103 protein-coding genes, 1 pseudogene and 1 riboswitch (1 of these 105 running past the window's edge) are annotated in these 113921 nt (G+C 70.7%); of the genes and pseudogenes, 64 read left to right on the top strand and 40 right to left on the bottom strand.

From position 1 onward, the window contains the following. The 4 genes from ABZ490_RS21745 to ABZ490_RS21730 form a co-directional block, all read left to right on the top strand. On the top strand, positions 1-390 hold the 3' portion of the coding sequence (locus ABZ490_RS21745) for a cytochrome c biogenesis protein CcdA (protein ID WP_358992387.1). 384 nt of this gene lie to the left of the window's left edge; the window shows 390 of its 774 coding nt (coding positions 385-774); its start codon lies off the left edge, out of view; its stop codon occupies positions 388-390. A 3-nt stretch (positions 391-393) separates the two neighbouring features. Then, positions 394-2100, top strand: a complete 1707-nt coding sequence (locus tag ABZ490_RS21740; protein WP_358992386.1) for a cytochrome c biogenesis protein ResB — start codon at positions 394-396, stop codon at positions 2098-2100. Next, on the top strand, positions 2097-3179 hold the full coding sequence (gene ccsB / locus ABZ490_RS21735; protein WP_358992384.1) for a c-type cytochrome biogenesis protein CcsB: 1083 nt from the start codon (positions 2097-2099) through the stop codon (positions 3177-3179). The genes ABZ490_RS21740 and ccsB overlap by 4 nt, the downstream gene beginning before the upstream one ends. Positions 3180-3241: 62 nt before the next feature. After that, a complete protein-coding gene (locus tag ABZ490_RS21730; protein WP_358992382.1) occupies positions 3242-3586 on the top strand; it encodes a hypothetical protein in 345 nt (114 codons plus the stop codon). A 75-nt stretch (positions 3587-3661) separates the two neighbouring features. On the opposite strand, the gene ABZ490_RS21725 is transcribed toward ABZ490_RS21730, so the two are convergent. Beyond that, positions 3662-4093 carry a hypothetical protein gene (locus tag ABZ490_RS21725; RefSeq protein WP_358992380.1) on the bottom strand — a complete coding sequence of 144 codons (432 nt, stop codon included), beginning with the start codon at positions 4091-4093 and terminating at the stop codon, positions 3662-3664. 250 nt (positions 4094-4343) lie between these two features. On the opposite strand from ABZ490_RS21725, the gene ABZ490_RS21720 reads away from it, so the two are divergent. After that, on the top strand, positions 4344-4949 hold the full coding sequence (locus tag ABZ490_RS21720) for a DUF6232 family protein (protein ID WP_358992378.1): 606 nt from the start codon (positions 4344-4346) through the stop codon (positions 4947-4949). Further along, a complete protein-coding gene (locus tag ABZ490_RS21715) occupies positions 4946-5290 on the top strand; it encodes a hypothetical protein (protein WP_358992377.1) in 345 nt (114 codons plus the stop codon). Before ABZ490_RS21720 ends, ABZ490_RS21715 begins: the two co-directional genes overlap by 4 nt. A 141-nt stretch (positions 5291-5431) precedes the next feature. Here the strand turns inward: ABZ490_RS21715 and ABZ490_RS21710 are convergent, their stop codons facing one another. After that, positions 5432-6217 (bottom strand): CDP-alcohol phosphatidyltransferase family protein, encoded by a 786-nt coding sequence (locus ABZ490_RS21710; protein ID WP_358992375.1) that lies wholly within the window; start codon positions 6215-6217, stop codon positions 5432-5434. An 89-nt stretch (positions 6218-6306) separates the two neighbouring features. Here ABZ490_RS21710 and ABZ490_RS21705 point away from each other — a divergent pair, with 89 nt between their 5' ends. Beyond that, on the top strand, positions 6307-7197 hold the full coding sequence (locus tag ABZ490_RS21705) for a transglutaminase-like domain-containing protein (protein WP_358992373.1): 891 nt from the start codon (positions 6307-6309) through the stop codon (positions 7195-7197). On the opposite strand, the gene ABZ490_RS21700 is transcribed toward ABZ490_RS21705, so the two are convergent. Further along, a complete protein-coding gene (locus ABZ490_RS21700; protein ID WP_358992371.1) occupies positions 7184-8449 on the bottom strand; it encodes a PucR family transcriptional regulator in 1266 nt (421 codons plus the stop codon). The genes ABZ490_RS21705 and ABZ490_RS21700 overlap by 14 nt on opposite strands. A 99-nt stretch (positions 8450-8548) precedes the next feature. On the opposite strand from ABZ490_RS21700, the gene ABZ490_RS21695 reads away from it, so the two are divergent. The 3 genes from ABZ490_RS21695 to ABZ490_RS21685 all read left to right on the top strand — a co-directional run bounded on the left by ABZ490_RS21695 (position 8549) and on the right by ABZ490_RS21685 (position 11843). After that, on the top strand, positions 8549-9031 hold the full coding sequence (locus tag ABZ490_RS21695) for a nucleoside deaminase (RefSeq protein WP_358992369.1): 483 nt from the start codon (positions 8549-8551) through the stop codon (positions 9029-9031). After that, on the top strand, positions 9015-9989 hold the full coding sequence (locus ABZ490_RS21690; RefSeq protein ID WP_358992367.1) for a 2-oxoglutarate and iron-dependent oxygenase domain-containing protein: 975 nt from the start codon (positions 9015-9017) through the stop codon (positions 9987-9989). Before ABZ490_RS21695 ends, ABZ490_RS21690 begins: the two co-directional genes overlap by 17 nt. 216 nt (positions 9990-10205) lie before the next feature. Continuing rightward, positions 10206-11843 (top strand): FAD-dependent oxidoreductase, encoded by a 1638-nt coding sequence (locus ABZ490_RS21685; protein ID WP_358992366.1) that lies wholly within the window; start codon positions 10206-10208, stop codon positions 11841-11843. On the opposite strand, the gene ABZ490_RS21680 is transcribed toward ABZ490_RS21685, so the two are convergent. After that, positions 11824-12828 carry a WYL domain-containing protein gene (locus ABZ490_RS21680; RefSeq protein ID WP_358992364.1) on the bottom strand — a complete coding sequence of 335 codons (1005 nt, stop codon included), beginning with the start codon at positions 12826-12828 and terminating at the stop codon, positions 11824-11826. The genes ABZ490_RS21685 and ABZ490_RS21680 overlap by 20 nt on opposite strands. 96 nt (positions 12829-12924) lie before the next feature. Here ABZ490_RS21680 and ABZ490_RS21675 point away from each other — a divergent pair, with 96 nt between their 5' ends. Together ABZ490_RS21675 and ABZ490_RS21670 are read left to right on the top strand one after the other, a co-directional pair. Continuing rightward, on the top strand, positions 12925-13347 hold the full coding sequence (locus ABZ490_RS21675) for a VOC family protein (protein WP_358992362.1): 423 nt from the start codon (positions 12925-12927) through the stop codon (positions 13345-13347). Between the two features lie 26 nt (positions 13348-13373). Then, positions 13374-14471: a winged helix DNA-binding domain-containing protein gene (locus tag ABZ490_RS21670; protein ID WP_358992360.1), complete on the top strand. Its 1098-nt coding sequence runs from the start codon at positions 13374-13376 to the stop codon at positions 14469-14471. 3 nt (positions 14472-14474) lie between these two features. Here ABZ490_RS21670 and ABZ490_RS21665 read toward each other — a convergent pair whose 3' ends face one another. Next, the gene (locus tag ABZ490_RS21665; protein WP_358992358.1) at positions 14475-15449 is read right to left on the bottom strand and encodes a zinc-binding dehydrogenase; all 975 of its coding nucleotides are present in this window, start codon (positions 15447-15449) and stop codon (positions 14475-14477) included. Between the two features lie 108 nt (positions 15450-15557). On the opposite strand from ABZ490_RS21665, the gene ABZ490_RS21660 reads away from it, so the two are divergent. After that, positions 15558-15878: an ArsR family transcriptional regulator gene (locus ABZ490_RS21660; protein ID WP_358992356.1), complete on the top strand. Its 321-nt coding sequence runs from the start codon at positions 15558-15560 to the stop codon at positions 15876-15878. On the opposite strand, the gene ABZ490_RS21655 is transcribed toward ABZ490_RS21660, so the two are convergent. Together ABZ490_RS21655 and ABZ490_RS21650 are read right to left on the bottom strand one after the other, a co-directional pair. After that, the gene (locus ABZ490_RS21655; protein WP_358992353.1) at positions 15808-17247 is read right to left on the bottom strand and encodes a cytosine permease; all 1440 of its coding nucleotides are present in this window, start codon (positions 17245-17247) and stop codon (positions 15808-15810) included. The two genes, ABZ490_RS21660 and ABZ490_RS21655, sit on opposite strands and share 71 nt — an antisense overlap. A 111-nt stretch (positions 17248-17358) precedes the next feature. Next, positions 17359-17745, bottom strand: coding sequence for a PLD nuclease N-terminal domain-containing protein (locus tag ABZ490_RS21650; protein ID WP_358992351.1), 387 nt, complete (start codon positions 17743-17745; stop codon positions 17359-17361). A gap of 87 nt (positions 17746-17832) precedes the next feature. Between ABZ490_RS21650 and ABZ490_RS21645 the strand changes: the two genes are divergently transcribed. The 9 genes from ABZ490_RS21645 (at position 17833) to ABZ490_RS21605 (ending at position 24787) form a co-directional block, all read left to right on the top strand. Further along, on the top strand, positions 17833-19290 hold the full coding sequence (locus ABZ490_RS21645) for a menaquinone biosynthesis decarboxylase (RefSeq protein WP_358992349.1): 1458 nt from the start codon (positions 17833-17835) through the stop codon (positions 19288-19290). After that, positions 19287-20189: a menaquinone biosynthesis prenyltransferase MqnP gene (gene mqnP / locus ABZ490_RS21640; protein ID WP_358992347.1), complete on the top strand. Its 903-nt coding sequence runs from the start codon at positions 19287-19289 to the stop codon at positions 20187-20189. Before ABZ490_RS21645 ends, mqnP begins: the two co-directional genes overlap by 4 nt. A gap of 66 nt (positions 20190-20255) precedes the next feature. Then, entirely contained in the window at positions 20256-20912 is a 657-nt protein-coding gene (locus ABZ490_RS21635) for a UbiX family flavin prenyltransferase (RefSeq protein WP_358992345.1), read from the top strand. A 68-nt stretch (positions 20913-20980) separates the two neighbouring features. After that, complete coding sequence (locus ABZ490_RS21630) at positions 20981-21436, top strand: Lrp/AsnC family transcriptional regulator (RefSeq protein WP_358992343.1); 456 nt, start codon at positions 20981-20983, stop codon at positions 21434-21436. 62 nt (positions 21437-21498) lie between these two features. Then, complete coding sequence (mqnE, locus tag ABZ490_RS21625) at positions 21499-22662, top strand: aminofutalosine synthase MqnE (protein ID WP_358992341.1); 1164 nt, start codon at positions 21499-21501, stop codon at positions 22660-22662. Between the two features lie 57 nt (positions 22663-22719). Next, positions 22720-23244 carry a GNAT family N-acetyltransferase gene (locus tag ABZ490_RS21620; RefSeq protein WP_358992339.1) on the top strand — a complete coding sequence of 175 codons (525 nt, stop codon included), beginning with the start codon at positions 22720-22722 and terminating at the stop codon, positions 23242-23244. A gap of 92 nt (positions 23245-23336) precedes the next feature. Further along, positions 23337-23660, top strand: coding sequence for a DUF4229 domain-containing protein (locus ABZ490_RS21615; RefSeq protein WP_358992337.1), 324 nt, complete (start codon positions 23337-23339; stop codon positions 23658-23660). Between the two features lie 37 nt (positions 23661-23697). Then, positions 23698-24363 carry a TetR/AcrR family transcriptional regulator gene (locus ABZ490_RS21610; protein WP_358992335.1) on the top strand — a complete coding sequence of 222 codons (666 nt, stop codon included), beginning with the start codon at positions 23698-23700 and terminating at the stop codon, positions 24361-24363. A 70-nt stretch (positions 24364-24433) separates the two neighbouring features. Next, on the top strand, positions 24434-24787 hold the full coding sequence (locus ABZ490_RS21605; protein ID WP_358992333.1) for a hypothetical protein: 354 nt from the start codon (positions 24434-24436) through the stop codon (positions 24785-24787). A 22-nt stretch (positions 24788-24809) separates the two neighbouring features. Here ABZ490_RS21605 and ABZ490_RS21600 read toward each other — a convergent pair whose 3' ends face one another. The 3 genes from ABZ490_RS21600 to ABZ490_RS21590 form a co-directional block, all read right to left on the bottom strand. Beyond that, positions 24810-26105 carry a DUF6716 putative glycosyltransferase gene (locus tag ABZ490_RS21600; protein ID WP_358992331.1) on the bottom strand — a complete coding sequence of 432 codons (1296 nt, stop codon included), beginning with the start codon at positions 26103-26105 and terminating at the stop codon, positions 24810-24812. Between the two features lie 205 nt (positions 26106-26310). Further along, entirely contained in the window at positions 26311-27183 is an 873-nt protein-coding gene (locus ABZ490_RS21595; RefSeq protein ID WP_358992329.1) for a MaoC/PaaZ C-terminal domain-containing protein, read from the bottom strand. After that, positions 27183-28487: a 3-oxoacyl-ACP reductase gene (locus ABZ490_RS21590; protein WP_358992521.1), complete on the bottom strand. Its 1305-nt coding sequence runs from the start codon at positions 28485-28487 to the stop codon at positions 27183-27185. The genes ABZ490_RS21595 and ABZ490_RS21590 overlap by 1 nt, the downstream gene beginning before the upstream one ends. A 102-nt stretch (positions 28488-28589) precedes the next feature. On the opposite strand from ABZ490_RS21590, the gene ABZ490_RS21585 reads away from it, so the two are divergent. Together ABZ490_RS21585 and ABZ490_RS21580 are read left to right on the top strand one after the other, a co-directional pair. Continuing rightward, positions 28590-29948 carry an acetyl-CoA C-acetyltransferase gene (locus ABZ490_RS21585; RefSeq protein ID WP_358992327.1) on the top strand — a complete coding sequence of 453 codons (1359 nt, stop codon included), beginning with the start codon at positions 28590-28592 and terminating at the stop codon, positions 29946-29948. Positions 29949-30183: 235 nt separating this feature from the next. Further along, positions 30184-32118, top strand: coding sequence for an AMP-binding protein (locus tag ABZ490_RS21580; protein ID WP_358992325.1), 1935 nt, complete (start codon positions 30184-30186; stop codon positions 32116-32118). A gap of 24 nt (positions 32119-32142) precedes the next feature. Here ABZ490_RS21580 and ABZ490_RS21575 read toward each other — a convergent pair whose 3' ends face one another. The 4 genes from ABZ490_RS21575 to ABZ490_RS21560 all read right to left on the bottom strand — a co-directional run bounded on the left by ABZ490_RS21575 (position 32143) and on the right by ABZ490_RS21560 (position 38312). Next, complete coding sequence (locus tag ABZ490_RS21575) at positions 32143-33210, bottom strand: CU044_5270 family protein (RefSeq protein WP_358992323.1); 1068 nt, start codon at positions 33208-33210, stop codon at positions 32143-32145. After that, positions 33207-33818 carry a sigma-70 family RNA polymerase sigma factor gene (locus tag ABZ490_RS21570; RefSeq protein WP_358992321.1) on the bottom strand — a complete coding sequence of 204 codons (612 nt, stop codon included), beginning with the start codon at positions 33816-33818 and terminating at the stop codon, positions 33207-33209. Before ABZ490_RS21570 ends, ABZ490_RS21575 begins: the two co-directional genes overlap by 4 nt. Positions 33819-33895: 77 nt before the next feature. After that, on the bottom strand, positions 33896-34849 hold the full coding sequence (locus ABZ490_RS21565) for an aminoglycoside phosphotransferase family protein (protein WP_358992319.1): 954 nt from the start codon (positions 34847-34849) through the stop codon (positions 33896-33898). Between the two features lie 22 nt (positions 34850-34871). Next, the gene (locus ABZ490_RS21560; protein WP_358992317.1) at positions 34872-38312 is read right to left on the bottom strand and encodes a DNRLRE domain-containing protein; all 3441 of its coding nucleotides are present in this window, start codon (positions 38310-38312) and stop codon (positions 34872-34874) included. Positions 38313-38832: 520 nt separating this feature from the next. Here ABZ490_RS21560 and ABZ490_RS21555 point away from each other — a divergent pair. Next, positions 38833-45570: an RHS repeat-associated core domain-containing protein gene (locus ABZ490_RS21555; protein WP_358992315.1), complete on the top strand. Its 6738-nt coding sequence runs from the start codon at positions 38833-38835 to the stop codon at positions 45568-45570. Positions 45571-45637: 67 nt separating this feature from the next. Next, complete coding sequence (locus ABZ490_RS21550) at positions 45638-45991, top strand: hypothetical protein (protein ID WP_358992313.1); 354 nt, start codon at positions 45638-45640, stop codon at positions 45989-45991. Positions 45992-46649: 658 nt separating this feature from the next. On the opposite strand, the gene ABZ490_RS21545 is transcribed toward ABZ490_RS21550, so the two are convergent. Beyond that, the gene (locus tag ABZ490_RS21545; protein WP_358992311.1) at positions 46650-47174 is read right to left on the bottom strand and encodes a GNAT family protein; all 525 of its coding nucleotides are present in this window, start codon (positions 47172-47174) and stop codon (positions 46650-46652) included. 30 nt (positions 47175-47204) lie between these two features. Further along, the gene (locus ABZ490_RS21540) at positions 47205-47663 is read right to left on the bottom strand and encodes a carboxymuconolactone decarboxylase family protein (protein WP_358992309.1); all 459 of its coding nucleotides are present in this window, start codon (positions 47661-47663) and stop codon (positions 47205-47207) included. 85 nt (positions 47664-47748) lie between these two features. On the opposite strand from ABZ490_RS21540, the pseudogene ABZ490_RS21535 reads away from it, so the two are divergent. Next, positions 47749-48623: pseudogene (locus ABZ490_RS21535) on the top strand (sigma-70 family RNA polymerase sigma factor). Positions 48624-48627: 4 nt separating this feature from the next. On the opposite strand, the gene ABZ490_RS21530 reads toward ABZ490_RS21535, so the two are convergent. Then, the gene (locus ABZ490_RS21530; RefSeq protein WP_358992307.1) at positions 48628-48876 is read right to left on the bottom strand and encodes a DUF397 domain-containing protein; all 249 of its coding nucleotides are present in this window, start codon (positions 48874-48876) and stop codon (positions 48628-48630) included. After that, positions 48873-49727, bottom strand: coding sequence for a helix-turn-helix transcriptional regulator (locus ABZ490_RS21525; RefSeq protein WP_358992519.1), 855 nt, complete (start codon positions 49725-49727; stop codon positions 48873-48875). The genes ABZ490_RS21530 and ABZ490_RS21525 overlap by 4 nt, the downstream gene beginning before the upstream one ends. 175 nt (positions 49728-49902) lie before the next feature. On the opposite strand from ABZ490_RS21525, the gene ABZ490_RS21520 reads away from it, so the two are divergent. From ABZ490_RS21520 to chvE, 3 genes are all read left to right on the top strand, one after another. Continuing rightward, positions 49903-50301 carry an ATP-binding protein gene (locus tag ABZ490_RS21520; protein ID WP_358992305.1) on the top strand — a complete coding sequence of 133 codons (399 nt, stop codon included), beginning with the start codon at positions 49903-49905 and terminating at the stop codon, positions 50299-50301. Positions 50302-50349: 48 nt separating this feature from the next. Then, positions 50350-50841 carry a peptidylprolyl isomerase gene (locus ABZ490_RS21515; protein WP_358992303.1) on the top strand — a complete coding sequence of 164 codons (492 nt, stop codon included), beginning with the start codon at positions 50350-50352 and terminating at the stop codon, positions 50839-50841. 331 nt (positions 50842-51172) lie between these two features. Further along, positions 51173-52267 carry a multiple monosaccharide ABC transporter substrate-binding protein gene (gene chvE, locus ABZ490_RS21510; protein WP_358992301.1) on the top strand — a complete coding sequence of 365 codons (1095 nt, stop codon included), beginning with the start codon at positions 51173-51175 and terminating at the stop codon, positions 52265-52267. A 29-nt stretch (positions 52268-52296) separates the two neighbouring features. On the opposite strand, the gene ABZ490_RS21505 is transcribed toward chvE, so the two are convergent. From ABZ490_RS21505 to ABZ490_RS21495, 3 genes are all read right to left on the bottom strand, one after another. Next, positions 52297-52983, bottom strand: coding sequence for a methyltransferase domain-containing protein (locus tag ABZ490_RS21505; protein ID WP_358992299.1), 687 nt, complete (start codon positions 52981-52983; stop codon positions 52297-52299). A 231-nt stretch (positions 52984-53214) separates the two neighbouring features. Then, the gene (locus tag ABZ490_RS21500) at positions 53215-53400 is read right to left on the bottom strand and encodes a hypothetical protein (protein WP_358992297.1); all 186 of its coding nucleotides are present in this window, start codon (positions 53398-53400) and stop codon (positions 53215-53217) included. 168 nt (positions 53401-53568) lie between these two features. Then, positions 53569-53772, bottom strand: a complete 204-nt coding sequence (locus tag ABZ490_RS21495) for a cold-shock protein (RefSeq protein ID WP_003974443.1) — start codon at positions 53770-53772, stop codon at positions 53569-53571. Positions 53773-54057: 285 nt separating this feature from the next. Here ABZ490_RS21495 and ABZ490_RS21490 point away from each other — a divergent pair, with 285 nt between their 5' ends. From ABZ490_RS21490 to ABZ490_RS21470, 5 genes are all read left to right on the top strand, one after another. After that, positions 54058-54906: a menaquinone biosynthesis protein gene (locus tag ABZ490_RS21490; RefSeq protein WP_358992295.1), complete on the top strand. Its 849-nt coding sequence runs from the start codon at positions 54058-54060 to the stop codon at positions 54904-54906. 171 nt (positions 54907-55077) lie between these two features. Next, positions 55078-56799, top strand: coding sequence for a serine/threonine-protein kinase (locus ABZ490_RS21485; protein ID WP_358992293.1), 1722 nt, complete (start codon positions 55078-55080; stop codon positions 56797-56799). A gap of 10 nt (positions 56800-56809) precedes the next feature. Beyond that, entirely contained in the window at positions 56810-57565 is a 756-nt protein-coding gene (locus ABZ490_RS21480) for an A24 family peptidase (RefSeq protein WP_358992291.1), read from the top strand. Between the two features lie 73 nt (positions 57566-57638). Then, complete coding sequence (gene mqnC / locus ABZ490_RS21475) at positions 57639-58838, top strand: cyclic dehypoxanthinyl futalosine synthase (protein ID WP_358992289.1); 1200 nt, start codon at positions 57639-57641, stop codon at positions 58836-58838. A 19-nt stretch (positions 58839-58857) separates the two neighbouring features. Beyond that, complete coding sequence (locus ABZ490_RS21470; protein ID WP_358992287.1) at positions 58858-59517, top strand: hypothetical protein; 660 nt, start codon at positions 58858-58860, stop codon at positions 59515-59517. Positions 59518-59605: 88 nt separating this feature from the next. Here ABZ490_RS21470 and ABZ490_RS21465 read toward each other — a convergent pair whose 3' ends face one another. Continuing rightward, positions 59606-60643, bottom strand: a complete 1038-nt coding sequence (locus ABZ490_RS21465) for a chitinase (protein WP_358992285.1) — start codon at positions 60641-60643, stop codon at positions 59606-59608. A 307-nt stretch (positions 60644-60950) separates the two neighbouring features. Between ABZ490_RS21465 and ABZ490_RS21460 the strand changes: the two genes are divergently transcribed. From ABZ490_RS21460 to ABZ490_RS21445, 4 genes are read left to right on the top strand one after another with little or no spacing between them, the layout of a single operon-like run. Then, complete coding sequence (locus ABZ490_RS21460) at positions 60951-61343, top strand: hypothetical protein (protein WP_358992283.1); 393 nt, start codon at positions 60951-60953, stop codon at positions 61341-61343. A gap of 19 nt (positions 61344-61362) precedes the next feature. Then, positions 61363-63750: a glycosyltransferase gene (locus ABZ490_RS21455; protein ID WP_358992281.1), complete on the top strand. Its 2388-nt coding sequence runs from the start codon at positions 61363-61365 to the stop codon at positions 63748-63750. Further along, on the top strand, positions 63747-65132 hold the full coding sequence (locus ABZ490_RS21450; protein ID WP_358992279.1) for an acyltransferase: 1386 nt from the start codon (positions 63747-63749) through the stop codon (positions 65130-65132). Before ABZ490_RS21455 ends, ABZ490_RS21450 begins: the two co-directional genes overlap by 4 nt. Positions 65133-65176: 44 nt before the next feature. Then, positions 65177-65872: a demethylmenaquinone methyltransferase gene (locus tag ABZ490_RS21445; RefSeq protein WP_358992277.1), complete on the top strand. Its 696-nt coding sequence runs from the start codon at positions 65177-65179 to the stop codon at positions 65870-65872. A 45-nt stretch (positions 65873-65917) separates the two neighbouring features. Here the strand turns inward: ABZ490_RS21445 and ABZ490_RS21440 are convergent, their stop codons facing one another. Both ABZ490_RS21440 and ABZ490_RS21435 read right to left on the bottom strand, forming a co-directional pair. After that, entirely contained in the window at positions 65918-66232 is a 315-nt protein-coding gene (locus ABZ490_RS21440) for a PASTA domain-containing protein (protein WP_358992275.1), read from the bottom strand. Between the two features lie 181 nt (positions 66233-66413). Continuing rightward, positions 66414-66929: a GNAT family N-acetyltransferase gene (locus ABZ490_RS21435; RefSeq protein WP_358992272.1), complete on the bottom strand. Its 516-nt coding sequence runs from the start codon at positions 66927-66929 to the stop codon at positions 66414-66416. A 97-nt stretch (positions 66930-67026) separates the two neighbouring features. Here ABZ490_RS21435 and ABZ490_RS21430 point away from each other — a divergent pair, with 97 nt between their 5' ends. Continuing rightward, positions 67027-68346, top strand: a complete 1320-nt coding sequence (locus ABZ490_RS21430; protein WP_358992270.1) for a geranylgeranyl reductase family protein — start codon at positions 67027-67029, stop codon at positions 68344-68346. A gap of 90 nt (positions 68347-68436) precedes the next feature. Here ABZ490_RS21430 and ABZ490_RS21425 read toward each other — a convergent pair whose 3' ends face one another. After that, positions 68437-69234 (bottom strand): C40 family peptidase, encoded by a 798-nt coding sequence (locus ABZ490_RS21425; RefSeq protein ID WP_358992267.1) that lies wholly within the window; start codon positions 69232-69234, stop codon positions 68437-68439. A gap of 743 nt (positions 69235-69977) precedes the next feature. Here ABZ490_RS21425 and ABZ490_RS21420 point away from each other — a divergent pair. From ABZ490_RS21420 to recQ, 15 genes are all read left to right on the top strand, one after another. Beyond that, complete coding sequence (locus tag ABZ490_RS21420; RefSeq protein WP_007383963.1) at positions 69978-70337, top strand: NADH-quinone oxidoreductase subunit A; 360 nt, start codon at positions 69978-69980, stop codon at positions 70335-70337. A 13-nt stretch (positions 70338-70350) separates the two neighbouring features. Then, the gene (locus tag ABZ490_RS21415) at positions 70351-70905 is read left to right on the top strand and encodes an NADH-quinone oxidoreductase subunit B (protein WP_055635348.1); all 555 of its coding nucleotides are present in this window, start codon (positions 70351-70353) and stop codon (positions 70903-70905) included. Further along, positions 70902-71657 carry an NADH-quinone oxidoreductase subunit C gene (locus ABZ490_RS21410; RefSeq protein WP_358992263.1) on the top strand — a complete coding sequence of 252 codons (756 nt, stop codon included), beginning with the start codon at positions 70902-70904 and terminating at the stop codon, positions 71655-71657. Before ABZ490_RS21415 ends, ABZ490_RS21410 begins: the two co-directional genes overlap by 4 nt. Further along, the gene (locus tag ABZ490_RS21405) at positions 71654-72976 is read left to right on the top strand and encodes an NADH-quinone oxidoreductase subunit D (RefSeq protein ID WP_358992261.1); all 1323 of its coding nucleotides are present in this window, start codon (positions 71654-71656) and stop codon (positions 72974-72976) included. The genes ABZ490_RS21410 and ABZ490_RS21405 overlap by 4 nt, the downstream gene beginning before the upstream one ends. Further along, positions 72973-73755 carry an NADH-quinone oxidoreductase subunit NuoE gene (nuoE, locus tag ABZ490_RS21400; RefSeq protein WP_358992259.1) on the top strand — a complete coding sequence of 261 codons (783 nt, stop codon included), beginning with the start codon at positions 72973-72975 and terminating at the stop codon, positions 73753-73755. Before ABZ490_RS21405 ends, nuoE begins: the two co-directional genes overlap by 4 nt. Continuing rightward, positions 73752-75098 (top strand): NADH-quinone oxidoreductase subunit NuoF, encoded by a 1347-nt coding sequence (gene nuoF, locus ABZ490_RS21395; protein ID WP_358992257.1) that lies wholly within the window; start codon positions 73752-73754, stop codon positions 75096-75098. Before nuoE ends, nuoF begins: the two co-directional genes overlap by 4 nt. Next, complete coding sequence (locus ABZ490_RS21390) at positions 75095-77599, top strand: NADH-quinone oxidoreductase subunit G (RefSeq protein ID WP_358992255.1); 2505 nt, start codon at positions 75095-75097, stop codon at positions 77597-77599. The genes nuoF and ABZ490_RS21390 overlap by 4 nt, the downstream gene beginning before the upstream one ends. Beyond that, entirely contained in the window at positions 77596-78957 is a 1362-nt protein-coding gene (nuoH, locus tag ABZ490_RS21385; protein WP_358992253.1) for an NADH-quinone oxidoreductase subunit NuoH, read from the top strand. Before ABZ490_RS21390 ends, nuoH begins: the two co-directional genes overlap by 4 nt. Beyond that, positions 78950-79561, top strand: a complete 612-nt coding sequence (gene nuoI / locus ABZ490_RS21380) for an NADH-quinone oxidoreductase subunit NuoI (protein ID WP_358992251.1) — start codon at positions 78950-78952, stop codon at positions 79559-79561. Before nuoH ends, nuoI begins: the two co-directional genes overlap by 8 nt. After that, positions 79558-80409, top strand: a complete 852-nt coding sequence (locus ABZ490_RS21375) for an NADH-quinone oxidoreductase subunit J (RefSeq protein ID WP_358992249.1) — start codon at positions 79558-79560, stop codon at positions 80407-80409. The genes nuoI and ABZ490_RS21375 overlap by 4 nt, the downstream gene beginning before the upstream one ends. Further along, positions 80406-80705 (top strand): NADH-quinone oxidoreductase subunit NuoK, encoded by a 300-nt coding sequence (gene nuoK, locus ABZ490_RS21370; protein WP_067249406.1) that lies wholly within the window; start codon positions 80406-80408, stop codon positions 80703-80705. Before ABZ490_RS21375 ends, nuoK begins: the two co-directional genes overlap by 4 nt. A 15-nt stretch (positions 80706-80720) precedes the next feature. Further along, on the top strand, positions 80721-82634 hold the full coding sequence (nuoL, locus tag ABZ490_RS21365) for an NADH-quinone oxidoreductase subunit L (RefSeq protein WP_358992247.1): 1914 nt from the start codon (positions 80721-80723) through the stop codon (positions 82632-82634). Between the two features lie 5 nt (positions 82635-82639). Then, positions 82640-84211 (top strand): NADH-quinone oxidoreductase subunit M, encoded by a 1572-nt coding sequence (locus ABZ490_RS21360; protein ID WP_358992245.1) that lies wholly within the window; start codon positions 82640-82642, stop codon positions 84209-84211. Continuing rightward, positions 84208-85857, top strand: a complete 1650-nt coding sequence (gene nuoN, locus ABZ490_RS21355) for an NADH-quinone oxidoreductase subunit NuoN (protein ID WP_358992243.1) — start codon at positions 84208-84210, stop codon at positions 85855-85857. Before ABZ490_RS21360 ends, nuoN begins: the two co-directional genes overlap by 4 nt. A 189-nt stretch (positions 85858-86046) precedes the next feature. Beyond that, the gene (gene recQ / locus ABZ490_RS21350) at positions 86047-88119 is read left to right on the top strand and encodes a DNA helicase RecQ (protein ID WP_358992517.1); all 2073 of its coding nucleotides are present in this window, start codon (positions 86047-86049) and stop codon (positions 88117-88119) included. Between the two features lie 58 nt (positions 88120-88177). Here the strand turns inward: recQ and ABZ490_RS21345 are convergent, their stop codons facing one another. Then, positions 88178-89116, bottom strand: a complete 939-nt coding sequence (locus ABZ490_RS21345; RefSeq protein ID WP_358992515.1) for a M56 family metallopeptidase — start codon at positions 89114-89116, stop codon at positions 88178-88180. 160 nt (positions 89117-89276) lie between these two features. Next, complete coding sequence (gene fahA / locus ABZ490_RS21340; RefSeq protein WP_358992513.1) at positions 89277-90488, bottom strand: fumarylacetoacetase; 1212 nt, start codon at positions 90486-90488, stop codon at positions 89277-89279. Between the two features lie 297 nt (positions 90489-90785). Between fahA and ABZ490_RS21335 the strand changes: the two genes are divergently transcribed. Then, positions 90786-91610, top strand: a complete 825-nt coding sequence (locus ABZ490_RS21335; RefSeq protein WP_358992241.1) for an HAD family hydrolase — start codon at positions 90786-90788, stop codon at positions 91608-91610. A gap of 58 nt (positions 91611-91668) precedes the next feature. Here ABZ490_RS21335 and ABZ490_RS21330 read toward each other — a convergent pair whose 3' ends face one another. After that, positions 91669-92139 carry a transglycosylase SLT domain-containing protein gene (locus ABZ490_RS21330; protein ID WP_358992240.1) on the bottom strand — a complete coding sequence of 157 codons (471 nt, stop codon included), beginning with the start codon at positions 92137-92139 and terminating at the stop codon, positions 91669-91671. 3 nt (positions 92140-92142) lie between these two features. Next, positions 92143-92340: riboswitch (cyclic di-AMP (ydaO/yuaA leader) on the bottom strand. 436 nt (positions 92341-92776) lie between these two features. Between ABZ490_RS21330 and ABZ490_RS21325 the strand changes: the two genes are divergently transcribed. The 4 genes from ABZ490_RS21325 to ABZ490_RS21310 all read left to right on the top strand — a co-directional run bounded on the left by ABZ490_RS21325 (position 92777) and on the right by ABZ490_RS21310 (position 97242). Then, positions 92777-93787, top strand: coding sequence for a polyprenyl synthetase family protein (locus ABZ490_RS21325; protein WP_358992238.1), 1011 nt, complete (start codon positions 92777-92779; stop codon positions 93785-93787). Between the two features lie 260 nt (positions 93788-94047). After that, on the top strand, positions 94048-95337 hold the full coding sequence (locus tag ABZ490_RS21320; protein WP_358992236.1) for a DUF2092 domain-containing protein: 1290 nt from the start codon (positions 94048-94050) through the stop codon (positions 95335-95337). A gap of 83 nt (positions 95338-95420) precedes the next feature. Continuing rightward, the gene (locus tag ABZ490_RS21315) at positions 95421-96359 is read left to right on the top strand and encodes an ABC transporter ATP-binding protein (protein WP_358992234.1); all 939 of its coding nucleotides are present in this window, start codon (positions 95421-95423) and stop codon (positions 96357-96359) included. Next, on the top strand, positions 96346-97242 hold the full coding sequence (locus tag ABZ490_RS21310; RefSeq protein WP_358992232.1) for an ABC transporter permease: 897 nt from the start codon (positions 96346-96348) through the stop codon (positions 97240-97242). The genes ABZ490_RS21315 and ABZ490_RS21310 overlap by 14 nt, the downstream gene beginning before the upstream one ends. Positions 97243-97286: 44 nt before the next feature. On the opposite strand, the gene ABZ490_RS21305 is transcribed toward ABZ490_RS21310, so the two are convergent. From ABZ490_RS21305 to ABZ490_RS21295, 3 genes are all read right to left on the bottom strand, one after another. Next, entirely contained in the window at positions 97287-97871 is a 585-nt protein-coding gene (locus tag ABZ490_RS21305; RefSeq protein ID WP_358992229.1) for an NAD(P)H-dependent oxidoreductase, read from the bottom strand. A gap of 44 nt (positions 97872-97915) precedes the next feature. After that, positions 97916-99127, bottom strand: coding sequence for an amidase (locus ABZ490_RS21300; RefSeq protein ID WP_358992511.1), 1212 nt, complete (start codon positions 99125-99127; stop codon positions 97916-97918). Positions 99128-99210: 83 nt separating this feature from the next. Next, positions 99211-99735: a DUF6668 family protein gene (locus tag ABZ490_RS21295; protein ID WP_358992227.1), complete on the bottom strand. Its 525-nt coding sequence runs from the start codon at positions 99733-99735 to the stop codon at positions 99211-99213. A gap of 179 nt (positions 99736-99914) precedes the next feature. Between ABZ490_RS21295 and ABZ490_RS21290 the strand changes: the two genes are divergently transcribed. Then, on the top strand, positions 99915-101402 hold the full coding sequence (locus ABZ490_RS21290; RefSeq protein WP_358992225.1) for a tetratricopeptide repeat protein: 1488 nt from the start codon (positions 99915-99917) through the stop codon (positions 101400-101402). 26 nt (positions 101403-101428) lie between these two features. On the opposite strand, the gene ABZ490_RS21285 is transcribed toward ABZ490_RS21290, so the two are convergent. The 9 genes from ABZ490_RS21285 to ABZ490_RS21245 form a co-directional block, all read right to left on the bottom strand. Next, positions 101429-102370, bottom strand: a complete 942-nt coding sequence (locus ABZ490_RS21285) for a M28 family metallopeptidase (RefSeq protein WP_358992223.1) — start codon at positions 102368-102370, stop codon at positions 101429-101431. Positions 102371-102524: 154 nt separating this feature from the next. Next, complete coding sequence (locus tag ABZ490_RS21280; protein ID WP_358992221.1) at positions 102525-102989, bottom strand: VOC family protein; 465 nt, start codon at positions 102987-102989, stop codon at positions 102525-102527. Between the two features lie 30 nt (positions 102990-103019). After that, a complete protein-coding gene (gene rarD, locus ABZ490_RS21275; protein ID WP_358992219.1) occupies positions 103020-103970 on the bottom strand; it encodes an EamA family transporter RarD in 951 nt (316 codons plus the stop codon). Positions 103971-104106: 136 nt separating this feature from the next. Next, entirely contained in the window at positions 104107-104961 is an 855-nt protein-coding gene (locus ABZ490_RS21270) for an SDR family oxidoreductase (protein ID WP_358992218.1), read from the bottom strand. Positions 104962-105070: 109 nt separating this feature from the next. Then, positions 105071-106123: a 2-oxoacid:ferredoxin oxidoreductase subunit beta gene (locus ABZ490_RS21265; RefSeq protein WP_358992216.1), complete on the bottom strand. Its 1053-nt coding sequence runs from the start codon at positions 106121-106123 to the stop codon at positions 105071-105073. Continuing rightward, complete coding sequence (locus ABZ490_RS21260; RefSeq protein WP_358992214.1) at positions 106113-108065, bottom strand: 2-oxoacid:acceptor oxidoreductase subunit alpha; 1953 nt, start codon at positions 108063-108065, stop codon at positions 106113-106115. The genes ABZ490_RS21265 and ABZ490_RS21260 overlap by 11 nt, the downstream gene beginning before the upstream one ends. 274 nt (positions 108066-108339) lie before the next feature. Further along, on the bottom strand, positions 108340-109011 hold the full coding sequence (locus ABZ490_RS21255; protein ID WP_358992212.1) for a response regulator transcription factor: 672 nt from the start codon (positions 109009-109011) through the stop codon (positions 108340-108342). A 161-nt stretch (positions 109012-109172) separates the two neighbouring features. Beyond that, positions 109173-110561, bottom strand: coding sequence for a sensor domain-containing protein (locus ABZ490_RS21250; protein ID WP_358992210.1), 1389 nt, complete (start codon positions 110559-110561; stop codon positions 109173-109175). A 102-nt stretch (positions 110562-110663) separates the two neighbouring features. Next, the gene (locus ABZ490_RS21245) at positions 110664-111866 is read right to left on the bottom strand and encodes a sensor domain-containing protein (RefSeq protein ID WP_358992208.1); all 1203 of its coding nucleotides are present in this window, start codon (positions 111864-111866) and stop codon (positions 110664-110666) included. Between the two features lie 209 nt (positions 111867-112075). Between ABZ490_RS21245 and ABZ490_RS21240 the strand changes: the two genes are divergently transcribed. The 3 genes from ABZ490_RS21240 to ABZ490_RS21230 all read left to right on the top strand — a co-directional run. After that, a complete protein-coding gene (locus ABZ490_RS21240; protein WP_358992206.1) occupies positions 112076-112471 on the top strand; it encodes an NADH-quinone oxidoreductase subunit A in 396 nt (131 codons plus the stop codon). Then, the gene (locus ABZ490_RS21235; RefSeq protein ID WP_358992204.1) at positions 112462-113085 is read left to right on the top strand and encodes an NADH-quinone oxidoreductase subunit B family protein; all 624 of its coding nucleotides are present in this window, start codon (positions 112462-112464) and stop codon (positions 113083-113085) included. The genes ABZ490_RS21240 and ABZ490_RS21235 overlap by 10 nt, the downstream gene beginning before the upstream one ends. Further along, positions 113082-113921, top strand: an 840-nt coding sequence (locus ABZ490_RS21230; RefSeq protein ID WP_358992202.1) for an NADH-quinone oxidoreductase subunit C, incomplete at its 3' end; no start/stop codon positions are given. The genes ABZ490_RS21235 and ABZ490_RS21230, both read left to right, overlap by 4 nt.

The following is a 113921-nucleotide window of genomic DNA, read 5'->3' as shown; positions in this document are numbered from 1 at the left end:
GCGCGGGAGTTCCGCTTCCACAACAAGCCCGCCACCGGACTCGTCGGCGCCCCGCTGCTCGGCGCGCTGTTCGGCATCGGCTGGACCCCGTGCATCGGCCCCACCCTCGCCTCCGTGATCGCCCTCTCCTCCAACCAGGGGAGCGCGGGCCGCGGTGCCATACTGACCGTCGCCTACTGCCTCGGGCTCGGACTGCCCTTCGTCCTGACCGCGGTGGCCTTCCGCAAGGCGCTCGGCGCCTTCGGCTGGGTCAAGCGCCACTACGTCTGGGTGCTGCGGGCAGGCGGCACGATGATGATCGTGACCGGGCTGCTGCTGCTGACGGGTGCGTGGGACCGCATCGTGCAGGACATGCAGTCCTGGTCCGCCGGCTTCACTGTGGGGATCTGATCCATGAGCAAGACCACGACAAGCGACGAGACGGCGGCCGCCAACGAGGAGGGGGACCTCGGCGCGGCCGGCTCCCAGCTCTCCACCGCGCCCGCCGACACCGTGGCGAACGTGCCCGGCCTCGGGGTCGTCGGCTGGGCCCGCTGGTTCTGGCGCCAGCTGACCTCCATGCGGGTCGCCCTGCTGCTCCTGCTGCTGGTGGCGCTGGGCGCGATCCCCGGCTCGCTGATCCCGCAGACCGGCCAGGACGCCACCAAGGTCGCCGACTTCGCCAAGGCCCACCCGACGCTCGCGCCGGTCTACGAGAAGCTGGGCCTCTTCCACGTCTACAGCTCGGTGTGGTTCTCGGCCGTCTACATCCTGCTGTTCGTGTCGCTCATCGGCTGTATCGTGCCCCGCACCTGGCAGTTCGTCGGCCAGCTGCGCAGCCGTCCGCCGGGCGCCCCCAAGCGGCTGACCCGGCTGCCGGCGTACACCTCCTGGCGGACCGAGGCCGAGCCGGAGCAGGTCCGCGAGGCCGCCCTGGCCCTGCTGAAGAAGCGCCGCTTCCGCGCGCACCTCACCGGGGACGCCGTCTCCGCCGAGAAGGGCTACCTCCGTGAGGTCGGCAACCTCGCCTTCCACATCGCGCTCATCGTGATGCTGGTGGCCTTCGCCTGGGGCCAGCTCTTCAAGTCCGAGGGCAACAAGCTCCTCGTCGAGGGCGGCACCGGCTTCTCCAACACCCTCATCGCGTACGACGACTTCAAGTCCGGCAACCTCTTCGAGGTCGACGACCTGAACCCGTTCAGCTTCACCCTGGACCAGTTCAAGGGGACGTACGAGCGGACCGGCCCCAACAAGGGCACCGCCCGCACCTTCCAGGCGGCGGTCACCTACAGCGTCGGCGCCTACGGCAAGGACAAGAAGGACGTCGTCAAGGTCAACCACCCGCTGGAGATCGACGACTCGAAGATCTACCTCACCGCCCATGGCTACGCCCCGGTGATCACCGTCCGCGACGGCAAGGGGAACGTCGTCTTCCATGACGCGGTGCCGCTGCTGCCGCTGGACTCCAACGTCACCTCCAGCGGTGTCATCAAGGTCCTCGACGGCTACAAGAACGCCCGGGGCGTCACCGAGCAGCTGGGCATCTCGGCCTTCTTCCTGCCCACGTACACCGCAGGCAGCGAGACCGCCTCGACCTTCCCGGCACTGGACAACCCGGTGCTGAACCTGGCGCCGTACCACGGCGACCTCGGGGTCGACTCGGGCATCCCGCAGAGCGTGTACCAGATGGACAAGACCCACATGAAGGCCTTCAAGGACGCCAAGAAGGCGCAGCTGCGGGAGAACCTCAAGCCGGGCGAGACCATGACGCTGCCGAACGGCGCCGGCTCGGTCACCTACGAGGGCACCAAGCAGTGGGCCAACTTCCAGATCACCCAGCAGCCCGGCAGCGGCTGGGCGCTGGGCGGTGCGATCGCCGCGATCTTCGGTCTGGCCGCCTCCCTGTTCATCCAGCGCCGCCGGGTGTGGGTGCGCGCGGTGCGGGGTGCCGACGGCGTCACCGTCGTCGAGATGGCCGGCCTCGGCCGCAGCGAGTCCGCGAAGCTCCCCGAGGAACTCGGCGACCTCGCCGGGATCCTGTACGACCGGGCTCCCGGAGCCCCCGAACACCCCGACACCCCCGAACCCGAAGTCGTACCTGCCGAAGGGGCTGAGAAGTGACTCTCGCCGCCGCCACCAACGAAAACCTCGCGAGTATCAGCAACACGCTGATCTACTCCTCGATGGCCGTCTACACCCTGGCCTTCTTCGCGTACATCGCGGAGTGGCTCCTCGGCAGCCGCAGCAAGGTCGGCCGTACCGCCGCCGCGCTCACCGCCACGGCCGAGGCCAAGGCGAAGGGCCCGGCCGTGACCGTCAGGAAGGACGGCGGCACCGCCGTCCTGGAGCGCCCGCAGGTCGTGGTCCGCTCGGCGGCCGGCGCGCGGGACCTGCCCGACGGCCCCGGCGCGCACGGCGGCGACGAGCAGGGCGACATGTACGGCCGGATCGCGATCTCCCTCACGGTGCTCGCGTTCCTGGTCGAGCTGGGCGGAGTGATCGCCCGTGCGGCCTCGGTGGAGCGGGCGCCGTGGGGCAACATGTACGAGTTCAACATCACCTTCTCCACGGTGGCCGTCGGCGTGTACCTCGGCCTGCTGGCGCTGAGGAAGAACGTCCGCTGGCTCGGTCTGTTCCTGATCACCACGGTCCTGCTGGACCTCGGTCTCGCGGTCACCGTCCTCTACACGGCGAGCGACCAGCTGGTCCCGGCCCTGCACTCGTACTGGCTGTACATCCACGTCTCCACCGCGATCTTCTGCGGCGCGGTGTTCTACGTCGGCGCGGTCGCCACGATCCTCTACCTCTTCAAGGACCACTACGAGAACAAGCTGGCGACCGGCGGCAAGCCCGGCGCGTTCGCCAACTCGGTCCTCGACCGGCTGCCCGCCGCCGCGTCCCTGGACAAGTTCGCCTACCGCGTCAACGCGGCCGTCTTCCCGCTGTGGACGTTCACGATCATCGCCGGCGCGATCTGGGCGGGCGACGCCTGGGGCCGCTACTGGGGCTGGGACCCCAAGGAGACCTGGTCCTTCATCACCTGGGTCGCCTACGCCTGCTACCTGCACGCCCGCGCCACGGCCGGCTGGAAGGGCCGCAAGGCCGCCTACCTGGCCATGATCGCCTTCGGCTGCTGGCTCTTCAACTATTACGGCGTCAACATCTTCGTGACCGGCAAGCACTCGTACGCCGGCGTCTGACGCCCGCCGCTCCTCCACGACCCCGGCCTGCGGATTCCGCGGGCCGGGGTCACGCTTGAGGCATGCATCTCCTGGTACGGCTCCCGGTTCCCATGGAGGCGGTCTGGCCGGCGGTGAGCACGCGGGACGGGATCGCGGTCTGGTGGACCGAGGTGGATCTGCTCGAACCCCGGCTCGGCGGCGCGGTCGTGCTGCGCGGGCTGGGGGAGGGCCGGGTCACCGCCTGGGACGTGGACCGGGTCGCCGAGTACACGCTGGAGGGCGGCCGGATGCGCTTCCATCTGGAGCGGGACGGGGACGACGCGGCGATCCTGCGGTTCACCCGTGAATTCCCGGGCGAAAGGGAACAGGAATCCGACTGGCAGGCCCGTCTGGAATATCTGGGCGCCTTGTTGAGCGGCGAATGAAAAGGGAACGGGAAACGCCTGTAATGCCCCCGGGGACATCGATTTCCGAGGGCATTACAGATGCGGAATCTACGGTTACGACGTCACGGAGTAGACGTCGGAGCACGTCAGTCCGACGCTGTTGCTGCCGATGCACACCCAGAAGGTGTAGGGCTTGTCCTCGGTCAGGTTCCCGCCCACGTTGCGCGTGAAGGGGGAGCTGTACCCGAACGTGCCGGCCTCGCGCACCGGGCTCGTGCTCAGGTAGGCGCCGATGCCGTACCCGTCGGCGCTGGCGTCGTGGGCCGTGAGGGTGTCGCCGTCGGCGGTCCACTGCCCGTACCCGGCGTACACGTTGTTGAGGTACACGCTGATCTTGCGCGAACCGTCGCTCTGCTTGGCGCCGACGTCGAACCGCACCCCGGACGGTCCGGCGGAGGCCGTCCCGGCGCCCAGCGCGACGACCAGCCCGGCCGCGGCGACCGTGCCCAGAATCTTTGCCGACTTCTTACGCAGAGAGAGTTTCATTTCCACCCGTTTCTCTATACACATATCGGTCTCGCAAGATCGTAATCGAATGCACTGAGGGGCGCCAGGGGTTATTGCGGTGCGGTGAATCGGGGCAAAGGTGCCGCTTTCGGGACGGTGGCAGGCATTCCTTCGTCGGCGGCCTTCCCGGCACGGTGTAACAACTTGCCCCATGGCGAGGGGTTGTAGTTAATGGTTCCCGGAGAGTGACAGGTACCACCGGCAACTCGCTCAACTCATGGGGGACTTGATGAGCACACCCGAACCGTCGGGACACTTCGACGTCCCACCCCCGCCGCCCGCGCCGCCGGCGCAGCTGCCGGGGCTCGAACTGCGGGTCAGCAAGCGGCTGTTATGGGTCGGCGGGGCCTGCTATCCGCTGGCGAACATCGCCCGGGTCTACACCCTGACGATCCATCCGCGGCGCAAGGAGGCCGTGCTGCGGTTCCTGCGGACCTTCCTGATCACCGGGGCCGTGGCCCTCACCCTCACCGTGCTCAGCGGCATCACCATGGTCGCCGACCGGGACACCGGCAGCGGACTGATGACCTTCGTCTGGCTGGGCTCCGTCGGCGTGGTGGTGTACGCGCTGGTCGAGATGGTCCAGGTGCTCGGCGCGCAGTCGCACTACGTGATGGCCGTGGAGACCTCCGGCCCCTCGCAGGCCGTCGTCACCAGCCGGGACCCGCACTTCCTGAACCAGACGGTCGGGCAGATCGCGCACGCGATCGAGCATCCCGACGCCGAGTTCCAGGTGCGGGTGGAGAGCATCACGATCAACCCGCAGCACTACTACTTCGGCGACAACGTCAACATGTACGGCGGCATCGGCAACGTGGGGATGGCAGGCGCATGAGCACACACCACCACTACGGCGACAACGTGAACATGTACGGCGGCACCGGCAACACCGGCATGATCAAGAACCAGGGTGCCGCCACCCCCGCTTCTCCCGAGCTGGAGGCGGCGGTGCGTGAACTGCTGGCGTTGCTGGGGGAGTTGCGTGCGCGGATCCCGGCGGCCAGCGCCCGGGCCCTCGACGAGTCGCTGCCCGCCCTCACCGCCGACGCGGCCGCGCCCGCGCAGGAGCGCCACCGGGCCCTCCTCGCCGTCGCGGGCATCGCGGCCACGATCGGGGCGGTGGGCCAGCCGGTACTCGAAGCGGTGAACCGCGTCCTGGCACTGATCGGTCCCTGAGGACGGGGGCAACAGCTTGGCCCCTGAACGCCGCGCAGGGGCGTCCCGCCCGGCGGCCGCTCGCCGCCTCGCGCCGGTTGCCCGCAGTCCCGCCTGGCAGCCGTTCGCGCCTGGCGGCGCCCCCCGCCGTGTCCCCCCGGCTCAGCGCAGTCGGGATGAAGACAGGATCGACAGGAGGTGGGCCGGGACCATCAGCCAGGTGATGGTGGCGATGGCGGCGAGAGCCCAGTGGGTCGGTTCGATGCCGCCGGTCGCCTCGTCGGCGAACGCGGCGGCGAGGAGGAGCAGGGAGGCCTCGATGCCGTTGGTCACCCGGTGGATCTTGAAGGCGGCGGCGAGCCGGCGCACCGAAGCGACGCCCTGCGAGCGCGGCGCGGACGCCTCGTCGTCGGCCACGGACAGCCCGCGCCGGGCCCGGGCCACGTCCACCAGGTCGGTGGAGGCCTTCAGCAGGACGACCCCGAGGGCGGTCGCGAGGCCCAGGGACACCCAGCCGTCGAAACCGTGCCAGTCACCGGTCCCCGCCCCGGCCGCCCGGAGACCGAGGCCGGTCATCAGCGCCGCGTCGGCGAGGTACGCGCCGAGCCGGTCGACGTAGATGCCGGTCGCGCTGTTCTGCCCCTTCCAGCGGGCGACCTCGCCGTCCACGCAGTCGAAGAGCAGGAACAGCTGCATGAGCAGCGCGGCGAGCACCGCCCCCGCCAGGCCCGGCACCAGCAGCGCGGCCCCCGAGAGGACCCCGCACACCACCATCGTCCAGGTCAGCTGGTCCGGCGTGACCGGGGTGCGCACCAGCTGACGGGTGAAGCGCAGCGATATGCGCCGCATGTAGAGGCGGCCGGCCCAGTGTTCGCCGTTGCGGCTCGCCAGCTTGGCCTGCGGCTGGCAGACCTCCCGCAGCTCCTCAAGCACCGGAGCAGCACCCATGACCCGTTCCTCCCACGCACCCAACTGGACAATTCCCGGCGAATTTTGACACGGTGAAGCGCACCCGCCGACGTCAGGGAGGCCCTGCCTTGTCCCTCGACTTCTACGCCGCCCAGAGCGCGTTCTCCGATCCCGGCGACCTCGCCGACCGGTACGCCGGACTCCCTCGCGATCCCGCCCGGCTCGCCCGCGCCGCACGGGACCTGATGATCCACCGGCTGGAGGGCGACCTCTTCGGGCACACCCACCCGCAGGACCGTCTGCACCACGACGCCGAGTCCCGTTACATCGACGACGTCCTGCGGATCCTCCTGGACCGCGACGACGCCCCGCTGACCGAGCGGCGCGCGCCCGCCGACCGGTTCGTCGGCGTCTGCCGCGACTTCTCGCTGCTGCACTGTTCCTTCCTGCGCCACGTCGGCGTCCCGGCCCGCATCCGCTCCGGCTTCGCCGACTACTTCGGCACCGACGGCTTCCACGGCGACCATGTCGTCACCGAGTACTGGGACGAGGAGCGGCGGGCCTGGCGGCTCGCCGACGCCCAGCTCACGGGCGGACCCTGGACGGTGGACTTCGACCCCATGGACGTCCCCCGCGACCGTTTCCTGGTCGCGGGCAGCGCCTGGCGGGCGATCCGCGCGGGCACGGCCGACCCCCGCGCCTTCGGGCTGCACCCGCCCGAGGAGGGGCCGCTGTGGGGGGAGCGGTTCGTGGCGGGCAACGTACGGCTGGACCTCGCGGCGCTCAACAAGGTGGAGACGCTGCTGTGGGACATCTGGGGCGCGGACGAGGGCGACTTCGACGAGCCTCTGCCGGAAGCCGTCCACGCGCTCTACGACCGTGCCGCGCACGTCACCGCCGACGAGGTGGCCTTCGACGCGGCACGCGCCCTGTTCGCCGAGGAGGACGGTCTGCGCACCCCCGCGTCGGTCCTGTGCCTGGCCCCCTACAACGGCCCGAGCCGCGTCACGCTGCGCTGACCCCCGCCGCCCCGGGGGCCGCCGCCCGGGCCGTCCCCCGGACCACCCGGTGCGCACAGGCCGCCGTCAGCAGCTCTCCCAGCAGGTCCGGGTCGTCGATCTCCAGGCCCAGGAGGGACTCGATGCGCTCCAGGCGCTGGTAGAGGGACTGGCGGCCGATGTGCAGGAGGGCGGCCGTGCGGGTCGGCGAGCAGCCGTTGCGCAGATGCACCTCCAGGGTGCGGACCAGGTCGCTCGGGTGTGCCGCCTCCCATTCCAGGAGCGGCCCGAGGGCGTGCCGGACCATCCCCGCGAGCCGCTCCCGGTTGGCGCGGACGCCGCCCCGGGTCAGCTCCCGCTCCAGGGCGAAGGCGCGCGAGGACGTCACCAGCGGGCCCCCGGGCGCGGCGGGTTCGGCGGGCGGCACGGTCAGCGCCAGCTCCAGCGTCGTACGGGCCGCGCGCAGCGTCTCGCTCCAGTGCAGCCATCCGCCCCCGGCCGGCACCGCGTGCCCCACGGCGACCGTGAGCCCCGGCTCGGCCACCGCCCGGAACGCCTCCTGCGCGGCCCGCACCGGATCCCCGGCCCGCCCGCCGGACAGCGCGAGCAGGGCGAGCACGTCCCCGGGGAACGCGGCCCGCAGCGCTCCCGAGCCGCCCAGCAGCCGTACGGCCCGGTCGACCGCCCCCGTTTCCCGGGCACCGTGCACGGACACCCCGATCAGCCGTGTCCCCGGTCCCGGGCGGAACCCGGCGAGCGCCGCCCGCGCCTCCACCTCCGGCTGGTTCAGCGCGGCCCGGTCGGCGAGGTCGGCCAGCAGGGCGGCCGTGTGGTCGTCGCCCCGGGGCCGTACGGCCGAGCGCCCCGACAGTCCCCGGGTCACGATCGCCCGGTTGGCGGCCTCGGTGATCCGTACGAAGGGCACGACCCGGTGCAGCGCCAGCAGGGGCAGCTCCAGCCGGCGGGCCTCGTCGACCACCTCGCCGGGCATGGACGGCAGGGACCGGCCCACCTCCACCGCCAGTCCCACGGCGCCCCGCGCGGCCAGCTCCCGCACGTACCGGCGCCGTACCTCGTCCTCCGCGTCCGTCAGCCCGAACCCGTTGGTGAGCAGCAGCTCGCCGCCGTCGAGGAAGTTCGCCCCTTCGTACACCTCGCTCGAATGCACCCAGCGGACGGGCCGGTCGAGACCCGCGGCCCCCGCGAGCAGCTCGGGCGCGCTGGCCCGCACCGGGTCGAGGGCCAGGACTTCACGGAGGGTGAGTGCGGGCACGGGAACCTCCCAGGTGCTGACAGAACGTCCGGCCGCCGGCTGCCCGGAGAGTACTTTCCGCACGTTGCCCCGGTGTTTCGAGCGCACCAGAGTGGAGCCATGAACCCTGTGGACCAGGTCCCCCCGGACCAGCCGACGGCCCGCGCCTGGCTGGCCACCGCCGTCGCCGAGGCCCGCGCCGGGCTCGCCGGGGGCGGCATCCCGATCGGCGCCGCGCTCTACGGCCCCGACGGCACCCTGCTCGGCCGCGGCCACAACCGGCGCGTCCAGGACGACGACCCCTCGATGCACGCGGAGACGGCCGCCTTCCGCGCGGCGGGCCGGCAGCGGTCGTACCGCGGCACGACGATGGTCACGACCCTCTCGCCCTGCTGGTACTGCTCGGGCCTGGTCCGGCAGTTCGGCATCTCCCGGGTCGTCGTCGGCGAGGCGGCGACCTTCCACGGCGGCCACGACTGGCTCGCCGAGCACGGCGTGGAGATCGTGCTCCTCGACGACGCCGAGTGCGTCGCGATGATGCGCGACTTCATCGAGAAGAACCCGGCACTCTGGAACGAGGACATCGGTGACATCGGTGAGTAGTCCGCGCATTCCCACGATCGACCTCACGCCCTGGCTCGCCGGTGACCCGGACGCCCGCGCGGCCATCGCCCGCACCGTCGACGAGGCCCTCCGGACCGCCGGCTTCCTGCTGGTCACCGGGCACGGTGTGGACCCGTCCCTGCGCTCCCGCATCCGGGCGGCGGCCCGGGAGTTCTTCACGCTGCCGGTGGACGTCAAGCAGCCGTACGCCGTGAAGGTCGGCGGGCGGGGCTGGCTCGGGCCGGGGGCGGAGGCGAACGCCTACTCGGAGGGGACCGAGACCCCGCCGGACCTCAAGGAGTCCCTGACCTTCGCCACGCACGAGCCGTTCGACGACCCCGTGATCAACGCGGAGTGGTACGCGCCGAACGTCTGGCCGATGGAGGTGCCGGAGCTCCAGTCGCTCTGCGAGGAGTACCTGGCGCGGATGGCCGCGCTGGAGAAGCAGCTGCTGTCCCTGCTGGGCGAGGCCCTCGGCCTGGAACCCGACTTCTTCTCCCGCCACATGGACCACCCCACCTACGGCTTCAACATCAACTGGTACCCGGGCACGGACATCATGGGCGAGCCGGAGCCCGGCCAGTTCCGCATCGGTCCGCACACCGACTTCGGCACGGTCACCATCCTCGACCGGCAGGCCGGCAAGGGCGGGCTCCAGGTCTGGACGGAGGAGGGCGGCTGGGAGGACGCGCCCTTCGACCCGGCGGCCTTCACCATCAACATCGGCGACCTGATGGCCCGTTGGACGGGCGACCGCTGGCGGTCGGGCCGCCACCGGGTGCTCCCGCCCCCGGCCGACGAACCCGCCGAGGAACTGATGTCCCTCGTCTACTTCGGCGAGTGCACACCGGGCACGCTCGTGGAGTCCGTACCGGCACCGGTGGGTCGCGTGGCGTACGAGGCGGTCGACTCACATGTGTATCTGCGGGGGAAGCTGGACTCGATCACCGTGGACTAGGGAGGGAGTGCGGGGGGCGTACGCCGGCCAGGTGCCGGTACCCGCCCCCGCGCGCTCGTCTGAACGGGCGGAGTCCCGGGAACCGGGCCGGACGGCACCTCCCGGCGGGCACAGATCTGCATATGCGTGCGGCATTCCATGGCCAGGACCTCGGCCGGCCGGCACGCGTCGACGGAGCTGAGAGCACGCTCGCCCGTCCGTCCCGAAAGGTGAACCATGAGTGAGCAGAACGACGTCCACCGGCGCGCCCAAGGCCTCTACCACGCGATGTCCGGTCTGGAGGGGCCGCTGAGTTCCGGCGTCAGCGCCCCGCTGGACTTCACCGCCGCGCCCCGCGCGGCCGGTGGCCCACGGTCCGTCCTGATCCTGGGCGCGGGCGTCGGCGGCCTGACCGCCGCCTACGAGCTGGGCAGACTCGGCTACCGGTGCACGGTCCTGGAGCCCCAGGACCGCACCGGCGGCCGCAACCGCACCGCCCGCAACGGCGACGAGCTGTACGAGCTGGACGGCGACGACACCCCGGTGCGGACCCACACGTGCGGCTTCGACGAAGGCCTGTACCTCAACCTCGGCCCCGGACGGATTCCGTACCACCACCGCCGGGTCCTGCGGTACTGCGCGGAGCTGGGGGTCGAGCTGGAGCCCTACATCAAGGAGACGACGGCGAACGTCGTGCACCGCACCGGGCACACCCCGCCCGAGGAGCCCTGGCGCAACCGGCGGATCGCCAACGACACCCGTGGCCACCTCGCGGCCCTCCTCACCGCCACCCTCACCGAGGACGACGAGCAGTCCGCGCAGCTGCGGAACCTGCTGCAGAAGTTCGGGGACCTCGACGAGGACGGGGAGTACAAGGGGTCGACCCGCTCCGGATACGCCGAGCCGGTGGACGTGGACGACTACCCGACTCCCGCGGCACCGCCGCTGGCCCTCGCCGACCTCGTCGCCTCGGAGTTCTGGAAGTCCCCCTTCTACCAGCCGGTCGACCACCTGTGGCAGGCGACGATGTTCCAGCCGGTCGGCGGCATGGACAAGATCGTCGAGGCGCTCACCCACGCGATCACCGGGCGCTACGACGTGTCCGTCGAGCTGGGTGCCGAGGTCACCGGGATCGAGCTGACGGACGGCGGGGTCACGGTCGAGTACGTCCAGGGCGGGCAGACGCACACCGCGACCGCCGACCTGTGCGTGAGCAACATCCCGCTGTCGGTGCTGAGGAAGCTGACGCTGACCGGCTTCTCGCCGGACTTCCGGGACGCGGTGGACCTGGTGCCGTTCGCGGCGACGTGCAAGGTCGGCTGGCAGGCGAACCGGCGGTTCTGGGAGGACGACCGCAACCAGATCTACGGCGGCATCAGCTGGACCGACCACCCCATCACCCAGGTGTGGTACCCGTCCAACGACTACTTCTCGCCGACGGGCACCCTCACGGGGGCGTACAACTTCGACGAGAACGCGGAGGACCTGGGCGCCCGTGAGCCCGCCGACCGGCTCAGCTTCGCCCTGGAGGGCGCGGCGCAACTGCACCGGGAGTTCAAGGACCGCGGTACGGTCCCGCCCGAGCTGGGGGTCAGCATCGCCTGGCACAAGGTCCCGTACCAGCTGGGCGGCTGGGCCGACTGGGACCCCTCCCGCCCGGACCACATGACCGCCTACCAGCAGCTTCTCGGGCCCGAGGGCGACGGAAGGTTCTACGTCGTCGGGGACCAGGCGTCACCGCTGCCCGGATGGCAGGAGGGGGCGATGATGTCGGCGGAGTACGTCGTCGCCCAGATCCTGGGCCTCGTGCCGCTCACGGCTCCTGCCCGGGTCCGGGTCCCGGACGCCAAGGTCCTCACGCAGGGTCTCGGCTAGGCTCCCCCGTCCTCGACAGCGTCCGGCCCGCGCGGGCGTAGCGCGCCGCCAGACCGGCGAAGGCCGCGGTCAGTTCGGGCGGGCCGACGACCTCGATGTCGGTGTCGAAGCGGCCGAGGGTGGCGGCGAGGCCGGGCCAGGACCAGGAGCCGAGGGTGAGGCGGCAGCGGTCGGGGCCGAGTTCCTCGACGACGCCGTCCCGGGCGTGGGGCGCGACGTCCGCGGCGGGGAGACGGAGGACGACCTCGCCCTGGCACGGCCAGTCCGTGGTGGTGCCGTCGTTGCCGCGGAACCGGCCGGTGAGGAACGTGGCGACATCGCCGCCCGGGAGTGCGCGCGGGGTGAAGCGGGGGCCGGTGGGGGTGCGCGGGCGGACGCGGTCGACGCGGAAGGCGCGCCAGTCCTCGCGGTCCAGGTCCCAGGCCACGAGGTACCAGCGGTGGAGCCGGGTGACCAGGTGATGCGGGTGCACCCGGCGGGGGGCGTCGGGGGCCGGCGGGTAGTCGAACCGCAGTTCCTCGCGGGCCCGGACGGCGCGGCTCAGCTCCAGCAGGACCTGGGGGTCGACCGGCGGGGTGTCGCGGGGCGCGGGCGGCGGGACCGCGGTGATGTCCAGCAGGTCGATGCGCCGGCGCAGCCGGGGCGGCATCACCTGGCGGAGGGTGGCCAGCGCGCGGGTGGCGTCCTCGGCGACGGAGGTGAGGCCGGTGTCCGCGGCCGCGGTCCGCAGGGCGACGGCCAGGGCGATGACCTGGCCGTCGTCGAACAGCAGGGGCGGCAGCTGGGCGCCCGCCTCCAGGCGGTAGCCGCCGGCCGGTCCTCTGACGGTCGTGATCCGGTAGCCGAGCTCGCGCAGCCGGTCGATGTCACGGCGCACGGTGCGCGCGGTGATGCCGAGGCGGTCGGCGAGATCCCCTCCCGACCGGTCGCGGTGCGTCTGGAGCAGCGACAGCAGGGCGAGCAGTCGCGCGGAGGTCTTCTGCATGCGGCCGATTCTCGTTGATCCTCCGGGGAGTACAGGACACACTCTGTCCGCTACCTCCGCCAGGGTGGGCTTCACCACCGAGGCGAGGAGCAGACCATGTCCGTCACGACCACCACCCATCTGAACTTCCGGGGCACCGCCCGCGAGGCGCTCGACTTCTACCGGTCCGTGTTCGGCGGACGTACGGTCGCCGTCACCTACCAGGACGCGGGCGCCGTGGGCGACGAGAGCGAGGCGGACTGGGTGATGTGGGGCGAGGTGGCCGGCGAGGACGGCTTCCATGTGATGGCGTACGACGTGCCGTCGCGGCTGCCCTGGAACCAGGGCGAGAACCCGTTCTTCGTGTCCGTGCGCGGGGACGACGCCGAGGAGATCGGCGCGCTGTGGGGGAGGCTCGCCGAGGGCTCGGCCGTGGTGCGCCCGCTGGAGCCCGCGCCGTGGGCGCCGCTGTACGGCATGCTCACCGACCGCTTCGGCGTCACCTGGGTCCTGGACGTCACCGCCCCGTACCAGGGCTGAGCCGGCCGGATCCGGGAAGGCACGCCATGACCGTCGTCCTCGACAGCCGCGCCCTGAACCGGGCCACCCTCGCCCGTCAGCACCTGCTCGCCCGCGGCGACGCGTCGGTGCCGGAGGCGGTGGCCCGACTGTGCGGCCTCCAGGCGCAGGAGCCGCAGGAGCCGTTCATCGGGCTGTGGTCCCGCCTCGCCGGCTTCGAGCCGGGACGGCTGGACGACGCGCTGACCGACCGTACGGTGGTGCGCACCCATCTGATGCGCCGTACGGTCCACCTGGTCACCGCCGACGACGCGCTCGCCTGGCGCGCCCGGCACGACGCCATGCTGCGGCAGCGGGTGCTGGGCACCTACCGGCGCGAACTGGCCGGCGTCGACCTGGACGAGGTCGCCGCGGCCGGCCGGGCGGTCATGGCCGACGGGCGGCCGCGCACGATGAGCGAACTGGTGCGGGCGGTCGAGGACCGCTGGCCCGGTCCGCCGCGCCGGGTCCTGGGCGAGCTGCTCGTCGCGGCCCTCGTCCCGATGGTCCAGCTCCCGCCCCGTGGGCTGTGGCGGCGGACGGCCGGTGTACACAACCTGCCGTTGGCCACCTGGCTGGCACGGGACGTCGATCCGCTGCCCGCCGGGGACGGCGACCCGGTGGGGCAGCGGCTGGTGCGCCGCTACCTCGCCGCCCACGGGCCCGCCGCCGGCGCGGACCTGCGCGCCTGGTGCGGTCTCGCCGGGCTGCCCGCCGCCGTCAAGGCCGTCCGGGAGGAACTCGTCGTCTTCCGCGACGCACGCGGCCGTGAACTGCTCGATCTGCCCGACGCGCCCCGCCCCGACCCCGACACCCCGGCCCCCGTCCGGTTCCTGCCCGCCTTCGACAACGCCGTCCTCGGCTACCACGACCGCAGCCGCATCATCGACGCCGCCCACCTCGGTCTGTCCGTCGCGGGCCACCGCGTGGTCCTGGTCGACGGACGCGTCAGCGCCACCTGGACCGTGCGGGGGCATCACCTCCGGATCAGCCCGCTCCGCCCCCTCACCGCCGGTGAGGAGGAGGCCGTCCGCGCCGAGGCCGGGGACCTGGCCGCCTTCCTGGACCAGGACATCGCGCACGTCCGGCTCGACACCGCGGACTGACGCTCACCCGCCGACCCGCAGCAGCAGCTTCCCGGTGCTGGTGCGGGTGCCCATCAGGCGGTGCGCCTCCGCCGCCTCCGCCAAGGGGAATTCGGCCGTGACCGGGACGGTGACCGTGCCGTCGGCCACCTTCGCGAAGGCCTGCTCGGCGAGGGTGCGCAGGGTGGCGGGGGCCGTCCGGGACAGGCCGAGGATGGAGAACCCGGCGACCGAGAGACCCGTCGGGTACAGCTCCTGCTGGCCCACGCCCCACGGTTCGGCCGAGCTCGCGTTGCCGAAGGAGACCAGACGGCCGAAGACGGAGAGGGAGGCCAGGGAGGCCTTCAGGCTCTCGCCGCCGACCGGGTCCAGGGCGAGGTCGACCCCGCGTTCGCCGGTCGCCGCGCGCACTGCCTTCTCGAAGTCGCCCACGAAGACGTCGTCGTAGCCGTGGCCGAGCGCGTACGCGGTCTTCGCCGGTGTCGACACCACGCCGTACACCGCCCCCGCGCCCGCCGCCTTCGCCAACTGGCCGATCACCGTGCCGACTCCGCCCGCCGCGCTCTGCACGAGGACGCTCTCGCCGGGCTGGAGCCGGCCCACCGCGTGGACCAGGGCGTACGCCGTCGGCACCACGGTGGGGATCGCCGCGGCCGTACGGAGATCGGTGCCCGACGGCAGCGGGAAGACCAGGGCCGCCTCGGCCACGGCGACCTCCGCGTAGGCCCCGCCGCCGGTCAGGGCGGCCACCTCCTGGCCGACGGCCAGACCGGTCACGCCCGCGCCGACCGCCCGGACCCGGCCGGAGACCTCCAGGCCGGGACGGAAAGGCAGGGCCGGGACGCGGTAGCCCTCGGCGCGTGCCTTCAGGTCCGCGAAGTTCAGCCCGGCGTAGGCCACGTCGATGCTCACCCGGCCCGGGCCGGGCTCGGGCACCGGCACCTCCGCCGGGCGGAGGACCTCCGGACCGCCGTACTCCTGGATCTCGACCGCACGCATGGCGTACCTCACCCCTGGACTCGACGACTGTTCGATGAAAAGCGAACACTCGCGAGTGTATGGTTTTCATCGAACAGTCGGCAAGCCGTACCCCCCGAGGAGGACCGCGTGGCGAGCGCCAGTCACCGGGTCGCCCCCGAGCACATCCACCCCGACGACGTCCCGGTCCTCACCGCGCTCGCCGCCCTCGCCGACCCGGTGCGGATCACCCTCGTCCGGGAGCTGGCCGGCTCGCCGGAGTGGAGCCGGGCCTGCGGCAGCTTCGAGGTACCCGTCGGCAAGGCCGCCCTCAGCCACCACTTCTCCGTCCTGCGCGGCGCGGGCCTCGTCGAACAGCGCGACGAGGGCCCCCGCCGGGTCAACCGGCTGCGCCGCCCCGAGTTCGACGCCCGCTTCCCGGGCCTGCTGGACCTCGTCCTGCGCGACTGAGCACGGCGTACAGCCCGGCGCTCACCAGGAACCCCACCAGCGGTGTGATGTCCCCGAACGACGGCCAGTGGGCGGGGACGTAACCGACGTACTTCTCCTGGTTGGAGAAGAGCGGGACCGATACCGCCACGCCGGTCAGCAGGGCCGCGCATCCGGGGAGGTTGGTGAAGGAGCGGTCGGTCAGGCGGGCCGAGAGTTCCTCGTCGGACGCCGTACGGCCGCGCAGCAGACGATCCGTCAGGACGACCCCCAGCCACGGCGCCACCCAGTACGCGATGACCAGCAGGAACGCCTCGTACGCCGACCCCGCGTCCGACAGCGACGCCCAGGCCGCCGCCGTACCGGCCACGCCCGAGACCACGACGAGCGTGGAGCGGCTCAGCCAGGCCGGGAGGTTCAGGCCGAGGGCCGTGAGGGAGATCGCGCCGGAGTAGATGTTCAGGGCGTTCGCCGAGATCGCGCCCAGGATGATCGCCAGCAGCACCAGGTCGCCCAGCCAGCCCGGGAGATGGCCGGTGAAGGCCGCCGTCGGGGTGGCGTCCCGCGGGGCGGCGATCGTCGCCGAGGCCGCGCCGATGACGGAGACCACGGCCACCGAGAGGAACAGGCCGAGCGCCGGGAAGAGGGCGGTACGGAGGCGGTCCGCGGTGCGGGGGAGGTAGCGGGAGTAGTCGGCGGCGTACGGGTTCCAGCCCGCCGCGTAGCCCCACGCCGTGGCCGTCGCCAGCAGGAAGCCGCCGATGCCGCCGCCCGAGCCGCCCCCGCCGAGGTCCGCGTGGCCGAAGGTCCACACCCCGGCCAGCAGGAAGACCAGCGCCAGCACGGGGAAGGCGTACTTCTCGAAGACGTGCACGAAGTTGTGGCCGAGGAAGCCGATCAGGATCTCCGCCGCGACCACCAGCAGGAGCGAGGGCAGCGGGCGCAGGCCGGTCAGGGTGTCGAGGGCGAAGGCCGCGCTCACGCTGTTCACCGCGAACCAGCCGACGCCCGCGACCAGTCCGTTCGCGGCGGCGGGCAGGACGTTGCCCCGGAAGCCGAAGGACAGCCGGCCCACCACCATCTGCGGAACGCCGAACCGGGGGCCGTCGAGGGAGAGGACGCCCTGGGTGAGGGCGCCGAGCGCGGTGCCGAGGAGCAGGGCCGCGGTCGCCTCCCAGAAGCCGAGGCCGAAGAAGAGGACCGGGATCACACCGATGTAGACCGTCGCGAACTCGATGTTCGGGGAGGCCCAGGTCCACAGCAGCTGGAGTGGGGAGCCGTGGCGCTCGGCGTCGGGGACGGGGTCCGAGCCCGCCGTCTCGACGGCGATGACCTTGTCACCGTAGGCGGGGGCGAGGGTGCCGGGGGAGTCGGCGGGAGCAGTCGTCATGCGAGGCAATGGTCCGGCTCCCGCCCCGCGGGGCCCAGAGGCGCATTGTCCGCTTCGGGAGCCTCACCGGCGTACAACCTGTAGGGCTCCCGGCCCGGTACGGCCCGCCGCTCAGCCCTCCTTGGGCTCCTCGCCCGTCTCGCGCCGCTTGAGTTCCTCCTCGCGGCGGCGCAGGTCCTCCTCCCAGTCCTTCAGGAGCTTCTCGTCCTGCTTGGCCTGATCGTCCTTCAGGGACTTGAGGAACTCGGGGTTGTCGTCGGGCGCCACCCACTCCCGGCGCGGACCGGCCGTCTCGCCGGGCCGGCCGCCGCCGTGTCGCACCTTGCCCGCCACCAGCCAGGCCACCGGACCGACCAGCACCTCGCCGAAGAGCAGGATGATCAGCACCCACACCACCTTCGGCAGTCCCCGGACCTCGTTCTCGGGCGTGTTCAGGCAGTCGATGAACGCATAGATCCACAACGCCAGGACCAGCAGGAACGGCAGATACCTGAGCATGGCGGCGGATTCTCCCAGGAGGTGGCGAGGGGCGCGGGGCGGCCCCGGTGACGGGGTCAGGGTAGCGGGTGGCCGATACTGGGACACATGGCTTACGACGATCTTCGTTCCCTGCTCAGGGCACTGGAGCGGGAAGGCGACCTCAAGCGCGTGAAGGCCGAGGTCGATCCGTATCTGGAGGTCGGGGAGATCGTCGACCGCGTCCAGAAGTCCGGCGGTCCCGCACTCCTCTTCGAGAACGTGAAGGGCGCGTCGATGCCCCTCGCGATGAACGTCTTCGGCACAGACCGGCGGCTGCTCAAGGCGCTCGGGCTGAAGTCGTACGGCGAGATCAGCGACAAGATCGGCGGACTGCTGCGGCCCGAACTGCCGCACGGGTTCGTGGGCGTGCGCGAGGCGTTCGGGAAGCTCGGCGCGATGACCCACGTACCGCCGAAGAAGGTCAAGTCGGTGGACGCGCCCGTGCACGACATCGTCCTGGAGGGCGACGAGGTCGACCTGGACCTGCTTCCCGCCCTCTTCACCTGGCCGCAGGACGGCGGCTCCTTCTTCAACCTCGGCCTCACCCACACCAAGGACCCGGAGTCCGGGATCCGCAACCTCGGGCTCTACCGCCTCCAGCGCCACGACAAGCGCACCATCGGCATGCACTGGCAGATCCACAAGGACAGCCGCAACCACTACCAGGTCGCGGCGCGGCGGGGCGAGCGTCTCCCGGTCGCGATCGCCTTCGGCTGTCCCCCGGCCGTCAGCTACGCCTCCACCGCGCCGCTCCCCGGCGACATCGACGAGTACCTCTTCGCCGGGTTCCTCGCGGGCAAGCGGATCGAGATGGTCGACTGCAAGACGGTGCCGTTGCAGGTGCCGGCGCAGGCGGAGGTCGTGCTGGAGGGCTGGCTGGAGCCGGGCGAGATGCTGCCCGAGGGCCCCTTCGGCGACCACACCGGCTTCTACACCCCGCAGGAGCCGTTCCCCGCGCTGAAGATCGACTGTCTGACGACGCGCCATCGCCCGCTGCTCCAGTCGATCGTCGTCGGCCGCCCCCCGACGGAGGACGGCCCGCTGGGGAAGGCCACGGAGCGCTTCTTCCTGCCACTGCTGAAGATCATCGTCCCGGACATCGTGGACTACCACCTCCCCGAGGCGGGCGGCTTCCACAACTGCGCGATCGTGTCGATCGACAAGAAGTACCCCAAGCACGCGCAGAAGGTCATGCACGCCATCTGGGGCGCCCACATGATGTCCCTGACCAAGCTGATCGTCGTCGTCGACTCCGACTGCGACGTCCACGATCTGCACGAGGTCGCCTGGCGGGCCCTCGGCAACACGGACTACGCCCGCGACCTGAGCATCGTCGAAGGCCCCGTCGACCATCTCGACCACGCCTCCTACCAGCAGTTCTGGGGCGGCAAGGCGGGCATCGACGCGACGAAGAAGTGGCCCGAGGAGGGCTACACGCGCGACGGGGGCTGGCCGGACATGGTCCTGCCCGACCCCGACACGGCGGCGAAGGTCGACCGCCGCTGGAAGGAGTACGGCCTGTGAGCTCCGCCTCCGCAGCGCTCCCGCAGCCGGGACGCACCAAGGCCTTCCTGCGGCTGGTGATGATCGAGCACTCGGTCTTCGCGCTGCCCTTCGCCTACATCGCCGCGCTCACGGCGATGTTCCAGCTCGACGGGAACATCCACTGGGGCCGGCTGCTCCTGGTGACGATCTGCATGGTCGGTCTGCGCACCTTCGCCATGGCCGTCAACCGGATCATCGACCGCGAGATCGACGCCCGGAACCCGCGCACGGCCCACCGTGAACTGGTCACCGGCGCGATGTCGGTGAAGCACGCCTGGACCGGCGCGCTGATCGCGGTGGCCGTCTTCCTCGGCTCGGCGGCGATGCTGAACCCGCTCTGCCTCGCCCTGGCACCGGTCGCGGTGATCCCGATGGTCGTCTACCCCTACGGGAAACGCTTCACCAACTTCCCGCAGGCCATCCTGGGGCTCGCCCAGGCGATGGGGCCGGTCGGCGGCTGGCTGGCCATCACCGGCGAGTGGTCCTGGGACGCGGTCGTCCTCGGTCTCGCCGTCGGCGTCTGGATCGGCGGCTTCGACCTGATCTACGCCTGCCAGGACGTCGACACCGACCGCGAGATCGGCGTCATGTCGGTCCCGGCCCGCTTCGGCATCCCCGCGGCGATCTGGGGCGCCCGCGTCTGCCACGCCGTCACCACGGCCCTGTTCGTCTGGTACGCCCTCGCCACCGGCGCCGGCGCCTTCTTCTGGCTCGGACTGGTGATCGTCGCCGGAGCCTTCGTCTACGAGCACACCCTCGTGCGCCCCCATGACCTGTCCCGTCTGAACAGGGCGTTCTTCTCGACGAACGGTTTCATCGGGATCAGCCTGTTCGTCTGTGCGCTGGCCGATCTCCTGGTGCGCGGGCTCACGGTGTAGTCCCGTCCTGAAGACCCTCCTGCCCACCGGTACGCTCAAGGTGTGAACGCAGGAGAAACGCAGCGCGTGCCTTGGATCGTGGGGGTGTCCGGGGCGTCCGGTACGCCGTATGCCGCCGCGGTGCTGCGGGCGCTGCTCGCCGGGGGCGAGAGCGTGGACCTGGTGGTCAGCCGGGCCTCGCGGCTCACGCTGCTCGACGAGACCGGGATCTCCTTCCGGGACGCGCACTGGCAGGACGACCTGCGGGAATGGCTCGGGCGGGGGGCCGACGGCAAGCCGGGCACCTTCGAGGCCGACGTCAGCGCGGTGCGGTACTGGGCCGCCGGGGACCTGGCCGCCGGGCCGTCCTCGGGGTCGTATCCCGCGAAAGGGATGATCATCGTCCCGGCCTCGACCGCCTGTGTCGCCGGCGTCGCGCTCGGGCTGTCCAAGGACCTGCTCCAGCGGGCCGCCTCCGTCACGCTCAAGGAACGCCGGACGCTCGTCGTCGCCGTACGGGAGACCCCGCTGAACGGGCAGACCCTGCGCCATCTGGTGACCCTGGACGACCTGGGCGCCTCGGTGGTGCCGGCCTCGCCCGCCTTCTACGCGGGCGCCACCCACATCCAGGACCTGGTCGACTTCGTCGCCGGGCGGGTGCTCGACGCGGCGGGGGCCGCGCACGGGCTCTACCGCCGCTGGGAGGGCGAACTGGGCGGCGGGTCCGGAACCGGGGACACCTGAGCGTCATCTCAGTACGTCGCAGTACCTCTCATCTCTTCAGGAACTTTGATCGGAAGGCTTCGATTCGCATGGACGCGGTGGACAGGCAGCTCATCCAGGCCCTGCGGGAGAACGGCCGGGCCTCCTACGCGGAACTGGGGCGCCTCGTCGGCCTGTCGGGACCCAGCGTCACCGACCGCATCAACCGGCTGGAGGCGGCCGGTGTCATCACCGGCTATCGCGCCACGGTGAACGCCGCCCAGCTCGGCCTCGGCGTCACCGCCCTCATCGGCATCTCCCTCTCCGACGCCGCCGACCACGAGGACGTGGCGCTGCGGCTGCGGGACTTCGGCGAGATCGAGGACTGCTGGTTCATCGCCGGCGACGACTCGTTCATGCTCAAGGTGCGGGCGAACGACGTGGACGGGCTGGAGAAGATCATCCGGCGGCTGTCGGGGACCAAGGGGGTCTCCCGGACCCGTACCACCATCGTGCTCTCCACGAAGTGGGAGAACCGGGTCGGGGAGCTTCCGGAAGAGGTCTAGATCTGTAGGCGTACGGTTGGTCAGTCGTTGTCGTCAGTGGTTGTCGCGGGAAAGGTGTGGGCATGGACGTCGGGCTCAAGCGCGAGCTGGAGGAGAAGGTCAGGGCCGGTGAGCGGCTGACCCGTGAGGACGGCATCGCGCTGTACGAGTCGGACGACCTGGCGTGGCTCGGCGGCCTCGCCCACGAGGTGCGCACCCGCAAGAACGGCGACGTGGTGCACTTCAACGTCAACCGGCACCTCAACATGACCAACGTGTGCACCGCCTCCTGCGCCTACTGCTCCTTCCAGCGCAAGCCGGGCGAGAAGGACGCGTACACGATGCGCATCGAGGAGGCGGTGAAGCTCGCCAAGGCGATGGAGAGCGAGCACCTCACCGAGCTCCACATCGTCAACGGCCTGCACCCGAACCTGCCGTGGCGCTACTACCCGCGCTCGCTGCGGGAGCTGAAGGCGGCCCTGCCGGACGTCTCCCTGAAGGCCTTCACGGCCACCGAGATCCACCACTTCGAGACGATCAGCGGCCTGTCCGCCTCCGAGATCCTCGACGAGCTGATCGACGCGGGCCTGGAGTCGCTGACCGGCGGCGGCGCGGAGATCTTCGACTGGGAGGTCCGGCAGCACATCGTGGACCACCGCACCCACTGGGAGGACTGGTCGCGGATCCACCGCCTGGCGCACGAGAAGGGCCTCAAGACGCCGTGCACCATGCTGTACGGCCACATCGAGGAGCCCCGCCACCGCGTGGACCACGTGCTGCGCCTGCGTGAGCTCCAGGACGAGACGAACGGTTTCCAGGTCTTCATCCCGCTGCGCTACCAGCACGACTTCGTGGACATGAAGGACGGCAAGGTGCGCAACCGCCTCCAGGCGCGGACGCAGATGGCGACGGGCGCCGAGGCCCTGAAGACCTTCGCGGTCTCCCGCCTCCTCTTCGACAACGTCCCGCACGTCAAGGTGTTCTGGGTCATGCACGGCGTCCAGACCGCGCAGCTCGCGCTCCAGCACGGCGCGGACGACATGGACGGCTCGGTCGTCGAGTACAAGATCACCCACGACGCCGACAACTACGGCACCCCCAACAAGCTGACCCGTGAGGACCTCCTCGACCTGATCCGCGACGCTGGCTTCCGCCCGGTGGAGCGGAACACGCGCTACGAGATCATCCGCGAGTACGACGGCCCGGACCCGCTGCGCCGGGAGTCGCCGCAGCCGATGCGGGTCTGAGGCGCCGACAGGCCGATGCCGTTGAGGCGAGGGCGGGGTAATGGATACCCTGCCCTCATGCCCCTTACCTTCACCCTGGACCCGGCCGTCGACCCCGCCCTGCGCGACGGGGTGCTCGACCTGTGGACCGACGTGTCCAACGCCGGCGGGGCCGTCGGGTTCGTGCCGCCGGTGCGGCGCGAGGAGGTGCGGCCGGAGCTGGTGAAGCACCTCGTGGCCATGGCCGAGGGGCGCCACCGGCTGCTCGTCGGCCGCGACGGGACCGGCGAGGTGGCCGCGACCGCGTTCTTCGCCTTCAACACGCACCGGCTGATGACCCACTGGGTGTGGCTCTACACGGTGATGGTCCACCCCCGCCACCAGGGCAGGGGCTACGGCCGCGACCTGCTGGCGGCCGCCGCGGACGCGGCGCGCGGCTTCGAGGGCGTCGACGCGATACGGCTCACCTGCCGGGGCGGACTCGGTCTGGAGCGGTTCTACGGCTCGTGCGGCTACAAGGAGGTCGGCCGGGTCCCCGGCGCCATCCGCGTCGGCCCCGGTGACGACCGCGACGACATCACCCTGCTGCTGCCGCTCGGCTGACCGCCCGCACCCCCGTGCAAGATCGGGACCCCGGCGTGCTTCACTGGACGACGGTCCTTTTGGAGAAGTCGGAGAAGGAAGAGTGGATTGAGATGCTCCGCTACACGCTGATGCGCCTCGGCGTCTTCGCCGGCTGTCTCCTGGCCGTCGGGGGTCTGGTCTACTTCGGTGTCCTGCCGCGCGGCCTCGGCGACTCCAACGGCATGTGGATCGTCCTGCTCGCGCTGGTCGTCTCCGCCCCCATCAGCTTCGTCGTCCTGCGCAAGGAGCGCGACCGCGCCTCGGTGCACGTCGTGCAGCGGGTGGACCGGATGAAGGCCAACCTGGAGGCCAACCGCACCCAGGAGGACGAGGCGGTCGACGCGGCCGAGGCAGGGGCCCAGGCTCAGCCCCGGGCCCAGAGTCAGCCCTCCTGACGGAGTTCACTCGGCCCGGTCCAACTAGGCTGGCCCCATGGGTGCCGTGAAGACCAAACGGATGCCACGCGCGGTCCGTGAACAGCAGATGCTGGACGCCGCCGTGGAGATCTTCGGGCAGCGGGGGTACATGGCCGCGTCCATGGACGAGATCGCCGAACTGGCGGGCGTCTCGAAGCCGTTGGTGTACCTGTACCTGAACTCCAAGGAAGACCTCTTCACCGCCTGTATCCGCCGTGAGGCGAGGGCGCTGGTGGACGCGGTGCGCTTGGGCGTCCGCACCGATCTGCCCGCCGACCGCCGGCTCTGGGACGGTCTGCTGGCGTTCTTCGTGCACACCGCCGCCCATCCGCACGCCTGGTCCGTCGTGCACCTCCAGGCCCGCACCCACGGTGAGACCTTCGCCGCCGAGGCCGCCGCGATGCGCGAGGAGATCGTCGCCTTCGTCACCCACCTCATAGCCGTGGGGGCCCGCGAGGCACACCGTGACCCCGACCTTCCCGAGCGGGAGGTCGCCGGGCTCGCCGAGGCGCTGGTCGGCGCGGCCGAGTCGCTCGCCGTCTGGGCCAACGCCACCGAGGGCGTCACGGCCCGGCAGGCGGCGGCCACCCTGATGAACTTCGCGTGGGCCGGGCTGGGCGACCTGACCCAGGGCCGGTCCTGGTCCCCGCCCCCCGCCGCCGACGACGTGTCCCCCACATGACAGTTGTCATGCGGGACGCAGGACTTCCGGCACTGGGCCGCCCCCGCCCGCCGCTCCTACCGTTCTTCCCATGACGAAGCCCAGCGCGGACCAGACGCAGAAGACCGACATCAAGATCAGCCTCATCGGCGGTCACCGGCTCGACGGCGCCACCCTGCACGAGCGCACCCTCACCGTCTCCCTCGTCGGCGGAGCCGACATCGACCTGACGGACGTGGAGATCCCGGACGGCGCCGAATTGCGGATCACCAAGCTGAGCCTGATCGGCGGCGTCTCCCTCAAGGTCCGCCCCGACGTCCGGGTCGAGGTCCGGGGCCTGCGCCTCGGCGGCGTCCGCGACACGGGCCCCACCGAGCCGGACGGCCCCACCGTCCGCATCGACGCCTGGGGCCTGGTCGGCGGAGTCTCGGTCCACCGCCCCTGACCCCGCCCGGCCGGGGGGCCGCTCAGGCCGCCCCCCACCTCCGCAGCGCCGGGGCCACCCGCTGGTGGCCCAAGCGGTAGAGCTTGCGGGCGCCTCGGCCCGCCACCCGGCGCACGGTCCGGCCCGCCCGTCCCTGGCCGGCGGACCCGGACGGCAGCGGGCGGCCGTGGGCGTCGAGGCCGTGGCGTTCGAGGATCGGGAGAAGGTACGGGCCTGCCGAACTCGGGGTGTAGTAGGGCCGCAGCGGCGGCAGGTCGGTGCCGGAGCACAGATGGGCCAGGCGGTCACGGGCCGCCGCGTACGGGTCGGACTTGCCGATGCCCTGCTCGGCTGCCCACGCCGGCAGCGGCCGCGGCAGCGCCCCCGCGTCGAGGTCGTCCCAGGACGCGAGGCAGCCCGAGTGCAGGAAGTAGTGGTTGCCGTGGGCCTCGCGGACCCCGAGGTCGGTGAGGATCGCGGTCGGGATGCCCCGGTGCATGGACTCCAGGGCCGCCGTGGAGCTGACCGTCACCAGCAGGTCGGTGCGGTCGAGGACCTCGGCCATGTTGCCGTGGACCAGCCTGAGGTTGGCGGGGGCCCGCTCGGCCAGCTCCTCGACGAGCAGCTGATAGGGGTCGGCCTCGACATGGGTGGTCTGCTCGCCGGGCAGACTGCGCAGCTTGATCAGCACCTCCCGCTCCGGATGGCGCCGGGCGTGCGCCGCGGCCCGGCCGAGCAGATGCAGCCGCGCCGCACGGTCCCTGGGCACCGACGGCTGCACGGCGAAGGTGAGCGTGAACGGCCGCTCCCGGGACGGCCGGTGCGGTGCGCCCCCGAGGAACGGCAGCGCGCACTCCACCACCGAGCCCGGGTCCACCCCGACGGAGTCGAAGGCGCGGGCGAACCGGCCCGCGTCGTAGGCGGAGTTGGCGAGCACGATGTCCGTGCCCGCACGGGTCAGCAGCCCGTCGACCAGCTTCTCGTAGACGACCCCGACATATCCGCTGACGGTCACCGGCCGCCGCTCGCGTCCCTCCCAGGCCAGGCCCAGCGCATGCGTGAGCGCCAGGACCGTACCGCCCGCCACCGCCAGCACGACCACGTCGGCGGCGGCCAGTTCCCCGTCGTCGACCAGCTCGGCCGTGGCGATCTCGCGCCGCCGGTCCGGCACGATCCCGACCTCCGCGAGCTGCCGCTCGGTCGGGGTGGACCGGCCGCGCAGGAACACGGCGTCGAGGGCGTGGGAGGGGGCCAGCTCCCGGGCCACCGACGCACCCCACTTCCACCGGGTGTCCGAGTCCGCGACGACGGCGATGCGTCTGGGAGAGGTGACGGTCATGGGTGGGGCCTTCCTGGCGGGGGTGCGCGGGGTGCGCCGAGGCTAGGAAGATCACCTGAGGGCGGGGTGAGGAGTTGCTGGACGTCCGCTGGGAGTGCTGGGTGCCGTCTGTGAGTGTTTCCGCAACACCCTTCCGCGCGGGGGGAGTTGATCACCGGCGAAGGGGAGGCGACAGCAGCTGTTCCGCCGGAGTTCACCCGTCCGTTCAGAACGTGAGCCGGTCCACCCGTCCGCTCACATGGAGCCGCGCCGCCGCCTCCCCCGTCCCGCGCAGCTCGAACCGTATGCCGTCCGAGGCGAACGCCACCGTCCCCGGCAGCAGCACCGGCGCCCGGAACTCCGCCCGGGTCCGTACGGCCGGCGGGGTGCCGTGGGCGGCGAGGCAGCGGGCGACGGTCCACATGCCGTGGGCGATGGCGCGGGGGAAGCCGAAGAGCCGGGCGGTGAGCGGGTGGAGGTGGATGGGGTTGCGGTCGCCGGAGGCGGCCCCGTAGCGCCGGCCGACGTCGGCGGCGAGCCGCCACTCGTCGAGGAGGGGCAGGGGAGCGGAGGCCCCGGGCTCCGACGGGGCCGACGGCGGTGACGGCTCACGCCCGGTGCGGTGCCGGGCCAGATACGTGCTCGTCGACTCCCAGGCGACGGCGTCCCCCTCCCGCAGCCGCGTCACCACGAACGCCTCCGTGCCGCGCCGGTGCGGCGCCAACCGGTCGACGTGCACGGCGAGTTCGTACGTCCCGGCGGCGGCGAGCGGCCGGTAGCGGGTGATGTCGATCGAGGTGTGGACGAGCCCGAGCAGCGGGAGCGGGAAGTCCCGGCCGCTCATCAGGCTCATGGCCAGCGGGAAGCCCAGCACATGCGGGTAGGTGAGCGGCAGGGCGTCCTCGCCGGTGGGGAAGCCGCACACCCGCTCGTAGGCCGCCAGCCGGGTCAGGTCGACCCGCAGTCCGGGCAGGACCAGCCGGGCGCCGGTGAAGTCCACCCCGGGCTGCGGCCGCTTGAACGGGGAGCGCAGGGCCCCGCGGGCCAGCACCGGGACGAGCGCGGGGGAGGAGGAGAGGGTGGTCGTGACCGCTGTCATCACGCCCCCAGCAGGCTCTGGCCGCACACCCGTACGACCTGTCCGTTGACCGCGCCGGACGCCGGGTGCGCGAGCCAGGCGGTGGTCTCGGCGACGTCGGCGGGCAGCCCTCCTTGCGCGAGGGAGTTCATCCGGCGCCCCGCCTCCCGGATGAACAGCGGCACCGCGGCCGTCATCTTCGTCTCGATGAAGCCGGGCGCGACCGCGTTCACCGTCACCCCGTGCTCGGCGAGCGCGCGCGGGGCGAGGGCGCGGACCAGCCCGGCCACGCCCGCCTTGCTCGCGCCGTAGTTCGTCTGCCCGGCGTTGCCCGCGAGCCCGGCGATGGAGGCGGTCGCCACGATCCGCCCGCCCGTGCGGAGGGTGCCCTTGGCGAGCAGCGCGTCCGTGGTGCGCAGCACGCTCGCGAGGTTGACGTCGAGGACCGAACTCCAGCGCTCGGCGGGCATGTTGACCAGTCGGCGGTCACGGGTGACGCCCGCGTTGTGGATCAGCAGGTCGAGTCCGTCCGGGAGTTCGGCGGCGATCCGCTCGCCCGCGTCGGCGGCCGTGATGTCGAGGGCGAGGGCCCGGCCGCCGAGCCGTTCGGCGACCCGCCGCGCGTCCTGCTCGGCCTGCGGGACGTCGAGGACGACGACCTCGGCGCCGTCCCGGGCGAGGGTCTCGGCGACGGCCTCGCCGATGCCGCGCGCGCCGCCCGTGACCAGGGCGACCCGCCCGGCGAGGGGACGGTCCGGGAAGCCCTGGGCGGTCGGCTGCCCGGCCCCCACCTCGATGACCTGCCCGCTGACATAGGCCGACTTGGGGGAGAGCAGGAAGCGCAGGGTGGACTCGGCGGCGGCCGCGTCCGTGAGGCGGACGAGGTTCACGGTCCGGCCGCGGCCGATCTCCTTGCCGAGGGAGCGGGTGAACCCCTCCAGGGCCTGCTGCACGGCCGCCCGGTGGTGGTCGTCGTCGGCGTCGAGGGGGGAGCCGAGGACCACGATCCGGCCGCTCGCCGCGACCGAGCGGACCACCGGGTGCAGGGCCTCGTGGACCTCGGCGAGGGTGTCGACGTCCCGGACCCCGGTCGCGTCCAGGACGACGGCGGCGGGGTCGCCGGTGCCGAGGGGGAGACCGGTGCGGGCGAGGACCGGAGTGAGATCGAGGGCGGACGTTCCGGCCGTAAGGTGATGCAAGTTGCCTGTGAGGAACGGATGTTCGGGGGACCAGCGCCTGAGCGCCGCCGGCTGCGGAAGCCCGAGCCGTCGGGTGAGGAAGCGGCCGGGTGCGGTGGCGGTGAAACTCAGATAGCGGTCGGCCATGTTCGTCTCGTCTCCCACGGGCTCGGCTGACTGAAAAAGCTGCTTACTCCGGAGTAAGGTTACCCGGGGTAAGTCTAGGTCAAGGGTGAGGAGCAGGTCGAGATGAGTACCTCGGAGCCGTCGCGGGCGAGTACCTCGGAGCCGTCGAAGGTGACCTACCTGAGAGGCGCGCGGAAACCCGCCTTCGAACCCCCGCGTGCCCGCCGCGTCGCGGTGATCGGCGGCAGCCGGACCCCCTTCGCCCGTTCCGACGGCGCCTACGCCACCGCCTCCAACCAGGAGATGCTCACGGCGGCGGTCAACGGCCTGGCCACCCGCTACGGGCTCGACGTGCCCGGGGTCGTCGGCGAGGTCGTCGCCGGTGCCGTCCTCAAGCACAGCCGCGACTTCAACCTCACCCGCGAGACCGTCCTCGGCTCCCGGCTCGACCCGCGCACCCCCGCCTACGACATCCAGCAGGCCTGCGGCACCGGCCTCCAGGCCGTCATCGCCGCCGCCAACAAGATCGCCCTCGGCCAGACCGAGTCCGCGGTCGCGGGCGGCGCCGACACCGCGAGCGACGCCCCGCTCGGCGTCAACGACGCACTCCGCCGCATCCTGCTCCAGGCCCGCCGGGCCAGGACGACGGCCGGCCGCCTCAAGGCCCTCGCCCGGATCCGCCCCTCCCACCTGGTCCCCGACATCCCGCGCAACGCCGAACCGCGCACCGGCCTGTCCATGGGCGAGCACGCGGCGGTCACCGCCCGCGCCTGGGGCATCGAGCGCGAGGCCCAGGACGAACTGGCGGCCACCAGCCACCAGCGCCTTGCCGCCGCCTACGAACGGGGCTTCTTCGGCGACCTGGTCGTCCCCTTCCGCGACCTGACCCGCGATCAGAATCTGCGCCCGGACTCCACGGTGGAGCAACTCGCGAAGCTGAAGCCGGTGTTCGGCACCGACGGACCGAACCCCACCATGACGGCGGGCAATTCGACCCCCCTCACCGACGGCGCCGCCGTCGTCCTGCTCGCCTCCGAGGAGTGGGCCGAGGTCCGGGGCCTGGAACCGCTCGCCTACCTCACGGTGTACGAGACGGCGGCCGTCGACTTCGTCCACGGCGATGTCGGCAAGGGCGAGGACGGGCTGCTGATGGCCCCCGCCTACGCCGTACCGCGGATGCTGGAGCGGGCCGGTCTCGGCATCGAGGACTTCGACCTGGTGGAGGTCCACGAGGCGTTCGCCTCCCAGGTGCTGGCCACGCTCGCCGCCTGGGAGAAGCAGGGCCTGGCCCCGGTGGACCGCGACAAGCTCAACGTCAACGGCTCCTCCCTGGCCACCGGCCACCCCTTCGCCGCCACCGGCGCCCGGATCGTCGCGACCCTCGCGAAACTGCTCGCCGAACGGGGTGCCCCCGGACGCGGACTGATCTCGATCTGCGCGGCGGGCGGCCAAGGGGTGACGGCGGTACTGGAACGCCCCTGACCAGCGGTCAGGGCTGAACCTGAGCTCCTGTCACCTAACCCCCGAGATTGCACAGCCCTGACCCCGGATCATCCCCGAACACGCACAAGCCCCCCACGCCAACGCCGTACGATCCCCTACCTAACCGTCGGTAACCCCTTTCTTCGGGGCCATCCCGGTGAACGCCTCCATACCCGAGGCACGTACGTCTTTGCAGCAAGCAGTTCTTTCGCGCTGCACGCCAAGGGAGCCGCCCGTGTCCACGCCCTACGCCACCTCGACCGACTTCGCCGACGCTCCCCCCGCACTCGTGGAACCCGAGACGCGCCGGCTGGACGGTCATGTACGCGAGGCCGCCGTACCGGCGTTCGCCCAGCCGGTCACCCACGGCTCCCTCGCCGACCTGCCCTACGACAACGCCGCCGCCGCCCCGCAGACGGTGGTCCTCAGCCGCAAGGAACCGGACGACACCGGCACCTGGACCGACATCACGGCGGAGGACTTCGCCGCCCAGGTGCACGCGGTGGCCAAGGGGCTGATCGCGGAGGGGCTGATGCCGGGCGACCGCATCGCCATCATGGCCCGTACGACGTACGAGTGGACGCTGCTCGACTTCGCCGCCTGGGCGGCCGGCCTGGTCACCGTCCCCATCTACCCCACCTCCTCGATCTTCCAGACCCGCTGGATCCTCCAGGACTCCGGCGCGGTCGCCCTGGTCACCGAGACCCTCGGCCAGGCCGCCGCCCTCGGCCCCGAGCGCGACCGGCTGCCCGACCTCCAGCACATGTGGGTGATGGAGAAGGGCCACGTCGACCGGCTGGCCGAGGCCGGCGTCTACGTCCCCGACGGCGAAGTGGCGGTACGGCGCGGGGTGCTGGGCCCCGACACCCTCGCCACCCTCATCTACACCTCCGGCACCACCGGCCGCCCCAAGGGCTGCGCGCTCACCCACGGCAACTTCTTCGCCGAGGTCGACAACGCGATCGAACTCCTCTACCCGGTCTTCAAGTCGAAGGGAGACTCGCGGGGCGAGGACGTCTCCGTCCTCCTCTTCCTGCCCATGTCCCATGTCTTCGGCCGGATGGTGGCGATCGCCTGCATCCGGGCCCGGGTCCGCCTCGGCCACGCCCCCAGCCTCAAGGCCGACGAGCTCCTCCCGGACCTGGCCGCCTTCAGACCCACCTGTCTGCTCTCCATCCCCTACATGCTGGAGAAGGTCTTCAACACGGCCCGGGCGAAGGCCGAGGCGGGCGGCCGCCTCACCACCTTCGACCGGGCCGTCTCGGTGGCCCGCCGCTACGGCGAGGCCGTCGAGGCCCAGAAGACCGGCACCGGCTCCGGCCCCGGCGCCACCCTCCGGGCCGCCCGCACCTTCTACGACCCGCTGGTCTACCGCCGTATCCGCAACGCGATGGGCGGCCGGGTCCGGCACGCCATCTGCGGCGGCTCCCCGCTGGGCCGCCGGCTCTCCTCCTTCTACCTGGGCGCGGGCATCGAGATCTACGAGGGGTACGGCCTCACGGAGACGACCGGCGCGTCCACGGTCACCCCGCCCCTGAAACCCCGCCTGGGCACGGTCGGCTGGCCGCTGCCCGGCACGAAGATCCGGATCGCCGCCGACGGCGAGATCCTCATCGCCGGCGACCACGTCCTGCGCGGCTACTGGGACCCGGCGGCGGGCGGAGTCGTCCCCGCCGCCCCCGACGGCTGGCTCCCGACGGGCGACCTGGGCGAACTGGACGACGAGGGCTACCTGACCATCACCGGCCGCAAGAAGGAAATGATCATCACGGCGGGCGGCAAGAGCGTGGCCCCCGCGCCCCTGGAGAACTGGCTCCGCTCCCACCCCCTGATCTCCCAGGCCCTGGTCCTCGGCGACGACCGCCCCTATGTCTCCGCCCTCCTGACCCTCGACCCCGACGGCCTCACCCACTGGCGCAACATGAACGGCAAGCACCCGGTGCCGGTGGAACTGCTGCTCGGCGACGAGGAGTTGTACGCCGTCCTCCAGCGCGCGATCGACGAGGCCAACAAGCTGGTCTCCCGCCCGGAGTCCATCCGCCGCTTCACCGTCCTCCCGGTGGACTTCACCGAGACGGCGGGCCACCTCACCCCCTCGATGAAACTCCGCCGCGAGACGATCCTGCGCGACTTCTCGGAAGAGGTGGAAGGCCTGTACGCGCAGTCGTAGGGGGTTCTGGGCGCTTCAGGTGCTCTAGGGACGCTCGCCCGGCTTGTCCACGACTCCCCAGGCATCGCGGACGGTGACCAGCCTGCTGGACCTCGGGGGCATCGACGGACCGCTCCCCGCGGTCTTCCAGGCCGACGGCAGGTGTGCCTCCTCGCCCAGATAGGCGTACGTCTCCGGGTCGAAGAACAGCTCCTGCTTGCCCTGGTAGCCCGAGGGCACAGCCTTGACGTAGGTCACCGTCACCCCGATGGCGGGGCGCCCGACCGGGTCCTTGATGCCCTTCTCCACCTGGGCGCCGGGAACCTTCGCGAGGGCGCGGAAGAGCCCGGCCTGCACGTTCGGCGGGATCAGCACCGACCCGTACAGGATGCTGATCTCGCGCCAGTCACGCTGCGCCCGTGTCTCGCCCTCGAAGTCACCGAAGGCGCGTTCCGCGCGGATCGCCGCCATCATGCGGTCCGGGTCGCCCGGGAGGGTGGCGAGGAAGCGGTAGAACGCCCGCTGCGAGCGGTCGTCGTAGCCGTTCTTCCTCCAGTCCGTCTCCTGCGGGGGACCGTACGAGACCTGGAGCTTGTCCGGGTCGAACGTCGACAGGTCGTCGGAGTCCGGGAGACCGGGCAGCCGGGCCTCGCCGTAGCCGTCCCAGCGGGTCCAGTGTTCCGAGGTCGTGCCGCCGCCACCGAGGGACGTCTCCTTCTCGTACACCCACTGCTTCGGCCCGGGTTCGCCGGCGCCGAGCTTCTCCACGGTCGCGGCGGCCAGTTCCAGGGTGTCGGCGGAGGCCCGCGCGGACAGCACCTGACGACCCGGCGCGGGAGAAGCCGTGGCAGGGGCCTTGGCATCGTCGTCGGGGAGGGTGGAGACGAGGGCACCGGTGACGGCGAGCGCACCGGCCGAGGCGGCGACCAGGAAGATGCGGCGCCTGGGCGCGCGGACCGCACCTTGTGCCCGCGCCTCCTGCTGGAACGCCGCGCTGAGCAGTGCGCGCCCGGGTGCGAGCCGGTCGCCGTCGGGGAGCGGAGCGTCAACGCGCAGGTCACGGAGGTCACGGAGGTCACGGAGGGTCGCGGTGGACTCGTTCACGTCGTTCATGCGAGGTCACCTTCCGGTGTGTGCGGTGCGAAGGGGGCTGCCTGGCCGGTCGGTTCGGTGAAGGGGCTGAGCAGGCCCGTCGCCGAGCGCAGCTTCCTGCGGGCCCGGTTGAGCCGGGACCGTACGGTCCCCACCGGGATGTCCAGGGCCTCGGCGATCTCCTGATAGGTGAAGTCGGCCCAGGCGAACAGCAGCAGCGCGTGTCTGTCACCCTCGGAGAGCTTGGCCACCGCCTTCGCGAGCGGCCGGGAGACGGACTGCGCGGTGACCCGGTCGTCGGCGGAGTCGGTCCAGGACTCGGCGACCGGGTCGTGCCCGGTGCGGGCGAGCAGCCTCAGCGCCTTCACCTCCTCCCGCCGGTGCCGGCTGATGAGCTTCGCCGCGATGCCGTGCAGCCAGGGGCGGACACCGGCGCGCCCGCTGTCGTAGCGGGCCCGGATCCGGAACGCCGTGAGGAAGGTCTCGGCGGTGATGTCGTCGGCGGCGTCCCGGCCGAGACGCCGGGCGACATACCGGTGGATGGTGGGCGCGTGGCGGTCGAACAGCACCGCGAAACGCTCGGGTTCGTCGAGCGACGCCGCCATCAGCACGGCATCGGAGTCAGTCATGGACGGTCCATGGGGTCGCAGGGCCAGAGAAAGTGCACAGACTTCACCCAGCTCTTGTCCGCATCCGCGGACCGGGTTCACGGGCGCTTGGCGCGGCCCGGGACGAGCACCTCCGCGAACCCCTCCACGAACGCGTCGAGGTGGTCGAGGAACGGCCCGCCGTGCGCCACCCGGAACCCGTGCCGCCGCCCGTGGAACGCGGCCCGTACGACATGGAAGTGCGCCCAGCGCCCGACCCGCTCCCGGTCCAGCCCGGCTGCCTCGGAGAAGACGTCCAGCACCCGCAGCGCGGCCTTGCGCAGCTCACCGGTGTCACCGAGGGAGATCAGCCGCACCCCGAGCGCCTTGAGCAGCGTCCCCCCGTCGTACGCGGGATCCCCCGCCCACCCCTTCGGATCGACGGCGAGCCACGGCTCGCGCTCGGCGCGCAGGATGTTCCGCGCGTGCAGATCGCCGTGCACGAGAAGCCCGGGCTGATCCGGCCCCAGCTCCCGTACGGTGGCCAGGGCGGCCCCGAAGGACCGCTCGGAGACCGTGTTCCCGAACTCGTCCCGCTCCAGACGGAGTTCCTCCTCCCACTGGACAGTCATGCCCTCCATCCGAGGCAGCCCGCCGGGAGCGTCCACGGCAAGCCGGCGACTCACCCGCCCCGCGACGAGGGCGACCTCGTCCATGTCCACCACCTCGGCGAGAGACTCGGCTCGAACCCGCTCCAACAACATCGCGAACCGCGCGTCGTCCCGCGCGAGCAGCCACACGGCCCCCCGCCCGCCCCAGGCGGCGAAGGCGTCGGGTTCGTGGACGTTCCCGGGATGCGGAAAGGACACCTTCACGACGGCGGCCCCGTGCCCGGGCGCGACGACGGGGACGACGATCCCGACGCCACCATGCAGGACGTCCCCGTCGAGCACACACCCCCACCGCCCGATCAACTCGGCGACGAGGACGGGCAACCCGGCGATCCACCGGGCTCCCTCCTCTCCCTCCCGCTCGACGGTCTGACGGACGAACGCTTCTGGAATGTCGATCACGCCGTCATTCTGGACAGGCGTCTCAGCCGATGGCGATGCGTGTCTGCCAGTACGTCTTCGGCGTGACGATCTCGGTGCCGGAACCCGTCAGCGCGGTCTTGCTGCCGGCGTAGAACCGCACTTGGCCCGTGGAGTGGACGGTCCAGATGTCGGGGACGGTGTCGCCGTTGGCGTCGGGGGTCCCCATCAGTTTCGGAATGCCGGCGCGCGACCATCCGGAGCCGCCGTAGACGGTGTCCGCTCCACCCGCGGAGTTCGCGGCGGATGCCAGGGACGGGAGTTTGACTCCGCCGCCGCTCTCCGCGACACCTGTGCGCAGCAGCAGCCGTGCGGAGGAGTCGGAGCGGTAGATGAGGTCGGCGACTCCGTCTCCGGTGACGTCCATGACGGTGACCAGGTCACGTGTCGTCCACGTGGAGGAGGTCAACAGGAGGGTGGCCTGGTCGACGGTGGCCCCGTGGTAGCCGGTGAGGGCCCACAGCTGGTCGCCGACGAGAACGAGGAAGTCCGTCCGGCCGTCACCGGTGATGTCTCCGGTTGCGACGATCTGCGTGAAGGCGGCCGGGGCAGGGGCGCCGGCGGGCAGCAGGATCTGCTGACGTTCGTCGATGTTGACCGCGCCGTAGCCGTCCCCGGGGTAGACCCACAGTTTGTCGCCGAGCCGGACGACGAGGTCCTGGAGGCCGTCGCCGCCGTAGATGTCACCGTTGTGGGTGATGAGCGCGCCCTTGAAGTGGCCGTTGGGCGCCGGCACGTACGGGGGCAGGTCGTCGCCGTTGGGGTCCTTGTCCGGGTTGGCCCGGTAGGCGCCCGGCATGGAGTAGTCCAGGTCACCGTCCTTGTCGGCCTGCGCGGGGTATAGCGCGAGGTTGCCCTCGGCGGTGACCGCCATCATGTCCGGCAGTTCGTCACCGGTGAAGTCACCGGCTTTGTCGGCCTGATCCCTCGGGGTGACGTAGAAGAAGTACCTGGTCGGTTCGGAGACGTTGCCGGAGCTGTCGACGGCGCGGACGTAGAGGACGTTGGGTCCGGCGGCGGGTGGCTTCGCGCCGCTGATCGTGGCGCTGACAGTGGTGGCGGTGTTGACCGTGCGGGGGAGTGTCCCTGTGTACGAGGGGGAGTTGAAGCCGTACTCGTAGCGCACGACATCGGCGTCCAGCGCGCGCACGGTGAAGGCGCCGCCCGTGCCGAACTTCTTGGCCGACCACTTGGTGTCCTCGGTGTCGACGCCGAACCCGTTCTCGTTGCCGTCGGCGTTCGGGAAGTCGGTGGAGCTGACCACCGGCGGCCTGGGGGCGGCGGTGTCGAGGACGAACTGGCAGGGGGCCTTCGGGTACCACGGCGAGGTGACGCCGGCGTCATCCATGGCGTGAACACGCCAGGAGTAGGTGGTTCCGGCCTTGAGTTTGCTGGTGGAGAAGTTGTTCGTGGTCTTCAGCGCGACGCTTCTGTCCGGGCCGACGGAGACCTTTCCCGTGGTTCCGAGCAGGTCTCCGGTCGTGGCCCACTGGTCGGTGGGCCACAGATCGAAGTCGAGGTAGTCGAGATTGGCGTCCTTGTCGGTGGCCTTGGCGGTGAAGGTCAGGTTGCCGGAGCCCATGTGCACGTACGGCTTGCTCGTGGTGCACTTGCCGTCCGGGTTGAGGTCGAGGGAGTCGGTGACGATCGTCGGTGGGCGGTTGTAGACGACCTCGAGGTAGGGCGGGAAGTCGCCGTTGGCCTGGAACTTCTTCCACGCGTACTGGGCGTCCTCGTCGCGGGCACGCAGGCCGAACGTGATGGTGTCCTGGCCCTTCTCGACCGCCTTCTGGGCGCCGCTCTTGACGTCGAACTTCTCGTAGGCGTCCCGGCAGCCGGACTTGTAGCCGTGGGCGAAGCTCTTGGTGGCCAGCTTGTTGCCGTCGTGCAGCTTGGGCGCGTTCTTCCAGTTGGTGTGGCTGTTGATGGCCCCTGTCAGATGCACGCTCATGGAGCGGTCCTGGCAGGACCAGGAGTAGGTCTCCAGCATGTACAGCGTGGCGCTGGTGAGCTTGGTGCCCTTGAGGTCCTTGTCGAAGTCGATGTTGAAGAAGGACCGGGAAGTACCCCAGGTGTCGGACTCGAAGCCGACGCGGGCCTCCTGGGTGCCTCCCTTGTTGAAGTCCTTGCCGTTGTAGAACGTGGCGTTGGGATAACGGTTGTAGGCGGTGGTCCAGTTCTGGACGTGCTTCTTGACCGCCGGGTCGATGAAGACCGGGTAGGTGGTCGCCGGGTCGTCCAGGAAGTCCTGGTCGGGGGTGAGGGTCCACCGGCCGGCGGTCAGGTCGGCCTCGACCAGCTCGCCGCGTGAATCGGGCGAGGGACCGTTGAGCGACTGCAGGCTGAGGGTGGCGGACGATCCGCTCTGCGAGGGCTGCGGCGTGGGCTCGGCGGGGGCGGACGGCAGAGGCGACTCCGACACGGTGACGGGGTCGTCGGTGGCCGAGGGGAGGACCTCGGCATTGCCGTCGTTCTGCTCGTCCGACACGGGAGCCTCCTCGGAGGCGCTGGGGCCGGCCGAGGGCGAGGAGGTGGCGGTGGCGGTCGGGTTGGCGGCTTCCGACGCGGTCGGCTGGGCGGAGGCGCCGACCCCGCCGTCGGTCACGGCGGGGACGCCGCTGCTGTCCCACATCAGGGGCGTCGGTGAGAGCGCGACCTCGTCGCCGTCGGCGTCCAGCGCGCTGACCAGACCGGTCAACGGATCGAGCCGGAAGGTGAGATCGGAGGAGTGGAGACCGTAGACGAGCTGCTGGACGTGCGGGTCCGTGGCCGCCTGGCGGTTCTTCACGACGACGACCTGCCCGAAGCCCTCGTCGTCCGCGGTCAGCACCAGGTCGCCACCCGGGAACACCTCGGGGTACAGGATCCGGTTGCCGTCGACGACGGGGGTCGGTACGGGGCCCGGCCAGGTCAGCTGAATCGCGTGGGCGCCGCCGTCGACGTACAGCGTGACCAGCGGTGTTCCGGTGTCCGCTGCTGCGGACTTGACGAGGGATACGCGCTGCACGCCCGAACGTGAGGCCCGAGCCGTCGACGACTGGGCGGCGCGCCGTCCGGAGCCGGCCGAGAAGACCATCCGGGTGTTGGTGGCTTTCGGCTCCCAGCCTTCCTCGGTCCGGTGCAGGCTGGGGTCGATCTTCTTCCACTCACCGTCGACCTTGGCCCGGACCGGGGAGGAGTAGAGCCGCTTCTCCATCAAACGATCGGGTCGCGCCCACGTGGTGGAGTCGGCGGTGCGGGCGGCCGTGACCTCGACCTTCTTGCCGGTCCGAGCGGCCTGCGCGACTGCGGCGGCCTCGGTGACCGGGCTCCGGTCCTCCGCTTTCCGCTGACCTCCGCCGTCCAGCTGGAATCCGGCGTAGACGATTCCCGTCGTGGCGACCGCGGTCGCGAGCAGCGTCGCAGTGGCCCGACGGCCGGGCCTGCGACGCCAGGTGCGCGTCATCGGGCGAGTTCCCCTTCCCCATCCCCAGAACCGGCGGACAGGACGGAACTCCCCCACCGGGCAGCTGATGATGACCGATGACGATCCTGTCGTCACCCTGTGATGAACGGGCAAGGCCGGACTTACGTAGGTCTCTGACGCGGGGGGCGGCGCGAGGAGCCCGTCGGTATCGCAAGGAAACAGATGGGGTGAAGCGGTAGTTTCCGTAATGGAACGGCGGGATTTTTCCACCCTTGCGAGTAAGAAAAATATAAGAAGTCTTACCTGTGAGCAGCATGCGCTTACCTCCAGGTGATCACGCTTTCACGTTGCTTCATTGCGTAATGATTCGCTACGCACCGTGACGATCATCACATGACCACGTGTAACCTGGTGTTCCTCCACAGATCGACCACAGAATCTGCGCTGTTCAGCACCTCAATGCGCGTGGTCCGTCACCGGTCCCGCTTGGACGGTCCGGGGGGACCTAGACGTGTTCGGCCGACTTCCTCGTGCCCGGCGCCGTATCGCACGCACCACTGTGCCGACCGTCGCAGCCGCGCTGCTCGTCGCACTGCTGCCGGCCCAGGCGCTGGCGATCCCACCCGACCCGGATCCGTCTCACGAGGAAACCGGGCGCGAGACACTCCAGTTGGAACCGCTGGAGACCGAAGAACCCTTGCCGGGAACGACGGTCTCCGCCGACCTGGAGACCCTGAAGCAGGAAGAGCCCGCACCGCAGGAGGAAGCGCCCTCGGGCACCACGCCCCCGCCGGCCGGCACGCCGGGCACGGTGAACTTCGACACGCCCGTCACCCCCGCCTCCCTGCGCACTGCCGACACCGACGACCCCACCGCCATGCACCAGGCGGGCAGCCTGCCGGTCAGCCTCGGCCAGGCCCCCGACCAGCCGACACCGAGCGGTACGTGGCAGGTCACCATCTCCGACCGGACCTCCTCCACCGGCCAGGGCGTGGACGGCGCGGTGCTGAAGGTGCAGGCGCCCACGACCGGCGCGGTCCCGATCTCCGTCAAGCTCGACTACTCCGGCTTCGAGAGCCTCTACGGCGCCGACTGGGCCTCCCGCCTGCGCTTCGTGCAGTTCCCCGACTGCTACCTGGACACGCCTGACGACGAGGCCTGCCAGACGTACGAGGAACTCGAGACCACGAACGACGTCGACGGCAACTCCATCACGGCGACAGTCGACCCGGCCGCCGACGACACGGTGACACCGGCCTCGGCCGAGAGCACCTCGACCGGCGCAGGGGCCGTACAGGCGGCTTACCGGACGTCCACCACCGCGACACCGGTGGCGGCCTCCGGGAGTACGGCGGTCGTCGGCGCGGTCGACTCCGGCGGCGGCGCGAGCGGCGACTTCAAAGCGACCTCGCTCCCTTCCGACGGCAAGTGGGAGGCAGGTGGTTCCTCCGGGGCCTTCACCTGGTCCTACCCGCTGACCGTGCCCTCCCCGCCTGCCGGGCCCACGCCTCAGATCACGTTCGGCTACAGCTCCCAGACGGTGGACGGCCGTACCGCCGTCTCCTCCCCTCAGGCGTCCTGGATCGGCGAGGGCTGGAGCTACGACCCCGGCTACATCGAGCGCAAGTACCGCTCCTGCAAGGACGACCGCAAGACACTCGACGCCGGTACGCCGAACAACACCGCCAAGAAGGACAAGACGTCCGACCTGTGCTGGGTCTCGTACAACGCCGTGATGTCCCTCGCCGGAAAGACCACCGAACTGGTCCGTGACGCCTCCGCCGGCAGCAACCCGGAGCAGGACACCGAGCGTTACCGACCCGCGAAGGACGACGGCACGCGCGTCGAGCACAAGGTCGGCAGCGACAACGACGACAACAACGGTGAGTTCTGGGTGGTCACCACCCCGGAAGGAACCAAGTACTACTACGGCCTCAACAAGGTCGGCGGCGGCCATGCGGACACCGGTTCGGTCTCCACCGTCCCCGTCTTCGGCAACCACCCCGGCGAGCCCTGCCACGCCGAGGCCTTCGCCGACTCGCGCTGCGGCTCGGGCAAGCAGCAGGCCTGGCGCTGGGGCCTGGACAAGGTCATCGACGTCCACGGCAACACGATGATCGTCAACTGGACGCAGGAGACGAACTACTACGCCGCCCGCAAGAAGTTCAAGCAGCCGGAGCAGTACGACCGTTCCGCCTACCCGACGTCCATCGAGTACGGCATCCGCACCGACTCCTCCGGCTTCACCGCGCCCGCCGCACGGGTCCTCTTCGACGTGCAGGAACGCTGCCTGGAGTCGACGACCGTGTGCGACGCCGCCAACTTCGCCAAGACGGGCGATCCGGGCGCCTACCGAGCGTGGTGGGACACCCCCGGCAACCTCAACTGCAAGTCCACCTCGAAGCTCTGCCCGCCGTTCCCCTCCTTCTGGACGCGGAAGCGCCTGGACAAGGTGACCACCGAGGCCGCCCGCCCGGGCCAGACCGGTCTCAAGCCGGTCGACGCCTACACACTGCACCAGTCCTTCCCCAAGGACTGGTACGACACCGCGCCGGGTCTGTGGCTCAACTCCATCACGCGCAGGGGCTTCGCGGCGGGCGACACCGTCGGCACCCTCCAGTCCGACGCCGGTGTCAGCTTCGCGCCCTACACCGTCGGCGACGACTCACCACTGCACGGCCGTCTGCTGGACCGGCAGCTCCCCAATCTGGTCCTCAACGGAAAGAAGGACCAGCGCCCCGGCTTCACCCGTCCCCGCATCGGTGTCGTGTCCAACGAGTACGGCGGTGACATCGAGGTCGAGTACAGCGGCGGCTGCACGAGCGAGCCCGCCGAGGACAAGGGCAAGAGCAACGGGACCTGCTACCCCGTCCGCTGGTCGCCCGACGGCGACGAGAAGACCCCCAAGAAGGCCTGGTTCAACAAGTACGTCGTCGCGAGCGTGACCGAGACCGACAAGATCAGCTCGCACGGCAAGTCGATCGTGACGCAGTACGCCTACGAGGACCCGGCCTGGGCCAAGAGCGACGACGAGTTCACCCGCCCCGCCCTGCGCACCTACAGCGACTGGAAGGGCTACCGCACCGTCACCGTCCTCAAGGGCGCCAAGAGCACGTCCGAGATCGTGGACGGTGTCCGCGCGGTCAACGCGCAGTCGAAGACGGTCACCCGCTACTTCCGGGGTGCCGGCGGCACGGTGAAGGACTCGACCGGCACCTACACGCTGCTCGCGGACGACGCGGAGCAGTACGCGGGCATGACCGCGGAGACCCTCGTCTACGCGGATTCCGACGGCAAGGTCGTCCAGCGCACCCTGCACCACCCGTGGTCCCAACTGACCGCCTCCCGGGCCCGCGAGAACGAGGACGGCACGTCGGGCGACCCCCTGCGCGCCTACCGCACCGGGGTCGAGCGCACGGACGCGATCCAGACGGTCGGTGACTCCTGGCGTGCCGTGCGCACCCTGACCGAGGTCGACGGCACCTACGGCCTGCCGGTCCAGGTGGAGACGTACGTCGTCAAGCCCGACGGCAGCGGCGAGACCCTCTCGGACCGGACCTGCACCACGACGACGTACGTCCACAACACGTCGGCGTGGCTGATCGGCCTGGCGAAGGACCAGAAGACGACCGCCACCTCCTGCGCCGGCCAGCCGACGGCGGATCCGGCGACGCTGCTCAAGGCACAGGTGCACAACACCTACGACGGCCTCGCCGACAGCGCCACGCCCACCAAGGGCCTGATCACCACCCAGGCCACGAACGACGGCGACGGCACGTCGAGTGCGGTCACCACCACGACGACGTACGACACGTTGGGCCGGGTCCGCACCGTCACCGCTCCGGGAGCCGGCACGACGGAGACGAAGTACACCCCCGAAGAGGGCGGTCCGGTCACCCAGGTCAAGCTGATCAACGCCAAGGACCACATCACCACCACGACCTACGACCCGGGCCGTGGTGTGGCCCTGACGGTCACCGACCCCAACGGCCGTGTCACCCGCAGCGAGTACGACGCCCTCGGCCGGCTGGTGAAGGGCTGGTCGCCGTCGGCCACCGGTTCGCCCACCGTGCAGATCGCCTACCAGGCGGCCGTGGCCACCTCGGACGAGACCCGCCCGGCCGCCGTCACCGTCCAGTCCCTCAAGGACGACGGCACCTACTCCCGCCGGACCACCATCTACGACGGCCTCCAGCGCGAGGTCCAGACGCAGAGCGAGGCGCACGGCCCTGGCCGGATCATCGTCGACACCCACTACGACGACCACGGCCTGGTGGCGGAGAAGACCAGCGGCTACCTGGCCAAGGGCGAGCCGACCACCGACCTCTTCGCCCCCCGGTCCAAGTCGCCCATCCCCAGCTCCGTCAGTTACACGTACGACGGCCTGGGCCGGGAGACCCGAGCCGACACCTACTACGCCGACGTCCGGAAGTACTCGGCGACCAAGACCTACGGGGACACCAGCACCACCGTGAACCCGGCGGGCTCCACGTCTCCCCGGACCCGCACGGAGACCGACGCCCTCGGCAGGGTCACGGCGATCCGCTACTACAGCCAGAACGCCTCCACCTCCACCACCGGCCGCGACACGTCCTACGACTACGACGCCCGGGGCAACCGCAGCCAGGTCACCGACGCCGCCGGGAACGTCTGGTCGTACGTCTACGACTCCCGGGGCCGGCTGAAGTCGACCACGGACCCCGACACCGGCACCACGCAGACGGGCTACGACGCCGCCGACCGCCCGAACTACACCAAGAACTCCCGCGGGCAGGAAACCTTCACCGAGTACGACCCGCTGGGCCGTGTCCGGTACGTGCGCCAGGGCTCCGCCACCGCGAGCCCGGTCAGGGAGTACACCTACGACGACGTGTCCGGCGGCATCGGCAAGCTGAAGGAATCCGTCCGCCACACCGCCGAAGGCGACTACGTCAACCGCGTCACCGGCTACAACGCCGACTACAACATCACGGGCACCGAGACCGTCATCCCGGCGAACGCGATGACCGCGGGCGTGTCCGGCACGTACGCCTACAGCTACACGTACACGCCCACCGGCAAGCAGCAGTCGGTCACCCTCCCCGCGATCGGCGGCCTGGCGAGCGAGAAGGTCGTCACCCGCTACAACAGCGACGGCCTGGCGGACACCACCTCCGGAGCGACCTGGTACACCTCCGACGCCACCTACTCCCCGTACGGGGAGGTCCTGCGCACGGTCTCCGCCCCGCAGCCCTACCGCGTGTGGACGACGAACTTCGTCGACCCCCACACCGGCCGCCTCCAGCGCTCGGTGACCGACCGCGAGACGGACGCCCCGCACCGCATCACCGACAGCCTCTACTCCTACGACGTCTCCGGCACGATCACGTCCAACAGCCGCGCGATGGCGGACTCGACCGGAACGACGTGGGACACCCAGTGCTTCACCTACGACGTCATGGGCGAACTCGTCAACGCCTGGACGTCGAACATCACCCCGGACAGCCACTCCACCGGCTGCAAGGCGACCGACGGCACCACGTGGGGCTACGACACCGACTTCACGACGTCCTCGGGCCCGGTCTCCGACGCCCCTGACGCGGCGACGGACCCCACGAGCCCCGACACGGCCCTGACGTCCTCCCTCGCGGCCACCGCCCCGGCCTCGGGCACGGTGTCGACGGGCACGACGGCCTACCGCCAGTCCTACACCTTCGACTGGCTCGGCAACCGGGCCACCCTCACCGAGCACGACACGGCCGACGCGACGAAGAACGTCACGTACACCTACGGCCACGGCAAGACGCTCGCCGGCGGTACCAAGACCCAGCCGCACACGATGACGTCGATCAGCTCGAGCCCGACGGGCAAGAGCAGCACGTACGTGTACGACGCGACGGGCAACACGACCGACCGCGACCTGACCGGCACGACACAGGACCTGGTCTGGTCCTCCGAGAACAAGCCGGAGTCGGTCACCAGCAACGCCACGAAGACCACCTACGTCTACGACGCCGACGGCAACCGCATCCTGGAGAACTCGCCATCCGGCTCCGTGCTCTACCTGGGCGAAACGGAACTGACGACCAACGCCACGGGCAGCATCACCAAGGCGTCCCGCGCCTACACCCAGCCCGGCGCCCCCACCGTCGTCCGCACCACCACCAACGGCGCGACGACCGGCCACAAGCTCAGCGTCCTCCTCGCCGACCACCTGGGCACGGCGACCACCTCGGTCGACGTCGCCTCGGGCCAGGCAGTCACCCGCCGGGCCTTCAAGCCCTACGGCGAGGCCCGCGGCACCAAGCCGACAGCCTGGCCGAACAAGCGCACCTACCTGGGCGTCGGCATCGACGACACGGGAACCGGCCTCACACACATCGGCGCCCGCGAGTACGACCAGAACGCGGGCCGATTCATCTCGGCGGACCCGATCATCGACGTGGCCGATCCGCTCCAGATGAACGGTTATGCCTACTCCAAGAACGGCCCGATCAGCAAAACTGATCCCACCGGCCTGTGGCTTGACGACGGGACGGGCCACAACGAGCCGCGCCGCAACGGTTCGGGCGGTGGCCAGAGTTCCACTCCTGGAATCCCTAGTGGTGGAACCGGCACAGGTGGGTGCTATTACACCTGTAGCGGTGGCGCGGCCAGCAACAAGTCGACTGTGCCCGGTATTGGCGCATCGAATACTAATTGCTTTACCTACGAGTGCCAAAAAGCTTCGAACTACAAGCTGAACGTGGGAAGCAATCCTCCAAAGATTACTGTACCTACGCTCACGCAAGAGCTTTCCAGAATACTCAAGAGACTTCTGGATGGCCCGGAGCCTCCAGAAGGCTGTGGCGGCCCGGGCCGTGACGGTGTTAAAGCAATAGCGTGCGATGTGAATATGGGCACCTTTGAAGGGGGGCCGCTCCTAGGAGCCGCGCGTGGTCGCAATAACACCTGGAAAAACAGTATTTCAAAGGGGAAGGAGGGTGAGGCGCGAGCTGCCCAGGAGCTTCAGGACCGTGGTTACACGATCATGGGGACGCATGTGAAGCTTGAGGCTAAGGACGGTACGGAATCGTTTGTTGATTTCATCGCGACCAGGCAAGGGCCCGGATTGGGTGCGCCCGAGTATTTTGAAGTAAAGAATGGCCCTTCTGCCAAATTGTCACCACAGCAGAAGACTGTATATGGGCAGCTCGGGGACAGCGGGGATGTAATTCTGCGATCCGACCAAATGAGCGCTTGGGGCTTGAAGAGTGGCGATTTGCTTCCGCAGGCCGACGTCAATGTGATTCTTTATGGCGGGGCAAAGGCGTGGTAGGGTGGGTAAGGAACGAAGCATGGGCAACCGCTGAGCTCTATTGTCCGCGAGATGAGGTCAGTGATAGATGAGCTACGACCTGGCGGTTTGGCAAGGGGATGTGCCGGCAAGTGATCGCGAAGCGGCTAGGGTCCAAGATCGACTGTACGATGAATATCTCGATGGCGATGAGTTGTTCCCGGTGGTAAGCGTAATCACCGACTTCCTTGCCGCCGTTACTGAGCGTTGGCCTGATAGGGATACCGGAGACGATACGCCCTGGGCTGGAACGCCACTTTCCAAAGGGGCAAGTGGGCCATACGTGTACATCACGCTTGCGTGGGGTAGTGCAGATATGGCGTCTGCGTATGTGGCACAGGTTGCCAACAGGTTTGGACTGAACTGTTTCGACCCTCAGATGAAGGTGCTTCGATCAGGCTAGCTCTGACTGGGCCTTTGCAGCGTGGCCATCGAACGGGTGATGACCACTGTGCCCGTAACGCGCAGGGCTGCCGCGCAGTTGGGTGAGGTGTTCGAAGTCTCAACCTGCTGGCCCAGGAGCCCTGTTGGTTCCTATCCTGTCGCACTCGACCTGCCGCATGCGCTGGTCGAGTGAGTCACGATGCTCATCAGCCAGCCACGTAGGCCAGGCCGCCGCCGTTCGAGCCGATGGCCAGGCCACGGGCGTTCAGATCCGTGTCGACACCGGCAGCGCCGTACTGCTGGAGCCACAGCAAGATGTCGCTTGCTGGGGCAAGCAAGTAGCCGTTACCGACGTCTACCCAGGTGAAGTCGCCGATGCTGTAGTAGAAGGTGACCTAGGTCGGCTGGGACGAGGCTCAATCGGGCAAGCGCGCGACCCGCGGCCTGATCGTCATGGTCCACTCGCCAGATCTCGTGGTGCCTGGGGGAAATCCGTGCCGCCGCTTGAACTCGCCTGCCACGACCGCCAGAGTCCGTGAGGCTGTGGCGGTCGTGGCAGGCGGGCGAAAGTACACGGTCGCTCATGAGCGCCTGGGCTGGTACACGGGCAACGGCTTCGAGTACTGGCCGTCGAACAGTACTCCGGGCGAGCCGGTGTAGCCGCCGGAACTCCGCGGTCAGAGCCAGGACGCGTCGTCGCGCAGCACGCCGTACGACACGACATCGCGCCACCGGCCGTCCCGGAAGACGATACTGCGGGCCAGGCCCTCGCGGGTGAAGCCCACCTTCTCTAGGGCGCGTTGCTCGGCGACGTTCTCCGCCTCGGTGTCGGCCTCGATCCTCATCACCGGGGTGTGGGCGAAGAGATAACGGGTCAGGAGGCGTTGGGCCTCGGTGCCGACCCCGCGCCCCTGTGCCTCGGGCAGCAGCTGGGCGCCTATGTTCCAGCAGTACGAGGCGGGCCCGGTGACCACCTTGCGCCACGCGACGAAACCGAGCCGCTCGGCGCCCGCGGCCACCATCAACTGACCGCCGTCGGAGGAGAGCAGCCCGTTCTCCGCCCACCCCCGCCGAAACCGCCCCGGATCCGCCCACCCGAACCACGAGAACGGCCCGGCGGCCTCGGGATCGGTCAGGAACTGCTCCAGCACCACCAGATCGTCCTCGCCCACCGGACACAGCCGCACAGCCTCGTCACTCATTCCTGGCACGCTACCCAGGTGGCGACGGGGTCAGCCCCAGGTCTTGCCGGCCGGTTCCTTGATGGTGCGGTTGATCCGGTTGAAGAAGTTGGTCAGTGCGATCTCCAGGTTGATCGCGCCGATCTGCTCCTCGGTGAAGTGGGCGTTGACCTTGTCCCAGATCTCGTCCGTGACACCCGGCGCACCGTCCTGGAGCCGGGTGGCGGCCTCCGCCAGTGCCAGCGCCGCGCGTTCCGCGTCCGTGTAGAACGGCGCCTCGCGCCACGCCGCCACGTTGTGCAGCCGCTCGTCGGTGTCACCGGCCTTCCTCCCTCCGGAGACACTGGCGTAGACGCACGCCGAGCAGCCGTTGATCTGGCTCGCGCGCAGGTGGACCAGCGCCAGCAGCTTCAGGTCGACGCCCCCGGCTGCGATCGCCTTCTGGAGGTGCTGGATCGCCGTCCACACATCGGGGTTGTTCGCGTTCTTGTTCTTGAGCCGGTTTTCCACGGGGAGTCTTCTCCATCATCGGGTTACGTTGCGACGCCGGTGCGCGTCATCCCTACGACGGAGCAGCTTCCAGGGAGGTAACACCATGGCCGGCCCCCATCCCGCGGACCCCATCGTCGATGCCTTCGAGTCCCACCGCGACCGCTCCGCGCCCTCGCCTACCGCATGCTCGGTTCACACGCCGACGCCGAGGACGTGGTCCAGGAGGCGTGGCTGCGGCTGTCCCGCCAGGACACCGGCACCATCGACAACCTCGGCGGCTGGCTGACTACCGTCGTCGGCCGTATCAGCCTGGATGTCCTGCGATCGGGCCGGACCCGCCCGGAAGTCTCCCTGGACGACCAGCTGTCCGAAGTCACCGTCACGCTCGACGGCGCCCCCGCCCCGGAGGACCTCGCGGCCATCGGGGACTCCGTCGGCCTCGCGCTCCTCACCGTCCTCGACTCCCTGCGCCCCGACGAACGACTGGCGTTCGTGCTGCACGACGTATTTGCCGTGCCCTTCGCTGAGATCGGCACCATCCTCGGCAGATCCGCCGACGCCGCCAAGATGCTCGCCAGCCGTGCCCGCCGGAAGGTACGGGCCACCGAGCGGACGGCGAGCGCGGGACGGCAGCAGCACGAGGTCGTCCAGGCGTTCTTGGCTGCCGCCCACGACGGCCGGTTCGAGCAGTTGCTGCGGGTTCTCCACCCGGAAGTGGAGTTCACCGTTCACACCCCGAACGGCACCTTCGTCACGCTCGGGGCCACCGAGGTCGCCACCCGCGCGCGCGTGGCCGGCAGCGCGGCCCGAGGTCGTGCGGCGACCGTCAACGGCCTGCCCGGTGTCCTCTCGTGGCACGAGGACGGGACGCCGCTTTCGCTGCTGGCCTTCACCGTCACCGACGGCCGCATCACCGCGATCACCGCGGTGGTCGACCCGGCCAGGCTCGCGCTCATGGACCTGCCGGCCCCGGTGTGACTCCCTACCGCCGAACGCAGAACGCGAGGAACTCGCCCCAGGCGGGGGAGGAGAGGGTGAGGCGGGGGCCGTCGGGGTGCTTGGAGTCGCGGAGGTGGATGGTGTGGGGGGTGCAGGTGGCGAGTTCCAGGCATTCGCCGCCCTCGCCGCTGCTGTACGTCGACTTGCGCCAGGTGTAGGCGGCCTCGAGGCATTCGCCGCCTTCGCCGTCGCTGTAGCTGGACTTGAACCAGGTCAGGTTCTCGCCGTTCATAGCTCCTCCAGCTTCTTGTCGATCAACTCCCGTGATTCCTCGGGCGGGAGCGCCATCGCCCGCATAATCCCATAGCGGTCGGCGATCGTCCGTACCTCCAAGAGGTCGGTGATCAAGCGCGGATAGCCTTGTACCTCCGTGTAAGCCACCTGCGGGTGCTTCTGAGGCGTCAGCAAGTTGAAAGCGCCGCCCATGTTGGGATGGTTCTCGATTGCGGTCGGCATCACCTGGATTTCCACGTTCCGCAAGTCGCCGATGCGCAGCAACCGCTTGAGCTGGTCCTTCTGGACCGTCCGGCCGCCGATCGGTCGATCCAGGACGACCTCCTCCAGGACGTAGCTGACCATGGGCGAAGGCCAGCGCTCGAAGACCTGTTGACGTGCCAGGCGGTCGGCCACCCGCTTGTCGATGGTCTCCTCGTCGAGCAACGGGCGTCGGCGGGAGAACATGGCCCGCGCATAGTCAGGGGTCTGCAACAGGCCAGGCACCCCCTGGTTGGCGTAGAAGTGCAGCTCCACCGCCTCCGCCTCCAACGCCGCATAACTCCGATACCACTCCGGATGCCGAGTCCGAACCTTCGCCATCGCCTCCCTCAGTTCAGGCACCGCCTGGAGCAACAAACCCCCGGCGTCCAACAACTCGTCCGCCTTCTCCAGCACCTCCGGGCGGAGTGTCCGTACGCCCCGTTCCATCGCCGAGATCGCGTCCGGCCCGTACCCCACCATCTCGCCGAAGTCCTTCTGCGTGTACCCCCTCCGCTCCCGCAGGAGCTTCATCATCTTGCCCAGGGCCGTCAGCAGCCCCGTCGTGCCGTCGGCCTCCGCCGGGGTCTCCGGCCTGCGCTCGTTCATGACCATGCCCGACCGTCCTCGCTCGACGCGCCGTACGCCCACCCATCCGCAGTCGTACGGCTACGGAGAGTCGCCGTGTCTCCCCTGGTCAGGGTAGGGACAACCGGCCAGGCTCAGTGGGGTGAACCCGGAAATCTCCACCCGTATCCCCACCCCGATTTCTCCCCCAGGGGAGATGACCCTCCGCCTCAGCTCCACCCCGCGAGGCGCCCGTCTCGCCCGGCGGCTCGCGCAGCGGCAGCTCGTGGAGTGGGGTCATCCGTACGACGGTGAGGCCAACCGCACCGCCCAGCAGATCGTCGCCGAACTCGCCGCCAACGCCGTCACGCACGGCCGTGTCCCCGGCCGGGACTTCGAGCTGCGGCTGCTGCTCCTCGCCGAGGGCACCCTGCGGATCGAGGTGAGCGACACGCGGGGTGACCGGGGGCTGCGGATCGTGCGGGGGGAGGCGGACGCCGAGGGCGGTCGCGGGCTGATCGTCGTGACCGTCCTGGCCGCCGCCTGGGGCGTCACCGAGCGTGCAGTGGGGAAGACCGTGTGGGCGGACCTGACCCTGCCGGGAGGGGCGACGTGACGGACGCCGATTACCGGTAGGCGGGTGATGCGAGGAATTATGGGACCCATGAGCGAGAACGTTTACTTCGACATCACCATCAACGACGAGCCCGCCGGCCGCATCGTCTTCAAGCTGTACGACGACGTCGTGCCCAAGACCGCCCGCAACTTCCGTGAGCTGGCCACCGGCCAGCACGGCTTCGGTTACGCCGGTTCGTCCTTCCACCGCGTCATCCCGGCCTTCATGCTCCAGGGCGGCGACTTCACCGCGGGCAACGGCACCGGCGGCAAGAGCATCTACGGCGAGAAGTTCGCGGACGAGAACTTCCAGCTCAAGCACACCAAGCCGGGTCTGCTGAGCATGGCCAACGCGGGCCGCAACACCAACGGCTCGCAGTTCTTCATCACCACCATCGTGACCAACTGGCTGGACGGCAAGCACGTCGTCTTCGGCGAGGTCGTCGAGGGCATGGACATCGTCAAGACGATCGAGGGCCTCGGCAGCGACTCCGGCCGCACCTCCGCCAAGATCACCATCGCGGCGTCCGGCACCGTCTGAGACGTACGCCACACCCGAGACGTCTGAGGCACGTGTGACGCCTGAGATGTCTGTGACACCTGCTGTGAGCTGCGGCGGGCGGGTCCCCTTCACCGGGACCCGCCCGCCGCAGCCGTTTACGGGCGTTCCCCGTGTCGCACCTTTCTGTAACCGTTCGAGTTCACCCCGTTGACACCCCCTGTCCCCGCTCCTAGGGTCGCGCCAACTATTTTTCGATCAGGTGACGGTATTTCGAACATCTGAAGGGTGAGTTCCCCACGCCGCCGCTCCCTCGCCTGCATCTGATGCGCCGTCATCCTCTCAACGACGAGAAGAACAAGGAACGATCAGCATGCGTAACCGACGATCCGCTCTGGCCGCCCTCGCCGGAGCGGCCTCCGCCTTAACTCTGTCCGCCTGCGGGCAGCTGGGCGGGGGCAGTTCCGGGAGCGGCTCCAAGAGCGGCACCATCGGCATTGCCATGCCGACCCGGACCTCCGAGCGCTGGCTCACCGAGGGCAAGAGCATGGTGGAGGACCTGACGCACCAGGGGTACAAGACCCAGCTGGTCTACGGCGACGACGACCCGGACACCCAGGTGGCGCAGATCGCGAACCTGGTCAAGAAGGGCGTCGACGCGCTGATCATCGCGGCCATCGACAACAAGTCGCTGAACGGCGTGCTCAAGAAGGCCGCCGCCGCGAAGATCCCCGTCATCTCCTACGACCGGCTCATCCTCGGTACCGAGGACGTCGACTACTACGTGTCCTTCGACAACGAGCAGGTCGGCCGGCTCGAGGCCCGCTACATCATCGAGCAGCTCGGCCTGGAGGACGGCAAGGGGCCGTTCACCATCGAGCTGTTCGCCGGTTCGCCGGACGACAACAACACCAAGTACTTCTTCCAGGGGGCGATGGCGCTGCTCCAGCCGTACCTGGACAGCAAGAAGCTGGTCGTCCGGTCCGGCCAGACCACAATGGAGAAGGTCACCACCCTGCGCTGGGACGGTCCCACCGCGCGGAAGCGGATGAACAGCATCCTCTCCCAGTACTACGTCGGGGAGCGGGTCGACGCGGTCCTGTCGCCGTACGACGGCATCTCCATCGGCGTTCTGGCGGCGCTGAAGTCGTACGGCTACGGCACCGGCAGCAAGCCGTACCCCGTCATCACCGGACAGGACGCCGAGCTCGCCTCGGTGAAGTCGATCATCAAGGGCGAGCAGTCGCAGACCGTCTACAAGGACGTGCGGCAGCTCGGCGAGATGGCCTCCGACATGGTCGACTCGATCCTCAGCGGCAGGACGCCCCGGCTGAACAACAGAAGGGACTACAACAACGGCGTGAAGGCCGTGCCCGCCTATCTGCTCCAGCCCACCAGCGTGGACAAGTCCAACTACGAGTACGTCCTGGTCGCGGGCGGCTTCTACACCGCCGCCGAGCTCAAGTAGCCGTCGAGTAGCCGTCGAGCGGCCGTCGCTCAGGCGGCCTTGCGCAGGATCAGGAAGGCGTGCGGGGTCTTCTCGCCGAGATCGGGCTCCGGCTGCCGGACCGTGCACGACAGCGGGACGAAGCCGGCGGCCGTCAGCAGCTCGGTCATCGCCTCCGGGCGCCGGCGCAGGAAGGTCAGGGCCACCGGGTGGCCCCAGGGCTGATCGTAGTGCCGGGGCTCGTCGCCGACCTGGAAGCCGAGGAGGAGGGGGCTTCCGGGGGCGAGTACACGGTGGAACTCGGTGAAGAGGGCGGGCAGTTCGTCCCACGGGGTGTGGATGGAGGAGTAGAAGGACACCACTCCGGCCAGCTGCCCGTCGGGCAGGTCCAGCTTCAGCATCGAGCCCTGCTCGAAGCGGATCCCCGGGTTCTCGCGCCGGGCGATCGCCAGCATCGACTCCGACAGGTCGAGTCCGAAGATGTCGAGGCCCCGGCGCGCGAGGAACCCCGTCGTCCGGCCGGGCCCGCAGCCCAGGTCCGCCACCCGGCCGCCGGTGCCGACGAGCTCGGCGTACGCCGTGAGTACGGCCCGCTCCAGCGGCCTCGACACCAGCTCGTCGCTGTAGCGCTCGGCGTAGTCCTCGGCGATGGTGTCGTAGAAGGTGCGGGTGGCGGTGACGAAGTCGGGGGCGGCGGGGGTGTCCGGGGTGGCTGTGGTGTCGATGGCGTCGGTCATGGCCGGGGACCCTAGCCAACGCCACTGACAGCGACGGCTGCCCGAGGGTGCTTTCAGGCCACCCCTGCCGCCCGCAGCCATCCGGCGCAGCATCCCCGCCGTGACGGCCGCCCCGAGGACCACCACCGGGAAGGGCGCCCGGCGCCGGGCGAGCACGGCCTCCCACCGGCGCCCCGGCCGGGCGTACCCACCCGGCGAAGCCGCCGCCCTCCGTCAGCGCGCCCGTGGCCGTCAGCGCGCCCGTGGCCGGCCGGGCGGCCAGGAGCAGGTCGGCGCGACCGCGAGGCCGAATGCGGCCGTACGGGTGGGCGGAGCCCGCGTACGCACCACCAGGGACATCGGCACCGGCACCCGGACGGGCGGTCCGCCGGCCACGGAGAGCGCGTCGAAGGCGGAGCCGATCACCCCGCTCGCCACCCGGACGAGTGAGCTGCCGAGGACGAACGGCCGAATGCCGTGCCTCCCGAGCGGGCTCCCTCCGGGAATTCACCGGATATTCACCGGGGAAAGGCAGGAGCCCCGTGCCGGCTGGCGCGGGGCTCCTTGGGTACTGCTTTCAGATTGCGATCACAGGGGGGAGGATCGTCACACGGGGGTGACGTTCTCCGCCTGCGGACCCTTCGGGCCCTGCGTCACGTCGAAGGAGACCTGCTGGTTCTCCTCGAGGGAACGGAAACCCTGCGCGTTGATCGCGGAGTAGTGGACGAAGACGTCGGGGCCGCCGCCTTCCTGGGCGATGAAGCCAAAGCCCTTTTCGGCGTTGAACCACTTCACGGTTCCGGTAGCCATAAGCCCTCCTTGGGCCCAAAGGGTTGCCCTGCTCCAGAACCTGCAAGGTGAAAGCAGTGCCGCACAATGCATACGTCTGAAAATGTCAAGAGCCCGCGGTTACATGCTCCGCAGGCTCTGTACTGCAAGGGAAACCAAACTGCAACTTGCGGCGAGCCTAGCATGCAGGCAGCCGAAAGCAATAGGGGTCAAGATCACGTCACCCGGATGTTTGAACATCCGGTGAAGGGGTTGACCCGGGGGGTCGGAGTTCGAAGGGTACTCCACCGGGGCTAGTCTCGCGATGTGGACAATTCTCGCACCCGGCCGCGCGTAGGCCACATCCAGTTCCTGAACTGCCTGCCCCTGTACTGGGGGCTCGCGCGAACGGGCACGCTCCTCGACTTCGAGCTCACCAAGGACACCCCGGAGAAGCTCAGCGAGCAGCTGGTGCGGGGCGCCCTCGACATCGGGCCCATCACGCTCGTCGAGTTCCTCAGGAACGCCGACGACCTGGTCGCCTTCCCCGACATCGCGGTCGGCTGCGACGGCCCGGTCATGTCCTGCGTGATCGTCTCGAAGGTCCCGCTGGACGAGCTGGACGGGGCGCGGGTCGCCCTCGGCTCCACCTCCCGCACCTCCGTGCGCCTGGCCCAGCTGCTGCTGGCGGACCGTTTCGGCGTACGGCCGGACTACTACACCTGCCCGCCCGACCTCAGCCTGATGATGCAGGAGGCGGAGGCGGCCGTCCTGATCGGCGACGCGGCGCTGCGGGCCAACCTGCTCGACGCGCCGCGCTACGGCCTCCAGGTGCACGATCTCGGCACGCTCTGGAAGGAGTGGACCGGACTGCCGTTCGTCTTCGCCGTCTGGGCGGCCCGCAAGGACTACCTGGAACGGCAGCCGGTGATCACCCGCGAGGTCCACCAGGCCTTCCTCGCCTCCCGCAACCTCTCCCTGGAGGAGGTCTCCAAGGTCGCCGAGCAGGCGGCCCGCTGGGAGGCCTTCGACGAGCGGGTCCTGGAGCGCTACTTCACCACCCTCGACTTCCGCTTCGGCACCCCCCAGCTGAACGCGGTCGCCGAGTTCGCCCGCCGCGTGGGGCCGACCACCGGCTTCCCGGCGGACGTACGGGTGGAGCTGCTGCCGGTCTGAGGCGGGTCTGAGGCGGGTCTGAGGCCGGCCGGACGGGGACCGGCAGCCGGGATCGGCGGCGGGACCGGCGGCGGGATCGGCAACAGAGGCACTGCCGGCATTGCGCCCGGTGTCGTCAGGGCACGACGATGAAGCGCTCGTACGACCGCATGCGCAGACGGGGGGACGGTCATGCAGCCGCTCGGAGCCGACGAACCCAGAGCCGTCGGGCCCTTCCGACTGGTCGGCCGGCTCGGTTCCGGCGGGATGGGCCGGGTCTACCTCGGCCGCAGCGCCGGGGGCCGCACGGTCGCAGTGAAGATCGTGCATCCGCACCTCGCCCTCGACGACGAGTTCCGCACCCGCTTCCGGCGCGAGGTCGAGGCCGCCCGCCGGGTCGGCGGCGCCTGGACCGCTCCGGTGCTGGACGCCGACCCGGAGGCGGCCGTGCCCTGGGTCGCGACGGCCTACGCGGCCGGCCCCTCGCTCGCCGCGGCCGTCGCCGCCCACGGCCCGCTGCCCGAGCACACCGTACGGGCGCTCGGCGCGGGGCTGGCCGAGGCGCTGGCGGCGGTGCACGAGCTGGGGCTGGTGCACCGGGACGTCAAGCCGTCCAACCTGCTGCTCACCGTGGACGGACCGCTGCTCATCGACTTCGGCATCGCCCGCGCGACCGACGGCACGGCCTCGCTCACCTCGACCGGCGTCTCCGTCGGCTCGCCCGGCTACATGTCCCCCGAGCAGATCCTCGGCCGGGGCGTGTCCGGCGCGGCCGACGTCTTCTCCTTCGGCGCGGTGCTGGCGTACGCCGCGACCGGTGCACCGCCCTTCCCCGGCGACTCCTCGGCCGCCCTGCTCTACAAGGTCGTCCACGAGGAACCGGCGCTCGGGGAGCTGGCGCCCGGGCTGCTGCGGGAGGTCGTCGAGGAGTGCCTCGCCAAGGACCCCGCGGACCGGCCCGCCCCCGGCGAACTGGCCCGGCGGCTCGCCCCGGAGGGCGCGGCGCGGCTGATCGCCGGCGGGTGGCTGCCGGGCGCGCTGGTGGAACAGGTCGGGCGGAGCGCCGTACAGCTGCTGAACCTGGAGGCCGCGGAGGAGACGGACGCGCAGGAGCCGGCGTCCGGGCCGGTCGGGTTCAGCCGGGTGGCCGTGGCGGCCCAGCGGCCGGTGACCGCGGGGGAGTTCGGGCCGCCGCCGGTGATGGACGCGGTTCCGGTGACACCGGTGGACGCGCCGGTGGCGAGGGAGACCGAGGGTGGGCGGCCGGGGAAGATGTCCGTCACCGTGTCGGCCGCGGCGGCGCCGGGGGAGGGCGGGCGCGGACGGCGGCTGAGCTGCACCGTCGCCCTGGCGGTCGCGGGCGCGCTGGCGGCGGTGACGGTCGGCTCGGTGGTCGTGTTCGACCTGCTGCCGGGCGGCGGCGACGACACGAACGCCGACGCGGGCAGCGGCGCGTACTCGTCGGCGCCCACGGCCGCGACGAGCGCGGCACCCACGGACGCGTCGAGCCCCGCGCCCGCGCCCACGGCCGCGTCGAGCGCGGCGGACGGCGAGGCGTCCGGCGCGCTGCCGGCCGGGTACGCCGGCACCTGGGAGGGCGAGGGCACCGGACTCGGCGGCACCCTCCCCATGGGCACCTTCCGGGTGACCCTGCGCCAGGCCGCGGTGGGCGCGAAGCTGGGCGAGCTGCGGCAGACCGACGTCCTCGGCGGAGTCTGCGTGGACGAGCTGACGCTGAAGAAGGTGACGGCGAAGGAGGTCGTCGCCGACTCGGTGGGCGCGAAGTCCAACCACTCCGGCTGCAACCCCGAGCCCCACACGATCCGCTTCACCCCGACCGGCGACGACCTCACCTACACCTCGGACAGCAGCGCGGAGGGCAATCCGACGGCCCGGCTGTCCAAGGTGGAGTAGGGGGCCGCCGATGAACACGCCTCCCGACACCCTCACCCTGGTCGCCGTCGCCGCCCTGTGGGGCGCGCTGGCGGGAGCGTTCCTGCCGCGCCCGGCGTACCGCCTCTCGGTACCGGTCGAGCAGGCCGATCAGGGGTGGTACGACACCTGCCCCGCGGGACACCCCGTGCGCGGGTGGCTCGGGCGCGGCGGCTGCGGAGGGTGCACGCCCCCCGGGACGTCGTACGCCCCCGGCGCGCTCCTCCTGCCCACGGTCACCGCCGTGCTCTGCGCGGCCCTCGCCGCGGCCACCGGCACCCGCCCCGAACTCGCCGTCTGGCTGCTGCTGGCCCCGGCCGGGGTGCTCCTGGCGGTCGTCGACGTACGGGTCCAGCGCCTCCCCGACCCCCTCACCCTCCCCCTCGCGGCCGCCGCCCTGGCCCTCCTCGGAGTGACCGCCCTGCTCCCCGAACACGCCGGACGCTGGACGACGGCCCTCCTCGGCTCCCTCGCCCTCGCCGCCGGCCATCTGCTGCTGCACCTGATCAACCCGGCCGGCCTGGCCTTCGGCGATGTGAAACTGGCCCTCGCGACCGGTGCCGTCCTCGGCTGGTACGGCTGGCCGACCCTCATGCTCGGCACCCTCGCCGCCTTCGTCCTCGGCGCCCTCTACGGCCTCGCGCTCGCCGTCGCCGGCCGCGCCACCCGCCGTACCACCGTCCCCTTCGGGCCCTTCATGCTCACGGGAGCCTTCGCGGGGGTGCTGATCGGCGCGTACGCGGCCTGAGGAGAGCTGTGGGAAAACGCTGGCGTAGGCTGGTTCGGTCCGTCCTCACCCCTTGACGAAAGGGACGCTTCCGGTGACCGAGAAGGCCGACCTCCAGTCTGTGCTCGACCGTGCCGCCGAGGGCGGGCGGATCACCCCGGAGGAGGCGCTCGTCCTCTACCGCGACGCGCCCCTGCACGCCCTGGGCGCCGCCGCCGACGCCGTACGCCGCCGCAAGTACGCCGGAACCGAGCACATCGCGACGTACATCATCGAGCGGAACATCAACTACACCAACGTGTGCGTCACGGCGTGCAAGTTCTGCGCCTTCTACGCGGCCCCCAAGGACCAGGCCAAGGGCTGGACCCGCGACCTCGACGACATCCTGCGCCGCTGCGCCGAGACCGTCGAACTCGGCGGCACCCAGATCATGTTCCAGGGCGGCCACCACCCCGACTACGGCGTCGAGTACTACGAGAAGCACTTCTCCGCCATCAAGGAGGCCTACCCCCAGCTGGTGATCCACTCGCTGGGCGCCTCCGAGGTCGAGCACATGGCCCGGATCTCCAAGGTGAGCGTCGAGGAGGCCATCACCCGCATCCACGCGGCCGGTCTCGACTCCTTCGCCGGTGCGGGCGCGGAGCTGCTCCCCGAGCGCCCCCGCAAGGCCATCGCGCCCCTGAAGGAGTCCGGCGAGCGCTGGCTGGAGATCATGGAGACGGCGCACAAGCTGGGCGTCGAGTCCACGTCGACGATGCTGATGGGCACCGGCGAGACCAACGCCGAGCGCATCGAGCACCTGCGGATGATCCGTGACGTACAGGACCGGACGGGCGGCTTCCGCGCCTTCATCCCGTACACCTACCAGCCCGAGAACAACCACCTGAAGGGCCGCACCCAGGCGACGCTCTTCGAGTATTTGCGGATGATCGCCATCGCCCGCCTCTTCATGGACAACATCCAGCACATCCAGGGCTCCTGGCTCACCACCGGCAAGGAGGTCGGCCAGCTCTCCCTGCACTACGGCGCCGACGACCTCGGCTCGATCATGCTGGAGGAGAACGTCGTCTCCTCGGCGGGCGCCAAGCACCGCTCCAACCGGCTGGAGATCATCGACCTGATCCGCAAGGCCGGCCGGGTCCCCGCCCAGCGCGCGACCACCTACGAGCACCTCGTCGTCCACGACGACCCGGCGAACGACCCGGTCGACGAGCGCGTGATGTCCCACATCTCCTCGACGGCCATCGAAGGCGGCACGGCCCACCCCGAGTTGAAGCTGCTCGCTTCCAACTAGCCGCCGCACCCGAGCCCGCATGCTGACGATCCACGCCGCGCCCCTGCTCCTGCCGGTCGGCGCGGCACCCGTCCCGGACGGCGCCGTCGCCGTCGACGGCGCCCGGATCGCGGCCCTCGGGCCGTACGACGAGGTCGTCGCCGCGGCCCCCGGCGCCCGTGTCCGCCGCTGGCCCGGCGTCCTCACCCCCGGACTGCGCCAGTGGCACGCCCCGTGGCTGCTGCGCCGCTGCTACCACCCCGACCCGCGCGAGTACGACGTACTCGGCGAACTCCCGCTGTGGGGCGAGCGGCTGGACGCCCTGGAGCTGACCGAGACCCGCTGGTCGGGCAGCGTCCGCCGCGGCCTCCAGCGGATGCTGGGCCACGGCACGACGGCCCTGGCCGCCCCGGGCGCCCGCTTCACCGACCCCCTGGTGGCCCAGGCGGTGGCCCGCTCCGGTCTGCGGGTCGTCCCGGTCACCGGCGCCCCCGGCCTGCTCCTGGGCGACCACCCCGACCTCGACCCCTTCGCCGAGGGCTACGACCTGGCGGGCACGGTCCACGGCCCCCTGGAAGTGGGCGCCCGCGCCGATCTGGCGGTCTTCGACGCGGAGGACGAGGCGGCCCTGACGGCGAAGGGCGCGTCCAGCTGCGTGGCGACGGTGATCGAGGGGAGGCTGCTGTACCGGTCGAGGTAGGAGGTTTTTTTCTTGTGTGGGGGCGCGGGGAACTGCGCGACCAGCCACCACGCACCCGCACCCGGCGTACGACAGAACCCCCCGATCGCTACCCCGAGAACGCCTCCGCGAACGCCCCCGAACTCTGCGACACCCCACTGCAATTGGTCAGCGCGTCATCCGTGTCCGTCCCGTCCTCGCACTGCTGGTCCCGGAACGTCGCCCACATCGACACCCACGCGATCCCCTTCTCCTCCGCGAACTCCCGCACCTGGGCCGCGTCGGACAGCGTGAACGTCTCGTTGTCCACGTCGTTCGTGCCGATCATCGACGTGAGCGCCATCCCCTTCCACGCGGTCTCGTCCGACGTCCCGAAGACGTCCCGCAGCTGCTCCTGCGCCGCCTTCGCCGAGGTGATCGCGTACGCGCCCATGTCCCCGGTGTACGACTCGCCGTAGTTCATCGTCATCAGATTGACCGTGGAGACCTGTACGTCGTACTTGTTCGCGGACTCCAGCAGCGCGATCCCGTCGTCGTCCAGACCGGACGGCATCACCGGGAGGGTGAAGGAGACCTCCAGGTCGGACCGGTCCGCCTGGAGCAGCGCGATCGCCTTCGAACGCAGCGCGACCGAGGCGGAGTCGGTCAGCTCGTCGCCCTCGATGTCGAAGTCCGCCTGGGAGGAGCCGGCCGCGTCGAGGGCCTCGCCGTACGCCGCGGCCAGCGCCGACGCGCTGTCACAGGTCGACGCCAGCTCCTCGCCCGAGGCCCCGCCGAAGGAGACACGGACCGTGGCGCCGGAATCGGTCAGCGCCGAGACACGGGAGCTGACCGCCGAGTCGTCGATGGCCTCCGTACCGTTCCACTTCGCCGTACAGCTGCTGCCGTCGGAGATGACGAAGGCCAGGTTGTACGTCCCCGGCGAGCCCGCGGAGTCGTTGTCGGAGGCGTCCGACGCACTGACGTACGGCGCGTAGGACGTACCGGACGAAGCCTCCTCCGAGGCGCTCGCGGACGGGGACGACGAGCTGCGATCGGGCGGCTCGGGTGCCGCGTCCGACGTGCCGTCGGACCCTGCGGAGCACCCCGCCGTGGCCAGGGCAAACAGGCAACCGAGCCCCGCCATCGGCTTCAGGAAACTCCTCATGTGACATGCACCCGCTCTCGTGATTTGCGTCTCAGGGGAAAATAGGAGTACGTATTCCAAAGGAAAATGTCTCACATGAGGCCGCACAAATTTAAGACAGTGAACGTACAGGGGCCTCACGGACACGGCACGGCAAAAACGGACAATCACCCCTGGAAGAGGGGCATTCAACCCTCCCCCATGGACGGCCCCTCGCGCAGGATTTCTGTGAGACTCTCAGGAAAGAGACAGGTTAAGGGGTTTCTCATGGGTCTCTCACATGCATTTCCGGGTTCCCGGCACATAAAGACTCCCTAATATCCGGGGAATGCATTCCGAGTCTTCCGAGCCTGCCGTCGATAGTCATGACGCCGTTCGCGGTCGCCGTCGCAAACGCGGTGGCAACGCCGCCGACGGCCCCGTGTTCGTGGACAACTCCGGACGCAGGTCCAAGCTGCTGCGACGCGTCGGCATCCTCCTGGGTGTCGGCTGCCTCGCCTACGCGACCGTCCTCGGCGCGGCCTTCATGGGCTGGGGCACCTCCCTGACCCCGTCCTCGCTGCTGCCGTTCGGCGGCAACGGCCAGAACCGGCAGGGCCCCTCCGGCGGCATCCGCCCCAACGGGGGCGTGGGCTACGAGGTGGGCGGTCCGGGCGGCACCGGCCGCTCCTCGCTGCCCACCGGCACCGCCTCCCCGTCCGCCTCCGCCTCCGCCAACTGACGGGACCGCCACCACTGCCATGACCACGACGACGACACCCTCCCGCGGGCGCCGCCGCGCCCCCACCCGCATGAAACGGGCGGCGGGCAAGGCCTCGGCGCTCCAGAAACCGCGCGTCATCCTCGCCCTGCTGCTCCTGCTCGCACTGACCAGCGTGATGCTGCTCGACGGCTATCTGCGCGCCGAGGTCGGCGGCGACCAGCGGGTGCGCACCGGCGCCAGCGCCAGCAAGGTCCCGGACAAGGTCCTCGACGGCGGCCCGATCCTCACCTTCCGGGGCGGCCGGGCGACGACGGTGTCCGTCCCGGACAAGACGATCGCGCTCACCTTCGACGACGGCCCCAACCCGACCTGGACGCCGAAGGTCCTGGAGATCCTCCAGGAGTACGACGTCCCCGGCACGTTCTTCGTCGTGGGCTCGATGGTCTCCCGCTACCCGAGCATCGTGAAGACGATGGTCGAGCAGGGCAACGAGGTGGGCATCCACACCTTCACCCACGTCGACCTCTCCTACCAGAGCGACGCCCGCGTCAACCGGGAGATGCAGCAGACCCAGCTCGCGCTCGCGGGCGCGGCCGGCATCACCACCACGCTCTTCCGCGCCCCGTACTCCTCCGAGACGGACGCCATCGACAACTACAGCTGGCCCGTCTACAAGGAGCTCGGCGCGGACGGCTACACCAGCGTCTTCGTCGACACCGACAGCGACGACTGGAAGAAGCCGGGCGTCTCGAAGATCATCAAGTGGGCCACACCGGACGACGACGAGGGCGCCTCGGTCCTCTTCCACGACGCGGGCGGCGAGCGGTCGCAGACCATCAAGGCGCTGCCGACGTACATCAAGAAGATGAAGGCGAAGGGCTACACCTTCACCACCATCAGCGGTGTGCTGGAGGACCAGAACGGCGGTACCGGCACGAGCGGGCAGCAGGCAGGCCAGCAGCCGGGCGGTCAGCAGAGCGCGGGCGGCGAGCAGCCCGCTGGCGCGCCGAACGGCGAGGGCAACGGCTACGGCACCGGCACCGGCACGGGTACCGGCAACGGCACCGGAAACGGTACGGGTACCGGTAGCGGTGCGGCGGAGGTCCGCAATCCCCTCCAGGCCGCCCATCGCGAGGCCACCGGGCTCACCCTCTACGAGGGCAAGGCCCTCATCGGGGCGGTCGCGCTCGCCGAGTGGACGGTCCCGGCGCTGTCGGTGGGGCTGATGGTGGTGGGCGTGGCCGTCATGGGCCGGTTCGGGATGATGCTCATCCTGGCCCGCCGCCACTACCGGCTGCGCAACAAGCGCCGGTTCAGCTGGGGGCCGACGATCACGCGGCCGGTCAGCGTGATCGTCCCGGCGTACAACGAGAAGGAGTGCATCGCCAACACCCTCCAGTCGCTGGCGCAGAGCACCCATCCGATCGAGATCATCGTGGTCGACGACGGCTCCACGGACGGGACGTCCGAGATCGCGCGGGACGCGGCCGCCTCGCTCGGCATGCGGAACGTCCGGGTCGTCCGGCAGGAGAACGCGGGCAAGCCCGCCGCCCTCAACAACGGTGTCCGCAACGCCAGTTACGACATCGTCATCATGATGGACGGCGACACGGTCTTCGAGCCGGACGCCGTGCACCAGCTGGTGCAGCCGTTCGCGGACCCGAAGGTCGGCGCGGTCGCCGGCAACGCCAAGGTCGGCAACCGCAACACCGTCATCGGCGCCTGGCAGCACATCGAGTACGTGATGGGCTTCAACCTCGACCGCCGGATGTACGACCTGCTGCGCTGCATGCCGACCATCCCCGGCGCGATCGGCGCGTTCCGCCGTGACGCCGTGCTGGAGGTCGGCGGCATGAGCGAGGACACCCTCGCCGAGGACACCGACATCACCATCGCCATGCACCGCGCGGGCTGGCAGGTCGTCTACCAGGAGCACGCCAAGGCCTGGACCGAGGCGCCCGGCTCGCTCAAGCAGCTCTGGTCGCAGCGCTACCGCTGGTCCTACGGCACCATGCAGGCGCTGTGGAAGCACCGCAAGTCGCTGACCGACAAGGGTCCCTCGGGCCGCTTCGGCCGCGTCGGCATGCCGCTGGTCGTCCTCTTCCAGATCGTCACGCCGGTGTTCGCCCCGCTGATCGACGTGTTCACCGTCTACTCGATGATCTTCGTCGACTTCCAGGCGGCCCTGTTGGCCTGGTTCGCGGTCCTCGGCATCCAGCTCGGCTGCGCGGCGTACGCCTTCCGTCTCGACCGGGAGAAGTACCGCTACCTGCTGATGATGCCGCTCCAGCAGCTGGCCTACCGCCAGATGATGTACCTCGTCCTCATCCACTCCAGCATCACCGCCCTCACCGGCGGCCGCCTGCGCTGGCAGAAGCTGAAGCGGACCGGCGAGGTCGGCACCCCGGCGGGGGTGAGCGGATGAGCTGGGAACAGCAGCAGGCGTACGGGTACGACCAGCAGCGGTACGACCAGCAGCGGTACGGGCAGCAGCCGTACGGGCAGCAGCCGTACGGCCAGGGCTACGGTTACGGCTACGAGCACGGGCAGCAGCAACAACAGCCGCCGCCGCAGTACCCGTACGCCTATGAGGAGTACGGGCAGCCGCAGCCCCAGCCGCAGTACGCCGAGTACGTGCCGGCTGCGGCGGAGGCCACGGCTCCTCTCCCGGTGGTGGAGCCGGAGCCGCGGCCAGCGCCCGAGCCCGAGCCGGAGTCGGAGTCGGCAGTGCCGGGGGCCGACGCACCGGACGCCGCGGAGACCAGGCCCGCGGCACCGCAGCGAGACCGCTACTTCGACACCCTCAGAGCCCTGGCCCTGATCAGGGTCGTCACCTATCACACCTTCGGCTGGGCCTGGGCCGGCATGGTCTTCCCCTCGATGGGGATCATGTTCGGCCTGGCCGGCACCCTCATGGCCAAGTCGCTGGAGCGCCCGGCCCCGAAGGTGATCAAGAGCCGGCTCCGCCGGCTGCTGCCCCCCTTCTGGTTCTGGGGCGTCTTCGTCGTCCTGGCGATGCTGGTCCACGACTGGATGCCGAACTGGGAGATCGTCTACTGGATCGTCCCGCTGGGCGACCCGCCGGGCAACGCCTGGGGCGAGCAGGCCTGGGAGATCCTCTGGTACCTGCGCACCTACCTCTGGTTCGTCCTGCTGTCCCCGCTGCTGCTACGGGCCTTCCGTCTGGCGCCCCTCCCGGTCCTCGCGCTCTCGCTCGCGCCGATCCTGGTCCTGAGCTTCGTCTGGGCGGGCCCGGACAACCGCTTCGGCAGCGCCCTGTGGGACCTGTCGACGTACCTCTTCTGCTGGATGCTCGGCTTCGCGCACCGCGACGGCGTGCTCCAGAGGCTGAAGCCGGCCCTCGTGGTCGTGCTCTCGCTCGCCGCGGTCGGGTTCGGCGGCTGGTACGCCTTCGCGCACCAGGCCGACTTCGGCACCTACGACCTGGACGAGAACCCCCTCGCGCAGGCCTTCTGGTCGGCGGGCTGTGTGATGCTGCTGATGTGGGCGAAGTCGTACTTCGGCATCGACTTCGCGTGGCTGACCCGCTTCCGCCGTACGAACCGGCTCGTCACCGTCTTCAACGCGCGCGCGGTCACGATCTACCTCTGGCACGAGATCGCCCTGATCCTCGCCGTCCCGCTGATCGACCAGTTCTGGAACGTCCCGGCGTTCGAGAAGTACCTGCCGCTGGAGAGCCAGTGGTTCATGTTCGGCATCGGCTGGGTGCTGATCGCCCTCTTCGTCCTGCTGGCCGGGTGGGTGGAGGACGTGGCGGCGAAGAAGAAGCCGAGGCTGCTGCCCTGAGGGTGTCCTGCGGCCCGCCGGAGCCGTGCTGCAAGAATGGCGAGGTGACCCGCGCTTCCCTGAACAAGCAGCCCCACGAAGTCGCCTCGATGTTCGACCGCGTGGCGGAACGGTACGACCTGACCAACGACGTGCTGTCGCTCGGCCAGGACCGCAGATGGCGCAAGGAGGTCGCGAAGGCGGTCGACGCCCGCCCGGCGCAGAAGGTCCTGGACCTCGCCGCGGGCACGGCCACCTCCTCCCTGCCGTTCGCGGCGACGGGGGCGTACGTCGTCCCCTGCGACTTCTCCCTCGGCATGCTCCAGGTCGGCAAGAGGAAGCACACCTGGCTGCCGTTCACGGCCGGCGACGCCACCCGGCTGCCGTTCAAGGACGACACCTTCGACGCCGTCACCATCTCCTTCGGCCTGCGCAACGTGCAGGACACCGACGCGGCCCTGCGGGAGATGTACCGGGTGACCCGGCCCGGCGGACGGGTCGTGATCTGCGAGTTCTCGCACCCGGCCTGGGCGCCCTTCCGGACCGTCTACACCGAGTACCTGATGCGCGCCCTGCCCCCGGTGGCCCGCGCGGTCTCCTCGAACCCGGACGCCTACGTCTACCTCGCCGAGTCCATCCGCGCCTGGCCCGACCAGCCCGCGCTCGCCGAGCTGCTGCGCAAGGCCGGCTGGTCCCGGGTGGCCTGGCGCAACCTCACCGGCGGCGTGGTGACCCTCCACCGGGGCTTCAAGCAGGCCTGAGCCCTCGGGGAGCCACAGCCTCTTGGAGAGCCACAGAGGGCCTTCTCAGAGCGCGACGGGCTCGAAGGGGTCCTTGGGGCGGTCCAGTTCGCGCTCCAGGCCGCCTCCGCCCGGTCTCGGCACGCGCGGCTCCCGTACGCCCGCGCCGCCACCGCCCTCGCCCTCGGCGAAGTCGAACCACACGGTGACGACGGCCCCGCGCGGCACCTCCACCCCGGGCGGCGGGTACTGCCGTACGACGTAGTCCACGACGGCCCGGTGGAAGTCGGGCCGGTCCGGTGCGGCCAGCAGCACGCCCTGTGCCGTGGCCTTCTCGCGCGCGTCCACGGCCATCAGACCGACGAACCGTGGCACACGCACTTCGGGTGTCTTGGGTGGTATGAGCACAGATGTCACCCCCAGCGATACTGGAAGGGTAACCGCACAGGTGTGCCGTCCGGAAGCGCTGCGTGTCCATCCGTGACGTTTCGCCACTCAGCGTCACCGGGGCGCCGGGGCGCCGGGGCGCCGGGGTGGTAGGGGGTAGCGGGGCCGACGGGCGTCAGCGGGGCTGGAGGTCCAGCCGGTAGCAGTGTCCCTTCCGCTTGCCCTCCGGCGAGGTGAAGACCTCCGCGAGCCGCATCCCGAGGCGCTGGGTGACCGCGATCGAGCGGGCGTTCTGCGCGTCGACCATGGCCACCACCGTCGGCACACCGGCCGCCCGCACCCGCTCCAGCGTCATCTGCGCGGCCGCCGTGACGTACCCCTGCCCCCAGTGCTCCCGCCCGAGCCGCCACCCGATCTCGATCTCGCCCCGGGGGCCCCAGTCCGCCGGCCACGGCTGCGCCCCCGTGAAGCCGATGACCCGGTCCTCGCGGTCCAGCATCGTCCACAGACAGAAGCCGTGCTCGGCGTCGTGCCGGCGCTGGCGGGCGGTGAGTTCCTCGTAGACGGAGAGCTCGGCGGACCGGTGGCCCTGGAACTCCATGACGTCCGGGTGATCGAAGATCCGGTGCCACGCGACCGCGTCCTCGTCCGTGGGGACACGCAGCCGTACTACGGGGAGAGCTCGGTTCACGGGGCAGCCCTTCAGCCAGGTGATCAATTCTGCTGAATAGACTGCCCATGTCCAGTGCCCGTCGGCACGCAGATTACGAACTTGGGGAGATCCCGCCGTGACCGCCGAGACCGAGCCCCACTCCGCGTCCGCCTCCGAGTCGCTCTCCGCCAACACCGCCGACGTCATCGTCGTCGGCGCGGGGCCGGCCGGCTCCACGACCGCGTACTACCTCGCCAAGGCCGGACTCGACGTACTCCTGCTGGAGAAGACCGAGTTCCCGCGCGAGAAGGTCTGCGGCGACGGTCTCACCCCGCGCGCCACCAAGCAGCTCGTGTCGATGGGCATCGACATCTCCGAGGAGGCCGGCTGGCTGCGCAACAAGGGCCTGCGGATCATCGGCGGCGGGGTGCGGCTCCAGCTCGACTGGCCGGATCTCGCCTCCTTCCCCGACTACGGACTCGTCCGCAAGCGCGACGACTTCGACGAGCAGCTCGCCCGCCAGGCCCAGAAGGCCGGGGCCCGGCTGTACGAGCGCTGCAACGTCGGCGCCCCGATCGTCGACGACCGCACCGGCCGGATCACCGGCGTCCACGCCAAGCTGGGTGAGGAGAAGCGCGAAGTCACCTTCCGTGCCCCGCTGGTGGTCGCCGCCGACGGCAACTCCACCCGGCTGTCGCTGGCGATGGGCCTGCACCGCCGCGAGGACCGCCCGATGGGCGTCGCGGTCCGGACCTACTTCACCTCCCCGCGCCACGACGACGACTACCTGGAGTCCTGGCTGGAGTTGTGGGACCGCCGCGGCCCCGGCGAGGACCGCCTCCTGCCCGGCTACGGCTGGATCTTCGGCATGGGCGACGGCACGAGCAACGTGGGCCTGGGGGTCCTCAACACCTCCGACTCCTTCAAGGAACTCGACTGGCGCGAGGTTCTCAAGGCCTGGTGCGCGTCGATGCCGGAGGACTGGGGCTACACCCCCGAAAACATGACCGGCCCGATCCGCGGCGCCGCCCTGCCCATGGCCTTCAACCGCAAGCCCCACTACACCAAGGGCCTGTTGCTCGTCGGCGACGCCGGCGGCCTGGTGAACCCCTTCAACGGGGAGGGCATCGCGTACGCCATGGAGTCCGGGCAGATCGCCGCCGAGGTCATCGTCCAGGCCCACGCCCGCGCCACCCCGGCCCAGCGCGAACTGGCCCTGCGGCGGTACCCGCAGATCCTCGCCGACACCTACGGCGGCTACTACACGCTCGGCCGCGCCTTCGTGAAGCTCATCGGCAACCCGAAGGTCATGAAGATCGCCACGCAGCGCGGGCTGACCCACCCGATGCTGATGAAGTTCACGCTGAAGATGCTCGCCAACCTGACCGACCCCACGGGCGGCGACGCGATGGACCGCATCATCAACGGTCTGAGCAAGGTGGCCCCGAAGGCCTGACGGCGTTCGGGGACCGGGTTCCGGGACGACGCGAAGGGCCGCTGCCCCCGAGCGGCTGCGGCCCTTACGTGCGAGAGGTGCGGGGTGCGGTCAGAGCACCCGCACGGCGCCGGTCGGCGGGTCGTACGACAGCGGCCGCTCGACGACGCCCGTGGACGGGTTCTGCGCGCCGACGAACATGCCGCCGCCGACGTAGACCGCCACGTGGTACGCGCTGCCCCTGCCACCCCAGTACAGGATGTCGCCCGGCTGGAGGTTGTCCAGCGAGACCTGGGTGCCCTGCATCGACTGGTCCTGCGAGACGCGCGGCAGGTCGACGCCGACCTGGCGGAAGGCGGCCTGCACGAGGCCCGAGCAGTCCCAGGAGTTGGGGCCGGTGCCGCCGGAGACGTAGGCGTCGCCGACCTGGGCCTTCACGAAGGCGATGACGGCCGCGGCCGAACCGGTCGCGGTCGACGTGCTGGTGGAGCTGCTGCCCGCCGACGTGGCGAGCGTGGTCCGCTCCGCGTTGCGGGAGGCGGCCTCCGCGGCGGCCACCCGGGCCTCCTCGGCCTTCTTCTTCGCCTCCGCCTTCTTGGCGGACGCGAGGTCCTTCGCGGCCTGCTTGGCCGCCGCGGCGGCGGCCGCGTCGCGCTCGGCCTCGAGCTGGTAGTTCGCGGCGGCCTGCTGCGTCGCCTGGGCGGACTGCGCCACCTGGGCTGCCAGGTCGCCCGTGAACACGGGCAGTTCGAGCGTCTGGGTCACCGGCTCGGCAGCGCTGGCCGATCCGGCCGCCGTGGCGACCGCCAGTGTGCCGAGGACACCACTGGCGACTCCGGCCCGCATCGCGATGTTCGACGCGCTGCGGCGGGGCTTCCGGTGGCTGCGTATGTGAGCGGTGTGGGACATGAGTCCAACCGGTATCAGGGGCTCCTCCATACCTTCAAGAAACGTGTGCTGCGCCACATTTGTTCAACGCGAGCCCCAAATACCCTGCGCGCCACTCTTTATTGACGCCGTAACGGACATTGTGGACAAGGGTATTCAGGGCTGTGATCATGGCCTTTCGCTGTTACGTCCGAATTGCCCTCGACCTACCATCGGTGGCGATCGTTGGCCAAGCCCGGTTCTCATGAGCCTCTCATCGATGTGGCGCAGGTCACGGAACGGTCACCGGAATGACCGCGTCCCGCGCGTAGATCACCTTCGTCCCGCTCGTGAACGCGTGCACGCGTCCACACCCCGCCCCGGGCTTCCCTCCGAGGTGTGAACGCGTCCCTCTATCAAGCCGGGATGTCCATCGCCAATTTGCATGCAAGGGAAGCCTCTTGATATAGAGACGCCCCTCGCGGCCTGCGGCGACGAGCGCAAATGTCACTTCTTGTGATCACTCTGGCGCTTCCCGTACGAAGATCGCCGCCGATATGACTTCATGATCCTTCGTCAGGTGGTGGAGATCACAAAGCTTGTGCAATACCCCGTGTCGCAGATCACAGAGCGGCGGGCATAGGATGCGAGGCAGTTGGGCTTGTGACCTGCTTCACATGTTCGCGATCTTCGTTGGGACACACGGGGTTCGCGGGATGCGTGGGGCGGATGTGAGCCCAGTGCCATCGCCAGCAGTCAGTGCCGACTGAGAGGAGCGAGGAGCGGTGAACGCCTATGCGCCCATCCTCGTACTGGGAGCCCTCGGGGCAGGCTTTGCGATCTTCTCCGTGGTCATGGCCACGCTGATCGGGCCGAAGCGGTACAACCGCGCCAAGCTCGAGGCCTACGAGTGCGGAATCGAGCCGACCCCCACGCCGGCCGGCGGCGGGCGCTTCCCCATCAAGTACTACCTGACGGCGATGCTCTTCATCGTCTTCGACATCGAGATCGTCTTCCTCTACCCCTGGGCCGTCACCTTCGACGCCCTGGGTGTCTTCGGGCTCGTGGAGATGCTGCTCTTCGTGCTCACCGTCTTCGTCGCCTACGCGTACGTCTGGCGGCGCGGCGGCCTGGAATGGGACTGAGGGGCCTTTAGTCATGGGACTCGAAGAAAAGCTGCCGAGCGGTTTTCTGCTGACCACCGTCGAACAGGCCGCGGGCTGGGTGCGCAAGGCATCCGTCTTCCCCGCCACCTTCGGCCTCGCCTGCTGTGCCATCGAGATGATGACCACGGGCGCGGGCCGTTACGACCTGGCCCGCTTCGGCATGGAGGTCTTCCGCGGCTCACCCCGCCAGGCGGACCTCATGATCGTCGCCGGCCGGGTGAGCCAGAAGATGGCGCCGGTGCTGCGGCAGGTCTACGACCAGATGCCGAACCCGAAGTGGGTCATCTCCATGGGCGTGTGCGCGTCCTCGGGCGGCATGTTCAACAACTACGCGATCGTCCAGGGCGTCGACCACATCGTCCCCGTCGACATCTATCTCCCCGGCTGCCCGCCACGCCCCGAGATGCTGATGGACGCGATCCTCAAGCTCCATCACAAGATCCAGAACTCCAAGCTGGGCGTGAACGCGGAGGAAGCGGCCCGCGAGGCGGAGGAGGCGGCGCTCAAGGCCCTGCCCACGATCGAGATGAAGGGGCTGCTGCGGTGAGCGACGCGAACGGCACCGGCGGTGCGCCGGACGGCGTGAACCCCGAGAAGGACCTCTCCGCCTCCAACCTCCCCGGCCAGCGCGGTCAGGGCGGCGAGGAGGTCCGCGTCCAGCACGGCATGTTCGGCGCCAACAACGGCGGCGACACCTCCGGCTACGGCGGCCTGGTCCGCTCCGTCCGCCTCCCGGGCGCCGCCGCCCGGCCCTACGGCGGCTGGTTCGACGAGGTCGCCGACGAACTGGAGGGCGCCCTGGAGGAACAGGGGCTGGTCCCCGAGAACGCGATCGAGAAGACGGTCGTCGACCGCGGCGAGCTCACCTTCCACATCGAGCGCGAGCACCTGCTGCGCGTCGCCCGCACCCTGCGCGACGACCCGGCCCTGCGCTTCGAGCTCTGCACCGGAGTGAGCGGTGTCCACTACCCGAACGACAAGGGCCGCGAGCTGCACGCCGTCTACCACCTGCGCTCGATCACCCACAACCGGCTGATCCGCCTGGAGGTCAGCGCTCCCGACGCCGAGCCGCGCATCCCGTCCCTGGTCCCGGTCTATCCGACCAACGACTGGCACGAGCGCGAGACCTACGACTTCTTCGGGATCGTCTTCGACGGTCACCCGGCCCTGACGCGGATCATGATGCCGGACGACTGGCAGGGCCATCCGCAGCGCAAGGACTACCCCCTCGGCGGCATCCCCGTCGAGTACAAGGGCGCCCAGATCCCGGCTCCGGACCAGCGGAGGTCGTACTCGTGAGCACGTCACACGCTTCTCCCCGCGAGACCACCGAGGGCACCGTCTACACGGTCACCGGTGGCGACTGGGACGAGGTCGTCCAGTCCGCGGCCCGCGCCGACGACGAGCGCATCGTCGTCAACATGGGCCCCCAGCACCCCTCCACCCACGGAGTGCTCCGTCTGATCCTGGAGATCGAGGGCGAGACGGTCACCGAGGCCCGCTGCGGCATCGGCTACCTCCACACCGGCATCGAGAAGAACCTCGAGTACCGCACGTGGACGCAGGGCACCACGTTCGTGACGCGGATGGACTACCTGACGTCCTTCTTCAACGAGACCGCCTACTGTCTCGGCGTCGAGAAGCTCCTCGGCATCGAGGACCAGATCACCGAACGCGCCAAGATCATCCGGGTGCTCCTGATGGAGCTGAACCGGATGTCCTCCCACCTGGTGTGCATCGCCACCGGCGGCATGGAGCTCGGCGCCACCACGATCATGATCTACGGGTTCCGCGACCGGGAGATGATCCTCGACATCTACGAGCTCATCACGGGCCTCAGGATGAACCACGCGTACATCCGCCCCGGCGGACTCGCCCAGGATCTGCCGCCCGGCGCGGTGGACCACATCCGCGAGTTCGTGAAGAAGATGAAGAAGAACCTCCCCGAGTACGACAAGCTCGCCACCGGGAACCCCATCTTCAAGGCCCGTATGCAGGACGTCGGCTACCTCGACCTGGCCGGCTGCATGGCCCTCGGCGCCACCGGCCCGATCCTGCGCTCCACCGGCCTGCCCCACGACCTGCGCAAGACCCAGCCGTACTGCGACTACGAGACGTACGACTTCGACGTCCCGACCGCAGACTCCTGCGACTCCTACGGCCGCTTCCTCATTCGCCTGGAGGAGATGCGCCAGTCGCTGAGGATCGTTGAGCAGTGCCTGGACCGGCTCCAGCCCGGCCCCGTCATGGTCGGCGACAAGAAGATCGCCTGGCCCGCCCAGCTCGCCCTGGGACCGGACGGCCTCGGCAACTCCCTCGACCACATCAAGAAGATCATGGGCACCTCCATGGAGGCCCTGATCCACCACTTCAAGCTGGTCACCGAGGGCTTCCGCGTCCCGCCCGGACAGGTGTACGCGGCGGTCGAGTCGCCCAAGGGCGAACTCGGGGTGCACGTCGTCTCCGACGGAGGCACCCGCCCCTACCGGGTCCACTTCCGAGACCCGTCCTTCACCAACCTTCAGGCCATGGCGGCGATGTGCGAGGGCGGCCAGGTCGCCGACGTCATCGTCGCCGTCGCGTCCATCGACCCCGTGATGGGAGGCGTCGACCGGTGACCACCTCTTCTTCCGAGCGGGGCGTCAGCCTGGGCATGCCCGAACTGCCCGCGCCCGCCTACCCGGACGACGTCCGGGCCCGGCTGGAGGCGGACGCGCGCGAGATCGTCGCCCGCTACCCCGACTCCCGGTCCGCGCTCCTGCCGTTGCTGCATCTCGTGCAGTCGGAGGAGGGACACGTCACGCGCACCGGGATGCGGTTCTGCGCGGACGTCCTCGGCCTGACCACGGCCGAGGTCACCGCGGTCGCCACCTTCTACACCATGTACCGCCGCCACGAGAGCGGCGACTACCAGGTGGGCGTCTGCACCAACACCCTCTGCGCGGTGATGGGCGGCGACGCGATCTTCGAGGCGCTCCAGGAGTACCTCGGCGTCGGCAACGGTGAGACCACCGGCGACGGAAAGATCACCCTGGAGCACATCGAGTGCAACGCGGCCTGCGACTTCGCGCCGGTCGTGATGGTCAACTGGGAGTTCTTCGACAACCAGACCGTGCAGAGCGCCAAGCGCCTGGTGGACGACCTGCGGGGCGGAGCCACCGTGTCGCCCACGCGCGGGGCGCCGCTGTGCACCTTCAAGGACACCGCGCGGATCCTGGCCGGCTTCCCCGACGAGCGGCCAGGGGCCGTCGAGGCGAGCGGCAGTGCGGGACCGGCGTCGCTGGTGGGCCTTCGCCTGGCAAGGGGAGAGGCCGCACCCGCGCGCGTGGTCCATCCGCGCGACGAACCCGAGGACGCGCGCCCCACGGACACGGTCACCGAGGAGGGGGAGGGATGACCTTGGCACCCGAGCTGAAAGGCAGCAGCCCCGAGAAGCTGCTCGCACCCGTGCTGTCGGCCTTCTGGGACGAGGAGAGGTCCTGGTCGCTCGACGTCTACCGAAGGCACGAGGGGTACGAGGGGCTCCGCAAGGCGCTCGCCATGTCCCCCGACGAAGTGATCGCGTACGTGAAGGAATCCGGTCTGCGCGGCCGCGGCGGCGCGGGATTCCCGACGGGGATGAAATGGCAGTTCATTCCCCAGGGTGATGGAAAGCCGCACTATCTAGTTGTCAACGCCGACGAATCGGAGCCGGGCACCTGCAAGGACATCCCGCTCCTCTTCGCGAACCCGCATAGCCTCATCGAGGGCATGGTGATCGCGTGTTACGCCATTAGGTCGTCGCATGCCTTCATCTATCTGCGTGGTGAGGTCGTCCCCGTTCTGCGGCGGTTGCACGAGGCCGTGCGCGAGGCCTACGCGGCGGGCTACCTCGGCGAGAACATCCTGGGCAGCGGACTCGACCTCGACATCACCGTGCACGCCGGCGCCGGCGCGTACATCTGCGGTGAGGAGACCGCACTGCTCGACTCGCTCGAAGGCCGCCGTGGTCAACCGCGGCTCCGTCCCCCTTTCCCTGCCGTCGCGGGCCTCTATGCGTGCCCGACTGTGGTGAATAACGTCGAGTCGATCGCGTCAGTTCCCGCGATCCTGCAAAAAGGGAAAGAATGGTTCAGGGCGATGGGAAGCGAGAAGTCCCCGGGCTTCACGCTCTACTCGCTCAGCGGCCATGTCGCCCGCCCCGGCCAGTACGAGGCCCCGCTCGGCATCACCCTCCGTCAGCTCCTGGAGATGAGCGGCGGCATGCGACCGGGCCACCGCCTGAAGTTCTGGACACCGGGCGGCTCCTCGACCCCGATGTTCACCGACGAGCACCTCGACGTCCCTCTGGACTACGAAGGAGTGGGTGCCGCGGGTTCCATGCTCGGCACCAAAGCACTCCAGTGCTTCGACGAGACGACGTGCGTGGTGCGCGCCGTCACCCGCTGGACCGAGTTCTACGCCCACGAGTCCTGCGGCAAGTGCACCCCGTGCCGTGAAGGCACCTACTGGCTCGTGCAGTTGCTCCGTGACATCGAGGCCGGCAAGGGCGCGCTCTCCGACCTCGACAAGCTGAACGACATCGCCGACAACATCAACGGCAAGTCGTTCTGCGCCCTCGGCGACGGCGCCGCCTCGCCGATCTTCTCCTCGCTCAAGTACTTCCGCGAGGAGTACGAGCAGCACATCACCGGCCGGGGCTGCCCCTTCGACCCGGCGAAGTCGACGGCCTGGGCCGACCGCCCGGAGGTGAACGCATGACCGTGACCACCAGCGCTCCCACGGGAGGGGGAGAGGCGGCGGTCCCGCCGGAGGATCTCGTCACGCTGACGATCGACGGAGCGGAGATCAGCGTGCCCAAGGGCACCCTGGTCATCCGGGCCGCCGAGCAGCTCGGCATCGAGATCCCCCGCTTCTGCGACCACCCCCTCCTCGACCCGGCCGGCGCCTGCCGCCAGTGCATCGTCGAGGTCGAGGGCCAGCGCAAGCCGATGGCGTCCTGCACCATCACCTGCACGGACGGGATGGTGGTGAAGACCCACCTCACCTCGCCCGTGGCGGAGAAGGCGCAGCACGGCGTGATGGAGCTGCTCCTCATCAACCACCCGCTGGACTGCCCGGTCTGCGACAAGGGCGGCGAGTGCCCCCTGCAGAACCAGGCGATGTCCCACGGCCAGGCCGATTCCCGGTTCGAGGGCCGCAAGCGGACGTACGAGAAGCCGGTCCCGATCTCCACCCAGGTGCTGCTCGACCGCGAGCGGTGCGTGCTGTGCGCCCGCTGCACCCGGTTCTCCAACCAGGTCGCGGGCGACCCGATGATCGAGCTGATCGAGCGCGGCGCGCTCCAGCAGGTCGGCACCGGCGAGGGCGACCCGTTCGAGTCGTACTTCTCCGGCAACACCATCCAGATCTGCCCGGTCGGCGCGCTGACCTCGGCGGCGTACCGATTCCGCTCCCGCCCCTTCGACCTGGTCTCCTCGCACTCGGTGTGCGAGCACTGCTCCGGCGGCTGCGCCACCCGCACCGACCACCGGCGCGGCAAGGTCATGCGGCGTCTCGCGGCCCCGGACCCCGAGGTCAACGAGGAGTGGATCTGCGACAAGGGGCGCTTCGGGTTCCGGTACGCGCAGGGGCGCGACCGCCTGGAGACGCCCCTGGTGCGCAACGCCGAGGGCGACCTGGAACCGGCGTCCTGGCCGGAGGCGCTCCAGATCGCCGCGCAGGGGCTGCTCGCCTCGCGCGGCAGGACCGGTGTCCTGACCGGAGGCCGGCTCACCGTCGAGGACGCGTACGCGTACAGCAAGTTCGCGCGCGTGGCGCTCGACACCAACGACATCGACTTCCGCGCGCGCGTGCACAGCGTCGAGGAGGCCGACTTCCTCGCGGCCCGGGTCGCCGGCCGCGGCCGTGACCTCGACGGTACGGGCGTCACGTACGACTCGCTGGAGAAGGCGCCCGCCGTCCTGCTGGTCGGCTTCGAGTCGGAGGAGGAGGCCCCCGGCGTCTTCCTGCGGCTGCGCAAGGCCTGGCGCAAGCATGGTCAGCAGGTGTTCTCGCTGGCCACGCACGCCACCCGCGGCCTGGAGAAGGCGGGCGGCACCCTGCTGCCGGCCGCTCCGGGCACCGAGACCGAGTGGCTGGACGCCCTGGCCGGCGGGGTCGGCCTGGAGGAGGACGGCGGCAAGGCCGCCGAGGCGCTCCGCGGCGAGGGCGCGGTGATCGTCGTGGGGGAGCGGCTGGCGAGTGTGGCCGGCGGTCTGACGGCCGCCGTACGGGCCGCCAACGCCACCGGGGCCTCCCTGGTGTGGATCCCGCGCCGGGCGGGGGAGCGGGGCGCGATCGAGGCGGGTGCGCTGCCCTCGCTGCTGCCGGGCGGTCGTCCGGCGACCGACCCGCGCGCGCGGGAGGAGGTCGCGGCCGCCTGGGGTCTCGCCGACCTCCCGCACCGGCACGGCAGGGACACCGGCCAGATCGTCGAGGACGCCGTGTCCGGCGAGCTGCAGGCCCTGCTCGTCGCGGGGGTGGAGGTCGCCGACCTGCCGGATCCGGCACGCGCGCGTGAGGCGCTCGCCGAGGCCGGGTTCGTGGTGTCGCTGGAGCTGCGGCCCAGCGAGGTCACGCGGCTCGCGGACGTGGTGCTGCCGGTGGCCGCGGTCGCCGAGAAGCCGGGCGCGTTCCTCAACTGGGAGGGCCGGGTCCGTTTCTTCGAGGCGGCGCTCAAGCCCGACCAGATGACCCGCAGGCCGGCGCCGTCCGACGCGCGCGTGCTCCAGATGCTCGCCGACGCCATGGACGTCCACCTGGGCCTGCCGGACCTGCGCACCACGCGCGCGGAGCTGGACCGGCTCGGCGCCTGGGACGGGGCGCGCGCCACCGAACCCCTGGAGACCTCCGGCGTACTGCCGAGGCCCGCCACGGGCGAGGCCGTGCTGGCCGGACACCGGCTGTTGCTGGACCAGGGCCGGCTGCAGGACGGCGACGAGGCGCTCGCCGGGACGCGGCACGCGGCACGCGCACGCGTGTCGGCCGCGACGGCCGCCGAGGCCGGGGTGAAGGACGGCGACGTCCTCGCCGTGACCGGCCCCCAGGGCGTCGTCGAACTGCCGCTCCAGGTCACCGAGATGCCCGACCGGGTGGTGTGGCTCCCGCTGAACTCCACCGGCGGCGGCGTCGCCTCCGACACCGGGGCCCGGCCCGGCTCCCTCGTCCGCATCGGTCCGGCGACGCCCGCCGCCGAGGCCCCCCAGGAGGTGGAGGCATGAGCCCGTACTTCGCCGCTGAAGACCTCTCGATGTTCGGCCGCGACCCCTGGTGGCTGGTCGTCATCAAGGCGGTGTTCTGCTTCGCCTTCCTGATGGTGACGGTGCTGTTCTCCATCGTCTGGGAGCGCAAGGTCGTCGCCTGGATGCAGCTGCGCATCGGACCCAACCGGCACGGCCCCTGGGGCATGCTCCAGTCGCTGGCCGACGGCATCAAGCTGATGCTGAAGGAAGACCTCATCGTCAAGCGCGCCGACAAGGTGGTCTACGTCCTCGCGCCGATCGTGGCGGCCATCCCGGCCTTCATGGCGATCGCGGTGATCCCCTTCGGCCCCGCCGACAACGAGATCTCGATCTTCGGCCAGCGCACCACGATGCAGCTCACCGACCTGCCGATCGCGATGCTGTACATCCTCGCGGTCGCCTCGGTCGGCATCTACGGCATCGTCCTGGCGGGCTGGAGCTCCGGATCCACCTATCCGCTCCTGGGCGGCCTGCGCTCGTGCGCGCAGATGATCTCGTACGAGATCGCCATGGGCGCGGCGTTCGCCTCGGTGTTCCTCTACTCCGGGTCGATGTCGACGTCGACGATCGTCGAGCAGCAGACGGATCGCTGGTACATCATCCTGCTGCCGGTCTCGTTCATCCTCTACATCGTCACCATGGTCGGCGAGACGAACCGTGCCCCGTTCGACATGCCGGAGTCCGAGGGCGACCTGGTCGGCGGCTTCAACACCGAGTACTCGTCGATCAAGTTCGCGATGTTCATGCTCGCCGAGTACGTCAACATGGTGACCGTCTCGGCCGTGGCCACCACGCTCTTCCTGGGCGGCTGGCGGGCCCCCTGGCCGATCAGCGGCTTCTGGGAGGGCGCGAACCACGGCTGGTGGCCGATGCTCTGGTTCGTCGTCAAGGTCCAGCTGCTGCTGTTCTTCTTCATCTGGCTGCGCGGCACGCTCCCGCGCGTGCGCTACGACCAGCTGATGAAGCTCGGCTGGAAGGTCCTCATCCCGGTGTCGGTGACGTGGCTGATGCTCGTCGCGACCGTACGGACCCTGCGCAACGAGAACTACGACTTCGCCGAGATCGCCCTCTACGTCGGCGGCGGTGTGCTCACCCTGCTGCTGCTCTCCTTCGTCGTGGACATGTTCCGCGGCGGCGCGAAGGCGGCCCAGGCTCCCGCCGAGCCCGCGGGCTTCGACCCGATGGCGGGCGGATTCCCCGTACCGCCACTGCCCGGACAGGAGCTTCCCGCGGTGCCCAGGCGCCGTCCGCGCCGGGAGCGGGAGCTGATTGTCAGTGGCGGATCGGACACTGTCAGTGACGGATCGCTGGATGGAAAGGAGGCGTCCGATGGCTGAGGAGCCGAAGGAGACCGGGCAGACGAATCCCGGCTTCCAGAACCCCGTGGCCGGCTTCGGCGTGACCTTCAAGGCCATGTTCAAGAAGCGGCTGACCGAGCAGTACCCGGAGCAGAAGAAGACCACCGCCCCGCGGTTCCACGGACGGCACCAGCTCAACCGCCATCCGGACGGCCTGGAGAAGTGCGTCGGCTGCGAGCTGTGCGCCTGGGCCTGCCCGGCCGACGCGATCTACGTCGAGGGCGCGGACAACACCGACGAGGAGCGCTACTCGCCGGGCGAGCGGTACGGGCGCGTGTACCAGATCAACTACGCCCGCTGCATCCTGTGCGGTCTGTGCATCGAGGCCTGCCCCACCCGCGCGCTCACGATGACGAACGAGTTCGAGCTCGCCGACTCCAGCCGTGCCAACCTGATCTACACCAAGGAGCAGCTGCTGGCCGGTCTGGAGGACGGCATGGTCGACTCCCCGCACGCGATCTACCCGGGGACCGACGAGCAGGACTACTACCGGGGCCTGGTGACCGAGGCCGCGCCCGGCACGGAGCGCCAGGTGGCCGTCTCCCAGGGCGAGCAGCCCTCCACGGAGGAGGTGGAGGCATGAGCCAGCTCGCCGCCTACTCCACCTCCACCGGAGAGGCCTTCCAGTTCTGGGTCCTCGGCACCGTCGCGGTGATCGGCGCCCTGTGCACCGTCTTCATGAGGAGGGCCGTCCACAGCGCGCTCTGCCTCGCCGGCACCATGATCATCCTGGCGATCTTCTATCTCGCCAACGGCGCCTACTTCCTGGGCGTCGTGCAGATCGTCGTCTACACCGGCGCGATCATGATGCTGTTCCTGTTCGTGGTGATGCTCGTCGGGGTCACCGCGGCGGACTCCCTGAAGGAGACCATCAAGGGGCAGCGCTGGCTGGCCCTGGTGTGCGGCCTCGGCTTCGGCGTCCTGCTGGTCGCCGGCATCGGCAACGCCTCCCTGACGGAGTTCACCGGCCTCTCCCAGGCGAATGCGAACGGCAACGTGGAGGGCCTCGCCGCGCTCATCTTCACCAAGTACGTCTTCGCCTTCGAGATCACCGGCGCCCTGCTGATCACGGCCGCCGTCGGCGCCATGGTGCTCACCCACCGCGAGCGCACCGAGCGCGCGAAGACCCAGCGCGAGCTGGCCGAACAGCGCGTCCGCGAAGGCAAGCACGTGCCGCCGCTGCCCGCGCCCGGCGTGTACGCCCGGCACAACGCCGTGGACATCGCGGGCCTGCTGCCCGACGGCACCCCGTCGGAGCTCACGGTCAGCAGCACCCTGCGCGAGCGCGGCCAGATCCGCGATGTGTCCACCCAGGCGCTCAGCGACCTCAAGGCGCTGGAGCAGCGCGCCGAGGACCGTCTGGAGCGCGGCGGGAGCGAGCCGCCGCACCGGGAGCACAACTCCCGGCGGACCGAGGAGGCGTCGAAGTGAACCCCGTCAACTACCTCTACCTCGCCGCCCTGTTGTTCACGATCGGCGCGACCGGCGTGCTGATCAGGCGCAACGCGATCGTCGTGTTCATGTGCATCGAGCTGATGCTCAACGCCTGCAACCTCGCGTTCGTCACCTTCTCCCGTATGCACGGCAACCTCGACGGCCAGATCATCGCCTTCTTCACGATGGTCGTCGCCGCAGCGGAGGTCGTGGTGGGGCTGGCGATCATCGTGTCGCTGTTCCGGTCCCGCCACACGGCCTCGGTCGACGACGCCAGCCTGATGAAGCTGTAAGGGGTCGGAAGAATCGTGGAGAACCTGATCGCGCTGCTGATCGCGGCGCCCCTGCTCGGAGCGGCCGTCCTCCTGGTCGGCGGCCGTCGGCTCGACGCCGTCGGCCACTGGATCGGCACGCTCCTCGCGTCCGTCTCCTTCGTGTTCGGCGTCGTCCTCTTCGGCGACCTGCTCAGCAGGGGCGCCGACGACCGGACGCTCACCCAGCACCTGTTCACCTGGATCCCGGTCGAGGGCTTCCAGGCGGACGTCGCCTTCCGCCTCGACCAGCTGTCGATGACGTTCGTGCTGCTGATCACGGGCGTCGGCTCGCTGATCCACGTGTACTCGGTCGGGTACATGGAGCACGACGAGCGGCGCCGCCGCTTCTTCGGCTACCTCAACCTGTTCCTCGCGGCGATGCTGCTGCTCGTCCTCGCCGACAACTACCTGCTGCTGTACGTCGGCTGGGAGGGCGTCGGTCTCGCCTCCTACCTGCTCATCGGCTTCTGGCAGCACAAGCCCAGCGCGGCCACCGCGGCGAAGAAGGCCTTCCTGGTCAACCGCGTCGGCGACATGGGCCTGTCGATCGCCATCATGCTGATGTTCACCACCTTCGGCACCTTCGCCTTCGGCCCGCTGCTCGGCAGCGAGGGGGAGCCGGGCATCGCGGGCGACGCGAGCGAGGGCAGGCTGACCGCCATCGCCCTGATGCTGCTCCTCGCGGCCTGCGGCAAGTCCGCCCAGGTGCCCCTGCAGTCCTGGCTCGGGGACGCCATGGAGGGCCCGACCCCGGTCTCCGCCCTCATCCACGCGGCGACGATGGTGACCGCGGGCGTCTACCTGATCGTCCGCTCGGCGGCCGTTTTCAACGGCGCGCCCGACGCCCAGCTCGTCGTCACCGTCGTCGGAGCGGTCACACTCCTGTTCGGTGCGATCGTCGGTTGCGCGAAGGACGACATCAAGAAGGCCCTGGCCGGCTCCACCATGTCGCAGATCGGCTACATGGTCCTCGCCGCCGGACTCGGCCCGATCGGCTACGTCTTCGCGATCATGCACCTGGTGACGCACGGCTTCTTCAAGGCCGGGCTGTTCCTCGGCGCCGGCTCCGTGATGCACGGCATGAACGACGAGGTCGACATGCGCAGGTACGGCGGCCTGCGGAAGTACATGCCGGTCACCTTCATCACCTTCGGCCTCGGCTACCTCGCCATCATCGGCTTCCCGGGCCTGTCCGGCTTCTTCTCCAAGGACAAGATCATCGAGGCGGCGTTCGCCAAGGGCGGCACCGAGGGCTGGATCCTCGGCGGCTGCGCCCTGCTCGGCGCGGCCCTCACCGCGTTCTACATGACGCGCGTGATGCTGATGACGTTCTTCGGCGAGAAGCGCTGGCAGCCCGATGCCGAGGGCCACGAGCCGCACCCCCACGAGTCGCCCAGGATCATGACGATCCCGATGGTCGTGCTGGCCGTCGGATCGGTCTTCGCCGGCGGGTTCTTCAGCATCGGCGACCGCTTCCTGCACTGGCTCGAACCCGTCACCGGGCACAGCGAGGGCGACTCCCCGCTCAGCGCGGCGACGGTCACCGGAGCGACCATGGTCTGCCTGGTCATCGGCGTCGCCCTCGCCTGGGCCCAGTACGGCCGCCGCCCGGTCCCGGCCGTCGCCCCGCGCGGATCGCTGCTCACCCGGGCCGCCCGCCGCGACCTGCTGCAGGACGACTTCAACCACGTCGTCCTGGTCCGCGGCGGCGAGCACCTCACCCGCTCCCTGGTCTACGTCGACCACACCCTGGTCGACGGAGTCGTCAACGGCGCGGCGGCCTCGGTCGGCGGCCTCTCCGGACGGCTGCGCCGACTGCAGAACGGCTTCGCGCGGTCGTACGCGGTCTCGATGTTCGGCGGTGCGGCGCTCCTCGTCGCCGCGACCCTGCTGATGAGGGCGGTCTGATACCGATGTCCTTTCCTCTGCTGACAGCGACGGCCGCGCTCCCGGCGATCGGGGCGGTGGCCACGGCCGCCGTCCCGGCCGCCCGGCGCAACGCCGCCAAATCGCTGGCCCTGCTCGTCTCCCTCGGGACCCTCGCCCTGGCGATCGCCATCCTGGTGCGCTTCGACCCGGACGGCAGCCGCTACCAGCTCACCGAGTCCCACGCCTGGATCGCGGACTTCGGGGTCCGCTACGAACTGGGCGTGGACGGCATCGCGGTCGCGCTCATCGCGCTCACCGCCCTGCTGATCCCGTTCATCATCCTGGCGGGCTGGCACGACGCCGACCCGCTGGAGACCGGCAGCACGCGCTGGCGGCCCACCCAGGGCTTCTTCGCCCTGATGCTGGCCGTCGAGGCGATGGTGATCCTCTCCTTCGAGGCCACCGACGTCTTCCTCTTCTACATCTTCTTCGAAGCCATGCTCATCCCGATGTACTTCCTCATCGGCGGCTTCGGCGACCGCGCCCACGAGCACGGCGAGCAGGCGGCGTCCACGCAACGCTCGTACGCGGCCGTGAAGTTCCTGCTCTACAACCTGGTCGGCGGTCTGATCATGCTGGCCGCGGTGATCGGGCTCTACGTGGTCGCCGGGAGCTTCTCGCTCACCGAGATCGCCGAGGCCCGCGCGAGCGGCTCGCTGCACATGGCGACCAGCACCGAACGCTGGCTGTTCCTCGGCTTCTTCTTCGCCTTCGCGGTGAAGGCGCCCCTGTGGCCGCTGCACACCTGGCTGCCCAACGCCATGCAGGAGTCCACCGCCCCGGTCGCCGTCCTCATCACCGCGGTCGTCGACAAGGTGGGCACCTTCGCGATGCTCCGCTTCTGCCTCCAGCTCTTCCCGGAGGCCAGCAAGTGGGCGACACCCGCCATCCTCGTCCTCGCGCTGATCAGCATCGTCTACGGCGCGCTGCTCGCCGTCGGCCAGCGCGACATCAAGCGGCTGGTGGCGTACGCGTCGATCTCGCACTTCGGCTTCATCATCATGGGCATCTTCGCGATGACCAGCCAGGGCCAGTCCGGCGCCACGCTGTACATGGTCAACCACGGGATCTCGACGGCCGCCCTGATGCTGGTCGCCGGCTTCCTGATCTCCCGGCGCGGCTCGCGGCTCATCGCGGACTACGGCGGGGTGCAGAAGGTCGCCCCGGTGCTCGCCGGCACCTTCCTGATCGGCGGTCTGGCGACGCTGTCGCTGCCCGGGCTCGCACCGTTCGTGAGCGAGTTCCTGGTCCTCGTCGGCACGTTCTCGCGGTACCCGGCGATCGGCATCATCGCCACCTTCGGCATCGTGCTCGCCGCGCTGTACACCCTCGTGCTCTACCAGCGGACGATGACGGGCCCGGTGAAGGCCGAGGTCTCCGCGATGCCCGACCTCCGCGCGCGTGAGCTCGCGGTCGTCGCCCCGCTGATCGTGCTGCTGATCTTCCTGGGCGTCTATCCGAAGCCCCTCACGGACATCGTCAACCCGGCGGTCCAGCACACCCTCTCCGACGTACATCAGAAGGACCCCCGGCCCGAGGTGGAGGCGGCCAAGTGAGCGCATCAGCCGTCCACAGCCTGTGGACAACGGCGGCCGAGCCGATCGCCAAGATCGACGCGCCGAAGATCGAATACGGGCAATTGTCGCCCACCCTGATCGTCGTGGGCGCGGCGATCGTCGGGGTGCTCGTCGAGGCGTTCGTGCCGCGCAAGCACCGCTACTACGCACAACTGTTCGTGTCCGTCGTGGCGCTGGCCGCCGCGTTCGCCGCGGTCGTCGCCCTCGCGGCCGACGGATACGGCACGACGAAGGCCCGCATCGCCGCCATGGGCGCGATCGCGGTCGACGGACCGGCCCTCTTCCTCCAGGGCACGATCCTGCTGGCCGCCCTGGTCGGCCTGTTCACCTTCGCCGAACGCCGCCTCGACCCCGAGACACACGGCAACCGGGTCGACTCCTTCGCCGCCCAGGCGGCCTCCGTGCCCGGCAGCGACAGCGAGAAAGCCGCGGTCAAGGCCGGTTTCACCGCCACAGAGGTCTTCCCGCTGCTGCTCTTCGCGGTCGCCGGCATGCTGGTCTTCCCGTCGGCCAACGACCTGCTGACCCTCTTCATCGCCCTGGAAGTCTTCTCGCTCCCGCTCTACCTCCTGTGCGCCCTGGCCCGCCGCAAGCGGCTCATGTCGCAGGAGGCCGCGGTCAAGTACTTCCTGCTCGGCGCGTTCGCCTCCGCGTTCACCCTCTTCGGCATCGCCCTGCTCTACGGCTACGCCGGCTCGGTGTCGTACGGCACGATCGCCCAGGTCGTCGACGGCACCGTCAAGAACGTGAACCCGGCCCTCGCCGACACCATGGGCAACGACGCGCTGCTGCTCGTCGGCACCGCGCTGATCGTCATGGGCCTGCTGTTCAAGGTCGGCGCCGTGCCGTTCCACATGTGGACGCCGGACGTCTACCAGGGCGCCCCCACCCCGGTCACCGGCTTCATGGCCGCCGCGACCAAGGTGGCCGCGTTCGGCGCGCTGCTGCGGATCCTGTACGTCGTGCTGCCCGGCCTGCGCTGGGACTGGCGGCCGGTCATGTGGGGCGTCGCGGTCGTCACCATGCTGGGCGGCGCGATCGTCGCGATCACCCAGACCGACATCAAGCGGCTGCTGGCGTACTCGTCCATCGCGCACGCCGGATTCATCCTCGCGGGTGTCATCGCGACCACCCCCGACGGTGTCTCGTCCGTGCTGTTCTACCTGGCCGCGTACTCCTTCGTGACGATCGGCGCGTTCGCCGTGGTGACGCTGGTGCGCGACGCGGGCGGCGAGGCCACGCACCTGTCCCAGTGGGCCGGGCTCGGCCGGCGGTCGCCGCTGGTCGCGGCCGTGTTCGCGGTGTTCCTGCTGGCCTTCGCCGGTATCCCGCTGACCTCCGGGTTCGCCGGGAAGTTCGCCGTGTTCAAGGCGGCGGCCGAGGGCGGTGCCGGGCCGCTGGTCGTGGTCGGTGTGATCTCGTCGGCGATCGCCGCGTTCTTCTACATCCGGGTGATCGTGCTGATGTTCTTCAGCGAGCCGAAGCCCGAGGGCCCGACCGTCGCGGTCCCGTCGCCGCTGACGATGACGGCCATCGGCGTCGGTGTCGCGGTCACGCTGGTGCTCGGCGTCGCGCCGCAGTACTTCCTGGACCTGGCGAACCAGGCCGGGGTGTTCGTGCGCTGACCCGCGCGACGCGCCCGCGACGGGCCCTGTCCCCCCGGACTCCGGGAGAACAGGGCCCGTCCGCGTGTTCGAGCGAGACGCGATGTACACAGGGTGACGCGATCGAGCCTGTGGATAACTCCGGCGGTGTCAGTCGGGACCCCTATCGTGGAGGCAGTGGTCGAAGGACGACGTACGGGGGACGAGACGATGGGCGGGACGGGCGGGATCGGCGAGATGACAGGGATCACCGGGACACCGGGGCGGACCGACAGCGAGGCCCTGGCCACGCTGCACCGGGTCTTCGGATACGAGGCCTTCCGCGGCGAGCAGGAAGAGGTCATCGAGCATGTGGTGGCCGGCGGGGACGCGGTCGTCCTCATGCCGACGGGCGGCGGAAAGTCGCTCTGCTACCAGATTCCGGCGCTGGTCAGACCGGGCACGGGTGTGGTGGTCTCACCGCTGATCGCCCTCATGCAGGACCAGGTGGACGCACTGCGCGCGCTCGGGGTGCGCGCCGGGTTCGTCAACTCCACGCAGGACTTCGACGAGCGGCGCGTGGTCGAGGCCGAGTTCCTCGCGGGCGAACTGGACCTGCTGTACCTGGCGCCGGAGCGGCTGCGACTGGACTCCTCGCTGGATCTGCTCTCGCGCGGCAAGATCTCGGTCTTCGCGATCGACGAGGCGCACTGTGTGTCCCAGTGGGGCCACGACTTCCGCCCCGACTACCTGTCCCTCTCCCTGCTCGGCGAGCGCTGGCCGGACGTCCCGCGCATCGCGCTCACCGCGACGGCCACCCACGCGACGCACCAGGAGATCACCCAGCGGCTGAACATGCCGGCCGCCCGGCACTTCGTGGCGAGCTTCGACCGCCCGAACATCCAGTACCGGATCGTGCCCAAGGCCGACCCCAAGAAGCAGCTCCTGGGCTTCCTGCGCGAGGAGCACGCGGGCGACGCCGGCATCGTGTACTGCCTCTCGCGCAACTCCGTGGAGAAGACCGCCGAGTTCCTCTCGAAGAACGGCGTCGAGGCGGTCCCGTACCACGCGGGTCTGGACGCCGGCACCCGCGCGGCGCACCAGGCGCGGTTCCTGCGCGAGGAGGGCCTGGTCGTGTGCGCGACCATCGCCTTCGGCATGGGCATCGACAAGCCGGACGTCCGTTTCGTCGCCCACCTCGACCTGCCCAAGTCGATCGAGGGCTACTACCAGGAGACCGGCCGCGCGGGCCGGGACGGGCTCCCCTCGACGGCCTGGATGGCCTACGGCCTCAACGACGTCATCCAGCAGCGCAAGCTGATCCAGTCCGGCGAGGGCGACGAGGCGTTCCGCCGGCGGGCCACCGCCCATCTGGACTCCATGCTGGCGCTGTGCGAGACCGCCCGGTGCCGTCGGGGCCAGCTCCTCGCCTACTTCGGGCAGGAGCCCGCCCCCGCGGGCTGCGGCAACTGCGACACCTGCGTCGCCCCACCGGAGACCTGGGACGGCACGATCGCCGCCCAGAAGGTGCTGTCGACGGTGGTGCGACTCCAGCGGGAGCGCGGGCAGAAGTTCGGCGCGGTGCAGATCGTCGACATCCTGCTGGGCAAGCGCACCGCCAAGGTCATCCAGTTCGACCACGACCAGCTGTCCGTGTTCGGCATCGGCGAGGAGCTCGCCGAGGGCGAATGGAGAGGCGTCATCCGGCAGTTGCTGGCGCAGGGTCTCCTCTCGGTCGAGGGGGAGTACGGCACCCTGGCGCTCACCGGGTCCAGCGGTGAGGTCCTGCGGCGCGAGCGGGAGGTGCCGCTGCGCAAGGAGCCCAAGAAGCCGGAGACACTCAAGGCCAAGGCGTCGGGCTCGTCGTCCGGGGGGAAGGGCAAGGCCAGGGCGGCCGTGGCCGAGCTGCCCGAGCAGCTGCAACCCGCCTTCGAGGCACTGCGTGCCTGGCGCGCCGAACAGGCCCGCGAGCAGGGCGTCCCGGCGTACGTCATCTTCCACGACGCCACCCTCCGGGAGATCGTCACCCTGTGGCCGACCTCGGTGCGCGAGCTGAGCGGCATCAGCGGCGTGGGCGAGAAGAAGCTCGCGACGTACGGGGAAGGCGTGATCGCGGCGCTGGCGGAGTTGGCCGATGGCCAGGCTCCGGGTGCCGGTGCCGGTGCCGGTGCCGGTGCCGCTTCCGGTGACGGCGGGACGGGCGGTGTCGTTGCCGGGTCCGTCGCCGGGGCCGTGGCGGAGTCCCGGTCCGATGACGACTGGCCCGAGATGGACATGGAGCCCGAGCCGGACGACTGGATATAGCCACCCACTCACCCGCCCGACCGGCCCGGCGTCGCCCAGCCGCCCTGCCGTGCCGAGGTCACGCCAGGGCGTTGAGGCCCGGTGCGAAGGCGATCAGCAGCGGGAGCAGCGGTACCAGTCCGGCCACCGCCGTCGTCAGCGCCCGGTGTCTGCGGCCCAGCCGGGGCGGCGGCTCCAGGAGGCGGTCGACGCGCTCGCCGAGGAGCCGGTGGCTGGAGGCGCAGGACAGGACGCCCCGGTGCTGGTTCAGCTCGATCAGCGCCAGGGCGGTGGTCAGGTGACCGCAGCGACGCGAGGCGGTGTCGTCGGCGGCGAGTTCGACCAGGCGGTGGGTCTGGTCGCAGAAATGGGAGAAGAGCGGAACACGGGGGAAGCCGGTGGCCAGGGCGGTCGAGAGGTGCAGCAGCCAGTCGTGGTGGGCGCGGGCGTGGCCGCGCTCATGGGCCAGGACGGCGTCCAGCTGGTGGGAGGTGAGGCGGTGCAGGGCCCCGGTGGTGACGATCAGCTGGGGCGGGTTGCCGGGCATCCACCAGGCGTCGGGGTACTCGTCCTCCAGCACGAGCAGCGGGCCCCGGGCGGACGGCAGGCCCGCGGGCAGCTCGGGGGCGCGTTCCCGCAGATGGGCGCGGGCCTGGCCACGGCGACGGCGCGCCTCGACGAGCTCCCGGGCCAGCATCGCGGTGGTCCAGGCGGCCCCGCAGGCCAGCAGCAGGGTGAGCGCGGCGGCCCAGGGCGGGGCGGCGGAGAGGTCGTACGCCTCGGTGACCGCGGGCGGCGCGGGCGCGAACACCTGCGCGCGGACGGTGTGGAAGACGGCGGCGGCACCGAGCACCAGCGCCGTCAGGCAGCACAGCAGGACCGTGGCGACCAGGCACTGCCACACCCACAGCGCCACCACCGGCTCCCGCTCCGGCCACTTCGCCCGCGTCAGCGCACGCGGCACCGGCACGGCGGCCGTCACCGCGACGCCGCTCAGCAGGAGCAGGCAGACGGTCATGCCATCGGTCATGCCAGGGGCTCCGGATCCTGGTTCGGAGAGGACGGACGGAGGACGCACAGGGTGCGGCGGGGCCGTGCTCCGGGAGCGGCACGAGCACCGCGCCCGTCGCCAGTATGACGGCGCCGACCGTCCGCGTCAGCCTGCTGGAAGCAGGCCGTCATCCCGCCACGATCCGCCCGCTCACCTCCCCGAGCGCCACCCGCAGGCCGCCGGGACCCGGGGCCCACGCCGACAGGGTCACCTCGTCGCCGTCCTCCAGGAAGGTGCGCTTGCCGTCGGGGAGCTCCAGGGCGTCGCGGCCGTTCCAGGTCAGCTCAAGCAGGGAGCCGCGCTGCTCCGGGGCCGGGCCGCTGACCGTGCCCGAGCCGTAGAGGTCGCCGGTGCGCAGGGAGGCGCCGTTCACGGTCAGGTGCGCGAGCTGCTGGGCGGCGGTCCAGTACATCGAGGCGAAGGGGGGCTCGGACACGACATGGCCGTTGATCGCGATCGAGATGCGCAGGTCGTAGCCGGCGGGTTCGGCGTCGGTGTCGTCCAGATAGGGCAGCAGCGGGTGGGTGCGCCCGGGCGGCGCCACCCGGGCCTCCTCCAGCGCCTCCAGCGGGGTGATCCAGGCCGACACCGAGGTGGCGAAGGACTTGCCGAGGAACGGGCCGAGGGGGACGTACTCCCAGGCCTGGACGTCCCGGGCGGACCAGTCGTTGAGCAGGCAGAGGCCGAACACATGGTCCCGGAAGGAGCCCGCGGCCACCGGCTTCCCCCTCGCCGACGGCACGCCCACCACGAAGCCGACCTCGGCCTCGATGTCGAGGCGGACGGACGGGCCGAACACCGGGGCGGGATCGGCCGGGCCCTTGCGCTGGCCCGAGGGGCGGACGACGTCCGTGCCGGAGACGATCACCGTGCCGGAGCGGCCGTGGTAGCCGATCGGCAGATGCTTCCAGTTCGGGGTGAGGGAGTCGGGTGCGTCGGGGCGGAAGATCCGGCCGACGTTGCGGGCGTGGTTCTCGGAGGCGTAGAAGTCGACGTAGTCCGCGACCTCGAAGGGAAGATGCAGGGTCACCGCGGACAGGGGGTGCAGGTGCGGTGCGAGGGCGGCGCGGTGCGCGGGGTCGGTGACGGCCTCCGTGAGGGTGCGCCGGACCTCCGACCAGGTGGTGCGGCCCGCCGCCAGCAGGGGGTTGAGGGTCGGCCGGGCGAGCAGACCGGCGTGCGGCGAGCCGAGCGCACGGGCCGCGGCGCCCGCGTCCAGGACCTGGTCGCCGAGCCGGACGCCGACGGTCCGCTGCGCCGGGGCGGCGAGCGAGAAGACGCCGTACGGAAGGTTGTGCGGGCCGAAGGGGTCGCCCTCGGGGATGTCGAAGGGGGGCATCGGGTAGTGCCTCACTTTCGTGCTCACCGTGTCGTGCTCACCGTGGTCGTGCTCGCGTCCGCTCCGCGGGCGCGGGCGGCGGGCCACACGTTACGTCCGCCCTCGGGCGGGCGGCACGGGTCGTGTTGCGCGGCGAGGGGTCGGAAAGGCGTCCCATGGACCCGTGTTCACCCGTGTCACCCGCGATCGGTGAGTGATCGGTCAACAAAAGAAGGGGAGTTGACAGAAGGCAGCCGGACTCCGTCCTGGTCCGGTGCACGTCGAGTCCGGGGGGTGCGGGATCCGTATTCTCTGATCATGGCCGCACCCACCGCATATGCCGAGCGCACCACGTACTCCCTCGTCGCCACCGACCTGGACGGAACGCTGCTGCGCGGCGACGACACGTTCTCCGACCGGTCGCTGGACGCGCTCGCGCGGGTGGCGGCGGCCGGTGCTCGCCATCTGGTGGTGACCGGCCGTCCCGCGCCCCGCGTACGACCGCTCCTGGACCTCCTGCACAGCAGAGGACTCGCGGTGTGCGGACAGGGCGCGCAGCTGTACGACGCCGGCGGGGACCGTCTGCTGTGGTCGGTCACCCTGGACCGGGAACTGGCGGAGACCGCGCTCGGCAAGATCGAGGCCGAGGTCGGGCAGGTGTACGCGGCCGTCGACCAGGACGGCGTCGACGGGCTCACGCTGATCGAGCCCGGCTATCTGATGCCGCACCCGACCCTGCCCGCGCTGCGCGTGGAGCGCCGCGACGACCTGTGGTGCGAGCCGATCAGCAAGGTGCTGCTGCGCCATCCGACGCTCTCCGACGACGAACTGGCCTCCACGGCCCGCGCGGTGGTCGGCTCGCTCGCCACCGTCACCATGTCCGGGCCGGGCACGGTGGAGCTCCAGCCGTGCGGGATCACCAAGGCGACGGGGCTGGCCCTGGCCGCCGAGCATCTGGGGCTCAGGCCCGAGGACACCATCGCCTTCGGGGACATGCCCAACGACATCCCGATGTTCGACTGGGCCGCCCGGGGGGTCGCGATGGCCAACGCCCATCCGGAGCTGAAGGCGGTGGCCGACGAGGTGACGACGTCGAACGAGGACGACGGCGTGGCCGTCGTCCTCGAACGTCTCTACCGGTAGCCGGTTAGCCGACAGCCGGTTAGCCGACAGTCGGCTGACCGGCTGGCCGTGGTCCGGCTCAGTACGCGCCGAACACGTTGTCGATCGAGCCGTACCGCGCGGCCGCGTAGTTGCAGGACGCGGTGATGTTCGCGACCGGGTCGTACGGGTCCCAGGAGGTGCCGGAGACGTGGTACGCGTTGAAGGTCGGGTCGATGATCTGCAGCAGCCCCTTGGAGGGGGTGCCGGCGGCCGCGTTGGAGTCCCAGAGGTTCACGGCGGACGGGTTGCCCGAGGACTCCCGGATCACGTTGCGGTAGATGCCGTTGTAGGTGCCGGGGATCCCGTGCTGCGCCATGACCTGGAGCGAGGCGCGGATCCAGCCGTCGAGGTTGTTGGCGTAGCCGAGGCTGGTGGCGGTGGCCACGGTCGGCGTGGCCGCGGAGGCGGTGGTCGCGCCGAGGATCGGCAGGGCGAGCACGGTGACGCCGGTGGCGGCGACGGCGAGCGTGCGGGCGAGGCGGCGGGCGCGGCGGGGCTGAGCAGGCATGGCGAAGTTCCTCTCCGTCGCCTGCGAGGTGAGCTGTCGGGTTCGGGCGGGAGCTGCCCGGCCGTGCCCTCACGGACACGGCTACACCCCAAGCCGTACCGGTCTGTCCGGAGCATGCCCAAAGGCACGGCCCGGTCGACCGGTGCGGCGACTTACCTGGTTCCCCCGCTCCTGCCGTGGTGTTCTCGGTGGGTGTCGGGGCGGCGGCAGGATTAGGCGTCCGCCCGACAGGCCGGGAACGTATGCGAGAGCACATGTCCGGAACAAGTAGCGAATTCATGGTTAACCCCTATTGACCTTGATCCGCGGTCTATGGGGTACTTGATCCTTTGTGGTTGCAAAGCCTCAACTCGCCTGTGTGGAGCGAGGTGTCGGGGTGTGGTGGAGGGGAACCGGAAGGGGGGCGGTTCGGCTGGGCGAGTGAGGCAACTCACCGGAGTCCACAAGAGGGGTGAATCGGGCAATAAACCCAGATGGCGGCTTAAGGGGTGCCCCTTCTCATAGGGCCTGTCCGGGCTGTAACCGTGGGGGCTCGCGGTGATCGAAACCTGACCGGATACGCTGACTTGAGTGAGCGCAGAGACCTATCGACAAACCGCGTAGCCGCCGATAGACACCAGCAGACAGGAGACTCCTCGTGACCGTCGTCGAGCCGTTTGGGCTGAGCGTGCGGGACCAGGCTCTGGAAGCCGATGTCCAGGCCGGATTGACGGCTGTCGAGGAAGGCTTGCTCGAGGCCACCAAGAGCGAGGTCCCGTTCATCACGGAGGCGGCCCAGCATCTGCTGCGGGCCGGCGGGAAGCGGTTCCGGCCGCTGCTCGTGATGCTCGCGGCGCGCTTCGGCGACCCGTACGCGCCGGGGGTCGTCCCCTCCGCGGTCGTCGTCGAGCTCACCCATCTGGCGACCCTGTACCACGACGACGTGATGGACGAGGCCGCGGTGCGGCGCGGGGTGCCCAGCGCGAACGCCCGCTGGGGCAACTCGCTCGCCGTCCTCACCGGTGACTTCCTCTTCGCGCGCGCCTCGCACATCCTGGCCGACCTCGGCCCGGAGGCGGTGCGGGTGCAGGCGGAGGCGTTCGAGCGGCTGGTCACCGGCCAGATCCTGGAGACCGCGGGCCCGGTCGACGGCCGCGACCCGGTCGACCACTACCTCGACGTCCTCGGCGGCAAGACCGGCTCCCTGGTGGCGGTGTCCTGCCGCTTCGGCGCGATGATGTCGGGCGCCGACGAGACGGTCGTGGACGTGCTCACCCAGTACGGCGAGCGGCTCGGGGTCGCCTTCCAGCTCGCCGACGACGTCCTGGACATCGCCTCCGACTCCCACGAGTCGGGCAAGACGCCCGGCACCGACCTGCGCGAGGGCGTCCCCACCCTGCCGGTGCTGAGGCTGCGCGAGCGGGCGGCCCAGCAGGCCCTGCCCGAGGACATCGCGCTGTGCGAGCTCCTCGACTCCGACCTGAGCGACGACGCGAGGCTCGCCGAGGCGGTCGCGGCGCTGCGCGCCCACCCGGCGCTGGAGCAGGCCCGCCGCGACACCGTGCGCTACGCGGAGGAGGCCCGCGCCGCGCTGGCCCCCCTCACGGAGTGCGACGCGAAGGCGGCCCTCATGGGGCTCTGCGACGCGGTGGTCCACCGCGCCGGCTGACGCCTCCCGACACCTTCCGGAGCCCGGTGCGTTCGTCGTCCCCTACCCCTAGGGGGCGAAGGACCCCGGCGTCCCTCGTGTCATACCCCAGGTGTACGCGGAGTTGAGTCCGTGGGGTGACGCCTCCTCACGTGGGATTTGGTCAGATGGGAACCACGGAGAACACCACTCCTCACCGATTCGGGTGAGAATGGCGGCACGGGGTGGGGACGCTCTCCGTGAGATGACCAGCCGCCGCCGACGACGGAGGTAAGGCACACATGGCACCGAACGCAACCGACGACAGCACGACCGCCGGGGAGACGGACGACCTGCGCGTCGGGCGGCGCAAGGCCGTGCGGTACGTCGTCCCGGTCACCGTGATCGGCGTCGCCGCGGCGACGATCGGCCTCGTCCCGGCGCTCGCCGACTCCGGCGACCCCGACCTGCCGAAGATCACCGCCCAGCAGCTCCTCGACAAGATCGCCGCCTCGGACGTGCAGCAGCTGTCCGGCACCGTGAAGATCACCACCGACCTCGGCCTGCCGGACCTCGGCGGCCTGGAGAGCGGTCTGCTCTCCGGCGTCACGGGCAACGGCGGTGACGGATCGTCGGCCGACCCCTCGGCCAAGCTCACGGAACTCGCCGCCGGCACCCACACCCTGCGTGTGGCCTCCGACGGCCCCGACCGGCAGAAGCTCTCCCTGGTCGAGGACGCCGCCGAGTACAGCGTCATCCACAACGGCAAGGACGTGTGGGGCTACGACAGCGCCACCAACGAGGTCTACCACGCGACCACCGACGAGAGCGCGGGCAAGGACGCCGGGGAGGCGGAGCCGCCGGCCACCCCCAAGGACCTCACCGAGGACGCCCTCAAGGCGGTCGACGACACCACCTCGGTCACCGTCGACGGCACGGTCCATGTCGCGGGCCGCGACGCCTACAAGCTGCTGATCAAGCCGAAGCAGTCCGGCTCCACGGTCGGCGCGATCAGCGTGGCGGTGGACGCCAAGACCGGGCTGCCGCTGAAGTTCACGCTGACCCCGTCGAGCGGCGGCGCCGCCGTCGTGGACGCCGGTTTCACCCAGGTCACCTTCGCCAAGCCCGCCGCCTCCACCTTCGACTTCACCCCGCCCAAGGGCGCCAAGGTCACCGAGGCCGACGAGGCGGCGAAGGACTCCGGCAAGGCGGGCGCGTCCGGTGAGGACCTGCCCGGGGACCTCCCCAAGGGCCTCGAAGGTCTCGGCGGGGCGGACGGCCTCACCGGCGCCGGCGAGGAGCCCGAGGGCTTCGACGTCCTCGGCAAGGGCTGGACCTCCGTCGCCGTCATCGAGACCGGCGGCAAGGGCGTCCCCTCCGACTCCGAGCTCAACTCCGAACTCGGCTCCGACGCCGGTGGCGCCCTCAGCGGCTTCCTCGGCTCCTTCGGCGACAAGGCCAGCGGCAAGTTCGGCTCCGGCACCGTGTTCTCCACCCGGCTGGTCAACGCCCTGGTCACGGACGACGGCAAGATCTACGTCGGCGCCGTCACCAAGGACGCCCTGGTGAAGGCGGCGGACTCCGCGAAGTAACGCGAAGGAAGACACGAAGGAAGGCGCGAAGCAAGGACCCCGGCGCCCGCAAGCGCCCGGGGAAGCGAACGAAGGGGGAGCCCATGGATGACGAACCCGTCATCCACACCCACGCCCTCACCAAGCGCTACCACGGCGGCCAGCTCGCCGTGGACCGCCTCGACCTCACCGTCCCGGCGGGCAGCGTCTTCGGCTTCCTCGGTCCCAACGGCTCCGGCAAGACCACCACGATCCGCATGCTGATGGGCCTGATCGAGCCCACGTCCGGCGCCGCGCGCGTCCTGGGGCAGCCCGTGCCCCGGGCCGCGCGCACCGTGCTGCCCCAGGTCGGCGCACTGATCGAGGGCCCCGCGCTGTACGGCTTCCTCTCCGGCCGCGACAACCTCCTGCGCTACGACGCCGCGGACCCGACCGCCGACCCCCGCACCCGGCGGACCCGCGTCGCCGCGGCGCTGGAGCGGGTCGGGCTGACGGCGGCGGCCGGGAAGAAGGCGAAGGCGTACTCGCTCGGCATGAAACAGCGGCTGGGCCTGGCCGCCGCCCTGCTCCAGCCGCGCCGGCTGCTCGTCCTCGACGAGCCGACCAACGGCCTCGACCCGCAGGGCATGCGGGAGATCCGTTCCCTGGTGCGGGAGCTGGCCTCGGACGGCACGACCGTCTTCCTCTCCTCCCACCTCCTCGACGAGATCGAGCAGGTGTGCACCCATGTGGCGGTGATGGCCCAGGGCCGGCTGATCACCCAGGGCCCGGTGGCCGAGCTGGCGGCGGGCGCGCGCGGCCGGCTGGTGGTGATCACACCGGACACCGCCGAGGCGGCACGGGTGCTGAAGGAGCAGGGTGCGGTGGACGTCACCTCCGCGGAGGACCGGGTCGCCGCCGAGCCCCCGGACCGCGATCTCGCCGAGGTCAACGCCGCGCTGGTGACGGCCGGCGTCCGGGTGCGGGGCTTCAGCGTCGAACGCGCCTCCCTGGAGGACGCGTTCGTGGCACTCACGGGGGAGGGTTTCGATGTCGCGGGCTGAGGCGCCGACCGCCGGAGTCGTCCGCCGTCCGAGCCCCTGGTGGTCGCTCGGTCTGCTCCGCAGCGAGCTGCTGATCACCTTCCGCCGCTGGCGCACCCTCGCGCTGCTCGGCGTCCTGGCGGCCGTACCGGTGCTGATCGGGATCGCCGTGAAGATCGAGACCGGTGACAGCACCTCCGGCGGACCGGGGGGACCCGGCGGCGGGGGCGGCGGCCCGGCCTTCATCGCCCAGGTCACCAACAACGGCCTGTTCCTCGTCTTCACCGCGCTGGCCGCGACGCTCCCGTTCTTCCTGCCGATGGCCATCGGCGTCATCGCGGGCGACGCCATCGCCGGCGAGTCCAACGCCGGTACCCTGCGCTACCTCCTCGTCGCCCCCGCCGGCCGCACCCGCCTGCTGCTCACCAAGTACGCGACGGTGCTGGCCTTCTGTCTGGTGGCCACCCTCGTGGTCGCGCTGTCGGCGTTGACGGTGGGCGCGCTGCTGTTCCCCCTGGGAGACGTCACCACGATCTCCGGTACGACGATCGGCTTCGCCGACGGACTGGGCCGGGCCCTGCTGATCGCCCTGGTCGTGGCCGCCTCACTGACCGGCGTGGCCGCGCTCGGTCTGTTCGTCTCCACGCTGACCGGCAGCGGTATCGCCGCGATGGCGACCACCGTCGGCCTGCTGATCACGATCCAGATCCTCGACCAGATCCCCCAGCTCCACGCGATCCAGCCGTATCTCTTCTCCCACTACTGGCTGTCCTTCGCCGATCTGGTCCGCGACCCCGTCTACTGGGACGACCTGGTGAAGAACCTCGGCCTCCAGGGCCTGTACGTGGCGGTGTTCGGCTCGGCGGCCTGGGCGCGGTTCACCACGAAGGACGTCACGGCATAGGGCCGCGGGCGCAGCGCCACCACACAGCGCTCGCGGCACAGCCCTCAGCGCGTCTCGTGAGGGAAGCGCGCGAGCGGGGCCCCGCCCCCGAAGAACGACTTCGCGCGTGCCAGCGCCTCGGTGTCGCCGAGCACGTCACCGGGCTTGCTGCCGTTGCCGAGCAGCACCCCGCCGAACCGCATCCCCAGATACGCGGCCGAGTTGTTGAGCGTGCCGACCAGGGGATCGGCGACCGAGGCCTCCGGGTCGGCGAGCACGGTCACTCCCCAGAGCGTGCGCCCGGCCATGGTCGCGGCGAAGTCGACGCCGGGGGTGCGCAGCCAGCCCGACCAGTGGTCCAGATAGCGCTTGACCTGGGTGGACACCGAGTACCAGTACAGCGGCGAGGCGATCACGACGTCCGTCGCGGCCAGGGTCGCGTCGAGCAGCGCCGCGAGATTCCCCTCGGTGGGCCGGACATGGTCGCTGTCGTGGCGCAGATCCTCGAAGTCGGGCAGCGGACGCTCGGCGAGGCTGAACCAGGTCTGCTCGACGGAGGGGTCGAGCTGCTCGGCGGCCCGGCGGGCCAGCGCCTCCGTGTTGCCGTCCGTACGACTGCTGCCCAGGACGAAGAGAAAGCGGCGGTCCATGGTTCCCCCAGGTGATCGGCGTACGATAATAATCCGCGCCTGCATCATATGCGCATGCAAGTATCCAGTGGAAGGGCCCCGGCACGCTCCGCCGCCCGGACCACCGCCAGCAGCGTCTCCTCCCGCCCCCGCGCGGCGACGAGCTGCACCCCCACCGGACAGCCGTCGGCCCCGACCCCCGCCGGAAGACTGACCGCCGGATGCCCACTCAGATTGAACGCCCAGGTCAGCGCGGTGGAGTAGCGCTCACCCGGCCCATCGTGACCATGCGCCGCGTTCGGCGTGGCCGGGGTCAGCAGCAGATCGGCCCGCGCGAAGAGAGCGGCCAGCCGCCGGTCGTTGACCTCCCGGACGCGCCCGGCCTCACCCAAGCCGCCGGCCCCCGACCCGCGCAAGGCGAGCCAGGCGGGAGCGGGATCCTCCAGCCGTACGGCCGCCTCACCGGGCAGCAGGCGTACGACACCGGAGGCGGCGAGACGCCCGACGGCGGCCCGGGCGAGGGCCAGCGGCTCGGGGTCGGGGGAGGCGGAGGCGAACCCGAGATCGGCGGAGAAGACGGCGGTGACCGGCGAGGACATCGCCGCTTCGGACATGGCCTCTTCGGGCGTCGCCTCCTCGCGTATCGCCCTTTCGCGCGTCACTCCTTCGGGTATTACCTCTCCGGGTACTACCTCTCCGGGTATCACCTCTCCGGATGGCGCCCCTGGCACCGCCCCCGTCATCGCCCGCCAGTAAGCCGCCGCGTCCGCCGCGTGCCGCACTAGCACGCCCGGGGCCGCGAGCCCCGTACGGTCCGGGGACGGCAGCCGGCCGTTCGTCGTCTTCAGGCCGATCACCCCGCACCAGGCCGCCGGGATCCGCACCGAGCCCGCCCCGTCGCTGCCCGTCGCCAGCGGCACCAGACCCGCCGCCACCGCCGCCGCCGACCCGGCCGAGGACCCGCCCGGCGTACGGTCCGCCCGCCAGGGGTTGACGGTACGGCCGTACGCGCCGACGCCCCAGGTCTGCCACGGCGTACCGGGACCGGGCACCGACGTCGACCCGACCGGCACACAGCCCGCGGCGAGCAACGGCCCCGCCGCCCGCAGCCCGTGCCGCCCCTTCACCCCGATCGGCACCCCGGCCAGCGGCAGCGGCTCACCCGCCGCCACCCGCGCGTCCACCGCGCGCGCCCGCTCGACGGCCGCCTCCTCCCACACCTCGGCGAAGGAACTCAGCGAGGGGTCCAGCCGGGCGATCCGCGCCAGCGCCTCCATGACCGCGTCCACGGCCCGCAGCCGCCCTTCGCGCACGGCCGAGGCGATCGCGACCGCCGACGGCACCCGGGGGGTACCCCCGCTCAGCGCCTGACTCCCGTGAGCCGGGCCAGCGCCTCCGTCTCCCGGGGCGGCCCGCCCCCCAGGTAGCCGAGGCGCCACTCGGTCACCCACGGCACCCGGTGGACGTCGACGGCCGACTCGATGACCCGGATCCGCTGCGCCAGCGGCCGCGGCAGCCGCCCCGGCGCGTCCGCGACCAGCACCACCGCGTCCAGGTCGAACCCCTGCGGGGCCGCTTCGCGCCGGAAGACCTCCAGGGCGCGCAGGGCGGACTCCAGCCCGGTCGCGTGCGTCCGCGCCACGAGCAGGACGGACGGGGGATCACCAGGGGTGGGCCAGTCCCGTCCGCAGTCGTGGCCGCCGTAGACCGCGGCGAGCGTGGAGGTGCCGGCCCCGCCGTGCGTGGCCAGCCAGGAGAAGCGGCGGGGAGCGGCGGCCGAGCGGTACGGTCCCGGTAGCGGCTCCGGTACGGCAACCGGACCGCGCAGCCAGATCTCCGGCCCCGGCCGCCCCGCCGGTGCCTGAGTCGTCCCGGTCGTCCCCATGGCCGTACCCCCTCCTTCTGGTGGGCGCTCCCGGCAAGCCCGGTGTGGGTCCTTGGAACGAGGCTGTGACGTCGTGGTGACGCACCGGCCGGGAGCGAACAGAGAGACTCAACAGTACGTGCACGCGTACGCGCACCTGGACGACCCGGAGCGTGACGACGCATCCGAGTGAGGAACCGATGTCTCGACTGAGTCGTGAGAAGAAGCGGGAACAGAACCGCGCCGGATGGTCCGCCGCCGTGGTCGCGCCGCTCGACGTCCACGTCCGCGCGGGCGGCCCGGCGACGATAGGGGGAGTGCCGGTCGCGGCGGCCGACGGCGAGGAGATCCAGCACGCCGTCCTGGGCCAGCTCCACCGCATCGCCCTCGCCACCGGGCACCCCGTCCTCGCCACGGTCCACGACGAGCGCATCGGTTACGTCGTCCCCCTCCGCATCGACACGGACGGCTCCAGCCACTTCACGGCGGAGCCGCTGCGGGCACCGGCGGTGTCCGCGGCACAGCTGGCCTCGGCGGCCCCGGGCGCCCCGATCGCGCCGATCGCGCCGGCCGCGCCCACGGTGGTCCTCCCGGTCCTGAGCGGTCCGGCGACTCCGACCGCTCCTGCTGCTCCGGCGACTCCGACCGCTCCGGCGGCTCCGACTGCTTCGGCACCCCCGGCCCCGGAAACCCAGGTGTCCCCGGCCCCGGAAGCCCCGTCGCCCGCTCCCGAAGAACCCCGCCGGGACAAGCCCACGCACGTCCTGCGGCAGGTACAGGCACCGGAAGAGCCCCAGGGCGGCGTCCCGCCGCTGCCCCCGGCGCCCCCGGCGCAGACCCTCGGCACGGTCGTGGCCCCCACGGGGGTCTTCGGCCCACCCCCGGCCATGGACCTCCGGCCGGACGGCGCGATGCCTGCCTCGCAGGAGCACGCGCCGTCCCCTTTCCCGGAGCCCGGGGCGCTCGCCGCCCCGGACGAGGACCGGTACCGGGACCGCGCCTCGGAGCACGCCCCGCACCGCTTCCCGGAAGCCGCCCTCCCCGCCCCCGAGCCGGAGCTGAAGCCCCTTCTGGCCTTCACCCCCGCTGCCACTCCCGACCCCGAGTCGGCCGCCGCGCTCGACCCCGACCCCAAGCCGACCCCCGCCCGTGGCTTCGACGCCGTGGCGGAGGCGGTCCTCGGTGACGACCCCCGCACCCTCCCCGGCACCGACGGTGCCCCCGCGCTGCTCGGGGAGCCGATGGCGCAGATCAACGAGGCCGTGCGGGCCGGCCGTATCGACACGGCCGCCGGGCTCGCCGAGCGGACCGTGCTGGAGGCCTCGGGAACGCTGGGACCGGAGCACCCCGAGGTGCTCCGGCTGCGTGAACTCAGCGCGTACATCGCCTACCTGGCGGGCGACCCGCTGCGGGCCTTCCACGTCTCCCTGGACCTGGCCCGGATCCGCCGCCGGGCCCGGGACGGCGAGGCCGCGTACGGCAATGTCCAGAGTGCGGCTGCTGCCTGGCGCGCCGTGCGCGACCCCTTGCAGGGCCTGAACCTGGGCAGCGAACTCCTCGGCCTGTGGACGGAGCTGACGACCGAGGAGGGCCCGGCCGCCGACGACGCCGAGGAACTGGAGTCCGCCCGTGCCCGGATGCTCCGGCTGGCGGAACGCGCCCGCAGGGCCGGAGGGCCGGGCCGGTAGGTAGGTGGGTAGGCAGGCCGGCCGGGTCAGGACGACAAGGTCCACACCGCGTACGCGAGCGCGTCCGCGTTGCGGTTCAGGGCGGTGTCGTTGATGTTCGCGGTGGTGTCGCAGGAGGAGTGGTAGCAGCGGTCGAAGGCCTGCCCGGCCGTACCGCCCCACTTGGCCGCCTGCGCCGCCGTCTTGATGTAGTCGGCGCCGCTGAACAGCCCGCCGACCGGGACGCCCGCGTTCTTGAAGGGCGCGTGGTCGGAACGCCCGTCGCCCTCGGTCTCGATCTCCGTCGCCACGCCGAGGCCGGCGAAGTAGTCCTTGAAGGTCTTCTCGATGGCCGGGTCGTCGTCGTAGACGAAGTAGCCGGGGTTCGGCGAGCCGACCATGTCGAAGTTGAGGTAGCCGCTGATCCGGGCGCGGTTCGCGGAGGAGAGGTTGTTGACGTAGTACCGCGAGCCGACCATGCCCAGTTCCTCGGCGCCCCACCAGGCGAACCGCAGATGCCTGGTGGGCTGGTAGCCGGCCCGGGACACGGCGAGGGCGGTCTCCAGGACGGCCGCCGAACCGGAGCCGTTGTCGTTGATGCCCGCCCCGGCGCTGACGCTGTCGAGGTGGGAGCCGGCCATGACGACCTGGTCGGTGTTGCCGCCGGGCCAGTCGGCGACCAGGTTGTAGCCGGTGCGGCCGGAGGAGGTGAACTGCTGGATGACGGTGGTGTACCCGGCGGCGTCCAGCTTGGCCTTCACATAGTCCAGCGAGGCCTTGTAGCCGGCCCGGCCATGGGCGCGGTTGCCGCCGTTGGCGGTGGCGATGGACTGGAGCTGCGCGAGGTGGGCCTTGACGTTCGCCACGGGGATGTCGGGGGCGGCGGCCAGGGGTGCGGGAGCCGCGCCGGCTATCGCTCCGCCAGTCAGGAGCATGACAATCGAGCAGGCGCAGGCGGCCGCCGTACGCCCGGGAACCGAGAGCTTCATGTGGGGGGCTCCGAATTCCGCGGGAATCACAGGGATTCCACAGTGAATGGGGTTCCAGGATGGTGAACGCTCCACCAACGGCGCGTCAAGAGCGCTATCAGGACAGGAGGTTCACATTCCGGACGCCCCCGCGGAAATCGTCGCCCCGGCGCGCCTAGTGCACGCAGAATTCGTTGCCCTCGGGATCCGCCATCACCACCCACGCCCCGGACGGCTCCGCCACCTCCCGCAGCACACTCGCCCCGAGCGCCCGCAGCCGTTCCACCTCGTCGGCCCGCCGCCCCGCGCCGGGGTGCAGGTCGAGGTGCAGCCGGTTCTTCACCGTCTTCGCCTCCGGCACCCGCTGGAACAGCAGCCGCCGCCCCAGCCCGGTCCCGCTGTCCGCGTCGAACGGGTCCTCCGGATGCCGTACGGCGATCAGGTCCCGGAAGGCCGGACGGCCGTGGAACTCCACGGTCGCCGCCCCCGGCAGCGCGCCGGCCGCCAGAAGCCGCTCGACGAGCGCGCTGTTGTCCTCCACCGCGTAGTGCAGCGCCCCGGCCCAGAAGTCGGCCTGGGTGTGCGGATCGGCGGCGTCGACGACGAGCTTCCAGTGGACGGGTGCGGGTGTCTCGGTCATGCGGACCACTCAATCAGCCCGTCGGCCCGCTCACACGTCCACCGCGGCGGACGGCACCTGGGAAACCGGCGGCACCTCCACGGACACCCGCGGCCTGCGCGCGGAGCGCCACGCCTCGGCGGTCAGCAGCACCAGCGCCAGCCACACCAGCCCGAACCCGGCCCAGCGCTCGGCCGGCATCTCCTCGCCGAAGTAGACGACCCCGAGCAGGAACTGGAACACCGGCGCCATGTACTGGAGCAGCCCGAGCGTGGACAGCGGCACCCGGATGGCGGCGGCCCCGAAGCACACCAGGGGCAGCGCGGTGACCACACCGGTCGAGGCCAGCAGGGCCGCGTGACCGGCGCCCTCGGAGGTGAAGGTGGCGCCGCCGTGCGCCGACAGCCACAGCAGATAGCCCAGCGCGGGCAGGAACTGGATCGCGGTCTCCGCGGCCAGCGACTCCACGCCGCCGAGGTTGACCTTCTTCTTCACGAGGCCGTACGTGGCGAAGGAGAACGCCAGGCACAGGGAGATCCACGGCGGACGGCCGTACCCCACGGTCAGCACGACCACCGCGGTCGCCCCGACGCCGACCGCCACCCACTGCACGGGCCGCAGCCGCTCCTTCAGGAGCAGCACGCCCATCGCGATGGTGACCAGCGGATTGATGAAGTACCCGAGGGAGGCCTCCACCACGTGCCCGGAGTTCACGGCCCAGATGTAGACGCCCCAGTTGACCGTGATGACGGCCGCGGCGATCACCACCAGACCGAGCCGGCGCGGTTGCCGCAGCAGTTCCCCGGCCCACGCCCAGCGCCGTACGACCAGCAGGGCCGCGGCGACGAAGGCCAGGGACCACACCATGCGGTGGGCGAGGATCTCCACCGCCCCGGCGGGCTTCAGCAGGGGCCAGAACAGGGGGACCAGCCCCCACATCCCGTACGCCGCGAAGCCGTTCAGCAGACCTATCCGGCCCTCACCCTTCGACGACCCGGCCACGGGCGCCCCTCCTTCTCACGTCCTCGCGCGCCCTCACGCACGCGTGCACGAAGGTAACGCCGAAGACCCCCGTCCGTCATGCCCGTATCGCCATACGGTCATGACAGGCGGGGGTGAGAAGGCCGTGCGGGGCGGGTCAGCCCTTGAGCGCGGCCGTGATCGCCTCGGCGAGCGGGGTGGTCGGGCGGCCCGCCAGGCGCGAGAGGTCGCCGCTGTCGACCACCAGCTCGCCCTTCTCGATCGACGCGTCCACGCCGGCCAGGATCGCGGCGAACGGCTCGGGCAGCCCCGCGCCGGTCAGGATGCCGACGAGCGCCTCGCCGGGCACCGCGCTGTAGACGATCTCCTTGCCGGTCTGCCGGCTCAGCTCGGCCGCGTACTCGGCGAAGCCCCACGCCTCGTCGCCGCCCAGCTCGTACGTCTTGTTCTCGTGGCCCTCGCCGGTCAGCACGGCGACGGCGGCGGCCGCGTAGTCCGCGCGGGAGGCGGAGGACACCCGGCCCTCACCGGCGGCCGCGACGACCGCGTTGTGCTCCAGGACCGGGGCGAGCTGCTCGGTGTAGTTCTCGTGGTACCAGCCGTTGCGCAGCAGCGCGTACGGCACGCCCGAGGAGGTCAGCGCGGCCTCGGTGGCACGGTGGTCGTCGGCCAGGGCGGCGCTCAGCGAGCCCGGCGCGCTGGTGTACGCCAGCAGCGCGACCCCGGCGGCCTTCGCCCGGTCGATGACGACCTGGTGCTGCCCGGGACGGCCCTTGTCGAACTCGTTGCCCGAGATCAGCAGCACCTTGTCGCCGGCCGCGAACAGGCCGTCGAAGGTCTCGGGGGTGTTGTAGTCGGCGACCGCGAGCTTCACGCCGCGTGCGGCGAAGTCGGCGGCCTTGGCCTCGTCGCGCACGACGGCCGTGATCTGCTCCGCCGGAACCTTCTCCAGCAACTGCTCCACGACGTGGCGGCCGAGCTTTCCGGTGGCTCCGGTGACGACGATGCTCATGGCTCAGAACTCCTAGGGGGGTAGCGGGTCTGCCACCCACCCTAGGAGGAGCGCTAACTAAGTGAAAGTACCCACTTCAAAGTAAGGTACATACCCAGAAGTAAGTGCCTCAGCCGACGACCGTCCAGGTGTCCCCGCCCGCCAGCAGCGCGGCCAGATCGCCCTTGCCGTGCTGCTCGACGGCCGTGTCGAGCTGGTCGGCCATCTGGGTGTCGTAGACCGGCCGCTCCACGGAGCGCAGCACACCGATCGGGGTGTTGTGCAGGGTGTCGGGGTCGGCGAGCCGGGAGAGCGCGAAGGCGGTGGTCGGGGACGCCGCCTGCGCGTCGTGGACCAGGATGTCCCCCTCGTTCTCCGGGGTCACGGCGACGACCCGCAGGTCGCCGGTGGCCGCGTCCCGCACGACGCCCTTGCCGCCCTCGGCCCCGAACCGGATCGGCTGCCCGTGCTCCAGCCGGATCACGGCCTCCTCGGCCTGCTGCTTGTCCTTGACGGCGTCGAAGGCGCCGTCGTTGAAGATGTTGCAGTTCTGGTAGATCTCGATCAGCGCCGTGCCCGGGTGCGCGGCGGCCTGCCGGAGCACCTCCGTCAGATGCCTGCGGTCGGAGTCGATGGTCCGGGCGACGAAGGAGGCCTCGGCGCCGAGGGCCAGGGAGACCGGGTTGAAGGGGGCGTCCAGCGATCCCATCGGCGTCGACTTGGTGATCTTGCCGACCTCGGAGGTGGGGGAGTACTGGCCCTTCGTGAGGCCGTAGATCCTGTTGTTGAAGAGGAGGATCTTGAGGTTGACGTTGCGGCGCAGGGCGTGGATGAGGTGGTTGCCGCCGATGGACAGCGCGTCCCCGTCACCCGTCACCACCCAGACGCTCAGATCGCGGCGGCTGGCGGCGAGCCCGGTCGCGATCGCCGGGGCCCGGCCGTGGATGGAGTGCATCCCGTAGGTGTTCATGTAGTACGGGAAGCGCGAGGAGCAGCCGATGCCGGAGACGAAGACGATGTTCTCCCTCGCCAGCCCCAGTTCCGGCATGAACCCCTGGACCGCTGCGAGGATCGCGTAGTCGCCGCAGCCCGGGCACCAGCGCACCTCCTGGTCCGACTTGAAGTCCTTCATGGACTGCCGGCCTTCGGCCTTGGGCACGAGGTGGAGTGGCTCAGTGGTCATGGATGGCCTCCTTGAGCGCCGCGGCGAGCTGCTCCGCCTTGAACGGCATGCCGTTCACCTGGTTGTAGGAGCGGGCGTCGACCAGATACCTCGCCCGCACGAGGGTGGCGAGCTGGCCGAGGTTCATCTCGGGGACGACGACCCTGTCGTACGCCCCGAGCACCTCGCCCAGGTTGCGGGGGAAGGGGTTCAGATGCCGCAGATGGGCCTGCGCGACCGCCTCCCCGGCCGCCCGCAGCCGTCGTACGGCGGCGGTGATCGGCCCGTACGTCGACCCCCAGCCCAGCACCAGGGTCCTCGCCCCGTCCGGGTCGTCGACCCGCAGGTCGGGCACCTCGATGCCGTCGATCTTGGCCTGGCGGGTGCGGACCATCAGGTCGTGGTTGGCCGGGTCGTAGGAGATGTTCCCGGTGCCGTCCTGCTTCTCGATGCCGCCGATGCGGTGCTCGAGGCCCGGGGTGCCCGGGATCGCCCACGGCCGGGCGAGGGTCTGCGGATCCCGCTTGTACGGCCAGAAGACCTCGGTGCCGTCGTCCAGGGTGTGGTTCGGCCCCGACGCGAACTGCACCCGCAGATCGGGCAGCTCGTCCACCTCGGGGATGCGCCAGGGCTCGGAGCCGTTGGCGAGGTAGCCGTCGGAGAGGAGGAAGACGGGGGTGCGGTACGTCAGCGCGATCCGCGCGGCCTCCAGGGCGGCGTCGAAGCAGTCGGCGGGCGTGCAGGGGGCGACGATCGGCACCGGGGCCTCGCCGTTGCGCCCGTACATCGCCTGGAGCAGGTCGGCCTGCTCGGTCTTGGTCGGCAGCCCGGTCGAGGGCCCGCCGCGCTGGATGTCGACGACCAGCAGCGGCAGCTCCAGCGAGACCGCGAGCCCGATGGTCTCCGACTTCAGCGCCACACCGGGGCCGCTCGTCGTCGTGACGGCGAGGGACCCCCCGAAGGCCGCCCCCAGCGCGGCACCGATCCCGGCGATCTCGTCCTCGGCCTGGAAGGTGCGCACACCGAAGTTCTTGTGCCGGCTCAGCTCGTGCAGGATGTCCGAGGCCGGGGTGATCGGGTACGACCCCAGGAACAGCGGAAGATCGGCCTGCCGGGAGGCCGTGACCAGCCCGTAGGCGAGGGCCAGGTTCCCGGAGATGTTCCGGTAGGTCCCGACGGGGAAGGCCTTCGCCGCCGGGGCGACCTCGTAGGAGACGGCGAAGTCCTCGGTCGTCTCGCCGAAGTTCCAGCCGGCCCGGAAGGCGGCGATGTTGGCGGCCGCGATGTCCGGTTTCCTGGCGAACTTCGACTTGAGGAACTTCTCCGTGCCCTCGGTGGGGCGGTGGTACATCCACGACAAGAGGCCGAGCGCGAACATGTTCTTGCTGCGCTCGGCCTCCTTGCGGGTGAGGTCGAATTCCTTGAGGGCCTCGACGGTCAGCGTGGTCAGCGGGACCGGATGGAGCTGGTAGCCGTCGAGGGAGCCGTCCTCCAGCGGCGAGGCCGCGTACCCCACTTTCTGCATGGCGCGTTTGGTGAACTCGTCGGTGTTGACGATGATCTCCGCCCCGCGCGGAACGTCCCCGATGTTGGCCTTCAGGGCCGCCGGATTCATCGCGACCAGCACGTTCGGTGCGTCGCCCGGTGTGAGGATGTCGTGGTCGGCGAAGTGCAGCTGGAACGAGGAGACGCCGGGGAGCGTGCCGGCGGGCGCGCGGATCTCGGCCGGGAAGTTCGGCAGGGTGGACAGATCGTTGCCGAACGAGGCCGTCTCGGAGGTGAAGCGGTCACCGGTGAGCTGCATACCGTCACCCGAGTCCCCCGCGAACCTGATGATCACCCGGTCGAGACGGCGTACGTCCTTCGCCGTCGCGTCCGGTCTGCGCTGTTCTCCCACGACGGTCCCGTCGGCCTGCTCGGCCTGCCCGGTCTGTCCCGTTGCGCTGCTGACCCGACTGGTCACTGAACTGGACCTCCCTCGAGGTGGCTGTCCCGGAGGGGTCTTCGCGAAGGCCCTCCCTGGATCAACCCTACGTCTGTAAGGGTCGCCTTCCCTCGGCCGTTCGTATGACGGTCACTGCCCTGAGACGGCCCGGCACCCCGACTTGTCATGATTTCCCGCCCCACGGTGTCGCCCCGGTAGACGCACCGTCCGAGTTCCCCGGTTCACGCGAGGAACGACGTCGAGCACGGCTCTGATCACGGTCGAGTCATCGTCGGGCCACAGTGCCACTCCGTCACGAATTGAGGTAGGTGAGAACTGCTAGAACCCGACGGTGATCCCCGTCACTGGGCGACAGCCCGAGCTTCAGGAAAATATTGCTGACGTGCTTCTCCACGGCCCCGTCGCTGACGACCAGCTGACGCGCGATGGCGGAGTTGGTCCGCCCCTCCGCCATCAGCCCCAGCACCTCCCGCTCACGCGGAGTGAGACCCGCCAGCACATCCTGCTGACGGCTGCGCCCCAGCAACTGCGCGACGACCTCCGGATCGAGCGCGGTCCCGCCGGACGCCACCCGCACCACGGCGTCCACGAACTCCCGCACCTCGGCGACCCGGTCCTTGAGCAGATACCCCACGCCACGGCTGGAACCGGCCAGCAGTTCGGTGGCGTACCTCTCCTCCACATACTGTGACAGCACCAGCACCCCGAGCCCCGGATGCTCCTTGCGCAGCTGTACGGCGGCCCGCACCCCCTCGTCGGTGTGCGTGGGCGGCATCCGCACATCGGCGACGACGACATCGGGCAGCGCCCCCTCGTCGTGCAGCTCGGTGACCGTCTTCAGCAGCGCCTCGGCATCCCCGACCCCGGCCACGACCTCATGCCCCCGGTCGGTGAGCAACCGGGTCAGCCCCTCCCGCAACAGCACCGAATCCTCGGCGATGACCACCCGCACCCTGTCCTCCACGCTCCCGGCCCCCCAGCCGTCCACCCGTCAAGTCGAACACCTCCAGCATTCCAGCAAAGAGGCGTCCCGCACCTGCCAATGGGCCTACGGCGGGGGAGGACGGCGAGAAAGAGACACAGGCCGGGGGGAAAGAAGCACGCACGAGACCGCTCAGGAGGCCCTCAGGAGGCCCGCCAGGGCAGCTCCGCCACCACCCGGGTCGGCCCCCCGGCCGGCGAATCCACCACCAGGACGCCGTCCACCGCGTCCAAGCGCTCCGCGAGCCCCGCCAGCCCCGACCCCCCGGACAGCTCCGCACCGCCCACCCCGTCGTCCACCACCTGCACCATCAACCGGTCCTCCACCCGCCACACCTCCACCGACGCGGACCGGGCCCCGCTGTGCTTGCTGATGTTCTGGAGCAGCTCCGAGACCGTGAAGTACGCGATCCCCTCGATCGCCGCCACCGGCCGGGCCGCCCCCAGATCCACCTCCACCCGGACCGGCACCGTGCACCGTGAGGCCACCGCCGACAGCGCCGCGTCCAGCCCCCGGTCGGTCAGCACCGCCGGATGAATCCCCCGCGCCAGATCCCGCAGCTCCTGCAGCGCCGTCTTCACCTCACCGTGCGCCTCGTCCACCATCCGTGCCGCCGCCCGCGGATCCTCCCGCAGCTTCTCCTTCGCCAGCCCCAGATCCATCGCCAGCGCCACCAGCCGCGCCTGCGCCCCGTCGTGCAGATCCCGCTCGATCCGCCGCAGATCCGCCGCCGCCGTGTCCACCACGACCCCCCGGTCCGACTCCAGCTCCACCACCCGCGACGCCAGCCGCGACGGCCCGAGCAGCCCGTGCACCAGCACCCGGTCCACCGTCGTCAGCGCCCGCACGATCCACGGCGTCGCCAGCGTCACCAGCAGCCCCACCGACGCCGTGACGGTGATCTCGAAGGGGTTGTCCAGATACACCCGGTGGTGGTCGTCGCCGTACAGCTGGAGCCCGCCCTGCCCGCCGTACATCGGGAACAGCCAGAACCACAGCGGATACGTCAGCATCGTCCAGCCGAACGCCCACACGGTGACCGTCACACAGAACGAGAACACCGCCCACGGGAACTGCACCAGAACGAACAACGCGTGCCGCCACGAGCTCCCGTTCTTCAGCACCGCCCCCATCCACGCCATCGGCCCGGCCTGCCCGTCCCGCCCCCGCACCCGCAACGGCTCCGGATCCCGCACCTCCAGCCCCAGCAGCCCCCGCGCCCGCGCCCGCTCCAGCGCCCCGAAGCCCCGGCACGCCGCCAGCCCCGCCGCCAGCACCGGGATGCCGAGGAACGTCACCAGCAGCCCCGCCCCGACCGACAGCATGGTCACGGTGAAGACGAACAGCGTCACGCTCAGCGGGAAACCGAGCAGCACATAGGCCAGCTCCCGCCAGTGCCGCCCGCTGACCGGCTCCAGCAGCACGGCCGGCAGCCGACGCCGCACCCCGTGAGCCCCGTACGACTCCTCGTGCTCACCGTCGTACGGCTCGTACCGTCCGTACTGCCCTGACTGCCCGTACTGCGTGGCCATCGGCGCCGTCCGTTCTGCTCGTCTCCTGCCCTACCTCCACCCTCCCCGGCGCAGCTCCTGCGGGCCATGGAGGCCGTCGGCCTATGGAACGGGGGGTTTTCCCTACCCCGTCGGCTCACCCTCCGGCCGCCGCTCCCGCCACGGCAGCTCCGCCGTCACCGTCGTCGGGCCGCCGGCCGGCGACTCCACCACGAACACCCCGTCCACCGCGTCCAGCCGTTCCGCGAGCCCCCGCATCCCCGTCCCCGCGTCGAGCCGCGCACCACCCCGGCCGTCGTCGCCGACCTGGATGAGCAGCCGCTCGTCCGTCCGCCACACCTCCACCGACGCCGACCGCGCCCCGCTGTGCTTGCTGATGTTCTGGAGCAGCTCCGAGACGGTGAAGTAGGCGATCCCCTCGATGGCCTGCGCCGGTCTGGACGCCAGATCGACGCTCACCTTCACCGGCACCGTGCACCGCGAGGCCACCGCCGACAGCGCCGCGTCCAGCCCCCGGTCCGTCAGCACGGCCGGATGGATGCCCCGCGCCAGATCCCGCAGCTCCTGCAGCGCGAGCTTCACCTCGCCGTGCGCCTCCTCGACCATCGCCGCCACCACGTCGTCGGCCCGCCCCTCCTGGAGCTTCTCCTTCGCCAGCCCCAGCCCCATCGCCAGATTGACCAGCCGCGCCTGCGCCCCGTCGTGCAGATCCCGCTCGATCCGCCGCAGATCGGCCGCCGCCGTGTCCACCACGACCCCCCGGTCCGACTCCAGCTCCGCGATCCGCCGCTCCAGCTCGTCCGACGGCGACAGCAGCGCCCGCACCATCGCCCGGTCCACATTGGTCAGCCCCCGCGCGAGGTAGGGGAGGATCGGCCACAGCACGAACAGGGCGGGCAGGACGACGGTGAAGGTGAGGATGCCCCAGGGCAGCCGGACGAAGTCGTAGAGCACCGTGCGCCAGGCCACCGGATCCTTCAGCGCCAGCCACATCCGCGCGAGCGGCCCGCCCGCCCGGCGCAACGGCAGCGGGCTCGGCTCGTCGACCCGCAGCCCCAGCAGCAGCCGCGCCCGACCCCGCTCGAACCGGCCCATCAGCCGCGCCCCCGCCAGCCCGAGCGCCAGCAGCGGCAACCCGACCACGGTGAGGGTCAGCGAGGCGCCCGTGAACAACACCGTCATCACATAGACGAACCCGACCAACGACATCGGCAGGTTCGCCAGAAGATGCGCGATCTCCTTCCACGTCTGCAGGTCGAGCGCGGGCTTCACCGGCGGCAGCTCGTCGTCGGGTCGGAGGCCGTCGGGCTGGTGGGAAGTGGTCATATGCGTTAGCGTGCCGCGCCGCACGCTTCGGCGCCATGAGGTTCCCCGCCCGGGTCTCCTGGGGAAAACCCCCGCCCCACGGTCCAAGGCGTGACGGGCTGCTTACCGTCCCTTTATCAGGGCCTAGACTCCGTGCGTACAGATCGTCGAAGTGGCCCGAGTGGCCGAAGAAGCCGAAGAGGCTGAGGTCAGGGAGCGAGGGGACGGACGTGCGGGAACCGACCGTCGAGATCGCGGCGGACTACTTCCGGTCCTATTCGGTCGTCGGACTGCTCGCCCTGGTCGGCGTGCTGTTCGTGGCCGTCGCCTTCGGCGCCGGGCGCCTGCTGCGCCCGGTGGTCCCGACCCCCGAGAAGCTCCTGACGTACGAGTGCGGCGTCGACCCCGTCGGCGAGGGCTGGGCCCACACCCAGGTCCGCTACTACGTCTACGCCTTCCTCTACGTCATCTTCGCCGTCGACTCGATCTTCCTGTTCCCCTGGGCGACGGTCTTCGCCGCCCCCGGCTACGGCGCCACGACCCTCGTGGAGATGTTCATCTTCCTCGGCTTCCTCGCCGTAGGCCTGCTGTACGCATACAAGAAGGGCGTCCTGACATGGACGTGACCCCCGAGGCGACCGCTTCCGCCGAAGCGACGGCCTCCGCACCCGTTTTCCTTCCGGAGCCGAAGCGCCTGGGCGCCCTCGCGCGCCTCGCCCCCGAGCCGATGAAGGTCGTCCTCAACTGGGGCCGCCGCTACTCGCTCTGGGTCTTCAACTTCGGCCTCGCCTGCTGCGCCATCGAGTTCATCGCCGCGTCGATGGCCCGCCACGACTTCATCCGCCTCGGCGTCATCCCCTTCGCCCCGGGCCCCCGCCAGGCCGACCTGATGGTCGTCTCCGGCACGGTCACCGACAAGATGGCCCCCGCGGTGAAGCGCCTCTACGAGCAGATGCCCGAGCCGAAGTACGTCATCTCCTTCGGCGCGTGCAGCAACTGCGGCGGCCCCTACTGGGACTCGTACTCCGTGACGAAGGGCGTCGACCAGATCATCCCCGTCGACGTCTACGTCCCCGGCTGCCCGCCCCGCCCCGAGGCGCTCCTCCAAGGCATCCTCAAGCTCCAGGAGAAGATCGCCCGGGAGTCCCTGCACGAGCGCTACGGCACCTCCCGTCCCTCGGCCGCCGCCCTCCAGAGCGGCCTCGTGAAGCCGCCCACCGCAGAGGGGAACGCGGGATGACCACCATCGGCTGGCTGCCCGCCCCCGTCGAGGACCTCTTCGGCCCGGACGCCACGGCCGAGGAGTCCTACGACGTCCTGACCGTCGACGTCCCGCCCGCCTCCTGGACCGACGCCCTGCGCACCGCCCGCGACGAGCTCTCCTGCACCTACTTCGACTGGCTGAGCGCCGTCGACGAACCGGGCACCGGCTTCCGCGTCGCAGCCCATGTCGTCGCCCTCGCCCCGGTCCGCCGCCTGCTCCTGCGCACGACCGTCCCGCACGAGGCCCCGGTCCTCGCCTCCGCCGTCGACGTCTACGCGGGCGCCGGCTGGCACGAGCGCGAGACCCGCGAAATGTTCGGCGTCGCCTTCGAGGGCCACCCCTTCCCGCACCACCTCCTCCTCCCCGAGAACTTCGAGGGCCACCCCCTCCGCAAGGACTTCGTCCTCGCGGCCCGGGTCGCCAAGGCCTGGCCCGGCGCCAAGGAACCGGGCGAATCCGAGCACGGCGGCCCCAAGCGCCGCCAGATGCTGCCCCCCGGCGTCCCCGACCCGAACGAATGGGGCCCCCTCAAGGGCCAGCTCCCGCCCGCCCCGTCCCGCCCGGCCCGGGCAGCGGCCGGCCGCACCGCAGGCGACCGCCCGGCCCGCCCGGCCCCGGGCGAACGCCCACCCCGCCGCACCCGCACCGCGGCCGAGGGCTCTGCCAGCCAGGCGCCCCCGGAGGCGCCGGCCGTCCCGGAGACCGGCGCGCCGTCCGGGACGTCGGCCCCGCCTCTGTCGACGGCCCGCCGCTCGCGCACTGCGGCCGAGGGCTCCGCCAGCCAGGCGCCCCCGGAAGCGCCGGCCGTCCCG

The sequence above is a fragment of the Streptomyces sp. NPDC005811 genome, assembly GCF_040630405.1.
In the GTDB taxonomy this organism is placed as follows: Bacteria; Actinomycetota; Actinomycetes; order Streptomycetales; family Streptomycetaceae; genus Streptomyces.
Note: the sequence above shows the minus strand (reverse complement) of the source record. Positions and strands in the feature narration are given on the sequence as shown.

What these genes read in the sequence shown, in the direction of transcription:
- ABZ490_RS21740 (WP_358992386.1), top strand. Translation starts at nt 394, where the DNA reads ATGAGCAAGACCACGACAAGCGACGAGACGGCGGCCGCCAACGAGGAG.
- ABZ490_RS21730 (WP_358992382.1), top strand. Translation starts at nt 3,242, where the DNA reads ATGCATCTCCTGGTACGGCTCCCGGTTCCCATGGAGGCGGTCTGGCCG.
- ABZ490_RS21725 (WP_358992380.1), bottom strand. Translation starts at nt 4,093, where the DNA reads ATGAAACTCTCTCTGCGTAAGAAGTCGGCAAAGATTCTGGGCACGGTC.
- ABZ490_RS21720 (WP_358992378.1), top strand. Translation starts at nt 4,344, where the DNA reads ATGAGCACACCCGAACCGTCGGGACACTTCGACGTCCCACCCCCGCCG.
- ABZ490_RS21715 (WP_358992377.1), top strand. Translation starts at nt 4,946, where the DNA reads ATGAGCACACACCACCACTACGGCGACAACGTGAACATGTACGGCGGC.
- ABZ490_RS21710 (WP_358992375.1), bottom strand. Translation starts at nt 6,217, where the DNA reads ATGGGTGCTGCTCCGGTGCTTGAGGAGCTGCGGGAGGTCTGCCAGCCG.
- ABZ490_RS21695 (WP_358992369.1), top strand. Translation starts at nt 8,549, where the DNA reads ATGAACCCTGTGGACCAGGTCCCCCCGGACCAGCCGACGGCCCGCGCC.
- ABZ490_RS21685 (WP_358992366.1), top strand. Translation starts at nt 10,206, where the DNA reads ATGAGTGAGCAGAACGACGTCCACCGGCGCGCCCAAGGCCTCTACCAC.
- ABZ490_RS21680 (WP_358992364.1), bottom strand. Translation starts at nt 12,828, where the DNA reads ATGCAGAAGACCTCCGCGCGACTGCTCGCCCTGCTGTCGCTGCTCCAG.
- ABZ490_RS21675 (WP_358992362.1), top strand. Translation starts at nt 12,925, where the DNA reads ATGTCCGTCACGACCACCACCCATCTGAACTTCCGGGGCACCGCCCGC.
- ABZ490_RS21670 (WP_358992360.1), top strand. Translation starts at nt 13,374, where the DNA reads ATGACCGTCGTCCTCGACAGCCGCGCCCTGAACCGGGCCACCCTCGCC.
- ABZ490_RS21665 (WP_358992358.1), bottom strand. Translation starts at nt 15,449, where the DNA reads ATGCGTGCGGTCGAGATCCAGGAGTACGGCGGTCCGGAGGTCCTCCGC.
- ABZ490_RS21655 (WP_358992353.1), bottom strand. Translation starts at nt 17,247, where the DNA reads ATGACGACTGCTCCCGCCGACTCCCCCGGCACCCTCGCCCCCGCCTAC.
- ABZ490_RS21650 (WP_358992351.1), bottom strand. Translation starts at nt 17,745, where the DNA reads ATGCTCAGGTATCTGCCGTTCCTGCTGGTCCTGGCGTTGTGGATCTAT.
- ABZ490_RS21645 (WP_358992349.1), top strand. Translation starts at nt 17,833, where the DNA reads ATGGCTTACGACGATCTTCGTTCCCTGCTCAGGGCACTGGAGCGGGAA.
- ABZ490_RS21630 (WP_358992343.1), top strand. Translation starts at nt 20,981, where the DNA reads ATGGACGCGGTGGACAGGCAGCTCATCCAGGCCCTGCGGGAGAACGGC.
- mqnE (WP_358992341.1), top strand. Translation starts at nt 21,499, where the DNA reads ATGGACGTCGGGCTCAAGCGCGAGCTGGAGGAGAAGGTCAGGGCCGGT.
- ABZ490_RS21620 (WP_358992339.1), top strand. Translation starts at nt 22,720, where the DNA reads ATGCCCCTTACCTTCACCCTGGACCCGGCCGTCGACCCCGCCCTGCGC.
- ABZ490_RS21615 (WP_358992337.1), top strand. Translation starts at nt 23,337, where the DNA reads ATGCTCCGCTACACGCTGATGCGCCTCGGCGTCTTCGCCGGCTGTCTC.
- ABZ490_RS21610 (WP_358992335.1), top strand. Translation starts at nt 23,698, where the DNA reads ATGGGTGCCGTGAAGACCAAACGGATGCCACGCGCGGTCCGTGAACAG.
- ABZ490_RS21605 (WP_358992333.1), top strand. Translation starts at nt 24,434, where the DNA reads ATGACGAAGCCCAGCGCGGACCAGACGCAGAAGACCGACATCAAGATC.
- ABZ490_RS21600 (WP_358992331.1), bottom strand. Translation starts at nt 26,105, where the DNA reads ATGACCGTCACCTCTCCCAGACGCATCGCCGTCGTCGCGGACTCGGAC.
- ABZ490_RS21595 (WP_358992329.1), bottom strand. Translation starts at nt 27,183, where the DNA reads ATGACAGCGGTCACGACCACCCTCTCCTCCTCCCCCGCGCTCGTCCCG.
- ABZ490_RS21590 (WP_358992521.1), bottom strand. Translation starts at nt 28,487, where the DNA reads ATGGCCGACCGCTATCTGAGTTTCACCGCCACCGCACCCGGCCGCTTC.
- ABZ490_RS21585 (WP_358992327.1), top strand. Translation starts at nt 28,590, where the DNA reads ATGAGTACCTCGGAGCCGTCGCGGGCGAGTACCTCGGAGCCGTCGAAG.
- ABZ490_RS21575 (WP_358992323.1), bottom strand. Translation starts at nt 33,210, where the DNA reads ATGAACGACGTGAACGAGTCCACCGCGACCCTCCGTGACCTCCGTGAC.
- ABZ490_RS21570 (WP_358992321.1), bottom strand. Translation starts at nt 33,818, where the DNA reads ATGACTGACTCCGATGCCGTGCTGATGGCGGCGTCGCTCGACGAACCC.
- ABZ490_RS21560 (WP_358992317.1), bottom strand. Translation starts at nt 38,312, where the DNA reads ATGACGCGCACCTGGCGTCGCAGGCCCGGCCGTCGGGCCACTGCGACG.
- ABZ490_RS21550 (WP_358992313.1), top strand. Translation starts at nt 45,638, where the DNA reads ATGAGCTACGACCTGGCGGTTTGGCAAGGGGATGTGCCGGCAAGTGAT.
- ABZ490_RS21545 (WP_358992311.1), bottom strand. Translation starts at nt 47,174, where the DNA reads ATGAGTGACGAGGCTGTGCGGCTGTGTCCGGTGGGCGAGGACGATCTG.
- ABZ490_RS21530 (WP_358992307.1), bottom strand. Translation starts at nt 48,876, where the DNA reads ATGAACGGCGAGAACCTGACCTGGTTCAAGTCCAGCTACAGCGACGGC.
- ABZ490_RS21525 (WP_358992519.1), bottom strand. Translation starts at nt 49,727, where the DNA reads ATGAACGAGCGCAGGCCGGAGACCCCGGCGGAGGCCGACGGCACGACG.
- ABZ490_RS21520 (WP_358992305.1), top strand. Translation starts at nt 49,903, where the DNA reads ATGACCCTCCGCCTCAGCTCCACCCCGCGAGGCGCCCGTCTCGCCCGG.
- ABZ490_RS21515 (WP_358992303.1), top strand. Translation starts at nt 50,350, where the DNA reads ATGAGCGAGAACGTTTACTTCGACATCACCATCAACGACGAGCCCGCC.
- chvE (WP_358992301.1), top strand. Translation starts at nt 51,173, where the DNA reads ATGCGTAACCGACGATCCGCTCTGGCCGCCCTCGCCGGAGCGGCCTCC.
- ABZ490_RS21505 (WP_358992299.1), bottom strand. Translation starts at nt 52,983, where the DNA reads ATGACCGACGCCATCGACACCACAGCCACCCCGGACACCCCCGCCGCC.
- ABZ490_RS21495 (WP_003974443.1), bottom strand. Translation starts at nt 53,772, where the DNA reads ATGGCTACCGGAACCGTGAAGTGGTTCAACGCCGAAAAGGGCTTTGGC.
- ABZ490_RS21485 (WP_358992293.1), top strand. Translation starts at nt 55,078, where the DNA reads ATGCAGCCGCTCGGAGCCGACGAACCCAGAGCCGTCGGGCCCTTCCGA.
- ABZ490_RS21480 (WP_358992291.1), top strand. Translation starts at nt 56,810, where the DNA reads ATGAACACGCCTCCCGACACCCTCACCCTGGTCGCCGTCGCCGCCCTG.
- ABZ490_RS21470 (WP_358992287.1), top strand. Translation starts at nt 58,858, where the DNA reads ATGCTGACGATCCACGCCGCGCCCCTGCTCCTGCCGGTCGGCGCGGCA.
- ABZ490_RS21465 (WP_358992285.1), bottom strand. Translation starts at nt 60,643, where the DNA reads ATGAGGAGTTTCCTGAAGCCGATGGCGGGGCTCGGTTGCCTGTTTGCC.
- ABZ490_RS21460 (WP_358992283.1), top strand. Translation starts at nt 60,951, where the DNA reads ATGCATTCCGAGTCTTCCGAGCCTGCCGTCGATAGTCATGACGCCGTT.
- ABZ490_RS21455 (WP_358992281.1), top strand. Translation starts at nt 61,363, where the DNA reads ATGACCACGACGACGACACCCTCCCGCGGGCGCCGCCGCGCCCCCACC.
- ABZ490_RS21450 (WP_358992279.1), top strand. Translation starts at nt 63,747, where the DNA reads ATGAGCTGGGAACAGCAGCAGGCGTACGGGTACGACCAGCAGCGGTAC.
- ABZ490_RS21425 (WP_358992267.1), bottom strand. Translation starts at nt 69,234, where the DNA reads ATGTCCCACACCGCTCACATACGCAGCCACCGGAAGCCCCGCCGCAGC.
- ABZ490_RS21415 (WP_055635348.1), top strand. Translation starts at nt 70,351, where the DNA reads ATGGGACTCGAAGAAAAGCTGCCGAGCGGTTTTCTGCTGACCACCGTC.
- nuoF (WP_358992257.1), top strand. Translation starts at nt 73,752, where the DNA reads ATGACCTTGGCACCCGAGCTGAAAGGCAGCAGCCCCGAGAAGCTGCTC.
- ABZ490_RS21390 (WP_358992255.1), top strand. Translation starts at nt 75,095, where the DNA reads ATGACCGTGACCACCAGCGCTCCCACGGGAGGGGGAGAGGCGGCGGTC.
- nuoH (WP_358992253.1), top strand. Translation starts at nt 77,596, where the DNA reads ATGAGCCCGTACTTCGCCGCTGAAGACCTCTCGATGTTCGGCCGCGAC.
- nuoI (WP_358992251.1), top strand. Translation starts at nt 78,950, where the DNA reads ATGGCTGAGGAGCCGAAGGAGACCGGGCAGACGAATCCCGGCTTCCAG.
- ABZ490_RS21375 (WP_358992249.1), top strand. Translation starts at nt 79,558, where the DNA reads ATGAGCCAGCTCGCCGCCTACTCCACCTCCACCGGAGAGGCCTTCCAG.
- ABZ490_RS21360 (WP_358992245.1), top strand. Translation starts at nt 82,640, where the DNA reads ATGTCCTTTCCTCTGCTGACAGCGACGGCCGCGCTCCCGGCGATCGGG.
- recQ (WP_358992517.1), top strand. Translation starts at nt 86,047, where the DNA reads ATGGGCGGGACGGGCGGGATCGGCGAGATGACAGGGATCACCGGGACA.
- ABZ490_RS21345 (WP_358992515.1), bottom strand. Translation starts at nt 89,116, where the DNA reads ATGACCGTCTGCCTGCTCCTGCTGAGCGGCGTCGCGGTGACGGCCGCC.
- fahA (WP_358992513.1), bottom strand. Translation starts at nt 90,488, where the DNA reads ATGCCCCCCTTCGACATCCCCGAGGGCGACCCCTTCGGCCCGCACAAC.
- ABZ490_RS21335 (WP_358992241.1), top strand. Translation starts at nt 90,786, where the DNA reads ATGGCCGCACCCACCGCATATGCCGAGCGCACCACGTACTCCCTCGTC.
- ABZ490_RS21330 (WP_358992240.1), bottom strand. Translation starts at nt 92,139, where the DNA reads ATGCCTGCTCAGCCCCGCCGCGCCCGCCGCCTCGCCCGCACGCTCGCC.
- ABZ490_RS21320 (WP_358992236.1), top strand. Translation starts at nt 94,048, where the DNA reads ATGGCACCGAACGCAACCGACGACAGCACGACCGCCGGGGAGACGGAC.
- ABZ490_RS21315 (WP_358992234.1), top strand. Translation starts at nt 95,421, where the DNA reads ATGGATGACGAACCCGTCATCCACACCCACGCCCTCACCAAGCGCTAC.
- ABZ490_RS21310 (WP_358992232.1), top strand. Translation starts at nt 96,346, where the DNA reads ATGTCGCGGGCTGAGGCGCCGACCGCCGGAGTCGTCCGCCGTCCGAGC.
- ABZ490_RS21305 (WP_358992229.1), bottom strand. Translation starts at nt 97,871, where the DNA reads ATGGACCGCCGCTTTCTCTTCGTCCTGGGCAGCAGTCGTACGGACGGC.
- ABZ490_RS21300 (WP_358992511.1), bottom strand. Translation starts at nt 99,127, where the DNA reads ATGGAGGCGCTGGCGCGGATCGCCCGGCTGGACCCCTCGCTGAGTTCC.
- ABZ490_RS21295 (WP_358992227.1), bottom strand. Translation starts at nt 99,735, where the DNA reads ATGGGGACGACCGGGACGACTCAGGCACCGGCGGGGCGGCCGGGGCCG.
- ABZ490_RS21290 (WP_358992225.1), top strand. Translation starts at nt 99,915, where the DNA reads ATGTCTCGACTGAGTCGTGAGAAGAAGCGGGAACAGAACCGCGCCGGA.
- ABZ490_RS21285 (WP_358992223.1), bottom strand. Translation starts at nt 102,370, where the DNA reads ATGAAGCTCTCGGTTCCCGGGCGTACGGCGGCCGCCTGCGCCTGCTCG.
- ABZ490_RS21280 (WP_358992221.1), bottom strand. Translation starts at nt 102,989, where the DNA reads ATGACCGAGACACCCGCACCCGTCCACTGGAAGCTCGTCGTCGACGCC.
- ABZ490_RS21270 (WP_358992218.1), bottom strand. Translation starts at nt 104,961, where the DNA reads ATGAGCATCGTCGTCACCGGAGCCACCGGAAAGCTCGGCCGCCACGTC.
- ABZ490_RS21265 (WP_358992216.1), bottom strand. Translation starts at nt 106,123, where the DNA reads ATGACCACTGAGCCACTCCACCTCGTGCCCAAGGCCGAAGGCCGGCAG.
- ABZ490_RS21250 (WP_358992210.1), bottom strand. Translation starts at nt 110,561, where the DNA reads ATGGCCACGCAGTACGGGCAGTCAGGGCAGTACGGACGGTACGAGCCG.
- ABZ490_RS21245 (WP_358992208.1), bottom strand. Translation starts at nt 111,866, where the DNA reads ATGACCACTTCCCACCAGCCCGACGGCCTCCGACCCGACGACGAGCTG.
- ABZ490_RS21235 (WP_358992204.1), top strand. Translation starts at nt 112,462, where the DNA reads ATGGACGTGACCCCCGAGGCGACCGCTTCCGCCGAAGCGACGGCCTCC.